The organism is Actinomyces oricola, assembly GCF_004104015.1.
Taxonomy (GTDB): Bacteria; Actinomycetota; Actinomycetes; order Actinomycetales; family Actinomycetaceae; genus Actinomyces; species Actinomyces oricola.
Window position 1 is genome coordinate 1 of sequence record NZ_RYFV01000004.1, and the last position, 115,343, is coordinate 115,343.

Annotated in this window: 94 protein-coding genes and 3 tRNA genes (1 of these 97 running past the window's edge); 26 read left to right on the plus strand and 71 right to left on the minus strand. The window is 68.3% G+C overall.

Features of this window, described 5'->3' with window-relative positions; all coding sequences use genetic code 11:
- Positions 1–358 precede the first annotated feature (358 nt).
- Positions 359–823, plus strand: a complete 465-nt coding sequence (locus EUC46_RS02385; RefSeq protein ID WP_128772607.1) for a hypothetical protein — start codon at positions 359–361, stop codon at positions 821–823.
- Between the two features lie 118 nt (positions 824–941).
- Here the strand turns inward: EUC46_RS02385 and EUC46_RS02390 are convergent, their stop codons facing one another.
- The 3 genes from EUC46_RS02390 to EUC46_RS02400 are packed head-to-tail and all read right to left on the minus strand — an operon-like array spanning position 942 to position 3,141.
- On the minus strand, positions 942–1,625 hold the full coding sequence (locus EUC46_RS02390; RefSeq protein WP_128772608.1) for a hypothetical protein: 684 nt from the start codon (positions 1,623–1,625) through the stop codon (positions 942–944).
- Positions 1,622–2,401, minus strand: coding sequence for an ABC transporter permease (locus EUC46_RS13410; protein ID WP_128772609.1), 780 nt, complete (start codon positions 2,399–2,401; stop codon positions 1,622–1,624). Before EUC46_RS13410 ends, EUC46_RS02390 begins: the two co-directional genes overlap by 4 nt.
- Positions 2,398–3,141, minus strand: coding sequence for an ABC transporter ATP-binding protein (locus EUC46_RS02400; RefSeq protein WP_338324456.1), 744 nt, complete (start codon positions 3,139–3,141; stop codon positions 2,398–2,400). Before EUC46_RS02400 ends, EUC46_RS13410 begins: the two co-directional genes overlap by 4 nt.
- Before the next feature lie 385 nt (positions 3,142–3,526).
- Between EUC46_RS02400 and EUC46_RS02405 the strand changes: the two genes are divergently transcribed.
- Together EUC46_RS02405 and EUC46_RS02410 are read left to right on the plus strand one after the other, a co-directional pair.
- Positions 3,527–4,300, plus strand: coding sequence for a glycosyltransferase family 2 protein (locus tag EUC46_RS02405; protein ID WP_206645864.1), 774 nt, complete (start codon positions 3,527–3,529; stop codon positions 4,298–4,300).
- A 2-nt stretch (positions 4,301–4,302) separates the two neighbouring features.
- Complete coding sequence (locus EUC46_RS02410; protein ID WP_128772611.1) at positions 4,303–4,740, plus strand: DUF2304 domain-containing protein; 438 nt, start codon at positions 4,303–4,305, stop codon at positions 4,738–4,740.
- 82 nt (positions 4,741–4,822) lie between these two features.
- Here EUC46_RS02410 and EUC46_RS02415 read toward each other — a convergent pair whose 3' ends face one another.
- The 6 genes from EUC46_RS02415 to EUC46_RS02440 all read right to left on the minus strand — a co-directional run bounded on the left by EUC46_RS02415 (position 4,823) and on the right by EUC46_RS02440 (position 12,033).
- Positions 4,823–5,938, minus strand: coding sequence for a glycosyltransferase family 4 protein (locus EUC46_RS02415; RefSeq protein WP_128772612.1), 1,116 nt, complete (start codon positions 5,936–5,938; stop codon positions 4,823–4,825).
- Between the two features lie 162 nt (positions 5,939–6,100).
- On the minus strand, positions 6,101–7,363 hold the full coding sequence (locus EUC46_RS02420) for a lipopolysaccharide biosynthesis protein (RefSeq protein ID WP_206645865.1): 1,263 nt from the start codon (positions 7,361–7,363) through the stop codon (positions 6,101–6,103).
- A gap of 2 nt (positions 7,364–7,365) precedes the next feature.
- A complete protein-coding gene (locus EUC46_RS02425; protein WP_128772613.1) occupies positions 7,366–8,235 on the minus strand; it encodes a LicD family protein in 870 nt (289 codons plus the stop codon).
- Between the two features lie 14 nt (positions 8,236–8,249).
- Positions 8,250–9,122, minus strand: coding sequence for a LicD family protein (locus EUC46_RS02430; protein WP_128772614.1), 873 nt, complete (start codon positions 9,120–9,122; stop codon positions 8,250–8,252).
- Between the two features lie 98 nt (positions 9,123–9,220).
- A complete protein-coding gene (locus EUC46_RS02435; protein WP_241655346.1) occupies positions 9,221–10,201 on the minus strand; it encodes a DMT family transporter in 981 nt (326 codons plus the stop codon).
- Positions 10,198–12,033 (minus strand): phosphotransferase, encoded by a 1,836-nt coding sequence (locus tag EUC46_RS02440; protein WP_206645866.1) that lies wholly within the window; start codon positions 12,031–12,033, stop codon positions 10,198–10,200. The genes EUC46_RS02435 and EUC46_RS02440 overlap by 4 nt, the downstream gene beginning before the upstream one ends.
- Before the next feature lie 256 nt (positions 12,034–12,289).
- Here EUC46_RS02440 and EUC46_RS02445 point away from each other — a divergent pair, with 256 nt between their 5' ends.
- Positions 12,290–13,723, plus strand: a complete 1,434-nt coding sequence (locus tag EUC46_RS02445; protein ID WP_128772616.1) for a sugar nucleotide-binding protein — start codon at positions 12,290–12,292, stop codon at positions 13,721–13,723.
- Between the two features lie 134 nt (positions 13,724–13,857).
- Here the strand turns inward: EUC46_RS02445 and EUC46_RS02450 are convergent, their stop codons facing one another.
- Positions 13,858–15,552: a DUF2142 domain-containing protein gene (locus EUC46_RS02450; RefSeq protein ID WP_164918729.1), complete on the minus strand. Its 1,695-nt coding sequence runs from the start codon at positions 15,550–15,552 to the stop codon at positions 13,858–13,860.
- Positions 15,553–15,878: 326 nt separating this feature from the next.
- Between EUC46_RS02450 and EUC46_RS02455 the strand changes: the two genes are divergently transcribed.
- Genes EUC46_RS02455 through EUC46_RS02475 form a run of 5 tightly spaced genes read left to right on the plus strand, consistent with a single transcriptional unit; the run spans position 15,879 to position 21,144 of the window.
- Complete coding sequence (locus EUC46_RS02455) at positions 15,879–16,712, plus strand: ABC transporter permease (protein ID WP_128772618.1); 834 nt, start codon at positions 15,879–15,881, stop codon at positions 16,710–16,712.
- Between the two features lie 2 nt (positions 16,713–16,714).
- Positions 16,715–17,998: an ABC transporter ATP-binding protein gene (locus tag EUC46_RS02460; protein WP_128772619.1), complete on the plus strand. Its 1,284-nt coding sequence runs from the start codon at positions 16,715–16,717 to the stop codon at positions 17,996–17,998.
- Positions 17,995–18,237 (plus strand): methyltransferase, encoded by a 243-nt coding sequence (locus EUC46_RS02465; protein WP_128772620.1) that lies wholly within the window; start codon positions 17,995–17,997, stop codon positions 18,235–18,237. The genes EUC46_RS02460 and EUC46_RS02465 overlap by 4 nt, the downstream gene beginning before the upstream one ends.
- On the plus strand, positions 18,234–19,061 hold the full coding sequence (locus tag EUC46_RS02470; protein WP_128772621.1) for a rhamnan synthesis F family protein: 828 nt from the start codon (positions 18,234–18,236) through the stop codon (positions 19,059–19,061). The genes EUC46_RS02465 and EUC46_RS02470 overlap by 4 nt, the downstream gene beginning before the upstream one ends.
- A gap of 13 nt (positions 19,062–19,074) precedes the next feature.
- Positions 19,075–21,144, plus strand: a complete 2,070-nt coding sequence (locus EUC46_RS02475) for a glycoside hydrolase family 99-like domain-containing protein (protein WP_128772622.1) — start codon at positions 19,075–19,077, stop codon at positions 21,142–21,144.
- 92 nt (positions 21,145–21,236) lie between these two features.
- On the opposite strand, the gene EUC46_RS02480 is transcribed toward EUC46_RS02475, so the two are convergent.
- Positions 21,237–22,088, minus strand: a complete 852-nt coding sequence (locus EUC46_RS02480; RefSeq protein WP_128772623.1) for a glycosyltransferase family 2 protein — start codon at positions 22,086–22,088, stop codon at positions 21,237–21,239.
- A 178-nt stretch (positions 22,089–22,266) separates the two neighbouring features.
- Positions 22,267–24,201, minus strand: a complete 1,935-nt coding sequence (locus EUC46_RS02485) for a DUF6541 family protein (RefSeq protein ID WP_128772624.1) — start codon at positions 24,199–24,201, stop codon at positions 22,267–22,269.
- A 227-nt stretch (positions 24,202–24,428) separates the two neighbouring features.
- Between EUC46_RS02485 and rfbB the strand changes: the two genes are divergently transcribed.
- A complete protein-coding gene (rfbB, locus tag EUC46_RS02490) occupies positions 24,429–25,424 on the plus strand; it encodes a dTDP-glucose 4,6-dehydratase (RefSeq protein WP_128772625.1) in 996 nt (331 codons plus the stop codon).
- Between the two features lie 127 nt (positions 25,425–25,551).
- Here the strand turns inward: rfbB and EUC46_RS13230 are convergent, their stop codons facing one another.
- The 3 genes from EUC46_RS13230 to EUC46_RS02505 form a co-directional block, all read right to left on the minus strand.
- Entirely contained in the window at positions 25,552–27,777 is a 2,226-nt protein-coding gene (locus EUC46_RS13230) for an N-acetylmuramoyl-L-alanine amidase (protein WP_277750465.1), read from the minus strand.
- 327 nt (positions 27,778–28,104) lie between these two features.
- The gene (locus EUC46_RS02500) at positions 28,105–30,156 is read right to left on the minus strand and encodes a DUF6541 family protein (RefSeq protein WP_128772626.1); all 2,052 of its coding nucleotides are present in this window, start codon (positions 30,154–30,156) and stop codon (positions 28,105–28,107) included.
- Between the two features lie 84 nt (positions 30,157–30,240).
- Complete coding sequence (locus EUC46_RS02505; RefSeq protein WP_128772627.1) at positions 30,241–31,554, minus strand: nucleotide sugar dehydrogenase; 1,314 nt, start codon at positions 31,552–31,554, stop codon at positions 30,241–30,243.
- 333 nt (positions 31,555–31,887) lie between these two features.
- Here EUC46_RS02505 and wecB point away from each other — a divergent pair, with 333 nt between their 5' ends.
- Together wecB and EUC46_RS02515 are read left to right on the plus strand one after the other, a co-directional pair.
- Positions 31,888–32,961: a non-hydrolyzing UDP-N-acetylglucosamine 2-epimerase gene (gene wecB / locus EUC46_RS02510; protein ID WP_128772628.1), complete on the plus strand. Its 1,074-nt coding sequence runs from the start codon at positions 31,888–31,890 to the stop codon at positions 32,959–32,961.
- Positions 32,962–33,031: 70 nt separating this feature from the next.
- The gene (locus EUC46_RS02515; protein WP_128772629.1) at positions 33,032–34,183 is read left to right on the plus strand and encodes a glycosyltransferase; all 1,152 of its coding nucleotides are present in this window, start codon (positions 33,032–33,034) and stop codon (positions 34,181–34,183) included.
- Positions 34,184–34,229: 46 nt separating this feature from the next.
- On the opposite strand, the gene EUC46_RS02520 is transcribed toward EUC46_RS02515, so the two are convergent.
- The 4 genes from EUC46_RS02520 to EUC46_RS02535 form a co-directional block, all read right to left on the minus strand.
- A complete protein-coding gene (locus EUC46_RS02520) occupies positions 34,230–36,371 on the minus strand; it encodes a DUF6541 family protein (protein ID WP_128772630.1) in 2,142 nt (713 codons plus the stop codon).
- 368 nt (positions 36,372–36,739) lie between these two features.
- On the minus strand, positions 36,740–37,843 hold the full coding sequence (locus EUC46_RS02525) for a glycosyltransferase (RefSeq protein ID WP_241655347.1): 1,104 nt from the start codon (positions 37,841–37,843) through the stop codon (positions 36,740–36,742).
- On the minus strand, positions 37,840–39,144 hold the full coding sequence (locus EUC46_RS02530; protein ID WP_128772631.1) for a glycosyltransferase: 1,305 nt from the start codon (positions 39,142–39,144) through the stop codon (positions 37,840–37,842). Before EUC46_RS02530 ends, EUC46_RS02525 begins: the two co-directional genes overlap by 4 nt.
- Before the next feature lie 55 nt (positions 39,145–39,199).
- Positions 39,200–40,702 carry an oligosaccharide flippase family protein gene (locus EUC46_RS02535; protein ID WP_241655348.1) on the minus strand — a complete coding sequence of 501 codons (1,503 nt, stop codon included), beginning with the start codon at positions 40,700–40,702 and terminating at the stop codon, positions 39,200–39,202.
- Here EUC46_RS02535 and EUC46_RS02540 point away from each other — a divergent pair.
- Positions 40,701–42,293 carry an asparagine synthase-related protein gene (locus EUC46_RS02540; protein WP_128772632.1) on the plus strand — a complete coding sequence of 531 codons (1,593 nt, stop codon included), beginning with the start codon at positions 40,701–40,703 and terminating at the stop codon, positions 42,291–42,293. The genes EUC46_RS02535 and EUC46_RS02540 overlap by 2 nt on opposite strands.
- A gap of 315 nt (positions 42,294–42,608) precedes the next feature.
- Here the strand turns inward: EUC46_RS02540 and EUC46_RS02545 are convergent, their stop codons facing one another.
- The 5 genes from EUC46_RS02545 to EUC46_RS02565 are packed head-to-tail and all read right to left on the minus strand — an operon-like array spanning position 42,609 to position 47,619.
- Positions 42,609–43,604 (minus strand): glycosyltransferase family protein, encoded by a 996-nt coding sequence (locus EUC46_RS02545; RefSeq protein ID WP_128772633.1) that lies wholly within the window; start codon positions 43,602–43,604, stop codon positions 42,609–42,611.
- A gap of 11 nt (positions 43,605–43,615) precedes the next feature.
- Positions 43,616–44,863: a glycosyltransferase family 4 protein gene (locus tag EUC46_RS02550; protein ID WP_128772634.1), complete on the minus strand. Its 1,248-nt coding sequence runs from the start codon at positions 44,861–44,863 to the stop codon at positions 43,616–43,618.
- Positions 44,860–45,879 (minus strand): Gfo/Idh/MocA family protein, encoded by a 1,020-nt coding sequence (locus EUC46_RS02555; RefSeq protein WP_128772635.1) that lies wholly within the window; start codon positions 45,877–45,879, stop codon positions 44,860–44,862. Before EUC46_RS02555 ends, EUC46_RS02550 begins: the two co-directional genes overlap by 4 nt.
- A gap of 1 nt (position 45,880) precedes the next feature.
- Positions 45,881–47,002: a DegT/DnrJ/EryC1/StrS family aminotransferase gene (locus EUC46_RS02560; RefSeq protein WP_128772636.1), complete on the minus strand. Its 1,122-nt coding sequence runs from the start codon at positions 47,000–47,002 to the stop codon at positions 45,881–45,883.
- A complete protein-coding gene (locus EUC46_RS02565; RefSeq protein WP_128772637.1) occupies positions 47,002–47,619 on the minus strand; it encodes an acyltransferase in 618 nt (205 codons plus the stop codon). The genes EUC46_RS02560 and EUC46_RS02565 overlap by 1 nt, the downstream gene beginning before the upstream one ends.
- 133 nt (positions 47,620–47,752) lie before the next feature.
- Here EUC46_RS02565 and EUC46_RS02570 point away from each other — a divergent pair, with 133 nt between their 5' ends.
- Complete coding sequence (locus EUC46_RS02570; RefSeq protein WP_128772638.1) at positions 47,753–48,481, plus strand: glycosyltransferase family 2 protein; 729 nt, start codon at positions 47,753–47,755, stop codon at positions 48,479–48,481.
- A gap of 22 nt (positions 48,482–48,503) precedes the next feature.
- On the plus strand, positions 48,504–48,929 hold the full coding sequence (locus EUC46_RS02575; RefSeq protein WP_128772639.1) for a DUF2304 domain-containing protein: 426 nt from the start codon (positions 48,504–48,506) through the stop codon (positions 48,927–48,929).
- A gap of 86 nt (positions 48,930–49,015) precedes the next feature.
- Here EUC46_RS02575 and EUC46_RS02580 read toward each other — a convergent pair whose 3' ends face one another.
- Positions 49,016–49,879, minus strand: a complete 864-nt coding sequence (locus EUC46_RS02580; protein ID WP_128772728.1) for a glycosyltransferase family 2 protein — start codon at positions 49,877–49,879, stop codon at positions 49,016–49,018.
- Between the two features lie 263 nt (positions 49,880–50,142).
- Between EUC46_RS02580 and EUC46_RS02585 the strand changes: the two genes are divergently transcribed.
- Both EUC46_RS02585 and EUC46_RS12665 read left to right on the plus strand, forming a co-directional pair.
- Positions 50,143–51,414, plus strand: coding sequence for an LCP family protein (locus EUC46_RS02585; protein WP_241655349.1), 1,272 nt, complete (start codon positions 50,143–50,145; stop codon positions 51,412–51,414).
- 15 nt (positions 51,415–51,429) lie between these two features.
- Positions 51,430–52,914, plus strand: a complete 1,485-nt coding sequence (locus tag EUC46_RS12665) for an LCP family protein (protein WP_206645868.1) — start codon at positions 51,430–51,432, stop codon at positions 52,912–52,914.
- Positions 52,915–52,997: 83 nt separating this feature from the next.
- On the opposite strand, the gene galE is transcribed toward EUC46_RS12665, so the two are convergent.
- The 3 genes from galE to EUC46_RS02605 all read right to left on the minus strand — a co-directional run bounded on the left by galE (position 52,998) and on the right by EUC46_RS02605 (position 56,042).
- Positions 52,998–53,987, minus strand: a complete 990-nt coding sequence (galE, locus tag EUC46_RS02595) for a UDP-glucose 4-epimerase GalE (protein WP_128772641.1) — start codon at positions 53,985–53,987, stop codon at positions 52,998–53,000.
- 115 nt (positions 53,988–54,102) lie between these two features.
- Positions 54,103–54,633, minus strand: coding sequence for a 5-(carboxyamino)imidazole ribonucleotide mutase (gene purE, locus EUC46_RS02600; RefSeq protein WP_128772642.1), 531 nt, complete (start codon positions 54,631–54,633; stop codon positions 54,103–54,105).
- A gap of 53 nt (positions 54,634–54,686) precedes the next feature.
- The gene (locus EUC46_RS02605; RefSeq protein WP_128772643.1) at positions 54,687–56,042 is read right to left on the minus strand and encodes a 5-(carboxyamino)imidazole ribonucleotide synthase; all 1,356 of its coding nucleotides are present in this window, start codon (positions 56,040–56,042) and stop codon (positions 54,687–54,689) included.
- A 241-nt stretch (positions 56,043–56,283) separates the two neighbouring features.
- On the opposite strand from EUC46_RS02605, the gene EUC46_RS02610 reads away from it, so the two are divergent.
- From EUC46_RS02610 to EUC46_RS02620, 3 genes are all read left to right on the plus strand, one after another.
- The gene (locus tag EUC46_RS02610) at positions 56,284–57,417 is read left to right on the plus strand and encodes a hypothetical protein (RefSeq protein ID WP_338324458.1); all 1,134 of its coding nucleotides are present in this window, start codon (positions 56,284–56,286) and stop codon (positions 57,415–57,417) included.
- 149 nt (positions 57,418–57,566) lie between these two features.
- Positions 57,567–58,052, plus strand: a complete 486-nt coding sequence (locus EUC46_RS02615; protein ID WP_128772730.1) for a GtrA family protein — start codon at positions 57,567–57,569, stop codon at positions 58,050–58,052.
- 80 nt (positions 58,053–58,132) lie between these two features.
- Positions 58,133–58,861 (plus strand): DedA family protein, encoded by a 729-nt coding sequence (locus tag EUC46_RS02620; RefSeq protein WP_206645869.1) that lies wholly within the window; start codon positions 58,133–58,135, stop codon positions 58,859–58,861.
- 154 nt (positions 58,862–59,015) lie between these two features.
- Here the strand turns inward: EUC46_RS02620 and EUC46_RS02625 are convergent, their stop codons facing one another.
- From EUC46_RS02625 to EUC46_RS02640, 4 genes are all read right to left on the minus strand, one after another.
- Positions 59,016–60,092 carry a sensor histidine kinase gene (locus EUC46_RS02625; RefSeq protein ID WP_128772645.1) on the minus strand — a complete coding sequence of 359 codons (1,077 nt, stop codon included), beginning with the start codon at positions 60,090–60,092 and terminating at the stop codon, positions 59,016–59,018.
- A gap of 106 nt (positions 60,093–60,198) precedes the next feature.
- Positions 60,199–60,870, minus strand: a complete 672-nt coding sequence (locus tag EUC46_RS02630) for a response regulator transcription factor (protein ID WP_128772646.1) — start codon at positions 60,868–60,870, stop codon at positions 60,199–60,201.
- A gap of 103 nt (positions 60,871–60,973) precedes the next feature.
- Positions 60,974–62,098, minus strand: a complete 1,125-nt coding sequence (locus EUC46_RS02635) for an adenylate/guanylate cyclase domain-containing protein (RefSeq protein WP_421701092.1) — start codon at positions 62,096–62,098, stop codon at positions 60,974–60,976.
- Positions 62,099–62,186: 88 nt separating this feature from the next.
- Positions 62,187–63,110, minus strand: a complete 924-nt coding sequence (locus EUC46_RS02640; RefSeq protein ID WP_128772648.1) for a biotin--[acetyl-CoA-carboxylase] ligase — start codon at positions 63,108–63,110, stop codon at positions 62,187–62,189.
- A gap of 223 nt (positions 63,111–63,333) precedes the next feature.
- On the opposite strand from EUC46_RS02640, the gene EUC46_RS02645 reads away from it, so the two are divergent.
- Positions 63,334–63,969, plus strand: a complete 636-nt coding sequence (locus EUC46_RS02645; protein ID WP_128772649.1) for a Maf family protein — start codon at positions 63,334–63,336, stop codon at positions 63,967–63,969.
- 89 nt (positions 63,970–64,058) lie between these two features.
- Here EUC46_RS02645 and EUC46_RS02650 read toward each other — a convergent pair whose 3' ends face one another.
- The 7 genes from EUC46_RS02650 to EUC46_RS02680 all read right to left on the minus strand — a co-directional run bounded on the left by EUC46_RS02650 (position 64,059) and on the right by EUC46_RS02680 (position 69,719).
- Positions 64,059–65,096, minus strand: coding sequence for a MaoC/PaaZ C-terminal domain-containing protein (locus EUC46_RS02650; RefSeq protein ID WP_128772650.1), 1,038 nt, complete (start codon positions 65,094–65,096; stop codon positions 64,059–64,061).
- Between the two features lie 38 nt (positions 65,097–65,134).
- Positions 65,135–65,305: a 50S ribosomal protein L33 gene (rpmG, locus tag EUC46_RS02655; protein WP_026426483.1), complete on the minus strand. Its 171-nt coding sequence runs from the start codon at positions 65,303–65,305 to the stop codon at positions 65,135–65,137.
- Positions 65,306–65,362: 57 nt separating this feature from the next.
- Positions 65,363–65,436: transfer RNA gene (locus EUC46_RS02660), tRNA-Met, on the minus strand.
- 41 nt (positions 65,437–65,477) lie between these two features.
- Positions 65,478–65,550 (minus strand) — tRNA-Thr (locus tag EUC46_RS02665).
- Between the two features lie 113 nt (positions 65,551–65,663).
- A tRNA-Tyr gene (locus EUC46_RS02670) sits at positions 65,664–65,745 on the minus strand.
- A gap of 303 nt (positions 65,746–66,048) precedes the next feature.
- On the minus strand, positions 66,049–66,507 hold the full coding sequence (locus EUC46_RS02675) for a NanQ anomerase/TabA/YiaL family protein (RefSeq protein ID WP_128772651.1): 459 nt from the start codon (positions 66,505–66,507) through the stop codon (positions 66,049–66,051).
- Positions 66,504–69,719 (minus strand): glycoside hydrolase family 2 TIM barrel-domain containing protein, encoded by a 3,216-nt coding sequence (locus EUC46_RS02680; RefSeq protein ID WP_128772652.1) that lies wholly within the window; start codon positions 69,717–69,719, stop codon positions 66,504–66,506. The genes EUC46_RS02675 and EUC46_RS02680 overlap by 4 nt, the downstream gene beginning before the upstream one ends.
- 75 nt (positions 69,720–69,794) lie before the next feature.
- On the opposite strand from EUC46_RS02680, the gene EUC46_RS02685 reads away from it, so the two are divergent.
- Positions 69,795–70,844, plus strand: a complete 1,050-nt coding sequence (locus tag EUC46_RS02685; protein ID WP_164918731.1) for a LacI family DNA-binding transcriptional regulator — start codon at positions 69,795–69,797, stop codon at positions 70,842–70,844.
- Here the strand turns inward: EUC46_RS02685 and EUC46_RS02690 are convergent.
- The 26 genes from EUC46_RS02690 to EUC46_RS02815 all read right to left on the minus strand — a co-directional run bounded on the left by EUC46_RS02690 (position 70,836) and on the right by EUC46_RS02815 (position 102,893).
- Positions 70,836–72,524 (minus strand): MGH1-like glycoside hydrolase domain-containing protein, encoded by a 1,689-nt coding sequence (locus tag EUC46_RS02690; RefSeq protein WP_128772654.1) that lies wholly within the window; start codon positions 72,522–72,524, stop codon positions 70,836–70,838. The genes EUC46_RS02685 and EUC46_RS02690 overlap by 9 nt on opposite strands.
- Entirely contained in the window at positions 72,524–73,384 is an 861-nt protein-coding gene (locus EUC46_RS02695; protein WP_164918732.1) for a carbohydrate ABC transporter permease, read from the minus strand. The genes EUC46_RS02690 and EUC46_RS02695 overlap by 1 nt, the downstream gene beginning before the upstream one ends.
- 2 nt (positions 73,385–73,386) lie before the next feature.
- Positions 73,387–74,313: a carbohydrate ABC transporter permease gene (locus EUC46_RS02700; protein ID WP_128772656.1), complete on the minus strand. Its 927-nt coding sequence runs from the start codon at positions 74,311–74,313 to the stop codon at positions 73,387–73,389.
- Complete coding sequence (locus EUC46_RS02705) at positions 74,313–75,626, minus strand: extracellular solute-binding protein (RefSeq protein WP_128772657.1); 1,314 nt, start codon at positions 75,624–75,626, stop codon at positions 74,313–74,315. Before EUC46_RS02705 ends, EUC46_RS02700 begins: the two co-directional genes overlap by 1 nt.
- 118 nt (positions 75,627–75,744) lie before the next feature.
- On the minus strand, positions 75,745–76,626 hold the full coding sequence (locus tag EUC46_RS02710; RefSeq protein ID WP_128772658.1) for a DMT family transporter: 882 nt from the start codon (positions 76,624–76,626) through the stop codon (positions 75,745–75,747).
- 333 nt (positions 76,627–76,959) lie between these two features.
- Positions 76,960–77,826 carry a zinc metalloprotease HtpX gene (htpX, locus tag EUC46_RS02715; protein ID WP_128772659.1) on the minus strand — a complete coding sequence of 289 codons (867 nt, stop codon included), beginning with the start codon at positions 77,824–77,826 and terminating at the stop codon, positions 76,960–76,962.
- A gap of 143 nt (positions 77,827–77,969) precedes the next feature.
- Entirely contained in the window at positions 77,970–78,626 is a 657-nt protein-coding gene (locus EUC46_RS02720) for an alpha/beta hydrolase (protein ID WP_128772660.1), read from the minus strand.
- A gap of 100 nt (positions 78,627–78,726) precedes the next feature.
- Entirely contained in the window at positions 78,727–79,575 is an 849-nt protein-coding gene (locus EUC46_RS02725) for an alpha/beta fold hydrolase (RefSeq protein WP_164918733.1), read from the minus strand.
- A gap of 433 nt (positions 79,576–80,008) precedes the next feature.
- The gene (locus EUC46_RS02730; RefSeq protein ID WP_128772662.1) at positions 80,009–81,496 is read right to left on the minus strand and encodes an FAD-dependent oxidoreductase; all 1,488 of its coding nucleotides are present in this window, start codon (positions 81,494–81,496) and stop codon (positions 80,009–80,011) included.
- Positions 81,497–81,926: 430 nt separating this feature from the next.
- Positions 81,927–83,276 (minus strand): hypothetical protein, encoded by a 1,350-nt coding sequence (locus EUC46_RS02735; protein WP_128772663.1) that lies wholly within the window; start codon positions 83,274–83,276, stop codon positions 81,927–81,929.
- A gap of 292 nt (positions 83,277–83,568) precedes the next feature.
- Positions 83,569–84,675 carry a polyprenyl synthetase family protein gene (locus EUC46_RS02740; RefSeq protein WP_128772664.1) on the minus strand — a complete coding sequence of 369 codons (1,107 nt, stop codon included), beginning with the start codon at positions 84,673–84,675 and terminating at the stop codon, positions 83,569–83,571.
- Entirely contained in the window at positions 84,672–86,234 is a 1,563-nt protein-coding gene (gene nuoN / locus EUC46_RS02745; RefSeq protein WP_128772665.1) for an NADH-quinone oxidoreductase subunit NuoN, read from the minus strand. Before nuoN ends, EUC46_RS02740 begins: the two co-directional genes overlap by 4 nt.
- Positions 86,231–87,778, minus strand: a complete 1,548-nt coding sequence (locus EUC46_RS02750; protein WP_128772666.1) for an NADH-quinone oxidoreductase subunit M — start codon at positions 87,776–87,778, stop codon at positions 86,231–86,233. Before EUC46_RS02750 ends, nuoN begins: the two co-directional genes overlap by 4 nt.
- 12 nt (positions 87,779–87,790) lie before the next feature.
- Positions 87,791–89,803 carry an NADH-quinone oxidoreductase subunit L gene (gene nuoL / locus EUC46_RS02755; RefSeq protein ID WP_128772667.1) on the minus strand — a complete coding sequence of 671 codons (2,013 nt, stop codon included), beginning with the start codon at positions 89,801–89,803 and terminating at the stop codon, positions 87,791–87,793.
- A 10-nt stretch (positions 89,804–89,813) separates the two neighbouring features.
- On the minus strand, positions 89,814–90,107 hold the full coding sequence (gene nuoK, locus EUC46_RS02760) for an NADH-quinone oxidoreductase subunit NuoK (protein WP_421701102.1): 294 nt from the start codon (positions 90,105–90,107) through the stop codon (positions 89,814–89,816).
- A gap of 8 nt (positions 90,108–90,115) precedes the next feature.
- Complete coding sequence (locus tag EUC46_RS13370; protein ID WP_338324459.1) at positions 90,116–91,534, minus strand: NADH-quinone oxidoreductase subunit J; 1,419 nt, start codon at positions 91,532–91,534, stop codon at positions 90,116–90,118.
- Positions 91,531–92,223 carry an NADH-quinone oxidoreductase subunit NuoI gene (gene nuoI, locus EUC46_RS02770; protein WP_128772669.1) on the minus strand — a complete coding sequence of 231 codons (693 nt, stop codon included), beginning with the start codon at positions 92,221–92,223 and terminating at the stop codon, positions 91,531–91,533. The genes EUC46_RS13370 and nuoI overlap by 4 nt, the downstream gene beginning before the upstream one ends.
- The gene (gene nuoH / locus EUC46_RS02775; protein ID WP_241655350.1) at positions 92,216–93,652 is read right to left on the minus strand and encodes an NADH-quinone oxidoreductase subunit NuoH; all 1,437 of its coding nucleotides are present in this window, start codon (positions 93,650–93,652) and stop codon (positions 92,216–92,218) included. Before nuoH ends, nuoI begins: the two co-directional genes overlap by 8 nt.
- Positions 93,649–96,384, minus strand: a complete 2,736-nt coding sequence (locus tag EUC46_RS02780; protein ID WP_128772670.1) for an NADH-quinone oxidoreductase subunit G — start codon at positions 96,382–96,384, stop codon at positions 93,649–93,651. The genes nuoH and EUC46_RS02780 overlap by 4 nt, the downstream gene beginning before the upstream one ends.
- 3 nt (positions 96,385–96,387) lie before the next feature.
- Positions 96,388–97,722 carry an NADH-quinone oxidoreductase subunit NuoF gene (gene nuoF, locus EUC46_RS02785; RefSeq protein WP_206645870.1) on the minus strand — a complete coding sequence of 445 codons (1,335 nt, stop codon included), beginning with the start codon at positions 97,720–97,722 and terminating at the stop codon, positions 96,388–96,390.
- Entirely contained in the window at positions 97,719–98,417 is a 699-nt protein-coding gene (nuoE, locus tag EUC46_RS02790) for an NADH-quinone oxidoreductase subunit NuoE (RefSeq protein ID WP_128772672.1), read from the minus strand. The genes nuoF and nuoE overlap by 4 nt, the downstream gene beginning before the upstream one ends.
- On the minus strand, positions 98,417–99,796 hold the full coding sequence (locus EUC46_RS02795; protein ID WP_128772673.1) for an NADH-quinone oxidoreductase subunit D: 1,380 nt from the start codon (positions 99,794–99,796) through the stop codon (positions 98,417–98,419). The genes nuoE and EUC46_RS02795 overlap by 1 nt, the downstream gene beginning before the upstream one ends.
- On the minus strand, positions 99,796–100,551 hold the full coding sequence (locus EUC46_RS02800) for an NADH-quinone oxidoreductase subunit C (RefSeq protein WP_128772674.1): 756 nt from the start codon (positions 100,549–100,551) through the stop codon (positions 99,796–99,798). The genes EUC46_RS02795 and EUC46_RS02800 overlap by 1 nt, the downstream gene beginning before the upstream one ends.
- Positions 100,548–101,168: an NADH-quinone oxidoreductase subunit B gene (locus tag EUC46_RS02805; protein ID WP_128772675.1), complete on the minus strand. Its 621-nt coding sequence runs from the start codon at positions 101,166–101,168 to the stop codon at positions 100,548–100,550. Before EUC46_RS02805 ends, EUC46_RS02800 begins: the two co-directional genes overlap by 4 nt.
- Before the next feature lie 31 nt (positions 101,169–101,199).
- Positions 101,200–101,559 carry an NADH-quinone oxidoreductase subunit A gene (gene ndhC / locus EUC46_RS02810; RefSeq protein ID WP_128772676.1) on the minus strand — a complete coding sequence of 120 codons (360 nt, stop codon included), beginning with the start codon at positions 101,557–101,559 and terminating at the stop codon, positions 101,200–101,202.
- On the minus strand, positions 101,556–102,893 hold the full coding sequence (locus EUC46_RS02815; protein ID WP_421701107.1) for a geranylgeranyl reductase family protein: 1,338 nt from the start codon (positions 102,891–102,893) through the stop codon (positions 101,556–101,558). The genes ndhC and EUC46_RS02815 overlap by 4 nt, the downstream gene beginning before the upstream one ends.
- Before the next feature lie 307 nt (positions 102,894–103,200).
- Here EUC46_RS02815 and EUC46_RS02820 point away from each other — a divergent pair, with 307 nt between their 5' ends.
- A complete protein-coding gene (locus EUC46_RS02820; RefSeq protein ID WP_128772677.1) occupies positions 103,201–103,896 on the plus strand; it encodes a demethylmenaquinone methyltransferase in 696 nt (231 codons plus the stop codon).
- On the plus strand, positions 103,893–105,758 hold the full coding sequence (locus tag EUC46_RS02825) for an isochorismate synthase (protein ID WP_206645871.1): 1,866 nt from the start codon (positions 103,893–103,895) through the stop codon (positions 105,756–105,758). The genes EUC46_RS02820 and EUC46_RS02825 overlap by 4 nt, the downstream gene beginning before the upstream one ends.
- A gap of 49 nt (positions 105,759–105,807) precedes the next feature.
- Here the strand turns inward: EUC46_RS02825 and EUC46_RS02830 are convergent, their stop codons facing one another.
- The 5 genes from EUC46_RS02830 to EUC46_RS02850 form a co-directional block, all read right to left on the minus strand.
- Positions 105,808–107,412, minus strand: a complete 1,605-nt coding sequence (locus EUC46_RS02830) for a trypsin-like peptidase domain-containing protein (RefSeq protein WP_241655351.1) — start codon at positions 107,410–107,412, stop codon at positions 105,808–105,810.
- A 175-nt stretch (positions 107,413–107,587) separates the two neighbouring features.
- Complete coding sequence (gene menD, locus EUC46_RS02835) at positions 107,588–109,543, minus strand: 2-succinyl-5-enolpyruvyl-6-hydroxy-3-cyclohexene-1-carboxylate synthase (RefSeq protein ID WP_206645872.1); 1,956 nt, start codon at positions 109,541–109,543, stop codon at positions 107,588–107,590.
- Positions 109,540–110,661: an o-succinylbenzoate synthase gene (locus EUC46_RS02840; RefSeq protein WP_164918734.1), complete on the minus strand. Its 1,122-nt coding sequence runs from the start codon at positions 110,659–110,661 to the stop codon at positions 109,540–109,542. Before EUC46_RS02840 ends, menD begins: the two co-directional genes overlap by 4 nt.
- 279 nt (positions 110,662–110,940) lie before the next feature.
- The gene (gene argF / locus EUC46_RS02845) at positions 110,941–111,972 is read right to left on the minus strand and encodes an ornithine carbamoyltransferase (RefSeq protein WP_128772678.1); all 1,032 of its coding nucleotides are present in this window, start codon (positions 111,970–111,972) and stop codon (positions 110,941–110,943) included.
- A 175-nt stretch (positions 111,973–112,147) separates the two neighbouring features.
- Positions 112,148–113,521, minus strand: coding sequence for a sensor histidine kinase (locus tag EUC46_RS02850; protein ID WP_128772679.1), 1,374 nt, complete (start codon positions 113,519–113,521; stop codon positions 112,148–112,150).
- 479 nt (positions 113,522–114,000) lie between these two features.
- On the opposite strand from EUC46_RS02850, the gene EUC46_RS02855 reads away from it, so the two are divergent.
- Both EUC46_RS02855 and EUC46_RS02860 read left to right on the plus strand, forming a co-directional pair.
- Entirely contained in the window at positions 114,001–114,210 is a 210-nt protein-coding gene (locus EUC46_RS02855) for a hypothetical protein (RefSeq protein WP_128772680.1), read from the plus strand.
- A 55-nt stretch (positions 114,211–114,265) separates the two neighbouring features.
- Positions 114,266–114,940, plus strand: a complete 675-nt coding sequence (locus EUC46_RS02860) for a response regulator transcription factor (protein WP_128772681.1) — start codon at positions 114,266–114,268, stop codon at positions 114,938–114,940.
- A gap of 35 nt (positions 114,941–114,975) precedes the next feature.
- Here EUC46_RS02860 and EUC46_RS02865 read toward each other — a convergent pair whose 3' ends face one another.
- Positions 114,976–115,343, minus strand: the end of a protein-coding gene (locus EUC46_RS02865; RefSeq protein WP_128772682.1) for an arginine deiminase. The gene runs 967 nt beyond the window's last position; 368 of the gene's 1,335 nt are visible here — the last part of the coding sequence; its start codon lies beyond the right edge, outside the window — the gene reads right to left on this strand; its stop codon occupies positions 114,976–114,978.

Below are 115,343 nucleotides of genomic sequence, written 5' to 3' on the forward strand. Positions count from 1 at the left end.
AGCACCAGCCCTACCTGACCGCCATCGCCGAAGAACACGGGTGAACGCCCCCGCGCCACCCTGAACTACCTCACCCCACGAGAAGCCTTCGAACGCCTCCTCGTTGCTTCCACCCCTTGACACCAAGCCGGCCCGAAACCGCGAACCCTAGGGTCGCACCGCCTGAACCCGCCGAAGATGCCCGCAACTTAGGGAATGAGCGGAGGAAGAAGATCCGGATCGTGCTCAGTGTGCTGGCCGGGGAGGTCTTGATGGCTGAAGCGACTGGCAAGGAGAAGGTCGGCGAGCAGTCCCTCGGGCGTCCGAGGGCGGATTTTTGAAGGCGGGCAAGACCGTGCTGGCGGCCAGAAGGATGAGGGTGTCAGGGCTCCTGGGGTTGTGCCGGCTCGTCGAGATGCTTGAGCGCACGTGGCGACGCCGGCGGGTCAAGGCCCGTACCAGCGCGGATCTCTGGGCCGTGACCACGACTGGTGGCACTTGGCGGCTGGCCGGATGCCGGGACTACTGGTCCAAGTACGAGCACCCATCGGTGATGATCGTGACGGGCAACGGTGGACCGTTCAGATCGCTGAACTTCGAGCTGTTCATCGCCAGTGGCCCTGAACTCGGGCACGTGCGCACCCCAGTGAAGTCACCGGGTGCCAACGGGCCGACAGAGCGCGGGCTCGGCACCTGGGAGCACGAACGGCTCTACCTCGACGCCATCGATGACGCCCTCGATCTCGTCGCCCGGGCCGAGGACTACCGCACCGAGTACAACACCGTGCACCCCCGCGAAACCACCGCCCTCAACCAGCCACTCCAGCTTAGGCGCCGTGCATGAAATGCACGACAACGCTCTCACGCCCCCTTCCCAGGATAGGAACACTGCTGATCATCTACTCCGATCAGCCGGAGAGTGCCCGACGAGATTCGCTCCCCTTTGCTTGAACCCAGCCCGCTCACGAATCACCGTGGACGAAGCGCCCGATGCCAGCACACCCGATACCTATGATCCAAGATGTAAGCACAGCGGCAGAAACGGTCTCATGGGGGAGATCACTATTCAAGAACAGATCCGCACTAACCTGCGACGGCAGCCATTCGCCCCAGTCCATCAACGGCATTAACACGGGGGGAGCCACCACCAGCAATACCAAACTTACACTGAGTGTCGGCACGACTGCTCTTATCAGGAACGCCAGTAGCGCCGGAAGCATGCCCATGATTGCAAGATGGATGCTGCTATAACACACAATGCGCACGCCCTCCCCACTGACCTTTTCCAGGATGACGGCAGAGGCAACCGACATGGAGGCCAGGCCCTGCAGGAAAAGCGTCACTGAGAATAGTGCGACCTTGACCGCCACCAGGATCGATCGTTGCGGCACCGCAGAAACAGTGGTATATATCTGCCCTCCTTGATACTCCTGACCGCTGAGAATAGTCCCGAGCGCAACAAAGCCAATCGCAATATAATCAGGAACCGTTTTCAGAATATCGTGCTCTACCACCCACCCCTGATCGCCAAACCGAGATTCGAACACCAGCGAGACTGCTACAGAAAATACGACAGTACACACGAAGACCGCCCATGTCACCGGCACGGAGCCGATCTTCTTGAACTCGGAAACCACAGTGCTCATGACTGCGCATCCCTCGTCACCCAGCTCACGACAATAACCCCTATCGCAAGTAGGGCCCATGCTGCACATACATAGAAACCGGTTGCTGCGTCCACAGCGCCCTCGACAGGAGATTCCACTAAGAACATGCTGAGCGCTGCCGTGTCCGGTAGATACCTAGCCGAATCAGTAACCAGCGCGAGAAGACGACTGAATGAGAGGACCGTGCTGTTCGCGAGAAGAACAACTAGCGGCAACACACCGCTCCGGGTGACCGCCGTGAAGGCGCAAGAAATCAATGCCATCGTCACCCAGAACACGGACACTCCAGCGACGCGCCGCCAGCATGTCCCATCCAACGGACTGGCGTACTCTCCGAGTATGTGCCGTGACGTAATAGTCGTTACTGCCGTCGCTACAACGGAAGTCGCAATCACCCACATGCACAACACGACGATTTTCGAAATTACTGCTCGAAATCGTCGGGGTGCAGCGATCATGGTGGTCGTCAATTGCCTCGACCGCCCGACTTTCTGTGCATTTCTCGCATACTCGCTCGACATGACAATCACGCCGATCACCACCACACCGATAGTACCGAAAATCAGATGCCCGAATCCTGCATCGACGGTAGATGCGCTCGGCAGCCCTCTTTCCTCCCCAGTACTGAGGGCACGATGCATCGCGCGCGCACTGAGCGCAGCCAGACCAACAGGAACCAGAACGCAGCTCGCGGTTGCCACCCAGATCGACGTCAGAGTGCACAACTTCTTCAGCTCAGCCCTTACCAGTATCATACTGAAGCACCGCTCTTCGTGTAAGCGAAGAAAGCAGATTCCAGATCGGAGTACCCCCTGGTGATATCTGCAAGTGCTCCGGCCGCGGTGATGCGACCCCGCGATATGACTACGATATCATCTGCGATCTCAGCCAACTCAGATATCAGGTGACTCGAGAGCAAAACTGTTCCGCCCATATCGGCATGCCCTCTCAGTAAATCCCTCATCCAACGCACCCCTTCGGGATCCAGCCCATTCACGGGTTCATCCAGAACGAGGTACTCAGGACTGCCCAACAGGGCAGTGGCAAGTCCTAAGCGCTGCCCCATTCCCAACGAGAATGTTCCGATGCGCTGCTTCTCCGCACCACTCAGCCCCACTTGCTCAAGAACCTCAGGTACTCGTCTAACGGGTATCTTATTGCTTGTCGCGACCCAACTAAGATGAGATCGGGCTGAGCGCATCGGATGGGCACCAGGACCATCCAGCATTGAACCCACGGTGCGCAACGGGTACCGATACGCCCGATAATTCATCCCACCGATGCTCGTTGTCCCGGAACTAGGCCTATCCAACCCAAGTAGGATGCGCAACGTCGAGGACTTCCCTGAACCGTTGGGCCCCACGAAACCAGTAACTCTGCCCGACGCCGCCGTGAAGGACACTTGATGAAGAACGGTCCGTCTCCCATGTCTTTTCACGACATCATTGATCACAACCATGATTACAGTCTCGCAAACAACATGGCAGGTGTACATCGGACGTCAGGCCGATTCACTTAGGCCCGTGGGCCCACGGGCCCACGGGCCGAGCCCGTCAATTGGGCCCGGTGAGGCACGGGCGCGTCTGCTGCGCTCCATCGAGCCACGCCGACGGCCAACTCAGCTGTCTCCGGCTCCCTGGCCAAGGAGGTGAAGAGCCGGACGCCCCCTGTCCTGGGCCATGGACCCGATGATTCTCTCCCTGTCCCGCCGGCGGGAACCCGGTATCCTTCGATCACGAAGATGCCCGCCCCCGGAGTTCACGGAGCTCAACAACTCGCATGATCCCAGTCGAAGAGGTATCTTCCCATCTTCAGCACCGCGTCCACGAGACCCCGGTGAGAGCGTTGGAATGGCCGGCGCCCTCACTCTGAGGAGCCCCATGCCCCGCACCACCCCGAGCGCAGCGCCACGAACGCTGATCATCATGCCCGCCTGGAACGAGGAGAAGGCCATTGGGGCCACAATCCGTGAACTGCGGGAGGTTGTGCCGGACTACGACCTTCTGGTGGTCAATGACGGGTCCCGGGACCGCACCTCGCATATTGCCGCCCAGGCGGGCGCCCTGGTCCTGGATCTGCCGTACAACCTCGGGGTTGGCGGCGCCATGCGCGCCGGCTACAAATTCGCTCAGCGCTTCGGCTACGAGCGGGCCATTCAGGTCGACGCCGACGGCCAGCACGATCCCCGCGATATTGAGGCGGTACTTGGGGGCCTGGAGCATTCGAATATCTCCATTGGCGCCCGTTTCGCACAGACCGGCACCTACACGGTGCGGGGCCCGCGACGGTGGGCCATGGTCATGCTGGCGGGAATCGTCGGGCGGTTGAGCCGTACCCGCCTGACCGATGTCACCAGCGGGTTCCGGGCCGCCGATGCCACCGCTATCGACCAGTACTGCCTCCACTACCCCGCCGAGTACCTGGGCGACACCATTGATTCCCTGGTTATCGCGGTCCGCTCGGGCCTGACCGTGAGTCAGGTCGGGGTTTCCATGCGCCCGCGTCAAGCCGGAACCCCGTCGAACAACCCCTGGAAGGCGGCAATCTACCTGGTCCGGTCAATGTTCGCCCTTTTCATCTCGCTGACCCGCCGGCCGATCGACCGCGCACGGCGCCAGGTCATTCCCGCCTCTGCGCAGACCGAGGAGAGCTGATTATGACCCGGTTGTTCTATTTCCTCGTCACGGTTATCGTCATTGTCATTATCCTGACGCTCCTGCGCAGCCGCAGACTGCGGGAGAAGTACGCCGCACTGTGGATCGTCGTGGGGCTCGCCATTGTCCTGCTCGCGACGGTGCCCGGGCTGCTGTCCTTCCTCTCGAACCTCCTTGGTTTTGAAGTCCCCTCCAACCTGCTCTTCGTGCTGGCGATATTCCTCCTTCTCGGTGTCTCCCTGCATCTGTCCCTGGAGATCAGTCGCCTTGAGGATGAGACCCGGGTACTGGCGGAGAATGTTGCGATCCTCAATCTTCTGGTGTCCAGGGCGGGGCTGGCCGAGCACCTCACCGCGCGCTCTGATGCCGGCCGGGTGGTCAAGGACCGAGCGGATGAAGAAGAGAAGAAGAGTGAAGAAGAGAAGAAGGGCAGAGAGTAGCCCCTGATCGCAGGAGAGCGCCTTTTCGCCGGCCCCGGGCCGCTGCCGGGTCCTGGGGCGCGGGCCGTGAGTGCGAGGAGTCTCAGTCCCGTCCCGTCGCGCGATCCACGACCTCACTGGCGATCTGACTGTACTCACGCGCCCGCACCGGCCAGGTCCACGGGGTGATGAGCTCCTTGCCCGCGGGTGGCAGGGGGCGGGAGATCATCTCCTTCAGCGCGGCGACCAGTGACGTCGCCGTGCGCTCGGGGCAGACAATAACCGGGGCGCCCGAGTCGCGCAGGAGCTGTGCGCCGGGGACCTCGAAGGTCACCACGCGGCCGCCCTCCGCAATCGCCTCCAGCAGCGTGGTCTGAAAACCCTCGGAGAGGACGGTGGGGTTGACCAAAGTCGCGCCATCCAGGCTTTGACGAACCTCCTCTTGTCTGACGCGGCCGGGAATCCTGACCACCGCGTCAAGACCGAGCTCTGCGGCCCGCCGGCGCGCAATGTCCAGCTCCGCCCCCTCCCCCAGGAGCTCGGCATCTACAGTCATCCCCTCCGCTCGCAGTGCGGCAATCGCATCGAGGAACACCTCCCAGCCCTTACCGGCGACGACCCGTCCGACGAACACAAGATGATGGGGGCGGTCGGCGTGAGTGGCTGACGGATCTGGCGGGGTGATGGCGTTGTAGAAGACCGTGGCGTGGACCCCGCTCAGACGTTCAACGAAGTCGGCCGCCTGGGGGGAGACCGCCAGGACTTGGTTCGCGTGCCGCAGAACATAGCGTCCCAAGGTGAGGTCGACGGCGCGGGATCCCAGCGCGATCACCGGGGAGCGGCTTGCGACGAAATCACTTCCGTGCTCGGTGTGGATAACGGGGACACCGGCCGCTTGAGCCGCCCGCAGCCCCGCGAAGCTCAGGGGGAAGAAGCGTGTGTGCGTCGAGGCAATATCGATCCTATTGCGGCGGAGAAAGGTCGCGATCTTTCGCGTGGCGCCCACGGAGGGGAAACTGATGACCTCGGCAATGGGAAGATGGGAGCGTCCGGTGAGGACCGCGACATTGTCGTCATGCCGCGAGCCGGTCTCTTCAGCGATCGTCAGCACCCAGACCCGGTGCCCCTGCGCGGCGAGCCCGTGCGCGAGGTTCTGGACGTGGAGTTCAAGCCCGCCCATACGCGGCGGATAGCTGTTAACGATAATAGCGACTCTCATCCACCTGTCCTTCGCACGCTAACAACGGGCCACGGTCCTGCACGGGAGGCCCGGCACTCGGTGGCGCCGCAGTCACGGGCCGGCAGAATCAACAGGCATTGAGCATACTCTCCTTATGGGACGGCGATGATCGCAAACTCCCAAGGAACCGCAATGCGCGTCTCATTCGTCCGACTTGTCCGGCTGCTCGGCTGTGGCGCCGCCTCGGCGGTCCTTGCGCAATCCCGCGGCGAACGAGGCCGCAAGCACGGTCATGGCCCCGGTGTAGGCCACCGAGGCCCCCAGGAGCCCGTGGGCCGGCACCAGCACGAGGCACAGGACGGTAATGGCGCCGGCAGCGACCACGTATCCGACGAAGACGAGTTTCTGGCGCCTCATGGTGGTCAGCGCGTAATACAGGATCACCCCCGCCGAGTTCATTGCGCCCCCGGCGACCAGCACCATCAACTCCAGCCTGAGCCCAGACACGTCCTGTCCGAAGATGAGGCCCAGAATTGGCACCCCAACAGCATAGGTGACGACGGTCACAACTATGGAGGCGGCCAGAGTGCTGAGCAGGCCTCGCTTGATCACGGCCGTGAATCCCGCCCAGTCGCCCTCCACCCATCGCCTCGCCATGCGCGTGAGCAGGGGGCGGAAGACTAGGAGCGACAACAGGTTAATGGCCACGGCCGGCATGTAGATAATGGCGAAGTACCCCTGGGCGGCCGAGTCCAGAAAATGGTCGATGGCATACCTCGGCACATTAACCAAATACATGGCGATAAAGGATGCCAGAAACAGGGGCAGGCACTCTGCCAACAGTCTCTTTATGCGCCGTACATCCCACTGCGGGCGCAGCGAGAATAATGCGCGGGCAGGCGGGAGGAAGGCCGCCGTCATCACCATCAGGGAGACGAGCAGGGTCGTAATGGTGGAGACGAGTAGATTCCTGAAGATAATGAGCGCCGCAGAGAAGACGGCCGTGGTGGCCACGGTGCGCAAAAAACTCGCCCTGCCCCCGATGTCCAGGCGCCCGGCGCGTTGGAACTCGCTGTAGAACACGTCCTCGAAGGCGTCGAACAATCGCAGTGAGGCCACCAGTGCGATCAGCACAACGAGGAAGGCGGTGTCGCCGGAGACCATCGCATAGCCCACGATCCCCAGCACCATGAGGGTGACCGTGACCAGTCTGGTCGCCAGGTAGGTGCCGAAGGAGAAGCGGTGGCCAACGTCGGTGACGTGGTAGGTCCTGACCTCGTACATGCCGAGCGTCTGGAATTGCTGCCCCACCGCGATCGCCAGCGAATAGATCCCAGTGGCCTGAATCCCGGCCGTGCGAGTGACGACCATGAGCATAATGACCAGCGACAACGACCCCATCAGGGACGCGGCGGTGTTCCAGAAGTAATCGCGGCTGAGCTGCGACCTGTCATTGACGGGCACGGTCAGACATCCCGAAAGCTGTGGGGACCGAAATCGACGTGGAAGGGCTGGTGGTTCCTCCGCTCCTCTTGAGGGGGAAGCTCCATGTATTCGCCGTAACCGCGCCTGAGCACAGTGTCATAGCTTTTCGACAGCCTCACCGTAATGGTCTCGAAAGGGACCTCGACCGTGGGGAGGAGTTCATTGCGCCGCACCGACCACTGCTTGGGATCCCGCGTGGAGAAGTCGGCGAGCCATGGCGAATCGGTCCCCTCGAATTGGCGCGCCGCCCGCTCCCAGCGCCGTTGGAGCGCGCGCGGCGTTACGCCCAGCACCCGCAAAGTCCAGTGGGTGGCGTGCATCACCGCCACTGCTAGTTGTCGAGCGGGAGTAGGCAGGCTGATCGCCGGGCTCGGGGTCCCCCTGAGGAATAGCAGGCGGCCCCAGAGCCATGTCCTGCGACTTTGGCGACGGAAAGCCGCATTGTCCAAGGGCATGGTGTCCAGGGGGAAGACGTCGACGCCAATCGGCATCCGGTACGTCCGATTCTTCGCTGCCTGCGAGATGAATTCGGTTCCAGCCAGTCCCAGGACCGCGAACGTGGTCGGATAGTCCGCACTAGTGCGCGGGCTGACCAGGGAGAAGTCCTGGCCCAGGTGCGCGGGCGCCTCAGCCAAGAACCTCTCATAGTCCGATCGTTCCATACACACGTCGGCGTCGTCGTCCCAGGGGATGAATCCCTGATGGCGCACCGCCCCGATCGCAGTCCCGCCGTAGACCGTGTAGGGAATCCCCAATTCCTCACAGACGCGGTCGAGTTCTGCCAGCACGTAGGTGGTGGCGCGCTGAATGCGTCCCAGCAGGTCGGGATCCTCAGACGGAGCGAGGGCCATAACCTCATCCTTTCTCACGGGAGCGCGTCGGCGTAAGGGCCGAAGTCGACCAGGTGCGGCTTATGGTTCATTCTCTTGTCTAGGGGAGGAAGCTCCATGTAGTCACCGTAGGTGCGGCGCAGAAGCGCATCATAGTGGCGGGCGAGCTTGACCGTGATCCCCTCGAAGGGGACATCAAGGGCCGGATAGAGCTCTTCCCTGGTAACGACCCAGTTCTGCGGATCGCGCATGGTGAAGTCGGCCATGCGCCCGGTCTCCTCGTTCTCATAGCGCCGCACGGCCTTCTCCCAGCGGGCCTGAAGGAATCTGGGGGTCACGTGCAGGCAGCGCATGAGCCAGTGGGCCGCCGTGGTCGCGGTATAGATCATGGCGCGCTTGGGTCCAGTAATACCAATGAGGTAGGGCCTGGGGGTCCCCAGGAGGAACAGCAGCCGGCCCCAAATCCAACTCCGGCGACTCATGGCGCGGAACGCCCGGGGCGACAGCGGAATGTTGTCGACGGGGAGGATGTCGAGGAAGAACGGCATGCGGTACGCCGAGTCCTTGGCGAACTCGGGGATGAGCAGGGTGCCGGTAAGCACCATCTTGGTGAACATGAAGGGGAAGTCCGGGACGGTGCGGGTGTTGTCCAACCGGTAGTCCGGCCCCAGGAGCGCCGGCGCCTCCTTAAGGAACCGCTCGTAGTCGGCGCGCGTCATGAGCACGTCGGCGTCGTCATCCCAGGGGATGAATCCCTGATGGCGCACCGCCCCGATCGCGGTGCCGCCGTACACCACATACGGGATGTCCAGCTGGCGGCACACGCGATCGAACTCCCCGAGGATCCTCGTGATCAGGACATGAATCCGGTCCAGGAGCAGTGAGTCGGCGGAGTCATTAGGCGTCATGCGCATCCCATCAACAGAAAGGCCCTCCCCCTGCGGGCGGGATCCTTCGGCCCATACTCTCACAGGCTCTCACAGGCGCCCGCAGGGCGAGGTTGTGCTCAACTCCGCGCGGTCAGGCGGTCTTCTTCGGGATTCTTCGGGCCGGGCGCCGACCGGAGCGTGGCGAACCTCAGTTCCTTCCAGTCGGAGGTCGCCGCCAGGACCGTGCCCGTGAGGATGACCACGCAGCAGGCGATCTGCAGGGGGGTCGGCACGGTGCCCTGCAGCACCAGGGCGAAGATGACCGCCCACGCCGAGTAGGAGATGTTCAGGGCCATCCCCCGGGAGGCGCCGATCGTGCCCAGCGCCTTGTAGTAGAAGAGGTATGAGGTGGTGCCCGCGATGGCGGCCAGGGCGATGATCCCGGTGGCCGGTGTGAGGGCCGCGTGGGCGGAGAAGCCGAGGGCCCCCGCGATCGGGGCCACCACGAGGAGGTAGGCCAGACCCGAGGTCGTCTGCCGGATCTGCAGGGCGGTCTCGTTGTCCACGGAGTCATCGCGCATACCCCAGGTGAGGATGACCGCCTCGGAGCCCCAGCCGAAAACGCAGGCCAGCGCCGCGACGATCCCCAGGATCGCGTTGCCGTCGCCGGCGTCGGCGGAGGAGGACCAACCGATGGCGATGATCGCGGCCAGGGCCACGAGGAGGGCCACGATCTGGCGCGGCCTCATGCGCTCGCCGAGGATGAGGAAGGCGAGCAGGGTGCCCAGGGCCGGGTAGAAGGTGGAGATGATCGCCGTATAGGAGGGTCCGATGTTGTTGATGGCGATGAGGTAACCGCTCATGCCGACCGGCCCGCCGAGCAGGGCGGCCAGCACCACGACCCGCCCCGAGCGCGTGCGCAGCGCAGCGAGGGTGTGACCCAGGCGCCCGCGCGCTCCCATGTAGGCCACGAGGAGCAGCGCTGAGATCACGTCGTGGATGAGCGCGCTCGCGATGGGGGCCTGCGAGGCCCCGAGGAAGGGGGCCAGGGCGACGGCCATGGCCAGGATGACGGTGTCGAGGCCCCAGGTGGCCCCGCTGAGGATTCCGTATTTCATGCCGTCCTCCTGACCTTGGCGCCGACGCTAGGAGCGGGGGCGGCCAGGAGGGGCTCGTCGCCTTCGTAGGAGGCCAGCAATGCGTCGACGTAATCGACCGCATGGCGGTAGTAGATGAAAAGCCACTCGCCGACGTCGTCGCCCTCGGCCTCCTTGGCCAGGGACCACACGTACCAGCACCAGCCCGCCAGGACCACATAGGACCAGAAATGGCGCCGTTCAACGGCGGTGGGGGTCTGTCCGAAGTAGGCTCCCAGAGCCGTCTCGGCCTGCTCGGCGGTAAGTTCGGCACACACGACGAGGGTCCCGAAGTCGCTGGCGACATCGGACATGCCGGCGTACTCCCAGTCAATGAGGTCAATGTGCCCGGACTCGTCCACGAGGAAGTTCAGGGGGAAGAAGTCATTGTGGCTGGGAGTGATGGGGAAACCGTCGGCGTCGGCGTAGGACTTCAATCGCATGACCTTGTCCCGCAGCTCGAAATAGCCGGGGACGTCAATGGGGCCGTAGTGCTCAAGCAACTTCTCATAGGCGATCCCCTCCTGGACGAAGTCGAAGGTCCGGGACAGCTGTGCGCCACTGTCATGGAGCTCGCGGTCCATGACCATGGCCCGCTCGAGTTCTCCGGGCCGAGTGGGTTCCAGGTTGCGCGAGCCGCAGATGAAGTGGGATATCTTCCAGCCCTTGACCGGGTCGCCGGTGAGGAAGGTGCGGTCCAGGCCGAGTCGGCCGGCCAGGTGCAGGGCCTCGAACTCGGCGCCCCGATTGACGATCTTGTCTGTGCCGACGCCGGGGTGACGGTAAACGTACTCCTTGTCCCCCACCGTGAAGTGGCAGGAGAGGTTGGTGATCCCCTGCTTGAGCGGGTAGAGGTCGTGAATCTCCGTCTTGGCGCAGCCCAGCACGGCGGTTATGTTGTCGAAGACTTCGGAGTCCACGTTCTCCAGGAACAGGGGGTCGAAGTCGCGGATCTCATCGACCGAGTCGAACTCGTTAATGACGCCGGCCGGGTAGCGGCGGATGACCATGTCGAGGTCCTTAATGTGCTCAAGGTAGATCGACTCCCAGAGCTTGGGCGCCGTCTCGGGCTGGTGGTAGACCTCCTCCAGGACGCGGCGGAAGGTAGCCGAGAACTCACGATCGAAGTAGACGTGGCCGAGCATGGTCCAGGCGTCATGACCGCCGATGGTGGCCCCCGTGATCCGATCGTTCGCCCCGGTGACCAGGCACCACTCGGGTGTGGGGCCCTCGGCGTATTGGGCGGAGTAGTAGGCCTTGTAGACATGGGACTCGAAGGGGTTGACCGTGAAGTAGTCGTCGGAGGAGCACACGTAGGTATTGCCCAGGCCCTCTCGAACCACCCATAGGGAGCCGTTGTTGTTCCTCTGGACGTAGTCGTCGTTGACGACGATCCGCACCCCGAACTGCTCGGCCAGATAGAAGAAGTACTCCTTCTTGTAGCCGACCACAAGCGTGACGTCGGCGATCCCGGCCTCGTGCAGCTGCTTGATCTGCCTCTCGACCAGGACCTCTCCGTGCACGCGCAGCGTGCCCTTGGGGCGCTCGTAGGAGATTGGGGCCAGGCGCTGCGACAACCCGGCGGCCATAATGACCGCGTTGTCCACCCGGTAGGGCTCCAGCGCACTCCTACCGGACTCGGTAATGCGTCGCTCGGCAATGTGCCCGAGTGCCTCGCACTCCCTGACCACCGCGTTCACGCTCCCCAGGGACAAGCCCGTGGAGGCGTGGATCTGGCGCTGGGTGAGCGCGGCATCCGCTCGGAGGAGCGCGTACAGGACGTCGAACTGGGGCTGCGAGAGCGTACCCGCCATAGAAGCCACCACCTGTTCAAGAGAAGGTCAACTGATTGCGTGTTCGAGACTAGCACTCGAACTCACGATCTTGAACTTCAGTTTGTGTCGGCTGCCTCTCACGGCCGCCCGTCGGCCTCGCCGGCGCCACCGGCCGCCCTACGCCGTCGACCCCACCCCCGGGACCGGCCACCGGGGGCGTTAGACTCATCTGCGACCCGGCCCTCCGACGCAGGCGCATCCATGACCAACGCCGACCAACAAGGACTATCGCCCTATGACTAAGACCAAGACCCTGGGCATTGAGCCCACTCCGATCCCCGGGTTCCTGCGGATCGACCTGAGCGTTCACGGTGACAACCGGGGCTGGTTCAAGGAGAACTGGCAACGCGAGAAGATGACTGCGCTGGGCCTGCCGGACTTCGGCCCGGTTCAGAACAATGTCTCCTTCAATGATGAGGTCGGCGTCACCCGCGGTATTCACGCCGAGCCCTGGGATAAGTACGTCTCCGTGGCCACCGGCCGCGTCTTCGGCGCCTGGGTCGACCTGCGCGAGGGCCCCAGCTTCGGGACGCTCTACACCACCGAGATCGACCCCTCTGTGGCGGTCTACGTTCCCCGGGGCGTGGGCAACGCCTACCAGACACTGGAGCCGAACACCGCCTACACCTACCTGGTCAACGCCCACTGGTCCCCCGACGTCGAGTACACCTTCCTCAATCTCGCCGACGAGACCGCCAATGTGCCCTGGCCCATACCGCTGGATGAGGCCATTATCTCGGACAAGGACAGGGGCCACCCCCGCATGGCCGCGGTGGTGCCCTTCCCCACCCCGGAGACGACGCCCTCTCGTGGGCGCCGTGTGCTGGTCACCGGCGACAAGGGCCAGCTGGGCCGTGAGCTCATGCGCCTTCTCCCCCGTGCCGGCTACACCGCTACCGGGGTCGACCTGCCCGAGGTCGATATCTCCGACGCCGCCACCATGAGGGACTACCCCTGGGATGAGTACGACATTATTGTCAATGCCGCCGCATGGACCGACGTCGACGGTGCCGAGTCCCCCGAGGGGCGTCGCCTGTCGTGGCGGGCCAACGCCACCGGCCCGGCCAACCTCGCCCGCGCCGCCTCCCAGCACAACCTGACCCTGGTGCACATCTCCAGCGAGTACACCTTCGACGGCTCCACCGCAATCCACACCGAGGACGAGCCTCCCAGCCCATTGGGCGTCTACGGCCAGTCCAAGGCCGGTGGCGACGCCGCCGTCATGGGCACCCCCCGCCACTACCTGGTGCGCACCTCCTGGGTCGTGGGCGAGGGCAAGAACTTCGCCAAGACCATGGCGGCGCTGGCCGCTAAGGGCGTGGACCCCACGGTGGTCAGCGACCAAGTGGGCCGCCTCACCTTCACCGCCGACCTGGCGGCAGGCATCATCCACCTGCTGTCCAGCGGCGCGGAGCACGGCACCTACAATCTCTCCGGCGAAGGGCCAGTGGTCTCCTGGTGCGACATTGCCAAGCGCGTCTATCAGCTCACGGGCCATGACCCGAACCGCGTCACCCCGGTCAGCACCGAGGAGTACTTCGCGGGCCGGGACGTCGCCCCCCGCCCACTGAGTTCCACCCTGGACTTGAGCAAGATCGAAGCCACCGGCTTCACCCCGGCCAACTCCATGGAGCGCCTGGACACCTACATGGCCGCCCTCCAAGCCTGAGCTGAGCCGCTGGGCCCCGCCGAGCCACCGCTCCACTCAGGCCCGGCGAGTCCCGCCCGGCCTCCACAGCGAGACAACTGAGGAGGGCAGGGCCTTCTTCGCCCCGGCCTCCTCCCCCTCCCCCGGGAGGGGTATCAGGTCCGCACGGTCGGCTGCGGCCCCCCATTGTCGGTACTGGCGTCATCGTCGGTACTGGCGGTATTGGCCGCATCGATGACGACGGGTGCGGGGGCGCCGGCGTCGTCGCCGTCCCCCGTGTCAACGTCGGCAGGGGCATGCCGCCGCATGCGGGTGAGCAGTACTGCCGGGCGCAGACTCAGCAGGCTCCCGTGACGGTCAGGACCTGTACGCGCCAGCACGACCCCCACGACAATGGCGATGAAGTAGAAGACGGTGGCGGCCCTCCACACGGTCATGGGAGAAACCGGTAGGTCCCACCACCACGCCGGATTGAAATTGAGGTTGAAGAGCAAGTCGTCGTCGGGGTCGCGAACCCCGTGGGTGTAGCGGTGCAGCAGCTCGTGGATCGCAACGGAGTGCACCAGCACTGATGCACCGACTAGCAGCGCCACCTGAGACCTGGACAGCACGGGCCCCTCACGCGGCCTGTCCAACCATATGAGGAAGAAGACCGCCAGCAGCGGCAGCATATAGCGCGGCTGGTATTGGAAAGTGCGCACGAACCCCTGTTGCATGGACACCAGCAGCGGGACTCCCGCCAGCGCCCCGACAACGGTGAGCGCGGACAGGAGCTTGCGCCAGGTCAGCATCCCCGCCCCCAGGAAGACAGCCGCACCGGCCACAGCAATGGCAATAACAGTGACGAGCCCGTCAAGCGGGACGTCGAACCAGCCCGCCCCCCAGCGGCGGCCGTAGAACCCGGCGAAGTACTCCGGGAGGGTCCGCAGGTTGGACATCAGCCTGGCGTGGGCCGGCATATCAAAGGGCGGGGGCGCCGGCTCCAAGGCCCGCGACTGACCGGTGTGCGACATAATCCACACGCCAATGCCGCTGGCGCACGCCGCCACGAGTGTCTGAACTAGAAGATCGCGGCGCCACCGCACACCGATGAGCACCGCCAGGGACGCCACGAAGATGAAGAAGGACGAGTCGCCGCGGGAGGTGAAGGACAGTAGCGCTCCCACCAGGGCCAGGCCCAGCAACACCCAGCGCCGGCGCCCCTGGGCCCTGACCGACGCGTAGAGCCCCGCAGCGTAGGCGAACACACCGGTTAAAGCCCATGAGCTGGGGTTGTTCGAGGCTATGAAGTACACCCCCATGGGGATCCACGACACGCACATGGCCAGCACATAGCTCTCCCTCATCCGGACGGGGATGCGCACTCCCAGCGCCCCCAGGAGCGCGACCGCGATCACCACATTGACCATGCGCATAATGAGCACGGACTCATTGACGCTCTCCCTAATGAGAAGGTGATGAAAACGGTAGTACCCGATGGGGTAGTTCCCGTCGTCATAGCGGGCGCTGTAGGTCGTCTCGCGGTCCGACATCGACAGGCGGCACGCCGCGGACTTCTCCGGATGGAAGGCGAAGCAGGGGGCGCCCTCGGCAATGGTCTCAGGGACGCGCACCTCAACCCGCCCATCAATGACCGCGGTCTGGCAGCCCGATGAGGCCACGGGACGGGGGCACCAGATGCTGCCCAGGTGGTACTCGTCATCAGGCGAGCCGGCAACCGGCGAGGCCAGCACCCAACTCACACCGGTCGCCAGCAGCGCCATGACCACCAATGCGCCGCAAACCCACCGGCGTCGGCGTCGCACGCGTGCTGTGGTGCGATCCGCGTCCACCTGCTCTGTCCCGGACATGGCGCCACCTTCCCTAATAGACAACGGTGTATCCATTGTCAGCCACGCAGATTACCTTAGGTTAGCCACAGAGGGCTCACAGCGGAACAGCGCCGCTGGGCGCGCCGCCAGGAGCTGTCCCCATTGGGTCCTGATGCCCACGGCTCCTGATACTCATCAGGGGCAAGGGTTGCGGCCGACCTCACCGCAGCACGACCTGGCCGTGCTCCTCCGGTGACCTAGACTGACTCGGTCGCCGACTGAGGCCGGCTCAGGACGCTCAGGACATCGAGCAGGTGACAGCGACATCACGACCATCCCAGCATCATCCCGACGCGAGCGAAGGCATGACCCAGAAGACAGACATACGCACGCCTCTACCGCTCATGCAGCAGTGGGCCCTCATTAACGCCTTCGGCCAACGCGACCTGAAGGCGAAGTTCAACGGCACGCTCCTGGGGTGGCTGTGGTCGCTCGTGGTGCCACTGGCGACACTGGGCATCTACACCCTCATTTTCGGTGGGTTGTTCAAGATGCAGGTGCCCGGCGTCACCGACCGGCACGCGGGCATCTCCTTGTTCGCCGTGTGGCTCTTCGCCGGGTTGGCCATCTGGGGCTACTTCCAGAACTCCATCAACGCCGGCATTAACGGCCTACTGTCCACTGGCGGCCTACTCCAGAAGGTGTACTTCCCGTCCTACGCCCCGGTCCTGGGCGCCGGGCTGGCGGTAGGAACGCAGTCCGCCATTGAGGGCGCTCTGCTGCTCGTGGTTCTGGCCCTATTGCGGCACGCCGCCTGGTCCTGGCTCCTGCTGCCCGTCTTCCTGGTTATTTTGGCCGTCTTCGTTCAGGCGGTCGCCGTCGTCCTGGCGGTATGGAATGTCTACGTGCGCGACCTCGCCCAACTCGTCGGGGTCATCCTCCAACTCATGTTCTACGCCACCCCCATTATCTACTCGGTCGCCATTGTGCCCGAGATCTTATGGGGGCTTCCCGTCCAGTTCATAGTCGCCCACATGCCCATTGCTGAGTTCATTGACCTTTTCCGCACGATCACTTACGGCGGTGAAACTGGCACCTGGACCGCCTGGGCGGCCTGCGCCGGCTGGGCCCTAGCGGCCACGGCCTGCGCCACCTGGGCGCACCGCCGCTGGGGGGCCGACCTGGGAGAGAGGATTTGAGCATGGGTGCAGGAAACCTCGCTGTCGCCGAGGATGCAGCAATCGTTGTCAGCAACGTCTCGAAGACCTTCGAGATGCAATCCGATCGTCGAGACACGTTCAAGGAGCGCTTCGTCCGGGGCAAGGCGAAGGCTCGCCGTGAGCGGTTCCATGCGCTCAACGACGTCTCCTTCTCCGTGCGCCGGGGCTCCACCTTCGGCCTCATTGGCCACAATGGCTCGGGGAAGTCCACCATGCTCAAGATGCTCGCGGGCGTCTACCGGCCCTCTTCGGGAACCATTAAGGTTGCCGAGAAGGTTGATGCCCTCCTGGAGTTGGGCGCCGGGTTCCACGGCGAACTCACCGGTCGGGAGAACATATTCCTCAATGGGGCGATTCTGGGGCGGACTAAGAAGCAGATTCAGGACACCCTGGAGTGGATCATTGACTTCGCCGACATTGGCGAGTTCATCGACCAGCCGGTGAAGGTCTACTCCTCTGGTATGACAGTGCGGCTCGGCTTCGCCGTCGCGGTGGCCATCCAGCCGCGGATCCTCATTGTTGACGAGATCATTGCCGTAGGCGATGAGGAGTTCCAGCGCAAGTGCTTCGACTACATGCGCCGGCTGCGCGACGAGGGAACCACCATCGCCCTGGTGACCCACTCCCTATCCATTGCCCAGGAAATGTGCGACGAGGTGGTCTGGCTCGACCACGGCAAGGTCCGTGCCGTTGGCCCGGCCGACAAAACCATCTCCGCCTACCTCGCCGCGGTCAATGCGAAGGAGGCCGAGCACCGGGCCGCCGACGGGCAGGCCACCGACGACGCCTACCGGGAGAACCAGGGGACCGGGGCCTGCCGTATGACCGGGGTTGAGGTCCTGGACGCCAACGGCCGGCCAACACCCTTTCTCATCACCGGGGAGGCCGCCACGCTCCGCATCCACGTCCACGCCTACACCGACCTGACCGAGGTCGAACTTGGCCTGGCGTTCGTCACCGACCAGGGGGCGTCGCTGGCCGGCCCCAATTCCCGCTGCGCCGGAACCCTGTACTCCCTACGCGCCGGCGAGGACACCTACATCGATTACCGCATGGAACCGGTACTCTTCGAGCCAGGGCGTTTGCGGCTCACCACATGCTTCATGAGTGCGGGAGAAACCTACGACTACTCCGACCGGCGGACAACGCTAATGATTCGTTCCGACAAGGTCATGGAGGAGCCCGGGCTCTTCCTGCTCCCAGGTGGCCGCTGGAGCGCATCCGCAGGGGTTCCGGCCTTGGACCAGAACGTGGAGGGATCATGACAGAGGACGAATACAGTGAGGAGATTCGCAGGCTTCGTGCGGCGCTGCACTCCTCCCGCTACGAGGTCGCGGTTCTGAGTCGTCGCAACGAGCAGTTGGAGCATGACCTGGAGGTCGCCATCCGTCAGTTGCGCCGCTCCTGGGAGCAGCTGACCGCCCTGCGCCGCTCAGTGTCCTGGCAGGCCACCAGGGGCGTGCGCCAGGCCAAGCGGTTCATCCAGACAGGGCTCGGTCGATGAGGCGTGGGCGCGCCCTGGGACCGTACGTCTGGCAGGTCACGCGCGGGCAGGTCACCTGTGAGCGCGGAAGCGCCGCGCAATTGCGGAACCGGGAGCGCATTGCCGTCGTCGCCCAGTACTCGGCCGATCCCCTCCAGTCACGCTCCTTGTCGGAGTACCTGACCGCCTTGGACTCCAATGGCTATGCCACCGTCCTGGTCTCGACCTGCGAGTCCCCCGGGCCGCTTCAGTTCCCTCACGGCCTCCCCGAAACGACCGTGATTATGCGGCGCCCCAATCGTGGGTACGATTTCGGCTCCTGGGCCACCGCCCTGGGCGTCATCCCGGCTATTCGCCGCGCACCAGTGGTCCTGTTGACCAATGACTCACTCGTGGGCCCCCTGGCCCCGATTGACCACCTGCTCGACTGGGCGGCGCAGGACGGCCCGGACATCCGGGCGCTGACCTCCTCTCTCCAGTTCATCTACCACCTTCAGAGTTACTTCCTGGCATTCCGCGGAGGCATCCTCCAGGACCGCACCTGGATGGACTTCTTCAATGGCGTGCGCGTGGAGGCCAATAAGGACGCCGTTGTGCTGCGCTACGAGTTGGGCCTGTCGCGGATGTGCTTCTCCGAGGCCTACTCCTCCCAGGAGTGGGTCACTGGGGCGGACATTGGTCTCCCCTTCGAGAACCCGACGATCGGCGGATGGAAGGGTCTATTGGACTCCGGGGTCCCGTTTCTGAAGCGAACCATCGTGACCCACCCGTCGACCGTAGACCTGGCCGCCGAAGCCGTGCCCTACATCCAACACCGCTACGGCGTCGACGTCACCTCGTGGTGAGAAAGGACCACCTATGCCAGCACCGACCACCTGGGGTCTTCAGCGGCGTGCGCAGTACTTCGCCGCCCGCGCCCGGATTGCAGCGGCGAACCTGATCTCCACGGGAAACATCCACGGCGATGTCGTCAAGCACCCCGCTGACTTCGCCGGCTTCGTCGCCCGCCAAGGCGGTCGGCAGAGCTCGGGCTTCCCCGATCACTGGCGCATTGACCCGCAGTTCGAGATCACTGGCCCCGCGCGGGTGGCCGTCGTCATCCACTGCTACTACGCCGAGCTGCTGCCCGAGCTCTTGGCCCACTTGCACAATGTCCCCGTCGACTTCGACCTGTTCATTACCAACGCCTCCCCCGCTGCGATTACCGTCCCCACGGATCTGGAGCACATGAGGCACGGGGTCGTCGTCGAGGTGGACAACCACGGCCGCGACATCTTCCCCCTTATTCAGCTGGTCAACTCCGGTGCCCTGGACCCCTATGAGATGGTGCTCAAGCTCCACACCAAGTGCAGCGCCTGGCGTCAGGACCACCCCGAGCTCTCCGGCGACGGCGAGTCCTGGAAGGACCAGTTCCTCACCGACCTGGTGGGCTCCCGCGAGACGGTGGAGGCGAACCTCAACGCCTTCGCCACCGACAGCTCCCTGGGCGTGCTCACCGCCACCGACGCGATCGTCGGCCCTGAGTTCTGGGGCGGGGACAAACGGATCGTCACTCAGCTCCTACGCCGCCTCGAGATGCGGGTCGAGTCGCGCTCCCTGCGCTTCGCCTCAGGCTCCATGTACTGGGCCCGGGCCTTCGTCCTCCAAGGACTACGCGCCCTCAACCTCCAGGCCGAGGATTTCGACGAGGAAGCCGGCCAGGTTGACGGAACCACCGCCCATGCCCTAGAGCGCATCATTGGCATTCTCACTCATGAGGCGGCGCTGCGCACCGCCGAGCCCGACCACGTGGTCTCACTGCGTGAGGCCGGCTGGGATCCCCGCGGTTACACCCGGTTCGCCCCGGAGGCCCCCCGCACTCCGGCGGCCACCATTGTGCCGTTCTACCTGCCGCAGTTCCATGAGTGCCCCCAGAACAACCGGTGGTGGGGTAAGGGCTTTACCGAGTGGTTCAATGTCAGCGCCGCTGTACCGGCCTGGCAGGGCCACTACCAGCCCAAACAGCCCACCGAGTTGGGCTACTACGACCTGGCGCAGGACGAGCCCCGTCGCCGCCAAGCGGCGCTCGCCCAGGAGCACGGTATTAGCGCCTTCATGTACTACTACTACTGGTTCTCCGGTGAACGGCTCCTTCACGTGCCCATTGAGCGGCTCCACGCTTCCAGTGCCCATGACATGCCCATGCCCTTCTGCCTCATGTGGGCCAATGAGAACTGGACCCGGCGCTGGGACGGCCGCTCCGAGGACGTCCTCGTGGGGCAGGACTACTCCAAGGTCCCCGCGGAGGACTTCATTGACGACGTTATGGAGTTCCTGCTCGACCCGCGCTACCTCCGCGTGGACGGCAAGGCGATTCTGGCTGTCTACCGCCCCGCCCAGATGGACAACTTCGCCGATGTGGTCTCGGTCTGGCGCGAGCGCGCCCGCGCCGCCGGCGTCGGCGAACTGAAGGTCCTCGCCGTTTCGGTCGCCCAGGAGTTCGACGGCCTGGGGCAGGAGACCACCTCCCTGGGCATTGACGGACAGCTGCAGTTCCCCCCGCACAACCTGCCGTGGATCAGTGGGCCGACCACCCGCGTGCGCCTGGACCGCCGCTGGCGCGGCAACTTTATGAGCTACCAGGCCATTGCCAAGGCCTCGCTGCGCGCTGCCTCCCGGCTCCCTGATAACGAGTACCCGGGAGCCATGGTCACCTTTGACAACACCGCGCGCCGGCAGTGGCGGGCGGACGCCTGGTACGGCTCGAACCCCTACACCTTCCACCGTTGGCTCACCGGCCTGGTCCGGGCGGTCACCGACCGCGCCCCCCAGGAGCGCCTGGTGTTCATTAATGCCTGGAACGAATGGGCTGAGGGGGCTGTGCTGGAGCCCACCACCCGCTTCGGGCGGACCTACCTCCAGGCGGTCCGCAATGTGGCCTGGAGCTGAGGGGCCCGGCGCCCTCCGGCCGTCCACCGCCACCATGGCGGTCGGCGGCCGTTCGCCGGCCGTCCTGTGGTGAGGCGGATGTCGACCGGTCGCTATGACCGGTCAAAGCGCCCGAGTCGTCCCCGCAGTCCGTCCACAAGTCCTCGCTGAAGCATTCTGGCGCGCTCTGCGCGGTGGTCGGCGCACAGGGCGTTGAACACCCCGTACTTGAGTGCCCAGTAGGCGTACCTCACCCGCCATCGTGGGGGGAAGCCTGTCCACTTGACCAAAGCAATGGTGTTGCGCATGAGGTAGTAGTTCCTCACCGGCGCATGAAGGTGGACGGGTTGGCGCCGTCCGGGGAGCTTGACCGTCTTATCACCCAGACTGTGGTGGAGCCGCGCCCCCGGGACGGCGACAATGCGCCACCCCCGATTCCGGGCGCGGACCCCCCATTCCAGGTCGACATGGTCAATGAACAGGTCCTCGCGCATGGCGCCGACGTCGTCGAGCGCCGCCAGGCGGATGAGGCAGCCGGAGGCGATGAGGAAGGGGACGTCGAGCCGCAGGCGCGTCAGCTCGGCGGGCGTCGCCCTCTTGGGGCTCCACCCGCGGTCAACATAAACAAGTTCATCGCCCGTGCCACTGTCATCAACGGGCAGTGGTCCTACCGCGGCAATCGAGTCGTCCTCCTTGAGCGCGGCCGCCAGCTGATCGACCATCCCCGGTGCGGGGCTGGAGTCCTGATCCGAGAGCAGTACGCACTCCGCGCCCTGGCTGCGGGCCAGCGCAATCCCCCGGTTCTGCGCGGCCGCGATCCCGCGGTTGTCGCCGAGCTCGACAAGCCCGGCCCCCGTCTGCTCGCAGACCTGGCGCAGCCGCTCCAGGCCCGCCGGCCGCGAGCCGTTGTCAACCACAATGACCCTGGTGCACTGCGTCGTCAGTGTTCTGAGTAACTGCGTCATGTCACCCGGCTGGTAGGTAACCACGACGGCGATCACGTACACGGTCCGTCCTCCATCCTGTCAGGCCCACCGGTCCGGGAGCCCTATGAGGCCGGGGCAGCCCGTCGCGCGCCATCGCATGGTAGCGGACATGGGAATCGCACAGTTCTCCTTATAAGCCTCTTGTAAGCGCATGACCTCAGTCGCAGGCGGTGATCCGCCAAACCGTCGCCGGCCCGAGCTCTGCGACCTTCACAAAACCGACAGAGGTGTCAACGTCACGGAACCCGGGATAGTCATCGTAGGCGCTGTCGGGCAAGCTCTCATCGACGTAGTACAAGGGAGTGCCACCCTGGTCGTTAATGATGACGCACACCTCGGGGTCGGTCAGGATCTCATTGAAGTTGTGGGCCAGGTAGATGCCGTACTCCCCCACCGGGCGCGAGCGCTGACGGTAGAAGGACTGCCCCTGCGTGAGGACACCGACATAGCTCACCCCCGAATCCGGGACCCCGAACACAACGGCGCCGTCGAATACAGTAGCGTCCTCGCCGACCATCTGCTCCATCTCCTCGGCACTAATCCATTCGGTGTGGAGGAAGACCTGGAAGCTGTAGACGGTCCACTGCCTGGTCTCCACGGTGGTGCCCAGCGCGGACGCGCAGAGCACCAGGGTCAGTGCCCCGGCCCCGATCACCCGCGCACGAGCCGCCCAGCCTCCTCGGAGAGCCTGCGGTATCGTCCCCGCCAGGGCGTCGCAGGCCGCCGCCGCTAAGACGCCGTCGAGTAGGGCGAGCATGCCAACCAGCCTCAGGGGGTCACGCCACCAGCCCCCAGTCAGGGCGCCAATGCCCGGGTCGGTTGAGGCCGTGCTGACAACGAGAAGGGCTACGGCCGCCCACGCCGCCACGGGCTCCCAGCGTCGCGTGACCAGCAGGCACAACGCCCCCACGGCGGCCGCCAGGACCACGGGCAGGTAGTCCAGCGCCCCGCCGTAGCCCGACAAAGGGCTCAGGAGGATCGCTTTGGCCAGGGTGTCGGGCACCGACAGGGTCTCGTCGGGGAACCCGGCCATGACTCGCAGGATTGGGACCAGGGGCATGAGGGCCACGGGCAGGAGGCACAGGGCCGCCAGGAGGGCGCGTTCGAGGGGGGCGATGGGGGCCGGGCGCCCCGAGGGGCCCATTCCGCCCCCGACCATCATCGCGCCCCCGAGGCACACAATGACCAGCAGGCACTGGGCGCCACCGGGGTGGGCCACGCCGGCTCCCGCAATGAGCACGGCAGACAGGGCCGCCGTCGCCGGCAGTGAGGTGCGGCCCGCGCGGATCGTGGCCGTCAGGCTCGCCAGGGCGCCGATCATGACGGCAACGGCGAGGCCCGCCGGCACTTGGGCGTTGAAGAAGAGCATGAAGCCCGGCATCCACATTGTTGACATCCCCAGGAGTGGGGCGAGTGCGCACGCCCACCAGCGCAATCCCACCGAGCGGGCCAGCAGGACGAGCACAAAAGGCGTAAGCATGGCCCCTATCGCTATGACGCCCGCATTAAGGATGACCGGGGCGCTGACGAAGGGCCTCAGGATGACGGCGACGGCGTGAAAGGCGTCCGGGTAGAAGCCGCCGTTAATGCTCCTGGCGGCGGAGAGCATTGACGCATTGCCGCTGCGGTGGATTGTTTCAATGAGGTTGAGGTGGAGGATGGCGTCATGGTTCTGCAGGATCGCTCCAGGGCTGCCCATGATCGGGAGGCAGAGCACGAGCTGGAGGACTGTTGCGGGAACGGCCGCCAGAGCCGCGCGCCCAGCAGTCCCGAGAACACCCGGCCCCGGGGTGAACTGGGTGAGGCTGTCTTCCCCCTCAGGGAGTGATTCCGGTGATCGTGCGGGCCGCCTGCCGATGAGCAGGAGGCATGGCGCAGCGAGAACAACCGCCTGTACAGGGGTGTTCCAAGGGACATCGGCGAAGGCGAGCACGAGGCATGCGGCACTCACCATGAGGATGGACACCGCCGGGGCGGTGGCGAGAACTGCGACCGGCTCAAGCCTGGACCTGGACAGGAGGAGAGCACCGGGCAGGATGGTCACCACGGCAAGAGTCAAGGAGATGACGATGAAACCCAGCCAGATTGTCATCCATCCTCCTTCGGGAATGGGGAAGACCGTCTCACGCACCGCCTCGCAGCACGTGGGGAATTGGGTACACCGTGATGCGCGCGTAAAGGACGACATTACCGGCAGAACCGGTAGGCGCCCACCCTGGCAGTGGTCCTGCACCCAGTTCCGGCCAGGACCATTGTGACATGATGGGAGGCGGAACAGCGGCGTCGTGACGCCTTAGCAACCCCAGGGAGAGCCCGAACATGAACGTCCTCATCACCGGCGGCGCCGGCTTTATTGGCGCCAACTTCGTCCACCAGACCCTCCAGCGCCACCCGGGCGCCTCGGTGACGGTCCTGGACAAGCTCACCTACGCCGGCAACAAGGGTTCCTTGGCGGACCTGGCTGGGCGCGTCACCGTCGTGGTCGGAGACATCGCCGAGCCCGACACCGTCGACCCGCTCGTGGCTGACGCCGACGTCGTCGTCCACTTCGCCGCCGAGTCCCACAACGACAACTCCCTGCGCGATCCCTCGCCCTTCATCCGCACCAATCTGGTGGGCACGTTCACCCTCCTGGAGGCGGTGCGCCGGCACAAGGTGCGCTTCCATCACATCTCCACCGACGAGGTCTACGGGGATCTGGAGCTGGACGACCCCGCCAAGTTCGAGCCGACCACCCCCTACAACCCCTCCTCCCCCTACTCCTCCTCCAAGGCCGGCTCCGACCTCCTCGTGCGCGCCTGGGTCCGCTCTTTCGGTGTGGAGGCCACCATCTCCAACTGCTCGAACAACTACGGCCCCTACCAGCACATTGAGAAGTTCATCCCCCGTCAGATCACCAACCTCATTGATGGTGTGCGGCCCAAGCTCTACGGTGCCGGGGAGAACGTGCGCGACTGGATTCATGTCCTGGATCACAACAATGCCGTGTGGGACATCATTGAGAAAGGTCGCATTGGAGAGACTTATCTTATTGGCGCCGACGGTGAGAAGAACAATAAAGAGGTCGTCGAGCTCATCCTTGAGCTCATGGGCCACGACCCGGACGACTACGAGCACGTTGCGGACCGCCCCGGCCATGACATGCGCTACGCCATTGACAACTCCAAGCTGGTTGAGGAATTGGGTTGGGCCCCCGAATTCACTGACTTCCGCTCCGGTCTGCAGGCCACCATTGACTGGTACAGGGACAACGAGGCCTGGTGGCGTCCGCTCAAGGCCGAGGTCGAGGCCAAGTACGCCGCCCAGGGGCAGTAGGCCCAAAGCCTCTAAAGCTCAGGTGATGCCCTGACGCGCTCGCGCCATTGCCCGACCCCTCGGCCCTGCCCCTTGTGGCGATAGCCTCCCCGCCGGTTGGTGAACGTCACAAGGGGCGGGGCGCCTCTCAGTTGTCCAGGACGCCGGTACGCGGGTTCAGGTGGTACCACTTCGAGTTGATATAGGCCCAGCCCGTTGCCATGGCGCCAGTTTGGGGAACCAGGTAATACCAGGAGGAGCCCAGTTTGAGCCACCCGGTCGCCATGGCCCCATTACCGGGGTTGAGGTAGTACCACGACGAGCCCACGTAGATCCAGCCAGTCGCCATGGCGCCGGAGCCCCGGTCGAAGTAGTACCACTTCGAGTTGATGTACGCCCAACCACGCGCCATGGCGCCAGTTTGGGGGGTCAGGTAATACCAGGAGGAGCCCAGTTTGAGCCACCCGGTCGCCATGGCCCCATTACCGGGGTTGAGGTAGTACCACGACGAGCCCACGTAGATCCAGCCAGTCGCCATGGCGCCGGAGCCCCGGTCGAAGTAGTACCACTTCGAGTTGATGTACGCCCAGCCGGTCGCCATGGCCCCGGAACCGGGGTCCAGGTAGTACCACCGTGACCCGTCCTTGAGCCATCCCAGAGTCAAGACCCCTGGGGAGGCGTAGTGGAACCATGATCCGCCGCCGTTCACCCAACCGACGGCGGTGGCGGAGCGCCCCGAGATCTGAGCCTGTTTTTGCGCAATGCTGCGGATGGTCCCGAGCAGGGAGTAGCCGACATTACCGGGGCAGGAGGTGGCACCCGAATCCCGGTGCCCGAAGATCCTCGGCAACTGGAGCACAGTACCCGCCTGGTACTTCTCAGTCGTGCGCACCAGAATACCTGCGACCTCATTGACGTTCATGTAGCCGCCTCGCCCCAGGAACCACCCGGCGAGCTTGCCGACCCGGTCCAGAGTCACGCTCGTGGGGGACACCGAGGAGTAGTCGCCCATCATGGAGATACCCATGGAGCCAGTGTTGACACCGCGGGCGTGAGCTCCAATGACCATGGTGCCGGGAGCGGCGCTCAGAGTCCCCGAGCGCCCCTCGAAGACCTGCCCGTACTTGTCGACCAGGAAGTTGTAGCCAATGTCGCCCCAGTCCAGGGTCACCGCGTGGTAGTAGTAGATGCCGCGCACAATCGAGGCCGACTGTCCGGCGGTGTAATTGTTGGTCCCCGCCGTGTGATGGACCACCACGTGGCCGGCCGACACATACTCGGGGCTCCACGTCATGTAGGAAGGGTTGGCCCCCCACTCGGCCCGGGTGTGCACGGGAACGGGCAGGGAGCCCGCCGTCGTCGTGGCCGCGACTATAGCCGGCTGCACTGCCTGGCCGACCTCAGCGTCAACGTTGGCTGCCTGCACGCCCGCTGTTGCGGCTGCCGTCTCAACAGCGGGCAGGGCCGCGGGCGCCGTGGTGGTCAGCGGGGTTGTGAAGCTCGCCTCCTGCGCCGTCGGGCCGGGGCTCGCCTCCTGCGCCGGGTCCGGGGCGGTTTCCTCATGCGCCGCGTCAGGGGTGGCGACCTGTGTGGGCTCCGCCTGCGTCGTCTCCAGGTCACTGACCTCAAGGGTCTCCTCGCCGGAAGGATCGGCAGGCACCATTGCCAGGGCGAGATCCGCAGGCAGGTCCGCCCGATCCCCGACAATGCTGACCTGGACCGCGTCGGCGCCGCCGGTGATGAACTCCTCAGTGCCGGCAACACCACCAGTGTCCTTGCCCGCCCCGCTGTCCGCGCCCTCGTACCAGGGCGTCCATGAGCCATCCTCACGCACGCGCAGGTATATTGACAGCCCCTCGGGGAGAGTGTCGGTTCCGCTCCAGCGGAAGCCGGCCACGAGGAAATCATCGACCACGAGGGGGTCGGTCAGGACCACGGCATCCGCGAGCGGGTCCGCACTGGAGTCCGCCGGGGCGCCACCGACAGCGGGCACCACCATCGCACCGGAGTCCGCCGAGGCGGGCTCGGCTTCCGCAGCGGGACTGGTCTCCTCGGCGGCCTCGCCCTGTGAATCTGAATCGGTGTCACTCTCCGCAGCGGGGTCGGCCTTCTCGGCGCCCTCGCCTTCTGAGCCTTCTGAGGCCGCATCGTCCTCCGCAGCCGGACTGGTCTCGTGGGGTGCGCTAGCCGCAGTCCCGTCAAGGCCCGCCTCTCCGGCTTCGGTGACCTCCCCCGTGGAGGTCGTCAAGGGGAGGATCTGCACGGGTGCTGGTGTTGTGGTGGCGTCGTCCGCCGTCGCCGTGGCTATGGGGACCAGGCCGAGGGTGAACAGCGCGCAAACGACGACGGAACTCAGAAACCGGGAAGCGGGCATGACAGCCTTCCATCCAATGAACCCATCACCTGGGGCGTGTGAGGCTCATGAGGCTTGAGGGGAGTTGTGTCATCATACCGCCCCACCGCCCCCTCAGTGACGCGGATGGTGAAAAACGCCTCATGCAGCTCTGGGCCCGAGTCGGCCGTGCCGTCCTCACTCCTGGGATGAGGTCATGGTGGTGTCACCGGCAACCATATGCCGGACCCGTCCCCTGGCACCCGCCCCTTTCTCTCCTTCCCTCCAACGAAATCCTCACAGCACAACGTCCGTGGATGTTGTGCTGTGAGGATTTCGTTGGAGGGAGGAAGGGGTAAGGGCGGGCAGTTAGTCGCAGGCGGTAATGCGCCACAGGGCGTAGTCCCCGTCCTGGGCCACCAACTCGACGCCATGAGAGGGCGCAGTGGCGAGCGCCGCGTCCCAGCGCAGCGGCGGTTGACCGTGGAGCGCCCCCTCAGCATCCGGTGAGGAATCGGTGTAGAGGTAGTCAGCACCGAGCCCGGCCAGCAACGCGCACGTTCCAGACCATACAGAAGCGTCGACGCCGCCGGGGTCCGCGGCCCCGTCCTCCTGTCCGGATGCGGGCCAGGCCTGTGCCAGGCGCTCCTGCGGGCTGCCCGACCATGGTGCGGAGCGCACCGGATAGACCACCTCGACGCCCTCGAGCGCCCACAGGAGGGAGGCCCCGCGGGAGGGGGCGCCGACGACGACGGCCTGCTCAGGCACCTGGGAGGCGAGCTGGTGGAAGAACCTGATCTCGGTGGCGGTGAGCACAGTGCCGTACTGGATCCGTGCAGGGTCGTAGACGCTGGCCACCAGGTCCTGCTGCAGCGGCTGTCTCCCCCCGGCGATGAGGAGTGCCACGAGTCCCAGCGCCACGGGGCGCCACAGGGTCCTGTAGTCCTCGGCGCGTGGCCGGCAGCGCTGAAGCAGCCGGGACCAGGCCAGGCACATGAGAAACAGGGAGGGAAGCAGTACCAGGGGGGCCAAACGCGCCTTCTGCAGGTACCAGGGTGAACCGAGCTGGCGCCCCCACCAGGCGGGGCCGCCAACCATGACGGTGAGAACAAGAGCGGTCACCCACATGCCGACCCATCGTCGTGCTCCCGTACGCCAACCGATCCAGGCGCCCATCAGGGTCAAGGCGCCCACCATGACCCCTAGGAGGGCCGTCGCGTTCCACACCCCCCCGTACATGGGCAGGTCGGCCAGGGCCTGGCCGAGCGTCCCGGCCAGGCCCGCCCAGCCGCCACTGGGACGCTGGTAGCCCAGGACTGAGGCCAGTGATTCACGCATGACCCACAGCGTCCCGGCCGCGGCGAGCACGATCAGGCCGAGGAGAACGAACCTGGCGGCACGAGCCCACGACCGCTGCCCCGCACGACCCCACAGCACTGAGAGCATCAAGGGGAACCACGCCAGGCCCAGGACACCGAGGTTGAAGGCGCCGGCGCCATGGGCTGCGACCGCCCCTGCCGCCGTGAGAGCCAGGGCCATCGCCAACGCCCCGGTGCTGCCGCGGGGCCGCTTCTCCCCGCCGGACATACTGGAGACCCGGTGCGCCAGGAGCAGCACGCCGGGAAGGGCGGTCACGCTCAGGGCGTAGGGCCATACGGTCAGGGAGGTGGTGAGCACCACGAACGCTGTCGCCCCGCCCCCTAACAAGACGGTCAGGGCCACCGCCCACCCCCGCAGGCGCTCGCCAGACGGCAGAAGCCCGCGCAGACCCAGCAACATGCCGGCCAGGCAGGTCGGCCAGACCAGGGCCGCCAGGGCCAGCACCGCCCCATTGGTGGCCGGAACGGCGCCGCCGGGCAGAAGAGCCACCAGGGCGTGCCAGACGCTGGGGTAATAGATGCTGTTGCCCTGGTACAGGGCCCGCAGGCCGCCGAGCAGTGAGGCATCACCCCCCTGCCGGATGGCGGCCACGGCATTGAGATGGAATGTGGCATCAAAGGTCTGGGCCGGCCACTGGTCCACAACCGCCCCCCCGTGGAAGGCGCACCACGCGGCCACGGCGCAGACCAGCACAGCGCCGGCCACGGGCAGGGTCGCCGGCCCCCGCGCCCACGGGGGCCTAGGCTCGCCCCTGCCGGAGGCCACCGGCCCTCGACGGTCGCGCCGCGCAAGCGCTCCGGAGAGCGCGGCCAGCACGGCTGCCGCCACGGCCGTGACCACCGCCAGGACGGGCGGGCCAACCGCCCCCCAGTGCCACCCCAGCGCACCCATGACGGTGGCGGTCACTGCCACGAGCACATAGCTGAGGCCGGGGGCCACCGCCAGGACGCTCCAGCCCCGCAGCCCCGCCGCGCGTCCCAGGACCGACCCCGGCGCCCACACCAGGGCGGTGAAGCAGACGGCGGCCACGAGGATCATCATCCCCGGCCTCCCGCCGGCGACAGGCGCCCCTGAGGGTTCCTTGTGGCCCCTCGCGGCACGCGCGAGGACGCGCTCACGCCTTGGTCACTTCCCTCCGCCGATGGTCAGGCGGGGCACGCCCGTCCACAGGTCGGGATCGGTGGCGCGGCGCCCATCCAGCAGGAGGCGCACGCCGGGCAGGTCCGCGGGGGTGAGGCTGCGGTATTCGGGGTGGTCGGCCTGGACAATGGCGGCGTCCACCTCCTCCCCCAGGTGGTGGGGGGCCCAACCGAAGGCGATGAGTTCGGCGTCGGAGTACATGGGGTCATGGACACTCACCTCGGCGCCGGCCTCGCGCAGGGCCGCCACAGTGGGGAAGACGCCGGAGAATGCGGTCTCCTTGACCCGCCCGCGGTAGGAGGCGCCCAGGACCACCACGCGCAGGCCCTCCAGGGAGCCCAGGACCTCCTTGGCGCGGTCGACCACGTACTGGGGCATGGTGGCGTTGAAGCTCCGAGCGGTGCGCACCACGGAGGCCTCAGGATCAGTGGACAGGTACAGGCGCGGGTAGACCGGGATGCAGTGGCCGCCCACGGCAATGCCGGGGGTGTGAATGTGGGAGTAGGGCTGGGAGTTGCAGGCTTCAATGACGCGCTGAATGTCGAAGCCGGCCTTGTCGGCGTAGACGGCGAACTGGTTGGCCAGGCCAATATTGACGTCCCGGTAGGTGGTCTCGGCGAGTTTGGCCATCTCGGCGGCCTCGGCGGTGCCCATGTCCCACACGCCGTTGGGGCGGGGCAGGTCATCACGGGCGTCGAAGTCCAGGACCTGCTCGTAGAAGGCAATGCCGGCGGCGGTGCCGGCCTCGGTGAGCCCGCCCACCAGCTTGGGGTAGCGGCGCAGGTCGGCGAAAACCCGGCCGGTCAGGACGCGCTCGGGGCTGAAGACCAGGTGGAAGCCGCGCTCGCCGTCGCCCTCGCTCAGGCCGGAGATCGACTCGATCATGGGCTTCCAGCGCCCGCGCGTGGTACCCACGGGCAAAGTGGTCTCATAGGAGATGAGGGTGCCGGGGCTCAGGTGCTCGGCCAGGGAGGCGGTGGCCGCGTCCATCCAGGTGAAGTCCGGCTCCCAGGTGGCGTCGTCAACGAAGAGCGGCACCACCAGGACAATGGCGTCAGCCCCAGGGATCGCCTGACCGTAGTCGGTGGTGGCGCGCAGGGCGCCGTTACCGGTGGCCGGGCTCAAGGCGGCGAGCTTGTCGGCCAGGTGGGCCTCGCCGGGGAAGGGCTCAGTGCCGGCATTGACCGCCTCGACGGTGGCGGGGTTGACGTCCACACCAATGACCTCGTGGCCCTTCTCGGCGTACTGGACGGCCAGGGGCAGCCCGATCTTCCCCAGGGCGACGACGGCGATGCGCATAGGAGTCCCTCCAAAGTCTGTAGCAGACGTTACGGCACGGAGCACTGCGCTAGGGCAATAGGGGCCGGGGGCGCCGGCCCTGACCTGCGGGCTCTCGGCATGAGGGTAGTGGACCGCGATGACTGGTGCGATAAGTGCGCGCAGGGAGGATGGTCTCATTAGGGCGGTCATCGGCGACCTCTGGAGGCGGTCGCGGGGCCCGGCTACCGGGTCCGGCGGCCCGGGGGCCCGAACGCTGAGCCCGGGGCCCGGCATCACTCCCGCGGAGTGCTCCCCGCGGCCCGCCTGTGGGATAGTTGGCGTCATTAGCCCTAAGGAGAGGTCGCTTTGCCCATGCGCGTCATGTCAGTGGTCGGGGCCCGCCCGCAGTTCGTCAAGCTCGCCCCCATCGATACCGAGCTCCGTCGGGCCGGGATCGACCACACGATCGTCCACACCGGCCAGCACTACGACCCACTGCTGTCTGATGTTTTCTTCGAGGACCTGGGCATTGCGGCCCCCGACCACCACCTTGGCGTGGGCTCGGGCAGCCACGGCCGCCAAACCGGTGCCATGCTCGCGGCCATGGACGAGGTGCTTGAAACCACGCCCACGGACTGGGTGCTCGTCTACGGGGACACGAACTCGACGCTGGCTGCGGCGCTGGCGGCCGTCAAACTCCACATCCCAGTGGCCCACCTGGAGGCCGGCCTGCGCTCCTTCAATCGGCGGATGCCCGAGGAGATCAACCGCGTGGTCACCGACCACACCGCCGACCTTCTTCTGGCCCCCACGCGCACCGCCATGGAGCACCTGGACGCCGAGGGCCTGGGAAGCCGGTCGCTCATGGTCGGAGACGTCATGACCGACGTCCTGTTCGCGGTGCGTCATGAGGTCGAGCAGCGGCCCTCCTCGCCGATTATGGATGAGCTCGGACTCGACGACGGCGCCTACTCCCTGGCCACCATCCACCGACCGGACAACACTGACGACCCGGAGCACCTCGCCGGGCTCCTGGACTCCTTGGGAGCCGTGAATCACCCGGTGGTGCTGCTGGCCCACCCCCGGCTGGTGGCCAAGTGCGAGGAGTTCGGCATGACCATTGCCCGTGGCTCGCTCCGCGCCCATGCGCCCCTGCCCTACCCCGACCTCATCTGCGCGGCGCTGCACTCGCGGGGGATTATCACCGACTCCGGGGGGCTGCAGAAGGAGGCATTCCTCCTGCGGGTCCCCGCCACGACGGTGCGACCCCAGACTGAGTGGGTCGAGACCGTCGAGTTGGGGTGGAATGTCCTGGTGGGGCCTGGCGAGGAGCTGGTGGCGGCCGCCCAGCGGCCCAGGCCCCGGGACACCGACGCCGCCCCCTACGGCGACGGGCATGCTGCGCGCCGAGTCGCCGACGCGCTGCTGACCGAGTTGCCCCATTGATTCCTTCTGATTCCTCCTCCTTCCCTCTTCCCCCAACGCCCAACCGACCGCGCCAACGTCTGTCTTCACCATGAGCACAACCCCGCGAATCCTCGTCATCTCCTTCTCGCCAATCCACCGCGACTCGCGGGTGCTCCGCGAGATCTCAGCCCTTGCGCACCATGGGCGGGTCACCACGGTTGGCTACGGCACCCAGCCCGCCGGATCAGCCGAGCACCTGCGCATCCCCGACAGGGCCCTCTCCTTGCCCCAGACCCCCAGCGGGGTCCTCACGTTGGCCCTGCGGCGCTTGAAGCGCGCCGAGATGGCCGCACCGGGCACCAAGGCGGCCCTCAAGCTCCTGGAGGGACGCCGTTTCGACCTGGTAGTGGCCAATGACGCCCGCGCCCTGCCGCTGGCCTTCGCCGTGGCCCACGGGGCGCCGATCTGGGCCGACATGCACGAGTGGGCCCCGGAGGAGCGCACCCACGTCACCTCCTGGAGGCTCCTGGTGGCGCCGCTCATGGACCACATCTGCCGCACTTATCTGCCGCGCTGCGACGCGGTCACGACCATTGGCCCGTCCATTGCCGACCTCTACCGGGAGCACTACGGGGCCACGGCCCGCATTGTGCGCAACGCCGCTCCCCGGGCCGACCTGGAGCCCGGCCCATTGGCCGCCGACGGCGCCATCCGCCTGGTCCACTCCGGAGGCGCCGTCCCCGGTCGCAGCATTGAGACCATGATCGACGCCGCCAGGCTCCTGCCCGACCACTTCACCCTCGATCTCTACCTAGTTCCCGGGGGCGATGGGGGCCGGTATCTGCGTAGGCTCCAGGAGCGCGCTCAAGGCTGCGACCGCATCGCCTTCCACGCCCCTGTGCCCCCCGCCGAACTGCCGGCCACGCTTAACGCCTACGACGTCGGCGTCTTCTGGATTCCGCCGTTCAACACCAATGCGCGCCTGACCCTGCCCAACAAGCTCTTCGACTTCGTCCAGGCCCGCCTCGCCCTGGCGGTGGGCCCCACCATGGAGATGGTCAGGGTCATTGAGGAGTTCGGCCTCGGAGTGGTCTCCAAGGACTACTCGCTGGACTCAATCGTGGAGACCCTCTCCTCTTTGACTCCCCGGCAGGTGGCCGACTACAAGCGGGCCGCGCACTCAGCCGCCGACATCCTCTGCTTTGAATCAGAGATGGCGACCATTGACCGGATTGTCACCACTCTTCTCAACCGCACCTGACCAACACTGGCGCTGGAGCCCAGCGCCCGAACGCCCCGGCGCCGGCTCAGCTAATGCAATTGCCTTCGGCGTCAAAGCTATTGCGGTGGCCCTCCTCGCCGAAGATCGGCTCGAAGGGGGCTTTGAGCACCCACCAGTCCCGATCCTGGTTGAACTCGCCGCAAGCGGTAATTCGGTACACCGAGGCCTCCCCCGAGGAGGCGACTAGCTCAAAACCGGTGGAGGTGTCCACATTGTAGAGGCCCGGGGAGCGCTCCTCGACGTCTATGCCGGGGACGGTGCCGGCCGGGGCGGCGTAGTAGTAGCCGATCCGGTAGTGCCTGACCACCTCGCAGATGCGCGGGTCCGTGTCGAGGTCGACGAAGTGCTCGGCCAGCAGCAGGGCGTCGGTGTCCAGTGGCCGATAGGTCATGTGAGGGAAGACCGAGCGCAGGCCGGCCATGACCTGAGCGTAGGCGGCGCCGGCGGCGGGGTCCCCCAGGACCATGAGCGTGGGGTCTGTGCGACCGCGCAGGGAGGTGATCATTTCCGCCTCCTCGGTGTTCAAGATGCGCACCAGAACCAAGGAGCTCGGGTCGTAGGAAGAGCCTGAGACGTCGTAGCGGCCTGGGGAGGCCCCGAGCCCAGCGGCTAGGAGCACCAGCGCGCAGCACACGGCCACCACCTCCCGGGGGCGGCGCAGGCGGACTCGTAGGGTTCTGCCCCCAATGCTCCAGTTCACCTCGTGACCGGCCCTGCCCTCCACCCTCTGGAGCGCCTTCTCCACGCAGGCCGCCGCCATCAGGGCGATCGCCGGGATAATGAGGGGGATAATGCGGTAGGGGTCGTTGTACCACAGACCAGTCAGGGCGGTCAGCGGCCCCAGCGGCAGGTAAGCGGCCACCAGCAGCATCATGGGCAGGCCCCACGCCCAGGCGATCCAGCGCTGCTCCCGCTCCCTGCAGGTGATCACCAGCCCGGCGCAAATGACGAGGACCTGCACCAGCTGAGTCAGAACCATCCCAGCGCCACCACTGCCGAAGGGCCACAGGGTGACCATGGAGCGCAAGCGATTGAACAGGTTCGTGACCCCCGCATAGTTGGGACGGGCCAGCCTCGCCATGAGGTTCGGCTCGGCAGCGGCCAGGGCCACAATCCCCAGCACTATGAGGCAGGCGGAGGCCAGCAGAAGTATGCGCGTCCGGGCCCCCACCCGGCGCCACACGAAGCGGTGGACAACCCCCACAATGGTCACGAGCAGGGGCAAGCCGGTCAGGAGGATTGAGACAAGGGCGGTCGGATAGGTACTGACAGCACCCGCCAGAGAGGCGAGGAAGGCGAGCAGGCCCAGAAGCGCGCGCCGTCGTCCGGCCTCACCGGTCATCCGCAGCAGGCGCACCGCCCGGCACAGCAGGGCCAGGGTCGCCGGCAGGACCGCGTAGCCCAGGGCGTTGGGCCACAACTGGCGGTAGGCGAGCATGAACACCGGGTAGGAGGGAAGGAGCGCCGTGGTCAGGACAGCGACCGTAGGCGCCCACCGGGACCTGGGGAAGGCCTCGCGTGCGAGTCCGGCAATGCCCAGGACCCAGATGAGGGGCACCAGGACCACGAGCACATTGGTGACCTCCACAATGTGATCAGGGCCGGCGACGGCGGCAACCAGGGCGTGCCACATGAGCGGGTAGTAGGCGGGGATGGCCCGCAGACTAAAGGACCACGAGGCACCGGTGAGCAGGGAGGCGTCGCCGGTTTGGGTAATGGTCCAGGCGAGGTTGTAGTGGAACACCGAGTCGATCTGCTGAGCGGGCAGCGCCGGATCCCACTGGTCGACAATGGGCAGGGCGGTGAGCAGGGCGGTCACCAGGCAGGCCGCCAAGGTCAAACCGGTGGCGCCCGGAGGCGGTGAGATGAGAGCAACCGGGGGTGAGGCGGTCAAACGCCCCAGAACCACTCGCGCTATGAGGGCCACGGCGAGAAGAACCACCACCGTGCCCGCCATAAGACTCATGAGGTTGAAGTGCACATCGAGGGCGCCCAGCACGAGCCCGACAGCGGCCATCACCCCCAAGGACAGCGGCGGCGCGGTCGCCACCGACAGGAAGCCGCGAAAGCCGATAATCCGCAGCACCAGGTAGCCGGGGACGGTCAGCAGGAGCATGAGCATCAGGGCGTACCCGCTAAGAGGAGCCCATGCGGTAAGGACAGACATTCTTCGGTGCTCCCAGTAGCAGCTCAGAACCTGAAACATCGTCACCTTAGCGGACAGACCGCCCCACGACTTCCACAGCGGCATCCGTAACCCACCGCCGCCGGTGGGTTACGGGGCCAGAAGGCGCTGAATGCCGCCACAAAGCGGCCTGGCCGCAGGAGCGCACCGAGTCGGACCGGTGCACAATGAGAGCGACCTCTCCCCCAACACGCACTCCCCTTCCTTGCCCTGGGCGACATCCACTGACCATTTAAGGATAGGTGGACGTCGCACAAGGCAAGCACAAAACATAGGCAGAAGAGGAAGGATCGGAAGAGGGATGAGAGGATGGGCGGCTGACGGCGGTCGGGCCGTACCCGCACACCCCGTTAGCCGGTGGCCCCGGTGAGGACGTCGCGCACCGTGCGCGCCCGGTCGGCCCAGGTGTTGGACTCCGCCATCCTCCCGGCGGCCCCGGCCCGGTCCGCGACCTCCTGGGGGTGGTCGCGCAAGTGGATCAGGAGGTTGGTCAAGGCCGAGCGCTCGTGGTCGACCACCCACCCCACGCCATTGGCCTCCACGATTCTGCCCGCCTCGGTGCCCCGGGTGGCGATAATCGGCCGCCCATACCCGATGTACTCGAAAAGCTTGACCGGCACCGCAATGTCACGGTAGGCGGATGGACGTACCGCGAGGACGCCAATATGGCTGCCCGCGTAGAGGGGGGCCAGCTCGCCGGCATGCTTGTGGTGCACGCTGACTGCGGCACTGGAGAGCTCCGGCATGGTGTGCACAGCCGCCTGCCACTGCTCGGGGCGGGTCACCAGGTCCAGGTGCACCCCGGGGACCGAGGTGAGGGACTGGAGGAACACGCCCAGGTCGTAGTGGCCGCCCAGTCCCCCTACGTAGACCAGGTTGAGCCCGTCGCCCCGCGGCGGCAGCCCCAGCACTCGGCCGGGGTCGGTCGCCGGGGGCAGTGCGGAGAAGGAGTCCCCCCCTCCGAGGCCGACCAGCTTGGACATGGGCTCGGAGGGCAGAAAGAAATGGACCTTATTGCGCCGATAGCCGACCAGGTCAAGACGTTGTAGGGCCGGGATCAGTGCCCCGCGCACGCCGCTGCTGCGCGTCTCGGGGACCCGCCAGTAGGCGTCCCGGTAGAACACTCCCACCGGGACGCGATGCCGGTGGGCCTGCCGCATAATGGCGTAGTCGAGCCGCGGCGCGAAACCGTCCTTGACGCTGGTGGCCAGGGCGTTGGGCTGGGTGGAGTTCTCCGAGTAGAGCAGTTCAAGGCGCGTGCCGGCGCGCAGCCGGGAGCGCAGGTCGCGCAACGCGGCCCGGCGCTGAGCCACGGTGCCGGTGAGGTCAACGACCTCGTAACCGAGGTCCATGAAGGCCTGGCGCATCCTCAAGGGCCGTAGCCGGGAGGCGGCGGTCGGATTGGGGTCCAGTGGGTAGGGGGCGTGGAAGGCCATGAGCGGAGGACTGCTCACTGCTCACCTCCGGGGACGAGCCCCTGGGCCAGCTCCAGGAGGTGGTCGGCCAGGTCGGGGTACTGCGCAGCGGCATTGAACTCATCTCGCCAGGTGGTGTGGGCGGCCGTGCGCATGTGCCGGTAGCGGTCCTCACTGGCGTCGGCAATGTCCGCAATGGCGCGGGCAATGTCGTGGCCGGTGGCGGCGGCCGGCACGAGGCGGCCGTTGACGCCGTCGGCGACGATCTCCCGAACGCCCCCCACATCGGTGGCCACAACGGGCAGGGCGGCGGCCATGGCCTCCATTATCGACACCGGCACCCCCTCACCGGAGGAGGTGTTGACCAGCATGGAGTAGCCCTCCTGGGCCAGTAGGCGGCGCACCCGGCTATTGGGCACATAGCCGAGCAGTTCGATATGAGCACCAGGGGCCTGTTCCTCGGCGTAGGCGCGCAGCGCCGTCAGGCGCTCCTGGTTGCGCTCACCAATGTGGGTCCAGCGCACCGCGCGGCCGGCGCGGTCAAGGACCCCCACGGCATCGGCCATGCGCTCGACCCGCTTGTAAGGAGCCAGGTGGGAGCAGGTCACCAGGTGCAGTGGTTCACGGCGGGCCGACCCGGGTATTGGCCCGGTGTCCGCCGGCCCCACCGATGGGGGCACTCCCAGGTGGCGCACACTCACGGCCGCGGCCCTCCCGTTGCCGCGATAGGGCTCCAGGAATGCGGCGGCGTACTGGGAGATCGGGTAGATCTCGTCCAGACCGCTCACGAGCCGGCGGCGGGCGGGCACATGTTCTTGGGGGGCGTCGGCCTCGTCGACGTCGTAGGCGTGAGCCCGTGACACGGCGATGACGGGACGATCGTGGGTGGCGCGCAGCATTTGGGCCAGGCCGGCGCAGTGGTGCAGCCAGTACGCGTAGGCCAGGAAGGGGCGGCCGGCCAGCCGCTCACGGTAGAGGCGGGTGCGGGTGAACAGTTCGTGGCGCCACAGCACGTCAACGGCGAAGTGGAGCTCGCGCACCGCACAGGTGGGGTTGGATTTCCCGGCCGGGCGCTCCACCCGCCCGGGACCGATGAGCAGCCGGCGGGCATAGCGCGCGGCGCGCTGCTTCCACGTCCGACCGTCATTGAGGGGCAGCAGGACGGCGGTCACATTGGCCGGCATGGTGCGGGTCTTCGTGGCCCCCACCCCCAGCCGCATGGGCACCACCCACACGGACTCAAAGCGTTGGGCGAGATAGTCGATCTCCTGCTCGAAGAACTCCTCACCGGTCTCAAAGGGGTAATAGTCGGTGAAGACCACCAGGGGCACCTGGGACACCTGCACTCACCTCACTGCTCACACGGCGCCTCGCGCCTGGCCGTCACCGTCATTGTCACACGCCGTCACCGGCTTGGGCGCCGGAGCGCGCACCGCTGCCAGTCGGGTCGCCGGTCAGGTCAGCGCCCCCAGCGCCCGTGCGGTCGCCGCGGTCGAAGCTGCGGGCCGCGGCCAGCGCCATGACCACCATGCCCGCTAGCAGGGCCGCCATGAGCCACCCCAAGACAATGATTGAGGTCATGAGCTCCAGGGGGCTCAGCCACATCCAGGTCAGGGGTGCCACGCAGTAGACCACCGCAAAACCCAACAGTTGGCTCTGCTTCTCAGTGACTACGAAAATATTGGATACCGGGGAGGTGAGCACGTTCATGAACAGCCATGGCGTCAGTGCCCGGGCGTAGTAGCCGGCGTCGTGCCAGGTAGAGCCGAAAACCAGGGGGAAGAGCCAGGGCGCCAGAATGTACAGCAGCGTAAAAGGCCCCAGGGCCGCCAGGAAGGCGCGCATCAGGACGGTGCGCACCAGTGGTGTCATGGCGCCGGGCTCAATATCGGAGAGTTTCTTGAGGAAGACCTGGGCTATTGAACCGGCAATGAGCCCCACCGGCACCTGCATAATGGCCCAAGCCAGCTGGAACTGCCCCAGGGCCGCCACTGAGGCCGCCCCAATGAGCAGATTAAGGCCGTTGTTGCGCAGCGAGTCGACAATGGCGTTGGGGCCGTTGAGCAGTGGCATTCTGCGGTAGCGGTAGGCCATGGCCCGCAGGCCAGGGGCGCCGTCGCCCAAGGGCTGGCGCAGTTCGGGTGTGCGCCGCCACAGCCCGGCCAGGGTGATGAACTGGCCAAGAATAGTGCCAATGACAATGGCCGCCAGGCCCCCGTGCAGCAGCAGGCCCATGCCCAGCTGGCAGCCCGCAGTCGCAGTGGACTGCAGCACCCGGTTCTTGGCAATGGCGCCGAAGCGCCCTTGACGAGTGAGCCAGTACTGCAGGTTTGCGATCTGGGCGACCAGGAAGACGGTCAGGCCGGAAACCATGAGCCACCAGGTCAGGGCCTCCGAGTGGTGGTAGTGGTCGTGCAGTAGTTGAGCCCCCACCACGCACACCAAGGAGGTCAGCAGGGAGGAGGCGATAATGCAGCGTGAGGCCAGCCGCAACAGGACGCGGGCGGCCAGGTCGCTCTTGGGCAGCATAATGGCCAGGTCGAAGCGCATGGCCGCGAAAGTGATAACAAAACCGGTGATAGAGCCGTAGACGCCGAATAGGCCCTTGTCAACATCGGAGTAGACGCGCGCAATGAAGACCTGGAGCACCAGGGTAATGACCTGGGCGGTCGCCGTGCCGGACACCAGGGTGAGGATGGCGCCGAGCACGGGGCTGCGACGCCCCAGCTCACGCCATGTCTGGGAGATCGAGCGGGCCATGTGCGCCATTGAACCACGCCCGCCCCGAGCGGCCACCACCGCACCGGCGATGGTGGTAGCGATGGCGATGGTGGTGGCGATAATGAACGGGCGCTGCCGTGCGCGGCGCCTCGCCCCGCACACAGTCAGGAGCCCCATGGAGCACTACCGTCTGGAGTTGACCTCCTCCACGTGGACCGGCGACGCCACCGGCCACACCCGCCTGTGGCGCCCCTACCGGGCGACCTGGGACACGGAGCGGGACGCCACCGCCGCCCCGCGGGATCTGAGCGGGGAGTGGACGCGGATCACAACCGACGGCGGCACTGTGCGCCTGACCACCGACCGCCTCCGCTCCCACCACCTGCTCTTCGCCCACGTGGACGGCACCTGGGTGGTCAGTGACGATCCGGTGCGCATGCGGGCCCTGATTCCCTCCTGGCGGCGCGACACCGAGGCCTGCGAGGTCTTCCGGCACACCGGCTTCACCGTGGGCACCCGCACCCTGGTGCGCGGGGTGGGCGCTACTCCGGCGGCCAGCACTGTCGAGCTGCGGCCGGACGGCTCATGGGACCAGGCCCTGTGGCAGGACTACTGTTACACCAGTCCTGAGGTGACCCGGGCCGAGGATTTCTCCGAGCGCTTTTCCCGGGCAATGGACCTGGTGGTGGGGCGCCTACTGGAGCGCGCCGGGGACCGTCAGCTGGTGGTGCCACTGTCGGGCGGATTGGACTCGCGACTGCTGGCGGCGTGGCTGGTGCGCCTGGGCGCACCCAGGGTGGTGACCTTCACCTACGGCAAACCGGGCGGCCGGGAGGGGGTGATCTCCCGCCAAGTCGCCAGGGCGCTGGGGTTGCCGTGGTTCAGTGTCGACCTTGACCCGGCACGGGTGGCGCGGGCCTGGGCCAGTCCCGAGGGGGCGAACTTCCAGGAGCTGACCTGGGGCCTGACCTCGCTGCCCCACGTTCAGGACTGGTACGCCCTGCGCGCCATCCACCGCGACACCCTGGTGGAGCATGACGCAATCTTCATCCCCGGGCACACCATTGTGGGCAACACTCACGACGAGGACGTCCTGGAGCGGGACTCGGCCCCCACCCGTGAAGAAGTCCTCACCCTCATTGCCCGGCATCACGCCTCCCTTCAGGGCCGGCCGGGGTCCTTCCGCAACCTTCCACTGCTGCGCCAAGAAGTGGTGCGCGCCGGCCGGGAGTGCTCCTGGCCGGGGCCGCGCGCCGCCCAGGAACTCATTGAGTGGTTCAACCTGCGCGAGCGCCAGGCCAAGTACATTAACAACTCGATGAAGGGCTACGAGGCCTTTGACTATGGCTGGGCCCTGCCCATGCTCGACAATGAGATATGGGCCTGCTGGCTCTCAGGATCCCAGGAGTTGACCAGCACTCGGCAGTGGTACGCGGACTTCACCGCACAGGCCTTCGACTCAGTCGTCGGCACGGCCCCCGCCGGCACAACCCCTGAGCTCTTCACCGCGCCCCGCACCCATCTGCCTCCGACCCCTCGAAGGGCGGCACTGGCGGTGCTGCGCGCCACCGGCGGGGACCGGCTGTTGTCCCGCTACCGCTCAGTGCGCACCATGCTGAACCACCCCATGGCCTTCGAGGCCTTCGCGGTAGGCCTCCCGCGATCCACGCAGGCGCTGCGCATGGCCGCGGGGGCCACGAGCCTGGGCCTGTGGGCGAACCTATTCCTGGCCAACGCCTGGGGTGCGGACCTGGTTCCCCCGGACTGAGCGCCTCCCCGCTGGGGGCGTGCTCGGCGGGCACAGCCCTGTCAATGCAGTCCCGTCAATGCAGTCCCGTCAATACAGCTCCGTCGAATACGGGGCCCGCCGGATGCGCCCCACCGGGCGTGGCCTTGTCAGATGCGGGATCCGCCACCCCCTGCCCGGAGCAGCCCCGCCCGGAGGCGGCCCGGTCTGGGATCCCCGGTCTGGGATGCGCAACTCGCTCAACCGCCATGCTGGTGCACCGGAAGGGCCCCCGAGCGCCGGGCGGCCCGGGCTTGGCCGCGAGCCCGGGCTTGGCCGCGATGCGGGTCTACTGACTTAATGCGGGCCCCCGAATACCGGGCGGCTCAGCAGGCGGTCGACGGCTGCGGCGGGCGAATGGTGCTCGGCCACCCACTGGCGGCCCCCATTGACGCGCTCGCCGTTGAGCACCTGCCCCACCGCCTCGACAATCGCGTCCACGGCCTCGGCGGGTGCCACTGGCCCGGCGAGCACGGGGACGTCACGGGTGGTGGGGTGGGCGCCGTCGTACCACTGAGGGTTGAGGGCCATAATGAGGCTCACGCCGCTGCCGATCGCCTCCAGTTCAGAGACCCCCATGCAGCCCGTCATCTGTCCGATGGCCGCTGTGCCTGAGGCAATCCACCGCACGTAGGCGCCATGGCCCATTTTGGGCAGTAGCTTGACCCCGTGCGCGGCCGCCTGCCCGGCGTCCTGCCCCCAGTCCAGCCCCTCCAGGAGGAGTGACCCGCCGTAGGCGCTTCGCAGGGCCGCCAGCACGGCGATCTGCATGGCGCCGCCCTTGGAGGCGTCCCAGCGCGAGGGGAAGAGGAAGCGCGCTGGGCCGTCGGCGGCTACCGCCTGTGGGATTTCGGTGGTGTCCACAATGACGGGCTGGAGGGTTGCCTCCTGGCGCAGTCCCGCCACATGCTCGGCCAGGTCGGGGGTGGTGTAGTAGACGTCGCACGCCTCAAGAACGGCGCGCCGAACCAGCGGGGCGTAGCGCTCCTCGTACTGGCGCTGGCGTATGTCACTGCCGTGAAGGTGGAGCACATAGGGGCGGCGCAGCCACCGGGTGTGGGCGGTGACGGTTGCGCCGTGCACGTCAAGCAGGTCGGTGCCCAGGGCGCGTCGAGCCAGTCCTGTTTCCCAGGCGGCGCCCCGCAGCGCCCGGCGCAGTGCCCGGGTGCGCGCCGACCAGCGGGGATCGGTGCGCGCCGTGTCGTACAGGCTCCAGTCCAGGCCCCGCGACCGGGCCTGGCGCACCAGGGCGCTGCCAATGCGGGCTATGTTGTTGACGTGGAGGACCTTCACCACGGGCCCCCTCAGGTGTGGCGCCCCAGGACCAGGTTGGCCCCGCGCTGCGCGGTGGCCGCCGCGGAGTGGTGCTCCTGGACCCAGGCCCTCCGGTGCCCGGCCCGGGCGCGGCGCTCAGCGGGCGGGGCCTCAGCGGCCTCCAGTGCCGCGAGCATGGCTTGGGCGACTCCCTGGGCATCGTAGTCCTGGGCCCAGCCCAGGTTGAAGGCGGGTAAGTCGGTGCGGGCGGGCCCCGGGCCGGCGTAGATCACCGGGGTTCCGCAGGCCAGCGCCGCGAAGATCTTGGTGGGATAGGCGAAGTCATAGCCCAGCCCCGGGCGGATCGACACCAACGAGGCGACGGCCCCGCGCTGCCATGCGGCCGCCTCCTGCGCCGGCACCAGGTCGTGCAGATGTATGCGTGGATCCTCCCCGGCCTGCTCCCCCAGCGCCGCCCAGTCGCTGCCCTGACCGAGGAAGACGAGCTCGGCCTCGGGACGGGTGCGGTGGACCAGTCGAAGTGCCTCAATGAAGATCCCAGCGCCCTGCCACTCCGAGGCGGTGCCGGCGTACAGGAAGTACGGGGCCGCCGGGGCGTCGGGGGCGAGGGCGCCCTGCGGGCTGAAGGTCTGGGTATCAATGCCGTTGACAACAGTGGCCACGTGGCGCGCGCCCAGCTGTGCCGCCCGCTGCGCCACGCCGTCGTTGACCGCCAGAACAACGCGCGCCCCACTCACGGCGAAGCGCTCGACCAGGTTGACAGCGCGCACCACCCACCCGGGTGCGCCCGTGGAGGCGGCGGCGTCGGACCACACGTCCGCGGCGTAGTAGGCGTAGGGCACGCCGCGCAGGGCGGCAACCACGCGCACCACCGCCCCGGTGGTCGGCGGCGGCTCGGCCACGATAATGTCAGGGCGCCTGGCGGCCACCAGCCGTGCGGCCAGGGGGATGTCGAAGCTCATGTACTGGGCGTAGCCGCGGATATACCCGCTGGCGTCGCGCAGTGCCGGCAGGGAGCGCACGCTCACGCCCCGGTCCTGGGGTGGGCGGACTCCCGGCGGCGTGGAGGTGTAAACCGTCACCTCCACGCCCTGGTCGGCCAGTGCTTTGGCGAGGCCGTGCAGGCGCAGCGCCGCGGCTGCGGGCTCAGGGGCGTAGAGGCGGGTGGCCAGAGCCACCCGGCCGCCCGGCCCCCGGGCCGGGCGGCGGGCGGCGGCCACGGCCGCGCCCACTGCCCCGGCCGCCCCCAGCGCCAGGAGCAGCGCGCCCCGGTTCACAGTTCGACCGTGCGGTTCTGGGCCGCCGCCTCCAGGACGGCCTCGACGACGGCCAGGGTGGCCACGCCCTCGGCCATGGTGACGTGCTCGGAGCCGACCCCGAGCACGGCGTCCCGGAACCGCTCCTGCTCCAGGGCCAGGGGCTCGCGCTTCTCAATGGCGTAGCGGATGACGTCGCCCTCTGAGACTCCGCGGAAGTTGGCCACCTGGTCCCAGGTATGCGCCACGGTGCCATTGGCGTGGAAGGTGAGGTCCCCCGTGAGGGTGTCGGCCACGAAAGCGCCCTTCTCCCCGGTGACGATGGTGACGCGCTCCTTGAAGGGGGTCAACCAGTTGACCACGTGGGAGGTAATAATGCCGTTGGCCAGGCGACCGGTGGCCACCACCATGTCCTCATTCTCACGGCCCGAGCGGTGGGCGACCTGGGCGCTGACGGAGATGAAGGGGCTCCCGGCCACCCAGGCGGTGAGGTCGACGTCGTGGGTGGCCAGGTCCTTGACTACTCCGACGTCACTAATGCGGGCGGGGAAGGGGCCCTGGCGGCGGGTGAGGACTTGGTAGACCTCACCGAGCTCACCGCGATCCAACCGCTCGTGCAGGGCGCGCAGGGCGGGGTTGCAGCGCTCGACATAGCCGACAGCGCCCACGACCCCATTGTCGGCGAAAGCCTGGGCGACGCGCCTGCCGGCTTCAATGCTGTGGGCAATGGGCTTCTCGACCATGGTGGGCACGCCCGCGGCGGCCAGGGCCAGGGCCACCTCCTCGTGGTAGGCGGTGGGCACGGCCACCATGGCGGCATCCAGTCCGGCATCAATCAGGGCGTGGACATCGCCGAGGACCGGAAGGGGGCCGGCGACACCGAAGCGGTCGCCGCCCGGGTCGGCCACCGCCACCAGGTCCATGCCCTCGGTGGTGCGAATGACGCGGGCGTGGTGGCGGCCCATGGAGCCCAGGCCTATGAGGCCCACGCGCAGGGGGTTGTTCGCGGTGCCCTTCTGAGTCGGGTTCGCACTCATCTCAGGCACCCGCCTTCGCCACGGCAGTCACGGCCCGGACAATGCGCTCCAGGTCGTCCTGGCTCAGTGAGGGGTGGACCGGCAGGGAGAGGCACTCGCGGGCGGCCCTCTCGGTGCCGGGCAGCTCCAGGTCGGGGGCGTAGGGGGCCAGGGAGTCCAGGCGGTGGTTGGGGATCGGGTAGTACACGCCGGTACCGACCTGCCACTCCTCGCGCAGAGCCTTCTGGGCGGCGTCGCGCTGGGCGCCGGTGGCCCCCTCCAGGCGGATGGTGTACTGGTGGTAGACGTGGGTGTAGCCCGCGGGCACGTGCGGGGTGACCACACCGGCCACACCGGCCAGCCCCTCGTCCAAGACGGCCGCGTTGGCCTGGCGGGTGGCGGTCCAGCCGGCCAACTTGGTCAGTTGGACGCGGCCGACGGCGGCGGCCACGTCGGTCATGCGGTTGTTGAGGCCCACGACCTCGTTGGCGTACTGCCTCTCCATGCCCTGGTTGCGGATGAGTCGGCAGCGGCGGGCAAGATCGGCGTCGCCGGTAGAGATCATGCCCCCCTCCAGACTGGTCATGTTCTTGGTGGGGTAGAAGGAGAAGGATCCCCAGGCTCCGAAGGTTCCCACGGGCTTGGAGTCGATGGCGGCGGCATGCGCCTGCGCGCAGTCCTCGAAGACCTGCAGGCCGTGACGCCGCGCAATGTCCATGATCTCGGGCATGCTTGCGGGCAGGCCATAGAGGTGGACTACCTCAATGGCCACCGTGTTCTCGGTGATGGCGGCCTCCACCGAAGCCGGGTCGAGGGTGAAGGTGACCGGGTCAATGTCGGCGAAGACCGGGGTGGCCCCGGAGATCGCCACGGAGTTACCGGTGGCGGCGAAGGTGAAGGAGGGAACGATGACCTCGGCACCCTGCGGGAGCCGGCACGCCAGGGTCGCCACATGTTGGGCGGAGGTGCCGGAGTTGACGGCGACGCAGTGGGCGCCGGCGACCACCTGGGCGGCGAACTCCTCCTCGAAGGCAGCCACCTGGGGGCCCTGGACCACCATGCCGGAGGCCATGACGGCGTCAACGGCATCACGCTCCTCCTGGCCGATGACTGGCTTGGCGGGGGGGATGAAGGTGCGTTCCATTAGTGGCGAACCTCTCGGATTGTGTTCTCGGACTCTTCGTACAGGGTGCCGGTGACCGGGCAGCGCCAGCGGGCGGGACCGTCGGGGCCGTCACCGGATTCGACCGCCACCAGCGGCTCGCCGGCTCGTCCCACCCAGGCTATGCGCCGGGCGGGAACACCCGCGACCAGGGCGTGGGCGGGGACGTCCTTGGTGACCACGGCCCCGGCCGCCACCGTGGCCCAGGCGCCAATGCGCACCGGGGCCACGCACACCGCGCGCGCCCCGATAGAGGCGCCCTCCTCAATGGTCACACCGACCGGCTCCCAGTCGGAGGCTGATTTCAGCGTGCCATCAGGGTTGACGGCGCGGGGGAAGTGGTCGTTGGTGAGGGTGACCGCCGGACCAATGAAAACGCCGTCGCCCAGGGTCGCCGGCTCATAGACCAGGGCGTAGTTCTGCACCTTGCAGTTGTCGCCCATGCGCACGCCCTCGCCTATGTAGGCGCCCCGCCCAATGACGCAGTTGCGGCCGACAACGGCGTCCTCGCGCACCTGTGCCAGGTGCCAGACGCTGGTCCCCTCTCCAATGACGGCCCCGGGCGAGACATCTGCGGACTCAACAATGCGGGTGGCCACGGCGGCTCCTGTGGTTGGTCGACCTGTATACCGCCACAACTGTGAGGCCAATGGTCAGGCCAGCGGCTCCACCATCCTACCCAACCGTCGTCCCGGGTCACCGGCGGCCACCGCCACGTGCAAGAATGCAGCGATGGCAACACAGAGCAGCCCCAGCCCCGCGGCCGCACTCCCCGAGGACCCCCGCCCCGGCCCGGTCACGGACGCCTGGCTCGTTGTCCCCCTGTACAACGAGGCCCAGGTGGTGCACGAGGTCATTGCCGAGGCGCGCCACATCTTCCCCCACATTGTGGTGGTTGACGATGGTTCCCGAGATGGTTCGGCGCGCCAGGCGGAGGCCGCGGGCGCCATTGTGGTGCGCCACCCCATTAACCTGGGGCAGGGGGCGGCCCTGCAGACCGGCTTCACCTATGTGTTGGAGCGCACCGACGCCCAGTACGTGGTGACCTTCGACGCCGACGGGCAGCATTCGGCCGCGGACGCGGCGGCCATGGTCGCCCGGGCCCGCGCTGAGGGTCTGGCCATCGTCCTGGGATCCCGCTTCCTGAAGGGACCCTCCCCCGTGGGTTGGCTCAAGCGCCTTATTCTGCGCACCGCCGCCTGGGTGAGTTCACGGACCTCGGGCATGCGCCTGTCCGACGCCCACAATGGGCTGCGGGTGCTGCGGCGCGACGCCGTCGAGCGCCTGGACCTGCGGCAGAACCGGATGGCGCACGCCAGTGAGATCATCCGCCAACTGGGGGCCACTGGCCTGCCCTGGAAGGAGATGCCGGTGACAATCGTTTACACGGACTACTCGCGCGCCAAGGGGCAGTCGCTGTGGAACTCGGTCAATATTCTGGTTGACCTGGTCTTCTCCTGATCCCATGTTGAGGAGTGGCATTGTGAGCTCTCGGATCATTATCCAGATCGTCCTGGTCATTGCCGTGGCGGCAATGGGGTGGATGATGCTGCGCAGCCCCTCCGGGGCCCGCCATCAGGCATCGCGGCGCCTGATCACGCTCGTTTTCGTGGTCTTCGCCGTGGTCGCCATTCTGGTGCCCTCCCTGACCACCCGGCTGGCCCACCTGGTGGGCGTGGGGCGCGGCACCGACCTGCTCCTGTATTCCCTAGTCGTCGCCTTCCTGGCGCAGATCCTCTCCTCCTTCCGGCGCAATGCGGCCATGGAGCGCAAACTCACCCACCTGGCGCGCCGGGTGGCGCTCGACGCAGCGCCGGATCCCTTCAATCCCCTCAATAATCTCAATAATCTCAATAATGAGGGCCGTCATTCAACGCCGGACCAAGCCCACCAGTCCCAGCCGCACTAGCCCGGCGGGGATCAGCGGGCGTCGAGATCAGCGGGCATCGAGGAGAGTCCCCCGCTCCTCCTCGCGACTCGGGCGATAGGCGCTGATCAGCGCCGCGAGGCGCGCACCGCGACCTCCTCGCGCAGCCGCAGCCCGCCGCCAATCACCCAGCGCACCGGCGCCTGCCAGAGGGCGGGGTGGGCGGTATTGATGTAGCGGCGCGCCGAGGCGTGGTGGGCGCGGATCATCTTCTCGGGGCGGGCCTTCCAACTGGCGCCCTGGTCGTGGACGACAACCGCCTGGGGCACCTGGACATTGAGCCAGCCCGCCCGCGCCACCCGCGCCCCCAAGTCCACGTCCTCGAAGAACATGAAGTACTCCTCGTCGAATCCGCCCAGGGTGCGCCAGACCGCGGCCGGCAGGAGGAGGCAGGCCCCGGAGAGCCACCCGACGGCATGGACGCCGTCGGAGTTGGCGCCGTGGTAGGCGGCTGAGAAGGGGTTGGAGGGCCACACCCTGCCCAGGACGGCGTGGCCGGCGCCTTTGAACAGGGACGGCAGTGCACGCCCCGAGGGGTAGACGGTGCCGTCGGGGTTGAGCAGCCGGGGGCCCAGGCAGCCGGCGCGGGGCTCGTCGTAGGCGGCGTCGATTAGAGCGTCGAGGCTGCCCGGCTCCCAGACAATGTCCGGGTTGGCCACCACCACCCAGTCCTCGCTCAAGTCGGCGGCCGCCAGGTTCGCACCGCCCCCGTAGCCGTGGTTGACGCCGTCGCTGACCACGCGCGCACCGTGGGCCTGCGCTGCCGCGTGCACCACGTCATGCTGGGAACCATTGTCCGCAATGACCAGGGTCAGGGGCCTGCTGGTGGCGGCGCGGGTCGAGGCCAAGAAGTGCTCGAGCTCCTCACCCGGGTTGTAGGCGACCGTCACGACGCGGACGCTCTCGCTCCCCCCCTTCCCTGGATCGTCCAGGCTCCTGCAGGTCGTCTCCCGGCGGCTGGGGGCAGAGCTCTCGGTGTTCTCGGTGTTCTCGGTGTTCTCGATCACGGCACTGAGACTAACTGAGGCCAACGGAGCATTCCGGCACTGGAGACCTCAAAAGGCACCGGAGCGAACCTCGGCGCCCCCTGTTGGGCCCGCCGCGCGGCGCCCGTGGCAAGTTTCACGGCAGAACCATGTGTGAGTCGGCTCAAACCGTGCGGGCAAACGCCCATACCTTCCCTATGATCGGAAGCGTGTCGACTCATACCAAGCCGCAGGCGCGGCACTCCTCCAAGGACCTTGGGCGCCACCTCGCGCGCAAGATCCTTCTGTGCTGCTTCACCGTGGTGTTCTTCCTCACCTCGGCGGCGGCGCTGGCCTACTACGATCTGCAGTCCCAAGTAAACCGCGTCGACATTGGCGAACTGCTGGGAACCGACCGCCCCACCCGCCCAGACGGGGAGGGCGACTCCTATGAGGGCAGGGCCGTCAATATTCTCATCCTGGGCAGCGACTCCCGTACCGGGGCCAACAACGTTGATGGCTCGGAGGGGACCGAGGATGTCCTGGTCGCTCGCTCGGACACCGCCATGATCATGCATATTTCGGCTGATCGGACGCGCATAGAGGTGGTCTCGATCCCGCGCGACACCATGGTCGATATTCCCTCCTGCAAGACCGCCGCGGGAGAGACCACAGAGGAATGGGAGGACGCCCAGTTCAACTACGCGTTCCAGACCGGCGCCGGTGAAGGTGACAACAAGGAAGCAGTCGCCGCCGGCGCCGCGTGCACTATCAGGACCGTTGAGAAGATGACCGGGATCTTCATTGACGAGTTCATGGTGGTCGACTTCAACGGCCTGTCCACCATGATCGATTCCCTGGGCGGTGTCAACGTTTATGTCGATGAGGACATTGACGACGCCGACTACACCGGCCTGGTTCTGCCGGCGGGATGCCACCACATGGATGGGACTATGGCGCTCCAGTACGCCCGAGTGCGCCACGGCGTGGGAGACGGCTCCGACCTGTCCCGCATCTCCCGCCAGCAGAATCTCATGAGCGCCATGATGCGCACCGCCAAGCAGAAGAATCTGTTGACCGACGCCGACGAGTTGTACTCCTTCGCCCGTGATGCACTGGGGTCGTTGACGACCTCGGAGAAAATCGGTGAGCTAACCACGCTCGCAGGCCTGGCCCAGTCCATTCAGGCCATTGGCATGGACAAAATCACCTTCGTCACCATGCCCTACACCCCCTCCGACTGGGACCCGAACCGTGTTGTCCCCAGTCCTGAGGCCGACGCGGTCTGGGACGCTCTCATCCATGACAAGCCGGTGCCCGAAGAGTCGGTCTCAACCACCGCCGATGGGCCCGTTCCCGGCGCCTCCGCAGAATCGACAACCTCTGAGGCCGAGTCCACCGATGACACGCAGACCGACGACCCCGATGGCTCCAGCAGTCAGACCCAACCGCCTTCGGGTACTGCTACCGCCACGGATGACCCTGCGGCCCAGTGCCGCTGACCGAGGAGAGCGCCTATGACTCCTTCTGCGGGCTCAGACGGATCCCTCCCGCCCTCCTACGCCGCCAACTCAGGCAGCCCGTCGCGGCGCCGTCGGCGCACTGAGGACTCCGACGGCGCCTGGCCCGCGGCCGTCCCCCCGCCGGGACGCGACGACGGCGCACAGCCCTTGCCGCCATCACACCCGGTGGCCCACTCCCCGGCGCCGGCCCCAGGCGGTGGGGCAAGCCGGCGCCGTTCCCCCGCACCCGGCTCACGCACTCCCGGTGACCGGGCCCGCCGCGGCGCCGGGGGCCCGGCTCGCCCGGCTCATGGTGCCAGCCGGGCCCGGGAGGGCTCCTCCGCAGTCCCGCTCGGCCAGGACCCCGCCCCCGAGCCGGCGGAGCGCACCCAGGTCATGCCGGTGGGGGCCGTGCGCCCCCACCAGGCGGCGGAGCACCCCCCACCCGGAGCCACGTACGGGTCGCCGGCCCCCGAGACCGCCCCGCCCCCCGTGCGCCCGGGGGAGGCCGGGCCCGAGGTCCGGCCGGCGCGCCCTGGGCGCCGCCGTCGACGTTTTCGCCCACTCAGGTGGGTGGCGATCGTCCTGGTACTCCTCATCGCCCTTATCGCCGGGCGCGTGGCCTGGCTCGTCCACGACGTCAATTCCAAACTGCAGCGAGTGGATGCGCTCTCGGGCGCGGCGGACACGCCCGGGCAGACCTGGCTCATTGTCGGCTCTGACGCCCGGGGGGATGGCGGTGTTGCTGATGACGGCACCGAGGGGGCCCGCGCGGACTCGATCATGCTGCTGCACCGGGCCGAGAACGGCCAGGCATCACTGACCTCCCTGCCACGGGACACCTACGTGGAGATCCCCGGCTATGGGGGTGACAAGATCAATTCCGCCTACTCCTACGAGGGCCCAGCGCTGCTGGTGCAAACGGTCGAGTCCCTGACCGGCCTGACCGTGGACCACTATGTTGAGGTGGGCATGGGCGGAGTCTCGCAGATGGTTGATGCCGTTGACGGCGTTAACGTCTGCCTGGACTACGACGTCGATGACGCCGACTCCGGGCTGCAGTGGGACACGTCGGAAGGCACCTGCCAGGACGTCGATGGGCAAAGGGCCCTGGCCTACTCCCGTATGCGCAAGTCCGACCCCACCGGCGACATTGGCCGCGGCCTGCGTCAGCGGGCCGTCATTAACGCGGTCGTGGACAAGGCGGCCTCATGGCAAACGGTGGTGAACTTCCCCCGGCAGGACGCCCTCGTCGACGCAGGCACCCAGGCGTTCACAGTGGACCGGGACACGAACTCCGTTGACCTGGCGCAGATGGTGCTCGCTTTCCGCGCCGCCTCGAGCAGCGGCCTGACCGGGGCCCCTCCAATTGAATCCCTGGACTATGAGCCCGGATGGGTTGGTTCGGCGGTGCTCCTGCAGGACACGACAGCGCCCTCGTTCTTCGCGGCCTTGCGCGACGGCGAGTTGACCGTCAACGACTTCAACCAGGGTCCCTGAGAAGGCCTTGATCCTCTCAGCCCTGGTCGTGGGCTCCTAGTCGTGGGTCCTGGCCCGGCGCGGGCCAGGACCCACGGCGTCTCTTAGGCGAAGTGGGGCCGGTTGGGGTCGGCCTGCCAGGAGGTGAAGGAGGAGGAGACAATGTCGTCCAGGTCGTGCTCGGCCTTCCAGCCCAGGACCTGGCCAATGCGGGTGGCGTCGCCAATGAGCTGGGGCGGGTCCCCGGCGCGGCGGGGCAACTCCTCGGGCTCGACCGCCAGGCCAGTGGCCGCGATCACCTTGGAGACGACCTCGCGCACTGAGGCTCCCCGACCAGTGCCCACATTGAAGATGTGCTCGGTCATCTCCCGACCGCCCGATAGGTAGTCCAGGGCGGCAATGTGCGCCACCGCCAAGTCGCGCACATGGATGTAGTCCCGGATGCAGGTACCGTCGGGGGTGGGGTAATCGGTGCCGAAGATCTTGGGGGTGTCCCCTGCGGCCAGCCGCTGGAGCACCATGGGGATGAGGTTGAGGGTGGCCATGTCCCCCAGATCATCCCAACCGGCGCCGGCGACGTTGAAGTAGCGCAGCCCCGCCCAGCGCAGGCCCCAGGCGCGCTGGCAGTCGGCCATCATCCACTCACCAATGAGCTTGGTCTCCCCGTAGGGGTTAATGGGGTGGCAGTCAATGTCCTCCTGGACGATCTCAACCGGCGGCATGCCGTAGACGGCCGCTGAGGAGGAGAAGATCATCTGATCAACACTGGCGGCCTCCATGGCCATGAGCATGTTGGCCAATCCACCCACGTTCTGCTGGTAGTACCACGATGGGCGCTCTACCGACTCGCCAACCTGCTTGCGGGCGGCGAAGTGGATGACGGCGGTGACATTGTGCGACTTCATGAGGTCGGTCAGCGCCTCGGTGGCCTGTCCGGAGGCGACGTCGAGTTGGACGAGCTCGGCGCCCGTCACCCGGCTGGGGGAGCCGTAGGAGAGATCATCAACGACAACGACCTTCTCCCCGCGCCCGAGGAGGAGTCGGACCACATGGGCGCCAATGTAGCCGGCGCCTCCGGCGACAAGAATACTCATACTGCCATAGTACTCGGCCCCGGGGCCCATGCCGGGGGTCTGGCGCTACACCTTGCAGCGCCCACCATTCGCCCACCATTCAAGGGCGCAAGCCCCCGGACCCTCTCATTCCCGGTCACTTCTGGGCGGTGGCGCGCCTCTGGCGCAGCGCAACCCCCTTGTCGTGGGCCACCCGGGCCAGATCGGCCTGGAAGTCCCGCATGGCCTGGCGCAGACGGGCCGCCTCAGCCCCCTCACCGGCCCCCAGGATTCGGGCGGCCAGCAGCCCGGCGTTGCGGGCCCCGCCAATGGAGACGGTGGCCACCGGCACGCCCGCGGGCATCTGCACAATGGAGAGCAGGGAGTCCATGCCGTCCAGGTATTTCAGGGGCACTGGCACGCCGATCACCGGCAACTCGGTGACCGCCGCCAGCATGCCGGGCAAGTGGGCGGCACCCCCGGCCCCGGCAATAATGACGCGCAGGCCCCGCCCGGCAGCGCGCTGCCCGTAGTCGATCATTTCCGCGGGCATGCGGTGCGCGGAGACGACGTCGGCTTCATAAACCACACCGAGCTCATCGAGGACGTCAGCGGCGGCGCTCATGGTGGGCCAGTCGGAGTCTGAGCCCATGACAATGCCGACGACGGGTTGAGGGATGGGGCCCATGAGGGTGTTCCTTTCTCGGGTTTCGGCTCGTTGAGTGTTCGGGGTGCTCGGCGTCAGTGCGGATCCGGTGCAGGGGCGGAGGCGTCTCCGCGCAGAATGGCGACGACGGCGCGGGCGCGCTGGAGCGCCTCCTGAAGGTCCTGGCCGGGGCCGGCAGTCATATTCACGTGGCCGAGCTTGCGCCCGGGTCGGTGGCTCTTGCCGTAGAGATGGATGCGGGCGCCCGGCTCCAGGGCCATGGCCCGTCTCAGGGCGTCGGGACCGGGTTGATGGGCCCCGCCGATCAGGTTGACCATGACCGTGGCCGGGGCGGTGGGCTCCGTCGACCCCAGGGGCAGGTCCAGGACCGCGCGCACGTGCTGGGCGAACTGGCTGGTCACGCAGCCGTCCTGGGTCCAGTGCCCGGAGTTGTGGGGGCGCATGGCCAATTCGTTGACGAACAGCCTGGCGGGTTCACCGGGATGCTCCACGGCGAATAGTTCGACGGCGAGCACGCCGGTGACCCCGAAGCGATCGGCCACGGTCCGACCAATGCGCTGGGCCCGGGCTGAGGCCTCAGCGCTCAAGTGGGGGGCGGGAGCGAGCACCTCGGCGCACATGCCACCGGACTGCACCGTCTGAGTGACGGGCCACGCCGCCACCTGACCCGAGGGGGTGCGGGCCAGGAGTACGGACAGTTCGCGGGTGAAGGCGACGGCCTGCTCAAGGAGCAGGCTGGTGACGGCGCCACCCCCGAGGGAGCCACCCCCTCCGGCCCGCGGGACCGTATCCGCTTGGTCCACTTGAGCGCCCGCCGCACCCATCGAGGCGGTGCCGGCTGCCGCAATCCACTGGGCGGCCTCGCCGTCGACCAGCTCCTCGGCGCCGTGCACCAGGAGCACGCCGTGACCGTCGTAGCCGCCGCGCGGGGTCTTGAGCACCACCGGCCAGGAGTACTTGCCGGCGAAGTCCCGCACTTGCCGGCGCATCTGCTCGACGCTGCCGCTGACCTCCATCCAGGCGGGCTGCGGGAGGGAGGCCCTGTCCAGGGCCCGGCGCATGGCGAGCTTGTCCCGGGCCAGGAGCAGGGCCTCCGGCGGGGGCTGGACGCTAACCCCCTCGGCCCGGAGGCGGGCCAGGAGCGAGGAGTCCTGGTGCTCGTGTTCGAAGGTGAGGACACTGGCGGGCTCTGTCGCCTGGAGTCGGGGGGCCGCAGCCGCACCCTCACGGCCATCGCACCCCTGAACGAGCCGACGAACAGCGGCCTCGTCGTCGGCGCGGCCCACCGGGGCGTCGACCGTGACTTGTGCCGCAGATCCGTCGGCGGCCTCAACCAGGGTCCGCAGGCGGATCCCCAGCGCACTGGCCTCCTCCTGCATCATGCGGGCCAACTGGCCGCCCCCAATGACGGCGACAATCGATGCGCTCACCACCCCAGGCTACCGGCCTCGTAGGCTAGGCGTCGTGTCTGAAGCCCCGGTACCTCCCCCTGCTCCGTCGCCGGCCCTTTCTCCACCCGCCCCGGAGTCGGGGGGTGCCGCCATCCAGTCCCCCAATAGCGCCCCAGAATCGGCGCAACCTGCGGGACTCGTGAGGGCGGGGGCCGCGTCCGCGGCCCGTCGTCTCCCCCGTGCAGTGCTCATCCTGGCGGTGTGGGGCGCGTGCACTGCGGTGAGTTTCGCGATCCTGCGGTTGGGGGCGCAGGACACCCCCGCCAATGTTTGGGCGCCGGCGGCACCGTCGTGGAGCGAGCACCTGAGCTTCTGGGATTCGGGCTGGTATGCGCGGATTCATCGGGAGGGCTACCCCGTGGTACTGCCGGTGGGCCTTAATGGCACGGTGGCACAGAATTCCTGGGCATTCATGCCGCTACTGCCCATGCTCGCCGGCCTGCTGACCTGGACCGGCTGGTCCTTCTACGTCTGTGCCGCACTGGTGGCGATCGCAGCCAGTGCGGGGGCGGCACTGGCCATGGACCGGTGGCTGTCCCCCCGCGTGGGGCCCACGGCCTCGGCCTGGGCGGTGGCCCTGGTGTGGTCCTCGCCGTGCGCCGCCATTCTCCAGGTTCCCTACGCCGAGTCCCTGGGGCTGCTCCTCACCGCCCTGGTCCTGTGGCAGGCGGGGCGCCACCGTTTCCTCATGTGCGTGCCGCTGGTGGCGCTGGCGGCCTTCTCCCGCCCCATTGGGGTGCCGCTGGCGGCAGCACTGGGCCTGTGGTGGGCGTGGGAGACCACCTGCGCACGCGGCGTACTTCCCGAGTCGTGGACCTCCGCCCTACTGCCCGGCACCCGGCGCCTGACGGCCGCTCAGCGCCTGCACCTCCTGATTCTCACTCTCCTGGCCTGCCTCAGCGCCCTGGCCTGGCCCGCCATTGCCTGGGCGGCCACGGGCAGGGCCGACGCATACACCGCCACCGAGACCTCATGGCGATCCGGTTCCCTGGCGCCCTTCGTGCCCTGGCTCATTCGGGGCCAGTGGTGGGTGGGGGCGCATTTGAGCCTCATCCTGGTGGCCATGGTCCTGGTGCTGGCGGCCCTCATGCTCTCCGCCCCGGCCCTGCGCCGGCTGGGGCCGGCGCCGTGGTTCTGGTGCCTGGCCTACGTCCTGTACCTGCTGGCGTTCTTCGACCCGACCAGCTCACTGCTGCGCCTCCTGTTGCCGTTGGCCCCGGCGGCGTGGGCGGCGGCCGGCTGCGTACGCGGCCTACGGGGCCGCCTGGCGCTGGCGGCCGGCGGGGTCATGGGGCAGTTGTTCTGGGTGAGCTGGGTGTGGGACGCCTCTATAGCCATTAACTGGGTTCCGTGAGGCCCCGGGCCGATTCCGGCCCGAATCGGGCGGGCGCCGAAGAGACACCAAAGCGATGGGGCAGCCCTCCCCAAGACATCCCAAGACATTACTGGCGGCGCGCCCGTAGGATCGGGCCCGTGACCCAACCGCACCTTAAAGCCTACCATATGTCCGGACAATCACCTGTGACACTGACGCTCCGCAGGCGCGCAGTGGCATGGGTACGCGAATTCCTCCAGTTCGGCCTGGTTGGGGCATTGGCCTTCGTGCTGGACTGGGGGTTGTTCAACCTCCTCCAGCACGGTCCTACCGGGATCCTCGCCGGCCACCCGAACACGGCGCAGGCGCTGGCGGCGACAACGGCCACCGTCTTCTCCTGGGTGGTCAACCGCCGGTGGACGTACCAGGGCCGCACCCAGGACAACACCGCCCGTGAGGGCCTGCTTTTCGCCTCCGCAAATGTGGGGGGCATCGTCATTACCCAGCTCTGCCTGCTGTTCACCCACCACGTTCTGGGGCTGACCAGTGTTCTGGCGGACAATATTGCCGCCTATGTGGTGGGGTTCGGCCTGGCCACCGCCTTCCGCTTCCTCTTCTACCACTACATCGTGTTCACCGGCCGCCCCAAGAAGCCCGCCCCCCGGTCCACCTGAGCGTGCACGTGCCCGATCCCACATGAGTGCTGAGGGCGTACTCATGGCACCGGGCCCGCTGCTGTCCCTACCCTGGCGCGGTGACCGCACTGACCTCGGCCCTCGCCGCATTGCCCGCCCTGCCCGCGCCGACATTGGGCCCCGAGTGGCTCGACCCGGTAAATATCATTAACGCCTTTGTTGGGTGGGTCGGCCCCTGGGCGGTGGTCGGCGTCATGTTCGTCATCTTCGCCGAGACCGGCCTGCTCGTCGGCTTCTTCCTGCCGGGGGACTCCCTGCTGTTCACCCTGGGCATGTTCGTGGGCACCGGGGTGGTGGGGGTTCCCATCTGGCTGGCGGCGCCCGCCGTGTGGCTGGCGGCCATCGCGGGCAACCAGACCGGTTACCTCATTGGCAGCAAGGCCGGCCCCGCGGTCTTCAATAAGCCCGACTCCAGGTTCTTCAAGCAGGAGTACGTGGAGCGCACCAGCGCATTCTTCGCGAAGCACGGCGGCAAGGCCGTAACTCTGGCCCAATTCGTGCCGATTGTGCGCACTTTCACCCCGGTGATGGCGGGCGTGGGCAAGATGCACTACCGCCACTTCTTCGGGTTCAACCTGCTGGGCGCGACTCTGTGGGCCTTCGGCATTACCTGGCTGGGCTGGTTCCTGGGGTCGATCACCTGGATCCAGGAGAACATCGACTTCATGATCCTGGCGATCGTCTTCGTCTCCATCACCCCCATGATCATTCACGCCGTCCAGGAGCGCCGTTCATCGCGCACAGCCCCCGAGTCCGACCGGGCAGTCCCCGAGTCCAACCGGGCCTGAGTGTCAAACGCGCAACACCGGGGCCCGCGCCCCCACCGGTCGCGGGCCTCCGCCGTCGCCGGACCCCCATCCGGGGTTCCGCTCTTTCTCACGCGACTAGCCGGCGGCCTCCCCGGGCTCCTTGAGTTCGGACAGCCGCCTTTTCAGGACCGGTTCAGAACCGGCGTCGTCGACCCACCGTCACCAGGGCGCCCTTGGGCAGGACATTGTCGGGGTCCAGGGACTTGGGCACCGAGTTGAGCAGAATGGAGAAGACCGGGGGACGGCGCTGGGTGAGCTCAATGCGCCCGCCGTCGGCCTCCACCAGCGCCTTGGCCAAGGCCAGCCCCACCCCGGTTGAGCCGTGCCCCGAAACATGGCGCTCGAAAATATTGGGGGCGATGTCGTCCGCAACGCCGGGGCCCTCGTCGGCGACATCGATGAAGACGCCATGACCGGCGTTGGCGGTGCGCACGCTCACGGTGGTGTCCCCGGCGCCGTAGCGCAGGGAGTTCTCAATGACGGTGGCCAGTTCCTGGGCCAGGGAGCCGGGGGTGGCCAGGACCGGCCGGTTCACGTCATCACTCAATGTGATAGTGCGCCCGGCGGCGGCGAAGGCCGGCTCCCACTCCTCGCGCTGTTGGGCGAAAACGTCCTCCAGGCGCACCGCCTCGGTCGAGCCCCCACCGGTGCGTCGGGAGACCTTGAGCAGGTCCTCAACCACGCTGGTGAGACGCTCAACCTGCTCAATGCAGGCGCGCGCCTCCTCACGCACCTCCTCCTGATCGGACAGGAACTCGATCTCCTCCAGGCGCAGGGACAAGCTGGTCAGGGGGGTGCGCAGTTGGTGAGAGGCGTCGGAGGCGAACTGCCGCTCAGCGGCCAGGCGCCCAGCAACCCGTTCGGCACTGCGCACGAGCTCGGCCTGGACCAGGTCGATCTCCTCAATGCCCGAGCTGCGCAGTCGGGGGCGGACCTGCCCACTGCCGAGCTGCTCGGCCTCGGCGGCCAGGTAAATCAGGGGTGCCGAGATCCGGCGGGAAACCTTGGCGGCCACGACGGCACCGGCGATCACCGCTATGCCGGCGAGCCCCACAATAGTGGCCACGACCATTAACACAATCCGTGCATGATCCGCGGTGGAAGCGGAGCGCAGCGACAGGATTACCCACGCGCACCCCAGGGGCAGGCCCAGCACCACCACGGACACCAGAACGGCCACCATGGTCATCTGCATAGCCCGGCGGCGCATGGCGACTCCTCCTCTTGTTCATAGTCGGGGACAGCGGTGCCCCGGCTCTCGGAAGCGCGAGGCCGGGGCACCACTCCGCTTCGGGTTGACGGGCCCGTGCGGGGGCTCAGTCGATGACAATCCGGTAACCGTCGCCCTGGGCGACCAGAAGTGCGGGGGCGTCGACGTCGTCGCCCAGCTTGCGGCGCAGCCAGGTGACGTGCATCTCCAGGGTCTGCACGGTACCGGTGGGGTCCTCACCCCAGACCTCTTTGAGAACGTCGTCGGTGGCGACGACGCCGCCGCCCCCGCGCACGAGAACCCTCAGGAGCTCGAACTCGCGGACGGTGAGCTGGAGTTCGCGGGAGCCGACGAAGGCGCGGTGCTCGGCCACATCGACGCGGATATCCCCCACGCTGAGCTCGTCCTCGGCGGCCTCTCCGGAGGCGCGGCGCACCTGGGCGCGCACCCGGGCCAAAAGCTCGGCCAGGCGGAAGGGCTTGGTGACGTAGTCGTCCGCGCCGGCGTCCAGGCCGACAACCAGATCGGTCTCCTCGCTGCGCGCGGTGAGCATGAGGATTGGGGTAGTCAGACCCTGGGCGCGCACCTGGCGGGAGACGTCCAAACCGTCCATGTCGGGCAGCCCGAGGTCCAGAACGATAATGTCCGCCTCAGACACCTCCTCCAAGGCTCCTTTGCCAGTGCCGTGGGCGCGCACCTCGTAGCCCTCGCGGCCGAAGGCGCGAGCGAGCGGCTCGGAGATAGCCGGGTCATCTTCAACGAGAAGCACAGTGGTCACACTGGTGATGGTATGCGACGAGATCGCCCGCCGCCATCCTCCTCGAGCCTGAAACCGGTGCAATGCCGGCCGGGCGCTACCCCAATGCCACCGACCCCACGGATCATGCCCTTTCCAGGGACCACGGCGTAATGGACCCCAGCCCCTTGGCGACCACCTCGTGGCACCGGCGCACCCGGTACAGGGAGGAGGCGGGGGTGTCCTGCAGGGCCCGGGCGGTGGGCTCGTCCATGCGAATACCCCCCGGTTCGGCAGTGTCAACCAGCCTGGAGGCGAGGTTGACGGTGGGGCCGAAGACGTCCCCGGAGCGGGAGACCACGCGCCCCTCGACAAGACTGGCGCGCACTCGCATGGTCTCCGGCCCCGACTGGAGTTCAGCGACCAGGGCGGTCACGACATCGGCGGCAATGGTCAGGTCATCGGAGATGTACATGACGGCGTCACCAATGGTCTTGACCACGCGGGCGCCCCGGGAGGTCACCACGTCGCGGGCCTTGGACTCGAAATCCTCCAGCATGGTGGATAGCTCCCGGCGCCCCATGGTCTGGGCGCGCTGGGTGAAGGAGACAATGTCAACGAAGCCCAGGGAGCGGGTCAGCGGATACATGTCGGGCCCGGCCTCCTCCCGGCCGCGCTGCGCCACCTCCCCGTTGGTGCGCCCAATGAGGGAGGCCAGGTGACGGCGCCACACGTAGGTCAGTTGGGCCGACAGTGAATCGATCATCTCGTCAATGTGGTCCAGGGCCACCAGCCGAGCGGAGGTGTCGTCGAGGTGGAGGCGCTGGGAAATGTCAGCCACGACCGTCTCGAACTGCCACAGCACCAGACGGTCCATGGTGTAGGACTGGGCGCGCAGGAGCTCCATAACGCTGGCGGCGCCCAGGCCGCCGCCGGGGGCGCTGGTGGAGGGCTTCCCGTCGTCGTTCTCGTCAATGAGCTCGGCCACGCCGCGCAGGGCCTGCACGTCGGCGTCAGTGAAGCGCACCAAGTCGACGGAGACGTCAGCAAAGCCCATGGCCCGCCAGAAGCGGCACGCCAGTTCCAGGCTGGTACCGGCGCGCTCAGCGACCTGCCGCAGCGCAAGCTCAGGATCGCCGCCCAGAAGCAGCCGCTCGTGCCCGGTGACGGTGGCCCAGTCATCCGGCTCGGGCAGGGCGGTGCCATCGGGGGCTACGGCAGTCGTGTACTTCTTCTTCGCTTCCTCCAGGGGTATCTGTACGTCACTCACCGCGACAGAGTAGCGCACGTCACAGCCAAACGCTTACTGGGGCGCCCGGTGGCGGAAAACCTACCCATAACGCCCGGTCGCCGGCTTCTCAGGGCAGTGCGCGCAGCAGGCTCACCTCACCGGCGCTCACCGTGGTGAGGGGCCTCCCGCCGTCAGCGCTCAGCACCAGCCCGGGACGCAGGTCCACGGCCAAACCGGTGCACTCCCCGGCCGGCGTAGTAACACTGACCTGCTGACCCAGGGTGGTGCAGGCCTCTCGCAGCCGCCGCCCTAGAGCACCGGCCCCGGCGTCCGGGTCGCCCTGCGCGCTCTCCCACTGCCCCACGACGGCGGCGAGGGCGTCGGCCAGGACACTGAGCACCTCGCCCGACGCGGCCTCGACACCCAGGGAGGCCAGTGAGGCGGCCCAGGGGACGGGAAGATCCTGGATGGGCTGAGCGATATTGACCCCGACGCCCAGGACGACGACGGGCGCCTCCTCGCGTCGCCGCGGCGCCCGTGCAGCCGGCCCCAGGGCGGGGGCGATGAGTTCAGTCAGGATCCCGGCGAGCTTGCGAGTGCGTCCCCAACCGGGGACGTCCGCGGTCTTGGCGGTGGCACCCGCCCCTTCACCGACTGGGAATGAGACCGGAATGGTGACGACATCATTGGGCCACTTGGTGCCCACCTCCCAGTCGGTTCCTCTCAGGAGAGGAGCCAGGGCGTCGCACACTGCCAGCCCCGCCAGCAGCGGCAGCCAGTCCAGGCGGGCGGTGGGGACCAGGGGCCGCAGCACGAAGGAGACGGTCAGCGCGCCTTGGGCGGGAGTGCGCCACACGCGGCCCGCCCGTCCTCTCCCCGCGGTTTGGTGGAGGGCGCGCAGGGCGGACAGGTGGGGCCAGGCGGCGGCGCCGGCGGGATTGAGGGCCCCGGTTGTGTCGGTCAGGGCTCGGCGCAGGTCCTCATTGGTGGAGCCGGTGCGCTCCACGGTGACCAGGCGGCTCAGTGCTGCGGGGGTCTCCTGGGGGCTCATGGGCCGAGCCTAAAGGCGCTGTGGCGGAAGTTCGGGGATTGACTCCGGATTCGAACCGGCCCCGGGCCCCAAGGGCGCGGGCGGCGGCGGGCCGGGTCCGGGCCGCACCCCCGCCACGGCCCGGACCTCAAGGGCCCGGGCCGACGGCGCGGATCAGTCACCGCGGGCCGGCGGCCGGATCAGTCACCGCGGGCCGGCGGCGCGGGCCGGTTAAAGTGGAGGGGTGATCTGCCTGGCCTCGAAGTCTCCCGGCCGCCTGGCCACCTTGCGCGCCGCAGGCGTTGACCCTCTGGTCCGGGTTTCGACCGTGGATGAGGCGGCCGTCCTGGCCGCCCTGGCGTCGAGCCGGGTCCAGGAGGGCCGCCCCGCCCCGGGGCCGGCGGAGCAGGTCCAGGAGTTGGCCCTGGCCAAGGCGGGCGAGGTGGCGGCCCGCACGCTGCCGACAGAGGCCGAGGTGGTGGTGGGCTGCGATTCCATGCTGGAGATCGACGGCCGGGCGGTGGGCAAGCCCCGCACCCCTGAGCGGGCCCGCGAATGCTGGCTGGCAATGCGCGGGCGCAGCGGGGTTCTGCACTCGGGTCACGCCCTGGTGCGCACCGAAGACGGGGAGCGGGCCCTGGGGGTGTCCTCGACCGTGGTGCGCTTCGGATGCCCGACGTTGGAGGAGATCGACGCCTACATTGCCACGGGGGAGCCGTTGTGGTGCGCGGGGGCGTTCACCATTGACGGCCTGGGAGGGGCGTTCATTGAGGGCGTTGATGGGGACCCGCATGGGGTTGTGGGCCTGTCCCTGCCGCTGCTGCGCAGATTGCTGGCCGGGCTCGGGGTGCGTTGGACGGCCCTGTGGGCGCGGGACTGACCCGGCGGGCCGGGTGGCGCGCAGGGAGTCTTCTGTGGCCAGGCCGGGCATGAGCCTCAGCCGGCATGAGCCTTGTCCGGGCATGGGCCTCATCGGCGCCGCAGGACGGTTCGCCCCCCGTGCCGCACGTCCCCGCCCACGGTGTCCACGACCATGCTCACCGGGGCGCCCCCTGGCCGCCCCGGTACCGGCAGTGGCGCGGTGAAGCGCATGTCGTAGGCGCCCGTCGGCCCCGGCGGGACGAGGGCCAGGGACAGGGCCGCCAGCATGAGCCCGTGGGCGACGACCTCATGGCCGGCGGCCGCCAGCCCGGCCCGCCTGGCGGCGCCCGGCTCCAGGTGGAGGGCATTGTCGTCCCCACTGGCCCGGGCCCACGCCGCCACCTGGGGGCGCCCCAGATGCAGCAGGCGGTCTGAGGATGTCAGTGGGCCTCCGTGCGCCTCATCCGCCCGAGCCCGGGGCCCTGTGGCCGCCGGGGAGCTCAGGGCGCGGGCCAGTTCGTGGGTGACGCTGAGGTTTCCCGTGGCCCGGCGCAGTGTCGTGCGGGCGGTCGTGATCTCCCAGCCGGCGCGTTTCAGCCGTGTGATCCTGACCCCGGGTTGCGCTGTGGCCGACCCGTCTTCACCGGGTGTCACCAGGCAGCGCCGGTGGACCAGCCCGTCCCACGGGGTCAGGCCCGGTTCGCCGCGCAGGCGCCCCAGGGCCTCCACGGCGGGGAGGATCGCTGCGGACGCCCGATTGGCCGCCCGGTGCGCCTCCTCCCCCAGCACTGGGTCCAGGAGTGGGGTGAGGGCCCTTGTCAGGGCGGCGGCGTCCACCCCGCCCAACGGGCCTCGGGCGCCCATGGGGGCGCCGGGCCCATCGGCGGGGTCCGCGCCGACCCCACCGTCGGCACGGCCGGCACTGTCAGGACGGCCGGCACCGTCAGCACAGTCAGCACCGTCAGCGCGGCCGGCGCTGTCGACCGGGCTGGTCCCGCTGCTTCCGCTGCCGCTGGCACGGCTTTCCCGCCTCCTGGGGCTGGTGTGAATAAGACCGGCGGGCCCGTCGTCGGGGAGGGAGCCGTGGCCCGGGACGGGGGCGCGGCGAAGCCCCGACGACCACGGGCCGACGGGGCTTGCGTTCATGTCCCGACGCCGTCGGGAGGTCATGGATGTCGCGGGGCTCAGCGGGTCTCGCGGTGCTCGGTGTGCTTGCCGCAGCGGGAGCAGAACTTTGAGATCGCGAGCCGGTCTGGGGTATTGCGGCGGTTCTTCTTGGTGATGTAGTTGCGCTCTTTGCACTCCGAGCATGCCAGAGTGATCTTAGGGCGAACGTCAGCGGACTTGCTGGCCACGTGAGTCTCCTCTGATTGATCCTCGAGCAGGCGGGGTACTTTGCTCGAAATCTTGCGTAGCGGGGGAGGGACTCGAACCCTCGACCTCACGATTATGAGTCGTGCGCTCTAACCAGCTGAGCTACCTCGCCATATGAGCACGAGAGGGGCCTTCCAGCCCCGTATGTGCGCGAGCCCCGAAAGGGAATCGAACCCTTGACCTTCTCCTTACCATGGAGACGCTCTGCCTACTGAGCTATCGGGGCAACGAGCCGAATCCTAGGCAGATCCGAACTGCCGGAGCAATCCAGTCCGCCGTGGCTTCGCTCACTGCGGGTCCACCCCAGGGGGTGGCCTCGACCGCACGAGGCGGCCGCCGTGGCGGGTGAGGGATTCGAACCCCCGTAGCATTCCGCGGCTGATTTACAGTCAGCTCCCATTGGCCGCTCGGGCAACCCGCCGTGCGCCACTCCGGCCCTGACGAGCCATCGCTTGGCGCCGTGGAAGAATAGCAAGCCAGTGACGACCCGCGCCAATCCCACCTGTAGGACCCTGCTCACACCAGGCGAAGCGCGCCGACGCGGGCGGCATTAGCCTCCCGGGAGCCCCCGGAGGACTGCACCGCGCGCGGGGCGCGGGCAACCTGCCGCCCACCGGGGCTTCGGCCACCCAAGGACTGCGCCGCGCGCACGGGGCGCGGTCCGTGTACGAGAGCCCGCGCCTCATGGCCCTATTGCCTAAATTGCCTAAATTGCCTGATGGCCTTATGGGGTGGGCGGGGATCCGGTCGCGCCCTCCACCGTGACGTGCGCAGTCACGACAATGGCGCCGGGGGAGGCCATGCGGCGCACACCTTCATTGATCGCGACCACGGCGGTGGCCCCTGCGGGCACCCCTTCCCTCGCTCCGGCGCCCTCCAGGCGTTCACGGTCCGTGCTGTCCCGGTAGTCGCACACGGGGTGCAGTGCGGCCACGGGGGCGCACTGCACCTCCAGGCGCCCGCACAGCACATGGATGACTTCCAGGTAGCGTCGGTGCGCCACGAAGCAGTCCTCGTCGCGCATCGGCCCCAGCTCTCGCCAGAAGGTCACCGAGTCGCCCCGGCTGTAGGCGACACCCGGGGCGAGATCCGGGGCGTCCCTAATCGCCTGGGCCGCCAGCCTCCACCGCGGCTCGCCATGCCCTGCTTGCACCATCTCCTCCAGTGAGGCGAAGACCCTCATTTCAAGCCCCCCTTCCCGGCGCCGGCCGCCCTTAGGGCCCAAACTTGACCGGGGTCCTCCCCGGCGCCGAGCGGCACGAGGACGACGGCGAAGGAGAAGGGCTCCAGGCGCACGCGGTAGGAGTCCAGCACCTCCGCCCCCCAGGAGTTCGATCCCAGGCCCAAAACGCGACAGTTGAGGTGCAGCGTCACCGCCGTGGAGTGCGCGGGCAGTTCGTGCAGGTGCTGGGCCCCCTCGAGTTCAGCGGTGGTGAAGGGCCAGGCGGCGGCGCTTATGAGATCCCCTTCGCCGTAGGCCATCAACCCCGACCCATCGGAGCGGCGCAGGGCGAACCAGCGCACGTCCTCACGGTTGCCGTAGTCCTGGGGGCGCACGTAGGGCACGCGCATCTGCTCCACCGTCGTGGACCATCGGGCGACAATGGAGGCGCTGCGGGAATCAGGGTAGTTCTCCCCGGGGCCGCGGCCGTAGTACTCCACCGCGGTGAGGTCCGCCGGCAGCCCCACCTCGATCCCAATGCGGGGGACCAGGTCCCGGTAGCCACCCTCCGGCTCGCCATCGACCTGCACCCGCAGGCTCCCATCGGGTCTGAGGTTCAGGTCCGCACTCAGCCGCACCCCAATCCCCAGCGAGGGCGGGGCGAGTCGCTGCTGGGTTATGAGACTCACGGAGCCGTCCGCGTGGCGCCCGGTCCGCACGCTGCGGGTCGCCATCCGCATGGCGTCCAGGAGATGGGGCCGCCACAGCCCGTCCGCCTCACGGCGGTGGTTGTCTATGACGGGTTTCCACAGGGAGACCTCCGGGGGCTTGGCCACGAGCTCGCGCCCGTGGGCCCGCCATGACGCAAGGCGCCCGTCGACCGCGTCAATCCTCACCTCGCTGCCGGTCCCCTCCTGCCCGGGTGCTGGTCGGGCGGTGAGGACAAGCGCCTCACCGGTCTGCCTCAGATGCACCGGTGGTGCCGGCTCCAGTTGGACGGGGGCGCCCTTGGCCTCGACCTCCCCGAGGTCCTCGGCCGCGCCATGTCGCGCACCGCCCAGGCTGAACTGGCCGAGCCGGCCGGACGTCGACGCGCCCCTGGCCCCGACGCCGTCGGCCGGGAACTGGTAGACGGCCACCTCGCTCCCGCTGGACGCCCACGGCGTGGCCTCGTCGCGGTGGACGTGGATCTCCAGGAATGACTCTCCGCGCGCGCGGGGGCAGTCGATCGTCAAGGGGGCGCGGCTCCCGGGCGCCACGATCGGGCAGGGCAGGCGCCTGTCCCAGACGGCCTCACCGTTGGCCCTGAGAATGGCGTGCAGGCTGTAGCCCCGCGTGTCGGTGAAGTACAGGCGCGTGCGCACCCGCAGCGCTCCCACCGCTGTTCCTGGAGCCTCCCGGTCATCGGCTTCAATGACCACTGGGGCGATCACCTGTTTGTACTCCACCAGCCCCGGGCTGGGCTCCTGCCAGGGGAAGACGAGCCCATCGATGCAGAAGTTGGCGTTGTTGGGGTAGTCCCCGAAGTCGCCGCCGTAGAGCCATGTCCGCGAGCCGTCGGGGCGCTCGGCGCGCAGCCCGTGATCACACCACTCCCACAGGAAGTGACCCTGGATCGAGGGGTACCGGTCGAAGACCTCCTGGTACTCCGTCAACCCCCCTGGACCATTGCCCATGGCGTGCGCGTACTCGCACAGGATCCGGGGCTTGGGATGGGGGTGCTCACCGAAGTCGTTCATCTGCGACACCCGGCTGTACATGGTTGAGACCACGTCCACAACCTCCGCATCCCGGTCCTCCTCGTAGTGGATCGGGCGCGTGGGATCCAGTTCCTTGGCGCGGGCGCATGCGGCGCGGAAGTTGCATCCGAAGCCCGATTCATTGCCCAGCGACCACATGACAATGCAGGCGTGGTTGCGTTGCGCCACCACATGCCTCTCTATGCGGTCCACGTACGCCGTCTCCCACTCCGGGTTCTCCGAGAGCGCGCTAATGTCGCCCAGGAGGGCGAATCCATGGGTCTCCAGGTCGGTTTCGGCCAGGACGAACAGGCCCAGCTCGTCACACATCTCATAGAAGCGCGGGTCGTTCGGGTAATGGGAGGTCCGCACGGCGTTAATGTTGTGCGCCTTCATTATGAGCAGGTCGCGGTAGACCCTGCCCATCCCCACCGCGCGTCCGCGCCCGTCGTCAAAGTCGTGGCGGTTAACGCCGTGCATGGTGAAGGGCGCCCCATTGAGCCGCAGCAGCCCGTCCTCCACGCTGATCTCACGGAATCCCACGCGGTGGGGCACGTGTTCGAGAACCGTCCCATCCGCGGCGCGCAAGGTGAGTACCAGCAGGCACAGTTGCGGGTCCTCCGGGTTCCATGCCGGGGCGTCGGGGACGGTGGCGCGGATCCGGGCCGAGTCCCCCTCCTGCTCGGCCGCCCCCGAGCCCAGAAGCCGCCCGTGGTGCGTCAGGCGCCAAGTCACGCGGGTTCCCGGGTCACCCAGGCGGGCGGCGACGTCCAGCAGATGCCCGCCCTCGCGCCGGGGGGTCGTAATCGTCAGGTCGCGCAATCCGCCCTGCGGGCGGTCCAGGAGGTAGAGGTCCCGGAAGATCCCCGAGGCCCACCACATGTCCTGGTCCTCCAGGTAGGTGGCGTCGCAGTATTGCAGGACCGCGAGGGATAGCAGGTTCTCGCCCGGGCGCAGGTCCTCGGTGAGGTCGAACTCGGCGGCCAGGCGCGATCCTTTGGACCAGCCGATTCGCCGCCCGTTGACGTGGACGACCACGAGGCTCTCGGCCCCGTCCAGGCGCAGTATGGTGCGCCGTCCCGGGGCGGGGGCGTGCCTCACCCGACGCTGGTAGACGCCCGTCGGGGTGTCGTGGGGGACATGGGGAGGGTCCACCGGGAAGGGGTAGCCCTCGTCGGTGTAGGCGGGCCGCCCGTACCCGTCGAGTTGCCACATGTGGGGGACCGTGACCTCATCCCACTGAGGGTGGAAGACCGCGTGGGCTCCGGGATCCACCCGCAGCGGACCGTCGAAGAGCTTGAAGCGCCACTGTCCGGACAGGCTCATGAAGCCCAGGGAGGTCGTGCGGTCCATGGCGCTCGCCTCGCCGGCGTCCGCATAGCCGAAGAAATAGGCGCGGGCGGGCAGGCGCCCGCTGCCCGTGCGCGAGGGATCCTCCCAGAAGCGGGCGGGGGTCTTGCGAGCGCGGCCTGGATGGAGCGGAAGAGTCTTCATAGTCCCAGTTCCCGGCGCCGACGCGGCGCCGACAGATTCTCACAGAGGTTGGGGATGTTCATTACGATTCATGGCATGGATCAGGACCACGTCGAGGGCGGCGCGGCCGGCTCGGCAGGCGGCCGCCCCACCATCGCCGATGTCGCACGCCTGGCGGGGGTGTCCAAGGCGACGGTCTCCCGGGTCCTCAACGAATCAGCGCGCGTCTCCCCGGACACACGCGCCGCAGTGCAGAGGGCCATTGGCTCAGTGGGCTACACCGAGTCCTGGCAGGCCAAGTCGCTGGCAACAGGGCGCGCGGGCGCAATCGGCGTGATCATTACCGAGCCCTTCGACGAGGTCCACATCGACCCCACCTTCGCCACCGTGCTGCGCGGCGTCTACGACCGCCTTGTGGACACCCCCCTGGTCCCGATCCTGTTGCAGGCCTCCTCGGAGGCCGAGCGCCACAAGGCGATGGAGTTCCTGCGCCGGGGCGGCGTGGATGCGGTCATTCACCTGACCCCCTATATTGACGAGGGCCTCTTGGCCCAGTTGGCGCAGCAGGGCTGCCCCACCGTCGTCGTGGGCCGCTTCGAGTCCGCCACGAGGCTGGGGTTCTCCTCGGTGTTCTCCGACGACATCCTGGGGGCGCGATTGGCCGCCCGTCACGCCGCGCAGCAGGGCCGAACCCGGCCCCTGATCGTCGTCGGCCCCCGGAACAACCCCGCCTCCACCGAGCGCGTCGAGGGGTACCTGTCCGTCTACACGGCGGTGGCGGGCGAGTCCGTGGAAGAGCGGGTCCACTTCGGCGGCTGGGATGAGGATCATGGCTGGGCCTGCGTGGGAGGGGCGCTGGCGCGCGGGGTGAGAATCGACGTCGTCCTGGCCGGGTCCGACCGGATCGCCCGTGGCGCCCTGCGGGCGCTGGCCGAGGCCGGACTCGCGGTCCCCGAGGATGTCGCGGTCATCGGCTTCGACAACCACGCCGTGTCCCGTCGGACGCTCCCCCCGCTGACCACCGTCGAGCAGCCGCTGCGCCATGAGGGGGGTGTGGCGGTCGAGCTCGCCCTGGAGCTGCTGGAGGGGGACGAGCCCCGCACCATTGTTCTGCCCATGCACCTGGTTACCCGCCTGTCAGGCTGACCGGCGCCGGGCCGAGACCGCCATGTCCACGAAGAGCGCGGCGCTCCAGGCGAAGCACGTGGTGGCTCCCGGCGGGCGCCGACGAGTCAGCGGGTCGAAGTACTCCGCGGGCCCCCCGGCCTCAATGACGAGCTTGAGCGTGGCCGCCTCCAGGGCCTCGGCCCGGGGGGCCCGCCCCTGGGTGCGCAGGCCGTGAGCCACGAGCCAGTTCGTGTTGACCCACACCGGTCCGCGCCACATGCGCTCGGCGTCGAACGCGGGATCGGTGCGGGCCACGGTCGGCACCGGGGTCCTGATCCCAAAAGCGTGGGCGGAATCGAGCAGGGAGAGCAGGCCGGCGCGCAGCGCCGGGTCCAGGCCGGGGACGAGCAGGGGCATGAGGGAGACAATGGTGAGGTGGGCGCAGGGCCCGGCCGGGCCGGTGGCGGGGATGAAACCGGTGGCGGGGTCCAACTGGCGGGCCAGCCTGTCGCGCAGAGCCCGCGAGCGCGCCTCGTGGCGGTCGGCCGCAGCGGTATGACCGCGCTCGCGCGCCCAGCGGGCCAGGATTGTGTCTTGCACGCTGAGGTAGGCCGTCAGGTCCGGGGACTCCAGCGGGGTGCCGGCCGCGAAGACGGGCGAGTCGTCCAGGCCCGAGGAGTAGGGGTGCAGGTAGCACGGGACTCCCCGGCCCTGCGGGTCGCAGTGGCTGAACCACCACTCCTGGCAGCACCGTATCGCCGGGGAGAGCTCGGAGACCAGGTCCCCTGGGTGGACCTGGGCGACCGCCTCCACCGCCAGGGCCGCCAGCGGCGGCTTGGTCAGGGGCACCGGCCCCAGGTGGTCGGTGGAGGTGCCCAGGGCCCGCAGGGTCTCCTGGTCCGACTCCGGCAGGTCACCGCTGGAGGTCAGGACCCCGGCCTCATGGACGACGTCGGGGAGCTGGCCGTTGGGCAGCTGGTGGCCCAGCGCTATGCGCAACTGCTCGGCCGCCAGGTCGACGTCTCCGTGGCGCAGTCCAATGGCAATGAAGTAGGCGTCCCACTGCCACAGGCCCACGTAGCCGATCTTGGAGGGCACGACGACGCGGCCCCTGCCCTCCAGGTGCACGGTGTTGACTCCCAGCACCCACCAGCACAGCCAGGTCATGTCCTGATGCTCCGGCAGGACGCGGGGGCAGCGCCCCATCCATTCGTCGAAGCGGCGCAGGGAGGCCGTCATGTCCTCGTCCAGGCTGTGCGCCACCCCCGTTGATCCGCTGGAATGCAGGCGCACGGACGCCTGCGGCAGGCAGGTGCGCACCACGGTCTGCCTGCTGGGCAGGCGGATCGCGCCTTCCATCTCCATGGTGGGGGCCAGCGGCCCCGGGACCCAGGACACGGTCCAGTGGGCGGGCAGGTGGCCAATGATCACCTGTCCCTGGGGGCTTATGACCAGGGTGGGGCCGTCCTGACCCCAGGTGATCCTGGCCGGGTCGGGAATATGCCACGCCTGCGGGCGCCCGGTGGCGTCGCGCACAGTCAATCCCCGCAGCAGGGTGCTCTCCTCCAGGGGCACCTCATAGCGGGCCTCATGGATGGACAGCCCCTGATCGTCTGCCCGAATCAGCAGGCGGGAGCCGGGCGCGGTGAAAGGAACCTCGTCGAGGTCAATGTGCGAGGCGATGGCCGCCCGGATGGTTTCACGGCTCGATGCGCCCATTACCGGCCCCCCAGTCCCGAGGTGGCCAGGCTGCTCATAATCTGCCGCTGGGCGAGCAGGAAGATGAGGAGCATGGGGATGGTGGAAATGGTGGTGGCCGCCATAATGAGCCCCTGGTTGAGGCCCCCGTACTGCCCCTCGAACTGTGAGAGCAGCAGGGGGACGGTGAACAGGTCCGTGGTATTGAGGACAATGAGGGGCAGCAGGAAATTGTTCCAGGAGTCCAGGGCCGCAATGATGGCCAGGGCGCCCAGGGCCGGGCGGATATTGGGCAGGATAATGAAGAAGAAGGTTTTCCAGCGCCCGCAGCCGTCGATGAGTGCGGCGTCCTCCAGCTCGCGTGGAATCTGGCGGATGAACTGGCGCATGAGGAAGACCCCGAAGGGGTTGACCAGCATGGCCGGCACAATGATTGCCAGATGGGAATCCACCCAGCCGAGCCGGGCCATGAGGAAATAGAAGGGGACCAGGGTGACCTGCATGGGAACCATCTGCATGAGCAGGAAAAGCCCGAACAGGAGGTTCGCCCCGCGGAACTCGATGCGGGCGAAGGCGTACCCGGCCAGGGCGGACGTCAGCACCGTGCCCGCCACCGAGAGGACCATAATGTAGCCGCTATTGAGGTAGGCGCGGCCAAAGGGCAGGGCGTTCCAGGCGTCGGTGAAGTTGCCCGGCACCCAGGGGTCGGGAATCAGGCTCGTGGGGTCGGCCAGGATCTGGGGAGTCCCCTTGAATCCTGAGAGGATCATCCAGATGAAGGGCCCCACCATGCTCAGGGATATGGTCAGGAGCACGAGGTGGCGCAGGGCCGTGGGGAGCAGGCGGCGGGCGGCGGCCAGGGGCGCAGTGGTGCTCGGCATGGTCAATCCTCGTAGTGGACCAGGCGCCGCTCTCCGGCGAACTGGATCAGGGTTATGGCGACCGTGAGCACCAGGAGGATCACGGAGGCGGCGCTGGCCAGGCCGAATCGTGAGCTGCGGAACCCCAGGTCGTAGATGTGATAGACGATGGTGCGCGTCGCGTGGTCCGGTCCGGCGTTCGTCACCAGGATGAAGACCAGGTCGAAGGTCTTCAAGGAGCTAATGAGGGCAATGATCGTCTGGAAGAAGATCGTTGGGCTCAGCAGCGGCAAGGTGATGCTGAAGAAGCGGCGCACCGGGCCGGCGCCGTCAAGAGTGGCCGCCTCCATGACCGCGGGCGGGATGCTCTGAAGACCGGCCTGGAAGATGACGACATTGAGTCCTAGCGAGGACCAGACCGTCACCAGGCACACCGCGATGAGCGCCAGCCTGGGGTCGCCCAGCCAGTTCGGCGGCTCCACGGGGGCGATAGCGGCAATGGTCCGGCTCAGGAGGCCGTCCTTGCGGAGGATCTGCTGCCAGATGAGGGCCACGGCCACCGAGCTGGTAACCACCGGGGTGAAGATCATGACCATGTAGAAGGACTTGAAGCGCACCCCTTGAAGGAGCACCGCCACAACAATCGACAGGCCCAGGCCCACCGGCACGGTAATGAGCGCGATCGCCAGGGTATTGAGCACCGCCCGGCGCAGGAGCGGATCGGCGAGCTGGTCGGTGAAGTTCGCCAGCCCGACCCAGCTCGGTACCCCGAATCCATTCCACTCGGTGAAGGCCAGGGCCAGCGCCACAGCGAACGGGACGACGGTGAAGACGAGCAGGCCCAGGACCTGCGGGGCGACGAAGCCGTACCCATTGCGCCTGTCCTTGACGCGCCAGCCCCGGCGCGCCCCCGCCGGCCGGGTCGTGGCGGGCAGGTCGGCCACGGCCATTAGGCCTGCGCCTCCTTGGCCACGAGGGCGGCTGCGTTGTCCAGCGCCGCCTGTGCCGTCAGCTTGCCCTGATAGAGGGGCAGCATGCAGTCGGTGGAGATCTTGCCCGACAGTCCCGCCACGGCGGCCTCGGTGCGGTAGTTCGTGTAGCCCTCGTCGCGCATGTCGAGCAGGGTTTGCGCGTGGGCGGGGAACCCGGCGTCGGTGACCAGGTCGTCGGCCCCGGCGATGGAGGGCACCGCTGTGCCCGAGGCCAGGCGGATGCGCTGCCCCTCGGCGCTGAGGAAGTCGCTGAAGAAGGTGTAGGCCGCCTCGACGTCGGCCGCCTTGGCGTTAATGGCCAGGAAGGAGGCGGCCAGACCGGTGGGGGCCGGGGTGCCCTGGGGGGTGGGCCAGCAGACGACGTCGTAGCCGCTCAGGTCCACCCCGGCGCTGGTGAGGGTATTGGTGGTGTAGCGCCCCTGGGCGAAGAATGCCAGCTTGTCGGTGAGGAAGAGGGTGTCGGCGTCGCCGCCCTCGGGCAGGTCGTCGGCGATAAGGAACTCCCCCGCCTGGCAGCGGGCGGCGAACTGCTCCATGGCCGCGACGCTGAGCGCATCGGTATTGGCCACGTAGTGACCCTGATCGTCGTAGACGGCGCCTCCTTGGCTGGTCATCCACGAGGCGTGGGTCGCCCAGTAGTTCCAGAAGGCCAGTGTGCTCAGGCCCGCCGCCTTAATGGCGCTGCTCATGGCCAGGAAGGCCTCAGTGGTCCACTTCCCCGAGGCCGCGAGCTCGGCCGGATCCTCGGTGACGCCCGCGGCTTTGAGGACGTTCTTGTTGTACCACCAGGCGTCCGGGTTGACGTCGTTGGGCAGGGCGTACAGAGCGCCGTCGAGTTCAGCGATGCCGTAGACCTCAGCGCTGAAGTTCTCCTTGGTGATGGGTGAGCCCGCTGCGGTCAGCTGCGCGTCAAGGGGCTGAAGCACCTTATTGGGGATCACGGAGGCGACCCGGTCGTCGCCAATGTAGAACACGTCCGGGGCGGTCCCGGAGGACAGCTGGGCGAGCAGTTTGGTGTGGTACTCCTCGTAGGAGGCGACTGGCTGGAAGGTGAGGGTGATCTTCGGGTGCTTGGACCTGAAGTGGTCATTGAACTCCTCCAGGAGCGTCAGCTCTTCAGGCGATCCCCAGGTGGACCAGGTCACCGACCCCTTGCCCCCCGAGGAGTTGGATGACCCGGAGCAGGAGGTGGTGGCGGCTGTTGCGCCCAGGGCCGCCGTCAGTGCCGACAGGCGCATGAGGTTGCGGCGGGTCAGGAGAATGGTGTTCATGGCTGTGTCCTTACCTCGTTGATAATGCCGTTGCTGACGTTGTTGTGTTGGTCGGGTGGAATCGTTGAGATGGCCCTCGGGCGGGCGAGGCGGCGGGTGAGGGACTGGAGGGGGTGACTCAGGGGTCTGCTTCGCAATACCGCCACGATGGGCGCGCGCCGAGCTCCGCCATGAGCATGGCACCCACAATGAGCGACCCGCCAAGAACAAGGCGCGGGGTCACCGGCTCGTGACCAATGATGGTGGCGAAGAGGGCCGCGAAGACCGGCTCGCAGGTCATGATCACCGCCGCACGCGTTGAACTCATCCGCGCCTGGGCCCAGGTCTGTAAGAACATGGTGGCAATGCCCGAGGCCAGGACCATGTAGAGCAGGGGGCCCCAGACCCTGGCGGTCGAGGGAATAGCGACGCCCCCCGGGAGGGCGCTCAGGGAGCAGATGCCGGCGATGCCAATCATCTGCGTGGCGGTCAGGGCCGCCGCATCCTGGTCGCGGGACAGCGCGCCGAGCAGGACAATGTGCAGGGCGTAGACGAGGGAGCCGCCGAAGGTGATGGCGGCCCCGCCGGAGAACGCGAACCCGCGCAGACTCAGGACCCCCAGGCCCACCAGCGCCATGACACTGGCGGTCAGGGCGGTTCGGCTCATGGGCGTGCGCGCAATGAGGAACAGCAGGAGGGGGGTGAGCACCACGTACATGCCGGTGATGAAGCCGGAGACGGCGGCGTCCGTGGTTTTCAGGCCCACGGTCTGAAGGATCTGGGCCAGGCCGTAGACGGCCCCCAGAAGCACCCCTCGTCCCCACTGCCCTCCGCTGAGCTGACGCAGGCGGGGTGCGGTGGCGCAGACCATGATCAGGGCTGCGAGGGTGAAGCGCACAGCCAGGAAGTCCGTGGCCGCGACGTAGTTCAGCGTGTCTTTGAGGACAATGAAGGTCGAGCCCCACACGGCCGTGACGACCAGCAGCGCCGCGGCGGGCGCAGCAGCTGCAAGTCGGTGCATGACGGGCTCCTGGCAAGCGGGATGTCGGGGGAGAATCAGCTCCGCAACAGGAATGGTACCGGTTTCACAGAGCGTTGGGGAGATTATGCAGCGCTGTGCCGCCCCAGTACAAGGGCGCGACCGCGGGATCGCACTCCCCCGGGCGGCGCCCCGATCGGGCCGCCACGGTTCGCCGCGGTTCGCCGCCGCCCAGGCGTACTCAGGGGATGGGTTGGGCCGGGCGCGCCAGGGGCGGGCGCCGCCGCACTACCCGGCTGCCCCCGGGGGACGAAGTCGGGGTGTTGAGCGATCCCGTCAGTAGCGTCTCAGTAGCGTCAGTGCCGTCAAGTGCCGTCAGTACCCGGCCATCTGCTCCAGACGGCGAATGCGCTGATCCATGGGCGGGTGCGTGGCGAAAAGATTGCGGATCCCGCCGAAGGGGTTGGCGATCATCATGGCGCTGACCGGCTCAACGCGCGGGTCATGAGCCATGGGGGCCACTGCGATGCCGCCGTCGATCTTGCGCAGGGCGCTGGCCAGGGCCAGCGGGTCGTTGGTCAGAACCGCGCCGTCGTGGTCGGCGTCGTATTCCCTGGTACGTGAGACGGCGAACTGAGTCAGGGAGGCGGCCAGGGGCGCCAGCAGCGCCATCAGGAGTACCGCGATCGGATTGCCCTTGTCCCGGTCGCGGCCCCCTCCCCCGAACCACAGGATCATGGTGGATACCGAGGAGATGACCCCGGCAATACCGGCGGCCACCGAGCCGGTAAGAATGTCGCGGTTGTAGACGTGGGAGAGCTCATGGCCCAGAACCCCGCGCAGTTCACGCTCGTTGAGAAGCTGAAGAATGCCCTGGGTACAGCACACGGCGGCATGGGCGGGATCGCGCCCAGTGGCGAAGGCGTTGGGACTCATGGTCGGGGCGACGTACAGGCGTGGCATGGGCTGGCCGGCGGCTGTGGACAGCTCCCGCACAACCGCGTGCATGACGGGCTGCTGGGCCTCAGTGACCTCAATGGCGCCCATGGAGCGCACGGCGAGCTTATCGGAGTTCCAGTAGGTGTAGGCCGTCTGTCCAATGCCGATCAGCGGCATAATGAACAGCCAGATCGACGACCCGGTGCCCTCGGCGAGCACCCAGCCGAGCAGGAGGAGCAGGGCCCACAGACCGCCCATGAGAATGGCGGTCTTGAGCCCGTTGTGGTGGTTTGTACCCGTCATAACGGCGATCCTAGATGTTTTCGCTGAGGGACCGTAATAATCGTGAATAATCGTGATAAAGGGCGCTCGGAGCTGGTCTCACCGCCCGGGACGAGCGGTAAGACCAGCTCCGCAGTACTTATGCGCCTCTGTCTCAGCCGGTCTCAGCCGGTCGTGGTAGCGGCCGCGGCGGCGGGCTCGGCCTTGCAGGTCGTCCCCTCATCGGGGAGCTCACCGCGCAGGAGGTAGGAGTCCACGGCGTTGTCGACGCAGGCGCCCTTGAGCCGGTAGGCGCCGTGCCCGTTGCCCTCGACGGTCAGCAGCCGGCCGGACTCCAGCTGTGAGGCCAGCGCCTGAGACCAGTGGTAGGGCGTGGCCGGGTCGCCGGTGATGCCCACGACCAGAATCGGGGCGGACCCCTCGGCGCGCACGGCTGCGGGCTCGTGGTCGGTGCTGTGCCCCCAGCCCTGGCAGAAGGCGTCACGGTACCCCAGGCCCTGACCGACGGTAGGAGCGGTCTCCTTGATCGTGGCGGCCTGCTCGTCCCACTGCGCCTGGTCGCCGCGCACCGGATAGTCGAGGCAGTCAATAGCGCTCATGGCGGATTCATTGGCGGCCTTCTGCGCCTGGGCCTGAGCGGCCTTCTCCGGGTCCTGCTCGGCGTCGCCCCCGCCTTCGGCGGCAGTGGCCAGGGTGGACAACTCGGTGCCGTCGTTGTTCCTCATGGCGGCGCGCAGAGCGGAAGTCAGGGTGTCCCAGGTGGAGTCGTCGTACATGAGCTGGACCAGGGTGCTCGAGATGGTGGCGCCATCAACGGTCACACCCTCCTGGGAGGTCGGCAGCGGGGTGGCGTTGGCATTGTCAATGAGGGTGCGCAGCTGGCTCAGGCCCTCGTCAGGGGTTCCCGTCAGCGGGCAGTCCTCACCGGCCTGGCAGTGCTACGGGATAGGCCATTGTGCCCTGGTAGTCCCAGGGGCAGTCCTCACCGGCCTGGCAGTGCTCGACGTAGGTGCGCACGCTGCCCTCGATTGCCGCGGCCTGGTCCAGGCCGATCTGCGCGTTCTGCAACGAGGGGTCCTGGGCGGAATCCAGGACCATGCGCCCCACATTGGCGGGGAACATCTCAGCGTAGCGAGCCCCGAGGTAGGTGCCGTAGGAGGCCCCCATGAAGTACAGGCGGGGGTCCCCGGACGTCGCTCGCAGAATATCGAGATCCTGGACGACCGAGGCGGTGTCCATGTGGTCGATAATGCCGGGAACCGACGAGTTCTGCTCGCACTTGGCGGCCGTCTCCTGGCCGTCCTGGATTGAGGCCTGGACGGACTCCTCCTTGTTCCGCTTTGACGCGCTGTCGTCGGCCGACGAGGCGGCCTGGCCGGTTGCCGCCTTGGCCGCCTGATCGATCTCCTCGGGGCTCAGACAGGTCAGGGGCGCAGAGGCCCCCACACCGCGAGGGTCGAAGCCGATAATGTCGAAATTGGAGCGCAGGTCGGCGGAGAAGGCCGCCTCGCCCGCCGAGACGTGCTCCACTCCGCTGCCGCCGGGACCGCCGGGGTTAACGAACAAGGTGCCGATCGGCTCACCCGAGGTCGAGGGCAGCTTCTTGAGGGCGATGTCGATCGTCTGCCCGGTTGGATTGGCGTAGTCGAGGGGCACTTGAGCGGTGGCGCACTGGAAGGAGGCCTCGTCCTCGCAGGCGCTCCAGTCGATCTTCTGCCCGTAGAAGGACTCCAGTCCGGCCGGAATCGGCGGGGCCGACGTCTCCGCCACAGGGGTCGCCCGAGCCGACGAGTTGGATGAGGTGCTTGCGGTGCACGCTGAGAGGGCCAGACAGAAGCTTGTTACAGCGACCAGCGGCAGCGCCCCGGTACGGAATCTGTTCATCGATATCATGAGGGTGACTTTAAATATGGCGCTCGATCGTGTTGATCCTCCTATTGGTTGATCCTGTGCGAATCCGCGCCTTTTCCACTAGAAGGAGGGGTCTCCGCCCGAATGCGGCCGAACGCTCACGCCCGTCTCATCCGCCGCGCACCGGCCGGCACCACCCGGGGACGCCGACGGCGCCGGCGGGCTGCTGGGGCAGCCGTGACCCGACCGGGGCCCGGCACTCCGGCGGGCGACCCGGCCCGCGCGAGGTGATCGCGGTGCCAGACGCCCAGGCCCGGTCCTCCGGCGGGCGACCCGGCCCTTGGGAGGGCGCTCAGCCCTCCAGCCGACCGGCGACGCGTGCCGGAACCCGATCGGCCTCGGGCTGGCCAATGAGGTCGCCGGGGGCTTCCTGACCGCGCGAAATCGCCGTCATCGCCTCGCGGGAGACGACCTTGACCCGCTCGCGCGGCTTGGCAGCCCCGCTGCTCACCGTAACGTCGCCGTAGGCCTCGCCGAGCTCGCGCTCGTAGGCGTCGAGCAGCTCCCAACCCTCCCAGGTGGTGAAGGGCACGCCGCGCTTCTTGAGCAGGGTCATGACCGCCTCGTGACCGATCTGGGACTCGTCGGCGGTGGTGGCGTGCAGCAGACCCGCACCGGCGTCGGCCACGAGGTTGGTAATGGTCTCCTGGGCGTCGGATTTGGTGGAGCCAATGAGTCCGACGGGACCGCGCCTAATCCAGCCGGTGGCGTACACCCCGGTGACCGGCTCCCCGTCCTGGTCCAGGACGCGCCCACCGGCATTGGGGATGACGTGGTGCTCGTTATCGAAGGGCAGGCCCTCAATGGGGCTGCCGGCGTAGCCAATGGCGCGGTAGACGGCCTGGACGGGCCAGTCGTGGAACTCACCGGTGCCCACAACCGTGCCGTCGCCGGTCAGGCGAGTGCGCTCGGTGCGCAGGGCGCGCACATGGCCGGCCTCGTCGGTGAGAACCTCCGCCGGGGCCTGGAAGAGATGGATGTGGATGCGGCGCGAGGCGGTGAGGTCCTCGGGCTCCTGCATGGCGTAGCCCTCCAGGGCCTTAACCACCTGGCGCTGCTGGTTGGAGGAGCGAAGCGCCTCCTGACTTCCGGCGTCGTACTCGAAGTCCTCCTCGTCGACCACAACATCGACGTCGGGCTGCTTCCCCAGCTCGCGCAGCTCCAGCGGGGTGAACTTGACCTGGGCGGGGCCGCGGCGGCCGAAGACGTGGACGTCCCTGGTCGGTGCTGCTTTCAGGATTTCGGCGACGTTCTCGGGGACCTCGGTGACCATCAGGTCCTCGGCGTGCTTGGCCAATATGCGGGCAATGTCCAGGGCGACATTGCCGACCCCAATGACGGCGACCTCCTTGGCCGCCAGGTCCCAGGTGCGGGGGTGGTCGGGGTGACCGTCGTACCAGGAGACGAAGTCGGCGCCACCGTGGCACTCGGGGGCGTCTACGCCGGGAATGTCCAGGGGCGCATCGACGTCGGCGCCGGTGGAGAAGATGAGGGCGTCGTAGTGCTCGCGCAGTTCCGCCACGGAGATGTCGCGACCGACCTCCACATTGCCCACCAGGCGGATGTCCCCGCGCTGGAGGATCTTGTAGAGGGCCACAATGATCTGCTTAATGCGCGGGTGATCGGGGGCGACGCCGTAGCGCACCAACCCGTAGGGGGCGGGAAGGCGCTCAAAAAGGTCGATATTCACCGCCAGCCCGGATTTGGACAGGATGTCGGAGGCGTAGATGCCGGCGGGACCGGCACCGATGACGGCGACACTGAGAGGACGTGCGTTCACTGCTCTTTCGTTTCCTAAGCGGCGGGATGAGACTGGGCGGACCGGGGCCGGGCGGCACCGGCAGTAGCGCTGCCTTAGTTTAGGGGGCGGCCGCATCACGGCCTCATGGCGTCCGACACACGTGCGGGGCCAACAGCGCCTCCCCGACCTAACCGGGTGGTGCGCCCCGGGGCTCGAGCCGTGTCGCGTCCGAGAAGTCGCCGCCCGGCACCCCCGTGGCCGAGTTCTGTCGAGTTCGGCCGGGTTCGCCCGGGTTCCGCCGAGTTCGGCCGAGTTCGATCGTTGCTCGCGCCGAGCTCGCCTCCTGACCGTGAGTGCGCTGCGAGCCCGATGTGAGCCCCTGCGCCGACGCCGGGCGATGTGTTCGCCCGGCCTCGGCGCAGGGCGGCTCAGGCCCCGGGTCAGCGCATCCTCATGACATCCGGCGTTCTCACCACTTGGTCGCAGGGATGAACAGCTCGGAGGCCTCGGGCTGGCCGTTCACCTGCTTGGACAGCGCCACGAAATGGTTGAGGGCGCGCAGCTCCGAGGCGGGGTAGGGGGTGGTGGAGATCTTCGATCCGTCGCTAAGGGACAGCAGGTGCAGCGTCTTGTCGGAGTTCCGGTACGTGGCGTAGATGGTGCTGCCGTGGACCACGGCGCTGTCCGGGATATCCTCGCCCCTGGCCCCGTTCAGCGTGAACAGCGGCTCCGCGGCCCCGGGCTCGCGCACCTCGAAGGCGTCGATTCCGCAGGTGACGAGGTACCCGTTGGCCAGGGACGTGAAGGCCATGCCCTGACCGACGGAGGTGAGCGTCATGCTGTCGGGGGGAGGGGTCTTGACCGGGGTGAGGGCCCCGGACGTGAGGTCGACGGCATTGAGGGCCTCGATGTCCATGACCGCCAGGCCGGTGCCCTTCGTGCCGACGTAGGCCCAGGTGCCGAAGACCGCCAGGAGCACGGAGCCGGCGGGGACGCTGTAAGCGACAGAACCATCGGTCAGGGAGACGATGTCAGTGGCATCGCCGTTGCTGACGGCGAGGTACCGGCCGACCAACTCGTCAGAGGTCTTAATGTCCCGCTCGTGGAGGACTGACAGGTCCGCAGTGGAGACGGCCACGCAGCGATCAGTAGTCATCACGATGACGGCGGCGCCGTCATCGGACAGGAGCACCTCGTGCTGGTCGACCGAGGAGGCGTCAACGTCGGTCCACAGGGAGGTGCTGGACACGGCGGCGGTGGCGAGCTCCACCTTGACCAGGTCCACGCTCTGCGTGGCGGCCTGCCCGTCCTTTGAGGCGGCGCTCAGCCCGGCCAGGAAGTAGGCCGCCTCCTCGGTGACGACCGCGCGTCCGGCGGTCATGGTGTAGGCGGCCCCCGGTACGGTGGCGACGGCGCTGGCGTCCTCGTCCTTGAGAACGACCACCCGGTACTCGCCGGTGCCGGCATCGGCCATGAGGAGCGAGGTGGTCAGGTCTGCGAGGTCGACGTACCCGGAGTAGTTAGAGTGATCGATCATGGAGGGGCTGGTCCAGAAGACCGCGAACTGCGACGACATCATCTGGTTGAAGCAGCAGCCGGTGATGAAGGGGCTAAGGGTCACCGGCTCGCCGAAGGCCGTGGGAGAGGACTCGGTGTCTGAGGCCTTGACCGGCGTGTGCGTCGTCGGTTCGACGCTGGCCGATGCGGTGCTCGCACCCGTGGAGGAGGTGTTGTCGGAGGACCCGCAAGATGCCAGGGTTACGGCTCCGGCAAGGCCGAGCGCGGAGGCAGACAAGGACAGGAAGGCGCGACGCTGCATGACACTCCAGGAGGTGAATATGGGGAAGGGTCTCGAAAACTCGCCCTATACCGGGTCGGGATGGGGCGAGACCGGAGCCCCAGCGCCCGGGTAGGGCAGTCCTCCCCATTGGGGGCGCGGTGGCATCGAACGCACGTCCAGGGCCACCAGCCCCTCCCGCCCCTCCGGCCCCTCCAACAAAATCCTCACAGCACAACGTCCACGGAAGGTGTGCTGTGAGGATTTTGTTGGGGGTGGGGGTGCGCCAGTTGGGGGGTGGGGGCGCCGGGGGACGAGCGGGGGACGTTGCGGCTCAGGCGGCGCGGTTGACGAGCAGGCGCGCCAGCTCCTCCATGGCTGAGTGCACCTGGGCTACCCGCTCGCTCGCGTCGGCCAGGGCGGCCCGCCGGTCGGCCCCGGTGACGCCCTCGGCATCGAGGCGGGCGGTTGTTCCCTCCAGGACCGCCTCCTCCAGGCCGTCGAGGGCGGCGACCGCATCATCGGCCCACTGCGCGGCCATGGCCCGGGTGCGCGCCAGCACCGGGTGGAGGCGCAGCCGCCCCACGACGTCGGCCAGGACCGCATCATCGGACAGGCTCGCGCTGGAAAGGGTGGACAGGATTGACTGGCCCGCCGCGTCGAGCTCGCCGGCCGCCAACGCCTGGCGCAGGAGGAGGACGGGCATGGTGTCCACGCCCTCACGCAGGTCGGTGCCGGGGGTCTTGCCGGTGATCTGGGAGTCACTGGTGAGGTCAATGACGTCGTCGGCCAACTGGAAGGCCACCCCCAGGTGCTCCCCGAACTCCTCAACGATCTGCTCCGTGCGCGCACCGGCCTGGGTGAGCATGGCCCCGTAGCGGGCGGATATGGCAATCAAGGATCCGGTCTTATCCGCCAGGATCTGGAGGTAGTGCTCGACCGGGTCGGTGTCCGCCGGGCGCGGAAGAGTCTCACGGAGTTGGCCCATGCACAGGCGCTCAAAGGTCTTGGCATGGGAGTGCATCGCCTGCGACCCCAGCGCCACCACCAGCTGGGAGGCGCGCGCCACTAGCACGTCGCCGGTGAGGATCGCCGCGGAGTTGCCCCACACTTTTTGGGCGCTGGGGGCGCCGCGGCGCAAGGGGGCCTCATCCATGACGTCGTCGTGGTAGAGGGTGGCGATATGGGTGAGCTCGACGGCGACGCCGGCGTCGCGGACCTTCTCGCCCACGGCCAGGGCCGGGTCGCCCAGTTGAGCCGTCAGCAGGGTCAGGATCGGCCGCATGCGCTTGCCCCCGGCTGCCGCCAAATGGGAGGTGGGCGGGTTAATGGTCTCATCGGCGCTGCGCACGACCTGGAGCAAACGCTCTTCAATGGCCTCAAGAGCAGGATTGATCCGGCCCTCCAATTGGGGGGCACCAAGCGAGAACGATCCGATCACGGCACGAGCATAGCGGCGTTACTCAGCAGCATCAGAACCGCCTGGGGCACAACGCCCAGCACCACGGTGAGGATCACAGCCATACCGATCGCCGACAGGGAGGGGCCCATGGACTCCACCACGACCACCCGCCCGTCCTGCGGGGTGTGGAAGAACATGAGAACAATGAGGCGCATGTAGAAGAAGGCTGTAACCGCACTGGAGGCTATAGCCAACACCACCAGACCGGTGGCCCCCCCGCCCACACCGGAGACGAAGAGCTCGAATTTGGCGATAAAGCCGCTGGTCAGGGGGATGCCGGCGAAGGACAGCAGGAATACGGTCATGGCGCCGGCCAGCCAGGGGTGGTGACGGCCCAGCCCCTTGAAGGACTCCAGGTCGGTGGCTTCGGCCCCGGCGGCGCCGTCGTGACCGACCCGCACCAGGGCGACCACGCCAAAAGCCCCAATGGTGGCCACGCCGTAGGCCAGGGCGTAGAAGAGCAACGACTGGATGCCGGCGACGCTCAAGGCGAGCAGGCCGATGAGCATGTACCCGGCGTGAGCGATCGCCGAGTAGGCGAGCATGCGCTTAACGTCGCCCTGCACAACGCCGACGACGGTGCCCACCACCATGGTCAGTGCGGCCACCGCCCACAGGAAGGGGGCCAGGTCCCAGCCCAGATTCCCCGCAATGACATAGTAGAAGCGGATGAGGGCCAGAAAGGCGGCGGCCTTGACGCCGGCGGCCATGAACCCGGTGACGGGCGTGGGAGCACCCTGATAGACGTCCGGGCTCCAGGCGTGGAAGGGGGCGGCCGCCACCTTGAACAGCAGGCCAACGGTCACGAGTACCACACCGGCCAGGAGCAGCCAGTCCATGCCCGCCACGGATCCCATGGCAATGGCGCCGGCAATATCGGAGTAGGTCACTGAGCCGGAGAAGCCGTAGAGGAGGGCGGCCCCCATGAGCAGGAAGGCCGAGGCGAAGGCGCCCAGCATGAAGTACTTCAGGGCCGCCTCCTGACTGAGCAGGCGGCGGTGGCGGGCGGTGGCCGTCATAATGTACAGGGGCAGGGAAATGAGCTCCAGGGCGACGAACAGGCTCACGAGGTCACTGGCCAGGGCGAAGAGCATCATGCCGGCCAGGGAGAACAGCGTCAGGGGGAAGACCTCGGTGGTTCTCCACTGGGCATGGATGGACTCGCTCTCCTCGGCGCTGCCGGGCCGGTCCGCGGCCTGGGCGGTGAAGGCGGAGTCGCCGACGGTGGTGGGGTCGGCCATGACGAGGACGGCCAGGAAGCCAATGATCAGGAGGATGCCTTGGGCCGCCAGCGCGAAGGGGTCCTCGGTCAGGCCGGCGATCGGCGCGCCGTCGCCGGGCAATGACAGCCCGTCCCAGCGCACGACGACGGCCACCCCTGCGGCGAGAATGGCCAGCACCGCCAGGGTCGCCTGGGTGATCAGGCGAGCGCGCCGGGCCACGAAGGTCTCCACCAGGACGCCGAGTACCCCGGCTCCCAGGACAATAATGGCCGGGGCGAGTCCGGCCCAGTTGATCGGTGGGGCGGTGACGTTCACTGGCGGGTCCCTTCGGCGGTGGGGACGTCCAGGGCGGCGCTGGCGGCCTGTTCCTGGCTCGTGACGGTGGAGATCTGCTCGGCGACGCCGTCGAGGGTGTCGGTCACGACGGCGGGGGCCAGGCCCAGGGCGAGCATGGCGGCGATGACCGGGACCAGGACGAGTTTCTCGCGCCCGTCAAGGTCGGTGCCGCCCACGCGCTCGGGCGCCGGAGCGCCGGTGAACACCCGCTGGTAGGGCAGGAGCACGTAGACGGCGGCAATGACCACCCCCAGGGCGGCCACAACCCCCAGGGGCACCGAGACGGAGAAAGTACCGGTCAGGACCATCCACTCCGGCACGAAGCCGCTCAGGCCCGGCAAGGCGATGGAGGCCAGGCCGGAGACCAGGAAGGTGCCGGCCACCAGGGGCATGACGCGGGCAATACCACCGAGTTCGCTTATGGACACCGTGCCGGTGCGCCGCGCCAGGAAGCCGGTCACCAGGTAGAGCCCGGCAATGGACAGGCCGTGGGCGACCATGTAGACCATGGCCCCGGTGGCCGCCACCCGACTGCCCACGAAGATCCCCAGCACCATGAAGCCGAAGTGGCTGATGGAGGTGTAGGAGATGAGCCGGTAGAGGTGGTCCTGGCCAATGGCGGCCAGGCCGCCGTAAATAATGCCGACCACGGCCAGCACCACAATGACGGGGGCCGCCCAGGCGGAGGCCTCGGGGAAGAGCGGCAGCACGAGGGAAATCATGCCGTAGGTGCCGATCTTGTCCAGAACGCCAATGAGGAGGACAGAGGTGCCCGGGGTGGCCTGCTCAGCGGTGTCGGGCAGCCAGGTGTGCAGGGGCACCATGGGGGCCTTAATGGCGAAGGCGATGAAGAAGGAGGCGAAGATCCAGCGGCGCACGCCCGTGGGGGCGGCAATGCCGGCGGCCAGGGTGTCCAGGTGGTAGGCGGTCTCGCCGCCGGGGCCGTAAACGAGCAGGGCCATGACGCCCAGAAGCATGACCAGGCCGCCGGCCAGGGAGTACAGGAGGAATTTCAGGGCGGCACGGCGCCGTCCGGGTCCTCCGAAGCCCCCGATGAGGAAGTACACCGGGATGAGCATGGCCTCGAAGCAGATGTAGAACAGGAAGACGTCGCGAGCGGCGAAGATGACGACCATGAACGCCTCCAGGACCAGCACCAGCCCGGAGAAGAGGGCTTGACGGTCGGCGGGCACCTCGCCCCAGGAGGCCAGGAGCACGATCGGCACCAGGAATGCCGCGAGCAGAATCATGGCCAGGCCCAGGGCGTTGACCCCCAGGGCCCAGGATGTGCCCAGCGCGGGGATCCAGGGGCGGGCTTCGGCCAGCTGGATGGTGGCGCCCCGGGTGGTGTCGAAGAGGCACAGGGCCCAGACGCCGACGGCGAGCGCAGCCAGGGAGAAGACCAGGGCCACGGCCCGGGCCTGACGGCGCAACGGGGGCACCGCCCACAGCAGGGCCGCCCCGGTGAGGGGGACGAGCACCATGATGCTCAGCACGGGCAGCGATGCGGGAAGGGACTGCATGTCTGTGTCCTCTCAGATCCTGGTGGCCAGGACGGCAATGAGTGCGAGCACCGTCCCGCCGAGCATGTAGCCGGCGTAGGAGCGGACGTACCCGGACTCGGTGCGGCGGACGAGCCGCCCGGTAGCGGCCGTCCCCCGGGCAAGGCCCTCAACGGCGCCGTCGACCACGTAGTGGTCGGTGAGGCTCGCGGCGGTGACCAGGCCCTGGCCCGGGCGCATGGCGATGGCCTCGTTGACGGTGTCTTGATGCATGTCCTTGCGGGCCGCCTCGACCAGGACATTGCCGGGCTGGACCACGGTGGGCACCGGCCGGCGGGCGTACATGAACCAGGCGACGACGACGCCAATAAGCACCAGTGCCAGGGTGGCGCCCATAATGGCGGTCACCGGCAGTACGGGCTCGCCGTGCTCGACGTGGCCGGTGACCGGCTCCAACCAGGTGGTGAAGCGCTCCCCCATGGCCAGTAGGCCTCCCAGGGCCAGGGAGAAAAGGCTCAGGATGACCAGTGGGGCGGTCATGAGAACACCGGACTCGTGCGGGTGGACCTCCCCCTCCAGGTCCTCGGCGGTCGTCCACCGCTTGGTGCCGTGGAAGATCATGAAGAACAGGCGAGACATGTAGAAAGCGGTCAGGCCCGCGCCCAGCAGGGCGATGGTGCCCAGAATCCAGGGCTGGGCGCCGTGACCGACGAAGGCCGCCTCAATGATCTTGTCCTTGGACCAGAACCCCGAGAAGGGCGGGATACCCAAGATGGCGAGCCAGCCAATGCCCATGGTGGCCCAGGTGATTCTCATGTGGCCGTGCAGGGCGCCGAAACGGCGCATGTTGACCTGGTCGTCCATGGCGTGCATGACGCTTCCGGCCCCGAGGAAAAGCTGGGCCTTGAAGAAGCCGTGGGTGAGCAGGTGGAAGATGGCGAAGGCGTAACCAATGGGGCCGAGGCCCGCGCCGAGCATCATGTAGCCGATCTGGCTCATGGTGGATGCGGCCAGGACCTTCTTCATATCGTCCTTAGCGGCGCCAATGACGGCCCCCAGCAGCAGGGTGATGGCGCCGACGACTGCCACGGCGAGCTGGGCATCAGGGGCACCGGTGTAGATGGCGCCCGAGCGCACCATGAGGTAGACGCCGGCAGTGACCATGGTGGCGGCGTGAATGAGGGCGGAGACTGGGGTGGGGCCCGCCATGGCGTCACCCAGCCAGGCCTGGAGCGGGAACTGCGCGGACTTGCCGCAGGCGGCTAGCAGGAGGAGGAAGCCGATGGCGGTGAGCCAGCCGGTGGACACCGAGCCCCCGGCGGCGAGCTGGAGCACGTCGGAGAAGCGCACCGAGCCCATCTGGGCCACCATGGCCATCATGGCCAGCAGCAGTCCGAGGTCTCCGACTCGGTTCATAATGAAGGCCTTCTTGGCGGCGGTCGCATTGGAGGCACTGGCGGCCTTGGCGGCGGGAGGGGCGTCGGCGTCGGCCGTGTTCCAGAAGCCGATGAGGAGGTAGGAGGCCAGGCCCACACCCTCCCAGCCCACGAAGAGCACAATGTAGGAGTCGCCGAGGACCAGGGTGAGCATGGCGGCGATAAAGAAGTTGAGGTAGGCGAAAAAGCGGCGCCGATCGCGATCGTGACTCATGTAGGCCACCGAGTACAGGTGGATGAGGAAGCCCACGAAGGTCACCAGCATGACGAAGGTCAAGGAGAGCGGGTCGATCTGGAGGCCCACGGTGACGTCGAGGTCGCCCGAGGAGAACCAGCGCCACAGGCTGAGGTAGATGGTGCGCTGGTCGGCGCTCAGGCCCAGGACCTGCATGAGGATCGCCCCGCCCAGGCAGGCGTCGAAGAGGGCGGCGGCCAATCCCAGCCAGTGCCCCCAGGAATCGCAGCGGCGTCCGGCCAGGAGCAGGATGGCGGCGCTGACGGCGGGCACGGCAATGAGGAGCCAGGACCAGGCGGCCGGACCGGTGGGGTCGGTGAGCAGGCCGGTGGCGTGCCCGGCCAGGAGCGCGGCGGTAGGCGGTGCGGTGGTCATGCCGGTCTCCTCAGTTCTTGAGCAGGTTCGCGTCGTCAACCGACGTGGACCTGCGGGTGCGGAAGATGGACACGACAATGCTCAGGCCCACGACGACCTCCGCGGCAGCGACGACCATGACGAAGAAGGCGAAGACCTGCCCGGTGAGGTTTCCGTGGAGACGGGAGAAAGTCACCAGGACCAGGTTGACGGCGTTGAGCATGAGCTCGACGCCCATGAGCTCAATAATGGCGTTGCGGCGCAGCAGAACGGTCAGGGCCCCCAGGGTGAAGAGCACGCCGGCCAGGACGACATAGGCGGTCATGGGAAGAGTCACTTCTTCCTCCCCTTCCTCTTTTTCTTGCTGGACCGGGCCGGCCGGGCCGCCTTCGCGGTGGGTCTCCTGGTCTTCTTGGCAGGCGTGCGCTTGGCCGGCTCGGCCTGCGCGGGGGCCTTGGCCGCCGGCTCATTCCCAGCTGGGGCCTTGGCGGGCTCATCGTCAGCCGGGGCCTTGGCCGCCGGCTCATTCCCAACCGGGGCCTTGGCCGGCTCATCGTCAGCCGGTTCGGCCTGCACCGGGGTGGGGGCGGTAGAACCGGCCCGCACCTGCGCGGGAGTCGCCGACTCGGCCTGCGCGGGGACCTCGGCGGGCTCGGTCGCCGGCTTGGCTTCTGCGACCGCCGACTCGCCCTCCGCCGGGGCCTTGGCCGGCTCATCGTCAGCCGGTTCGACCTGCGCGGGGGTGGGGGCAGTGGTAGAACCGGCCCGCACCTGCGCGGGAGTCGCCGACTCGCCCTCCGCCGGGGCCTCGCCCGGCCCAGAGCCTGCCGGTGGCGCAGCCTTCGCCTTGGCGGGGGCTGTGGGCTGGGCGACGACCGGCGCCGGGGCACCGGGCATGGAGGCCATGCCGGAGCGGCCCACGGAGGCGTTCTCCCGCTGCGTCATGCGCCCGGCCCGCTGGGCGGCGCCCACCTCCGGGGAGACCTCGGAGAGCTCGAGCGCCTGGCCGCGCACGCGCAGGACACGGGGGACGGACTCGTGGACCTCGTCTCCCGAGGCGTCCAGGGCGGGGGCGGCTGCCGTATTGGTGGAGGCGTAGACGCCGGGCATGGGCCGTTGGCCGGGGTGGGCCCCCGACTGGGCGTAGGCGCGCATCTTGTCCTCGGCGATCTGCCGTTGGGAGCGCTTGGCCCGTACCCGCTGACGATGGGTGAGGGTCAAGGCCCCCAGGGCGGCAATAATCAGCAGGACGCCGGTGAGCTCCATGGCTGCCACGTGGTTGCCGAACAGGGTCAGGGCCAGCGCCTGGGGGGTGGCCGCCGTGGAGTCGGCCAGGCCCTGGGCGGCGGGGAAGGTGTTGCGGACCACGGCGGCGGTCAACACCGCCACCAGGCCGACGCCCAGGGTGACAACAAGTGGCTTCTGCGCCGGCCAGGTGGTGCCGCCCATGGGCTCCTCGCCACCGACCCCGACGAGCATAATGACGAAGAGCACCAGGGTCATGACCGCCCCGGTGTAGACGACCACCTGGGTAATGCCCAGGAAGGGCGCCTCATTGGCGACATAGAGGACCGCCAGGCCGATCATGATGACGATCATGTTGATGGCGGCGCTCACCGCCCGTTTGGCGGTGAGCAGGCCCAGACCGCACAAGACGGTGACCACGGCGACGACGCCGAAGAGGATTGTCTCCCCCGTCGACATTGCGCCCGAGGCGGTCATGGTGGGGAGTGCGTGCGCGAGGGGGGTCACCGGGCCGCCTCCTTCTGAGGGACCGGGGCGGGCACGGCCTTGGCGGTGGCCACCGTGGGATCCTCCGGGCGCGCCGAGCGCACCCAGTCGATCTGGGCCTGGGTGGGTCCCTTGACCGCCCCGCGGTAATAGTCGACGTCCTCAGTGCCCTCGGCCATGGGGTGAGGGGCGGCCAGGGCCCGGGGGGGGACGGGGGCCAGCAGGTCGGCCTTCTCATAAATCAGGCCTGTACGAGTAGGACCGACCAGCTCGTCAATCTCATGGGTCATGGTCAGGGCGCGCGTCGGGCAGGCCTCAATGCACAAGCCGCAGAAAATGCACCGCAAATAGTTGATCTGGTAGACGCGCCCGTAGCGCTCCCCCGGCGAGTACTGGGCGTCCGGCTCGTTGGAGGCAGCCTCCACGTAGATGGCGTCGGCGGGGCAGGCCCAAGCGCACAGCTCGCAGCCGATGCACTTCTCCAGGCCGTCGTCGTAACGGTTGAGTTGGTGGCGCCCGTGATAGCGGGGCATGAGGACGGGCTTCTCAAAGGGGTAGAGCTCGGTGACCGTGGGGCGGAACATTGAGGAGATGGTCACCCCGTAGCCGGCCACCGGCGCAAAGGCGCGGGCCAGCGCACTGGGCGATCCGCGCAGCCACTGGTCGTGGTCGCTCCCGCCCGGAGCAGGGCGGTCAGTGCGGTCAGTCATCAGTTCCCTCCTGGGCCTCGGCGCCGGAAGCGGGGGTTGTCGGGGTGCCCGCGAGGGCGGTCGCGCTGGCGGTGCCGGCGGTGCTGGAGGGGGCCGTGCCCCTGGCGCGCGGCGACGGCGGCAGCACCTGGCCGGGAAGCGGTGGAACCGGGAAACCGCCGGCGAAGGCGTCCAGCGGCCCGTCCTCGCCTTGGCCCATTCCACCGGGGCTGGCGTCACCGGCGCCGTTGCCCGGCTCCTCTCCCGACTCGGCTTCGGGCGCGAAGTAGAAGACGAGTGTGGCCACCAGGAAGACAGCGGCCAGAACCAGCAGCAGGCTCTGCGGAGAGCCCCCGGAGAAAGCGCGATAGCCCTGGACAATGACCACGAGGACGAACCAGACCAGGCCCGCGGGGATAAGGACCTTCCAGCCCAGTTTCATGAAGTGGTCGTAGCGGATGCGCACCAGGGTGCCGCGGGTCCACACCATGAGGAACATGACCGCCCACACCTTGCCAATGAACCAGAGCATGGGCCACCACCCGGAATTGGCGCCCTGCCAGAAAGAGGCCAGGACCACCGAGCGCCAGCCGCCCAGGAAAAGAGTCACGCACACGGCCGAAACATTGAACATATTGATGTACTCGGCCAGGAAGTACCAGGCGAACTTCATGGAGGAGTACTCCACCATGTGGCCGGCGACCAGCTCGCCCTCGGCCTCGGGCAGGTCGAAGGGCAGGCGGTTGACCTCCCCCACCATGGACACCACGTAGATGAGGAAGCTGGGAACCATGCCAATGGCCCACCACAGGCGCTCCTGGGCGCTGACAATCCCGGAGGTGGACATGGTCCCTGAAACCAGGAACACGGTGAGGATGGACAGGCTCATGGCCAACTCGTAGGAGATGACCTGGGCGGCGCTGCGCACCGCGCCCAGCAGCGGGTAGGTGGAGTGGGCCGACCAGCCGCCCAGGATGGTGCCGTAAACCCCGAAGGCGGTGATCGCCAGGATATAGAGGACGGACACGGGGAAGTCGGTCAGCTGCAGGGGCGTGGAGTGGCCCAGGATGCTCACATTGGGGCCGAAGGGGATGACCGCGTAGACCATGAAGGCGCTGAAGGCGGCGATGACCGGGGCCAGGATGTAGACGAATCGCTCAGCGCCCTTGAGCCAGAAATCCTCCTTCATAATGAGCTTGCCGGCGTCGGCGATGGCCTGGAACAGGCCGAAGGGGCCGTTGACGTTAGGGCCCGGGCGGGTCTGCATGCGGGCCAGACCGCGACGCTCGACCCACAGCATCATAATGACGCTGACAATGAGGAAGGCGACAATGAAGACGGCTTTGATAATGGTGAGCCACCAGGTCTCCTCAGAGAAGTCGGCGGTCACACCCCCATTGGCCGGCAGGACAGCGCCCAACCGGGCTACTGCGTGAGTCGCGGTGTTCACCGGACCACCTCCGCGGGGATCGAAATGCTGACATGGGAGCCGTGGTGGGCGCCCAGGGTCTGGCGCACGGTAGAACCCGGGGAGCACTCGGGCAGCCACACGACGCCGTCGGCCACGCCGCCGACCCGGACCGGCAGGGCAATGGAGCCGGTGGCGGTGGAGACCTCAACGATCTCCCCGTTGCTCACGCCCAGGCGCGCAGCCAGATCCGCTCCCAGGCGGGCCACCGGGGCCAGGGCGGTAGCGGCCAGGAAGGGCTCGCCGTCTTGAAGACGGCCGGCGTCGAGCATGGGCTTGTGCGTCGCCAGGAGAGCGTCCAAGCCCGAGACGGTGGAGGCGCCCGGGGCGGTGGACTCGACAATGAGCTCCTCGTCAATGTCCTCATCGCTGAAAGCGACCTCACCGCGCGCCCCCGCCCACAGGCCCAAGGAGGCGAGCTCGGCGTGAAGGACCTCCAGGTCGGCAACGCCCAGGTCGATGCCCATCTGGGCGGCCAGCATGTCCAGGACCTGGCGGTCGGTTCGGGCCCGGGAGACGTGGGCCTGCCCGAAGGGGCGCACCCGCCCCTCCCAGTTGACGAAGGTGCCGTTCTTCTCCACCGGTGGGGCCACCGGTAGAACCACGTCGGCGTGCTCACTGACCTCCGAGCGGCGAACCTCCAGCTGGAGGGTGAACCCTGAGGCGGTCAGGGCGGCGCGGGCCAGGCCGGGGTCGGGGAAGTCGCGCAGATCCACTCCACCGATGACCAGTCCGCCGAGCTCGGAGTCGGTCAGGGCGGTGAGGATGCCGGTGGTGTCGCGGCCCGGGGCCTCCGGCAGGGCCGGTGCACTGCTGAAGCCGTCGGCGCGCGGGCCCCAGACGTCCTGCACCTGGGCGCGGGCGGCGGCGTCGGACACCGGGCGCCCACCGGGCAGAAGGAAGGGCAGCAGGCCGGCCTCAATGCCGCCGCGCTCGCCGGCACGGCGCGGCACCCAGGCCAGGCGCGCCCCGGTGGCGGTGGCCAGGGCGTCCACGACACTGAGCAGGCCGGGGACGGCGCTGGCGCGCTCCCCCACCACAATGGCCGCCCCCTCACCCTTGAGGGCTTCAATGAGCCGGGGGTGGGTGTGGGGCAGCAGGGCGACAGCGCGGGCCTCCTGGCCGGGGGCGGCCACAATGGTCTCGGCGTCCATCTTGGAGCTGCCGGCCGTCCGGACGGCGGTGACGGCGGCGACCTTGACCCCTCCGGCGCGCACGCCCTTGCGCAGGCGCAGGAACAGGGAACCACACTCGTCTTCAGGCTCCAGGCCCACCAGGAGCACCTGCCCGGCCCTCTCCAGGGCGCGGTAGGTGACCGCGCCCAGCCCGGTGCCGGCGACCCGCTTGGCCAGGAACGTGCCCTCCTCCTTGGAGTGGTCGCGCACGCGCTGATCAATGTCATTGGTGCCCAGCGCCATCCGGGCGAAGCGGGACCAGGCCCAGGCGTCTTCCAGGGTTAGACGCCCCCCGGGCAGGAGACCAACACCGCCGTCGGCCACGGCGCCGGCCAGCCCCACGGCGGCGATCTCCAGGGCCTCCGACCAGCTGGTGGACACCAGCTCGCCGCTGTCCTCGTCGCGCACCAGTGGGGTGGTCAGGCGGTCGGGGGTTGAGGCCCAGGTGAAGGCGAAGCGGTCCTTGTCGGTGATCCACTCCTCGTTGACGTCCGGGTCGTTGCCGGCCAGGCGGCGCAGGACGACGCCGCGGCGCATATCCACGCGGATGGCTGAACCTGAGGCGTCGTGCTCGGTGACCGAGTCGGTGGAGACCAGGTCCATGGGGCGGGCGCGGAAACGGTAGCGGGCGCTGGTCAGTGCCCCCACCGGGCAGATCTGGACAATGTTGCCCGAGAAGTAGGAGGCGAAGGGTCGCCCGGAGACGTCCAGTTCCTCCCCGGCGGGCCCGTGGGCCAGGCCGTCGACGACGCCGGGGGCACCGCCGGGGCCGGCCAGGTCCGCCTCGGGGACCAGGCCCGCCCCGCCTCGGATGGTCATGGTGTCCAGGCCGTCGGCCGAGGCCTGGGCGGCGCCCCCGGCGAAGTCCAGCACCCCGGCGTCAAAACGGCCCACCTGCTCGGAGTACAGGCCCCCGCAGTGCTCCGGGTTTCCGTCCATGTCGTAGGCGGGGTGGCCGCCGCCGCGCCCCTGGAGGGCGATGAAGGGGTCGCCGGGGATCTGGGCGGCGAAGCGCACGCAGCGCTGGCACAGGATGCAGCGGTCCCGATCCAGCAAGATGTTGCTGGTCAGCCGCAGCGGCTTGGGGAAGGTGCGTTTGACGTCGGTGAAACGGGTGGCGGCGCGGGCGCCGGTGGCCATGAGCTCCAGGGCCTGGTTCTGCAGGGGGCACTCCCCGCCCTTGTCGCACACCGGGCAGTCCAGGGGGTGGTTGACCAGGAGGAATTCCATGGTCCCGGCCTGGGCCTTGGCGGCCACCTTACTGGTGGCCTGGGTGGAGACCTCCATGCCGTCCATGGCGGTCATGGCGCAGGAGGGCTGCGGCTTGGGCATGGGCCGCACCACGCCGTCGCGCCCGGGCATGGCCACCTCCACCAGGCACTGGCGGCAGTTGGCCGACGGCTCCAGCAGGGGGTGGTCGCAGAAGCGCGGGATGCGCACACCAATCTTCTCGGCGGCACGGATGAGCAGCGTCCCCTTCTCCACCTTGACGGGCACGCCGTCAATGGTGAGGGTGACGAGGTCGGCAGTGGCGGTCATGTCTCACCGTGCGCTTTCAAGGATGGAGGAGGCCGCGTAGGGGAAGAGCTCGGCGGCGGCGGTGGTGTACCCGGCCTCGAACTCGGAGCGGAATCTCGCGATGCCGGTCAGGACGGGCGTGGCGGAGGCGTCGCCCAGGGCGCAGAAGGAGCGCCCGGCAATGTTGGAGGCAATGTCCTCCAGCTTCTCGACGTCCCCGGGCAGGCCCCTGCCCGCCTCCAGGCGCAGCAGGATCTGGCGCATCCAGTAGGTGCCTTCGCGGCAGGGGGTGCACTTGCCGCACGACTCGTGCTGGTAGAACTCGACCCAGCGGGTGACGACGCGCACCGCGGAGACGGTCTCGTCGAAAACCTGCAGGGCGCGGGTGCCCAGCATGGAGCCCGCGCCGGCGACCGACTCGTAGTCCAGGGGGACATCGAGCTCCTCGGGGCCGAAGATCGGGGTGGAGGAGCCCCCGGGCACCCAGAACTTCAACTGGTGCCCGGGGCGGACCCCGCCGGCCAGTTCAATGAGCTCGCGCATGGTAATGCCGAAGGGGGCCTCGAACTGGCCGGGGTTGACCACGTGCCCGGAGACGGAGAACAGGCCGTGCCCCCGGGATTTCTCGGTGCCCATGGCGGCGTACCACTGGGCGCCCCGGGCCACAATGCCGGGCACGGAGGCAATGGTCTCAACATTGTTAATGACCGTCGGCCGGGCGTAGAGGCCCTGGGCCGCCGGAAAGGGGGGCTTGAGGCGGGGGTGGCCGCGACGCCCCTCCAAGGAGTCCAGCAGGGCGGTCTCCTCACCGCAGATATAGGCCCCGGCCCCGGCGTGGGCGGTAATGCGCAGGGGCTGGGCGCCATCGAGGCCGAAACCGGTGTCCAGGTAGCCGGCCTCGCGGGCCTCGCGCACGCCGGCCAGAAGGCGGCGGTAGACGTGGGCCACTTCCCCGCGCAGGTAGACGAAGGCGTGATCGCAGCCAATGGCGCGGCTGGTGATGGCCACGCCCTCAATGAGCGCGTGGGGGTTGGCCAAGATGGTGGGAATGTCCTTGCAGGTGCCCGGCTCGGACTCGTCAGCGTTGACCACCAGGTAGCGGGGGCCGCCGTCGGGGGCGGGGAGGAAGGACCACTTCAGCCCGGTGGGGAAGCCCGCGCCGCCACGGCCGCGCAGACCCGACTCCTTGACCAGGGCGACCAGGTCCGCCTGGCTCATGGTCTTGGCCCGCTCCAGGCCCCTATAACCGCCGTGGGCCAGGTAGGTCCCCAGGGTCCAGGAGTCCCGGGCGTCCCACAGGTCGGTCAGGACCGGGGTGAGGGTGCCCGGAGGGGTGAAGGAGGGGGTGGTTGGGCTCACTTCGTCTCCTCCTTCGGGGCGGTCCAGTCCTGGTTGCGGGCAATGCGCAGGCCGCGCAGGCTGGGCTCGCCGGCGCCGCCGCCCTCGCCGGCACGGCCATCCTCGAAGCCGGCGAGCAGGCGCTCGTTCTCCCGGAAGGTCGGCAGAGTCTCAGGGCCGCGGGTGGGGGCGACGTCCTCGCCGCGCTGGAGGGCCTTAATCGTCTCCACGGCGGAGGCGGGGGTCTGGTTATCGAAGAACTCCCAGTTGATCATGACCACCGGGGCGTAGTCGCAGGCGGCATTGCACTCAAGGCGCTCGACGCTAATGACGCCGTCCTCACTGGTCTCATCGGGGCCCAGGCCGGTGTACTCGGCCACGGCCCGCCAGATCTCATCGCCGCCCATGACGGCGCACAGGGCGTTGGTGCACACCCCCACGTGGTAGGTGCCCACCGGGTGGCGGCGGAATTGGCTGTAGAAGGTGGCCACGGCGCTGACCTCGGCGCGGGTCAGGTCCAGCTCCTGGGCGCACAAAGCAATACCGGCGGGCGAAACGTAGCCGTCCACAGACTGGATGAGGTGGAGCATGGGAATCAGGGCGCTGCGCTCGCGCCCCACCGGGTAGCGGGACTTGATCTCAGCAATGTCAGCAGCCAGGCGGGCATCCGCCTCGGGGCTGCGGCCCGGGGCCGCGGGGGTTCCAGTGGTGCTCATTAGCGGTCCACGCCTCCCAGGACGGGGTCGATCGAGGCCAAGGTGGGCACGAGGTCGGCGATCATGCCGCCCTCGGCCATGAGGGCCAGGGACTGCAGGTTGGAGTAGGAGGGGTCGCGGAAGTGGACCCGGTAGGGGCGGGTGCCGCCGTCGGAGACGGCGTGCACGCCCAGGGTGCCCTTGGCGTGCTCCACGGTCTGGAAGACCTGTCCGGCGGGCACGCGGAAGCCCTGGGTGACCAGCTTGAAGTGGTGAATAAGGGACTCCATGGAGGTGCCCATAATCTCGCGCACATGCTCCAGGGACTGGCCCTGACCATCGGTGGACAGCGCCATGCGGGCGGGCCAGGCAATGGTTGGGTCGGCCACCATGAAGGCATTGTCCGCCTTGGATCCGTGTTCAGCGATCTCATCAAGGCGCTCCACGCACTGGGAGACGATCTTAAGAGACTGGTAGCACTCGTCCATGCGCACCTGCAGGCGGGTGTAGCAGTCCGAGCGCTGATAGGTGGGCACGTCGAAGTCGTAGGTCTCATACCCGCAGTAGGGGGTGGTGCGGCGCATGTCCAGGGGGTAGCCGGCAGCGCGCAGGCACGGCCCGGTCAAGCCCATGGCCAGCGCGCCGGCTAGGGTGATCTCGCCAATGCCCTGGAAACGGGCTTTGAGGATCGGGTTCTCCATGAGCAGCAGCTCCAGTTCATGGAGGTCCTGCTTAATGTTGGGCATGGCCGAGCGCACGAAGTCGGTAAAGCCCCTGGGAATGTCCTGGGCCAGGCCGCCGGGGCGAATATAGGCGTGGTTCATGCGCAGGCCCGAAGCCATCTCGAAGACCCGCAGAATGTTCTCCCGGCAGCGGAAGGAAATGGTCATGAGGGTGGTGCCGCCCATCTCATTGCCGGCTGAGCCCACGGCCACCACGTGGGAGGCAATGCGGTTGAGCTCCATGAGCAGCACGCGCACGACGGTGGCCTTCTGCGGGACGTCGTCAGTGACGCCCAGAAGCTTCTCCACGGCCAGGGCGTAGGCGACCTCCTGGAAGAAGGGGGCCACATAGTCCATGCGCGTCACGAAGGTCTCGCCCTGCACCCAGGTGCGGTACTCCATGTTCTTCTCAATACCGGTGTGCAGGTAGCCGGTGCCCACGCGGACCTCGGTGACCCTTTCGCCGTCGATCTCCAGGACCAGGCGCAGCACCCCGTGGGTGGAGGGGTGGACCGGGCCCATATTGACCACAATGCGGTCGTGCTCCAGGCGGTCGGCCTCGTCGCGCGCAGCAATGGCGGCAACGACCTCATCCCAGTCGCCACCCGTCAGGGTGTACTGGGGGGCGCCCGCGGACAGCTCGTCCGTGGCAGGGCCGGTGGCGTGAACAGTGCTCATTAGCGGTAGGACCTCCGGGTGTCAGCGGGCGGGGTGACAGCCCCCTTGTACTCCACGGGGATGCCGCCCAGCGGGTAGTCCTTGCGCTGGGGGTGGCCCACCCAGTCGTCGGGCATGGCCGAGCGGGTGAGATTGGGGTGGGAGTCGAAGACAATGCCCATGAGATCCCAGGTTTCGCGCTCGTGCCAGTCGTTGCCGGGGTAAACCGCCACAATGGAGGGCACGTGGGGGTCGGAGACGGGGCAGGCGACTTCCAGGCGCAGCATGCGCCCACCGTGGGTCAAGCTCATCAGGTGGTAGCAGGCGTGGAGTTCACGCCCGGCCAGGTGCGGGTAGTGCACGCCGCTGACCCCCAGGCACAACTCGAAGCGCAGATCCTGGTCATCGCGCAGGGGGGCCACGACGTCGAGCAGGTGTTGGCGGGCCACGAAGATGGTCAGCTCGCCGCGCTCGACAACAACCTTCTCAATGGCGGCGGCCGGGTCCACCCCGGCGGCGGCCAGGTCTTCAATGAGGTGGTCGACGGCGTCGTCGAACCAGCCCCCGTAGGGGCGCGTGGCGGCCGGGGCCAAGGCGGTGGCGCCCTGGGTGAGCCCGTAGCCGGTGGTGTCGCCGGCGTCGGGGGCCCCGAAGTGGCCCGTGTGGCGCGAGACGACCTCGACCCGCAGTTCGGGGCGCACCGCAGTCCCAGCGATCTCCGGAACTGCGGGGGTGCCCGCCTCCTGGGCGCCGGGAGCGGGGGTGTTCTCACTCATGCGAGCTGACCCTTCATCTCGTGGGTGGGGGTGGCGGCCAGGGCGGCCGCCTCGACGGCTCGCGCAATATCCTCGCGGTGCTTGAAGATCGGCTTGTGCTCGATGAGACGGGTGAGCTCGAGCATGGCGTTAATGAGCATTTCGGGGCGCGGCGGGCAGCCGGGCAGGTAAATGTCCACCGGCACAATGTGGTCCGCGCCCTGGACAACCGCATAGTTGTTGAACACTCCGCCGCTGGAAGCGCAGGCGCCCATGGAGATGACCCACTTGGGCTCGGGCATGGAGTCGTAGACATTGCGCACCACGGGGGCCATCTTGTGGGAGACGCGCCCGGAGACGATCATGACGTCGGCGTGGCGCGGCGAGGCGCGAAAAACCTCCCAGCCGAAACGGGCCATGTCGAAGCGGGGGGTGCCGGTGGCCATCATCTCAATGGCGCAGCAGGCCAGGCCCATGGTGACCGGCCACAGGGAGCGGGCCTGGGCCAGGTCCGTCAGCTTCTCGACACTGGTGAGCATGAAGCCGGGGCCCTCCACGGCGGCGAGCGCCTGAGCGCGCAGGTCGTCGCGCTTGGAGGGGATGTGGCGCATTTTCTCGTTGTAGTCCTTCATGTCCATGCGCGTTGGCCTTCCTTCCCGACGTATCCGCTCAGTCCCAGTCCAGCCCGCCGCGGCGCCACTCCAGAATGTAGGGCACCGTGATCAGAGCAATGAACAGCAGGGCCGCGCTCAAGCCGAAAAAGCCCAGGCGCCCGAACGCGGTGGCCCACGGGTAGAGGAAGACGACCTCCACGTCGAAGATGATGAAGGTCATGCCCACCAGGTAGAAGGACACCGGGAAGCGCCCGTGCTCCACATTGGCGGGGGTGGGGTCAATGCCGCACTCGTAGTTGGCGACCTTGACCTTGTTACGCCGGCCCGGGCTGACAATAGCGCTCAGGGTCAGGCCGCCAATGGCCACCAGGAGGGCCAGGGCGGCCATTATGAGCAAAGCGGCGTAGGGATTCATGCTGCCGGCACCATCCTTGTGAGGAGCTGGATGAGGTGGTCGAGGCCGTCGCCGCCGCGACGCTCCCAACCATCAGAGAGGAGCTTGGTGACGAGCCTCATGAGGCGTTTGCGCGGCAGCCCGTAACGAGTGCACAGGCGCATGACCTCGGGGTGCTCGATAAGGGAGACGAAGACGCGGCCCAGCGTGTAGTACCCGCCCATCTGGGCCCTCAGGGCCGCAGGGTACTGGGACAGGGCGCGCTCACGACCCAGCGCCGTGGAGCGGGCGGCCCCTTGTGCGGCGGCCTGGGCGGCCAGGCGCCCGGACATGAGGGCCTGGGCAATGCCCTCCCCGTTAAAGGGGGAGACCATGCCGCCGGCGTCGCCCAGCAGCATGAGGCCGTCGGCGTAGTGGGGTTTGCGGTTGAAGGCCATGGGCAGGGCGGCGCTGGCCAAGCGGCCGACCTGGTTGTCCTTGGTGAAGCCCCAGGAGTCCGGGGCATTGTCTATCCAGCGGGAGAAGACGGCCTTGTAGTCAATACTGGCGGCTGCGGCCCGTGAGGAGACCGAGCCCACGCCCACATTGACCAGGCCCTCGCCCACGGGCCAGACCCAGCCGTAGCCGGGCAGGAGGTCTGAGGCCCCCACGGGCCCGTCCCACAGCTCCAGCTGGGACTCCATCCAGGCGTCGGTGGCGCGCGGGGAGCGGAAGTAGGCGCGCACCGCCACCCCCAGGGGTTTGCGCTCGTCCTTGGTGCGGCCCACGGCAGTGGCCAGGCGGGCGGAGACCCCGCCGGCATCAATGACCAGGGGGGCGGCAATAGTGGTGGGGGCCTCAACACCCGGGTAGGCGACCCGGGGCGTGGGCTTGACCTCGATGCCGGTGACGCGTCCCGCGGCGGAGGTGCGGGGGGCGGTGGCGGTCACCCCGGTCAGGAGCCGGGCCCCGGAGGCGGCGGCGTGCTCGGCCAGGTCGCGGTCCAGTAGGGCGCGGGGGCGAGCCATCCCGTAGGAGGGCAGGGAGAGCTGCTCAGGCCAGGGGATGTGGAGGCGGTGCCCGCCGCCAATGACGCGCAGGCCGGTGTTGCGCTGCCAGCCGGTGGTGTCCACGCCCATGAGGATGAGTTCGCGCACGGCCGCGGGGGTCAAGCCATCACCACAAACCTTGTCCCGGCCGAGCTCCTGCTTCTCCAGGAGGATGACATCCAGACCCAGGACGGCCAGGTGGTGGGCGGCGCTGGACCCGGCGGGCCCGGCGCCCACCACGACGACGTCGGCGCTCAGGGGGGTGGTGCGGCGCACCGCGGTGGAGGTGGCGGGCAGGGCGGCCGTTTCGGTGGCCTTGTCCATCATTGGGCGCCTCCTCCCCACTGAGTCCTACGACAGCCACGAAGCGGGCCGAAGGGTCATCCGGGCACGGAAGACCGCATCAGACTCTACCGACGGTATCCGCCGGTCTTGACAACCCCGCATTTCCCTCTATTTTTCCGCATTCTGGCCTCGTTTGGGGCCGGGTTCCGCCATTGATCGCGCCTGGAGGACGAACACGAATTAGGTATGTTCAACCTCACGAATATCGGTTGTGGTTCCTGGGACACAGGTCCCGGGTGGGGGTCGGGTGGCGCGGTTGGGACCGTCGGGCACCTGGGATGATGGGGGCATGAGCCGAGCCAGCCTCACCAAGGACCCCCATGAGGTCGCAGGCATGTTCGACGCCGTCGCGCGCCGCTATGACCTGACCAACGACGTGATGAGCCTGTGGCAGGTGCGCATGTGGCGCGCTGTCACCCGGGCCGCCGTCGGAGCCGGCCCTGGCGACCGGGTCCTGGACCTGGCTGCGGGCACCGGCACCTCCTCAGTGGAGTACGCCGCCGACGGCGCCCAGGTGGTGGCCTGCGATTTCTCGACCGGCATGGTCGCCGCGGGCAAGCGGCGCCACCCCCGGACCGTCTTCGTCGCCGGGGACGCCATGGCCCTGCCCTTCGCCGACGACTCTTTCGACGTCGTCACCATCTCCTACGGGCTGCGCAATGTGCAGGACACCAGCGCCGCCCTGCGGGAGATGGCGCGGGTGACGCGCCCCGGCGGGCGGGCGGTCATCGCCGAGTTCTCCACCCCGGTGGGCGGGCCACTGCGCACCGCCTACCGCTTCTACCTGGGTAGAGTGCTGCCTGCCGCAAGCCGCCTGATCTCCTCCAACACCGAGGCCTACGACTACCTGGGCGAGTCCATCCTGGCCTGGCCCGACCAGAAGACCTTGGCGGCCCTCATGCAGGAGGCGGGGTGGCGCCAGGTGGGGTACAAGAATCTCTCGGGTGGGATCGTGGCCGTCCACCGCGCTACCAAGCCCTCATGATCAGGCCCGTGGAGGACGGCGCCAGGCGCCAAGGCCCCGACCGCGCGCCATTGAGGGCATCCACTGATTCCCCCAGCGACGTGGGGCGCCTTCGCCTCACGGCCGGTGCGGCGGCCCTGGATCCGCCGCGCCTGAGCTGGCGCACCACGGCGCTTGCGGCCACAGACCTGGCCCGCCTGGCCGCCGGCGCCATCTCCTCGACGGCGGGCGCCGCCAACGGGGCAGGGACTTCCTGGGGGGCGCCCGGCCCGGTCGATGCGGGCGCCCCCGTCCCCCACCGGGCGGGGCCCGGTGGGCGTACCGGTCTCGGCCTCGCAGGCGCCGCGCCCGTCCCCCACCGGGCGGGGCCCGGTGGACGGTCCGGTCTTATTGACCTGCTCGCGGGGCGGGACGATGTCTGCTCCTGGGTTCGCGACGGTCAAGGCCTGGTCGGATTCGGGCGCATTCTGGAATTGGACGCCCAGGGCGAGGGGCGCATTGACGAGTTGCGCTCGGCCTGGCGGGCGGTGGTCTACGCCTCCTGGTGGTCCGACCCCCTGGTGCGGCCCGGGACCGGGCCGGTGGCCCTGGGAACTATCACTTTCTCCCCCGACTCCGCAGAACGCTCGGTACTGGTGGTGCCCGCCGTCCTCATTGGGGTCGACCAGGAGGGGGCCTGGGCGACCACCGCCGTCCTGGCCGGCCAAGAGCACCCTGGTCCGCAGGCTCTCATCGACGAGCTCCTGACGACAGGCCGGGCGTCGTCGTCCCCAGTCGGCCTCCCCCACCGCGCGCCTGCGCGCAGGCGCGCACCTGAAAGCGCCGCCGGCGAGTCTTCCGCCCGCGCGCAGCGCCCTGGAGCGGCGTCCAGGGGCGCCACCGGGTCTCCCGCTCAAGCACCGCCGTCCGGGTGCGCCCCCGGGGGCGGCGCCAGCCCCTGCGAGGCCGGGTCCGCCCGCGTGGGCGCCGGGGCCCTCTCCGCCCGGCAGTGGTGCGGGGCCGTCAAGCGCACGCAGGAGCGGATGCGCAGCGGGGAAGCGGCCAAGGTGGTCCTGGCCCGCGACGCCCTCGTCAGCCCTGATGAGCCGATGCGCACTGGGGACCTGCTTCGGCGCCTGGCCGTCGCCTACCCCTCCTGCTGGACCTTCGCTGTCGACTCCATGGTGGGCGCCAGCCCCGAGCTCCTGGTGCGCCTGGAGGGACGGTGCCTATTCAGCCGGGTGCTGGCCGGCACCGCCCGCCGGCGTGTTGGCGCCACAACCGAGCAGGACGCCGCCCTAGCGACATGGCTGGAGGGGTCGGAGAAGAACAATCGGGAGCATGCTCTGGCCCGTGCCTCCGCCCTGGAGGCCCTGGAGCCGCTGTGCTCGGTGGTGGAGGCGCCACCGCGCTTCGTGCTGGAGCTGCCCAATGTGCTGCACCTGGCCAGCGACATCACCGGCGTGGTTGCCGGTGACACCGGGGCCCTGTCCCTGGTAGGCGCCCTGCACCCCACTGCGGCCGTGTGCGGGACCCCCACCACGGCGGCGGCGCGGATCATTGCCGAGGTCGAGGGCATGGACCGGGGGCGTTACGCCGGGCCCGTGGGCTGGGTGGACTGGCACGGAGAGGGTGAGTGGTGCATTGCCCTGCGCAGTGCCCGCCTGCCCGCCGGCGGGGTTGGACCAGGGGCTCCCGCACGGGTGTTCGGCGGGGGCGGCATCATGCCCGACTCCGATCCGGCCGACGAGTTGGCTGAGACCCGCGTCAAAATGCTCCCCATGCTCCAGGCCCTCGGCGCCACCGCCCCCTCCCCCGCCCTCCCGCCTCCCCTCCCTCCCGCCCTCCAACCTCCCCTCCAACAAAATCCTCACAGCACAACGTCCATGGATGGTGTGCTGTGAGGATTTTGTTGGAGGGCGGGTGGGCGAGTGGCGAGGCGGTGGGGGGCGCTTAGGAGTCCTTGCGCTCGGCCAGGGTCACCTGGATCTCCTGGCTGGTGTTGTCGCGGATTACCGTGAGGGTGACGGTGTCCCCCGCAGAGTACTGACGCACAAAACCGGTCAGAGCGGCCGCCTGACTGGTGGCCTTGCCGTCAATGGCGGTAATGACATCGCCAACCTCAATCCCGGCGTCGGCCGCCGGGGAGTCGGACTCGACATTGCCCACCTGCGCCCCGGCGCGCAGCACACCGTCGGCCTCGCCGCCGCCGTCACCAATGGACACGCCCAGGTAGGCGTGGGTGGCCGTGCCCGTGGAGATGAGCTGGTCGGCGACCTTCTTGACGAGGTTCACGGGGATGGCGAAGCCAATGCCAATCGAGCCTTGGGCCTCCTTCGAGGAAGAGCCCATGGAGGCAATGGAACTGGTAATGCCAATGACCTGGCCGGTCTCATTGAACAGGGGCCCGCCGGAGTTGCCGGGGTTAATGGCGGCGTCAATCTGGATGGCGTTGGTGTAGACCTGCGAGGTCGTGCCCTGCTCCTGCCCCAGGAGCCCGCCGGGCGAATCCGGGGACCCATTCTGATCATCGGAAGACTGTTGGCCGCCGTCCTGCTGGGTGGTGACCACGGGACGGTGCAGGGCGGAGATAATGCCAGTGGTCACCGTCGAGGACAGTCCCAGCGGATTGCCAATGGCCATGACGTCCTGGCCGGTGATCAGCGTGTCGGAGTCGCCGGTCTGGGCGACTGTCAGGTCGCCAGGAGAGTTCTCAAGTTCAATAACCGCCAGGTCGGTGGCCGGGTCGGAACCGGTGAGCTGGGCGGAGTAAATACGTCCGTCGGCCAAAGTCACCTGGATCTGTGAGGCTCCGGCGACCACGTGGTGGTTGGTAATGATGTGTCCCTGGGAATCGTAGATGACGCCCGAGCCCACTGAGGTCTTGCCGTTGATGGCCACGGTAATGGACACCACGGAGTTGGCGACGGCGGCCGTGACGGCCTCCCAGTTAGGTGCGACGCCGACGGCGTCAACGGTCTGGGTGGTGGCGCCGGTGGCTATGGCGGTGGGGACGGTGTCGGTCTTCTCGTTCCTGGCGTTCATGGCGGTCACGGCCGCCACCCCGCCACCGGCGCCCAGCAGCGAGGCGATGAGGGTGACAGCCAGGAGGGCGCTCCAGCCCGGTCCGCGGCGCCGCTCCTTGCCGGCAGCCGGCTTGGGGGCGGGGAAGCGGGGAGGCTCTGGCGCGGCCCCCGCGGTCGTCGCGGGCACCGCCCCCGGGCCCGTCGCCGGCGTCGCCCCCGGGCCCGTCGCAGGAGCCCGGGTGGAGTTGGCGGACATAGCCGGCCCAGCGGCACTCCCGGAGCCCGAGGAGAAGTTGTACCCGGCGGGTGTGGCGGGCACCGAGGTGTAGGGGCCTGAGGGCCGAGTGGCGCCAACGGCCTCATACGGGTTGGGGGACGGACCATCGCCGCCGGAGGGGGAACTGGAGCCGGCGGCGGGCCCACCGGAGGAGGGGCTGGAACCGGCGGCCCGCCCACCGGGGTTGCCCCAAGCGCTGTGCGGGTCGGGACTCTCCGCGCCACCGGATCCGGGGACGTGGTCGTTGTTGCTCATTCGTACCTCCTGGGCGGTCAGCCCACTCATCACACGCCAAAGCCAATACTGACGGCCTGGACCGTGCCCGACCCTGATCTGAGACTTCGCTGAGAATCCTATGCGGCTGCCGCCTGTGATAATAGAGCGGTGTGCGCCCCGGTGACAGGCTCCACTCCCAACCGGGTGGAGGTTCTCACAGGCTCAGGTGGACCACGCTCAGGCCGCGAACCGGCTCGGCCAGCACCTGCTCGAGCTCGTCGAGCGTGGCCGGGGTGTGGGCGACGGCGCCCAGTGCGGCAGCGAGCGGCCCCACGGCGACGCGCTGGGGGGTGGTGAAAAGACGAGCGAAGCGATCCTCCCCGGGCACCTTGGCGTACTCCAGGCCGGTGAAGATCGCGCCCCCGGCGTCGTCGAGAACGATGACCTGGAGGTCGGGGACCTCCTCCAGGCGCCCACAGGCCAGGGACATGGCGTCGTGAAGGAAGCTGAGATCCCCCATAACAGCGCGCACGGGGCGCCCACGGGCCAGGGCCAGGCCGGCGGCGGTGGCGACGGTGCCGTCGATCCCGGCAAGACCCCGATTGGCGACGGCGCACGGGGCGCTCTGCCCGGTGGGGGCCAGGCGGTCCAGGCGGCGGATGGTCATGGAGGAACCGACCATGAGCGAGGGGGCGCCCTCGCCCATGCACGACTCCCACACGGCCAGGGCCGCGGTGTCGGCGCTCAAGCGCCTGGGCTCCACGGCGACGGGCAGGGCGGCGACGGCGCTGCGCCACGCCCGGGCCCAGTCGGCCCCGGCCGGTCCCACGCCCAAGGCCTGAGCCACATGCCGGGCCTGGCGTCGACGTGCGGCCTGGTCGCGGCCGGGAGCCAATGGCTGCAGGCGCGTGGCGGTCCCGGCGACGTCGGTAATGCGGGCGCGCTCGGCGAGGACGGTGATGTCAAGATCGGTGCGGGCCAGCAGGGCGCCAATAGCCCGGCTGAGGCTGGGGTGCCCCAGGACCACCGCGTGCGTGGCGCGGGCCGCCAGGGTTGAGCCTGCGGGCGCATCCAGTAGTTCGGCGTAGCGGGGCAGGGCGCTGGCGGCGCCGCGGGCCTGGGAGGTGGGCTCGGCCAGCAGAGGCCAACCCATGTGTTCAGAGAGCTCGGCGGCCAGGGCACCCAGGGCCGGGTCGGGGGCGTCCCCGGCAATGACCAGGCCCCGGCTGGGCCCCTGACCCGGCCCGCCCGCGACTGTGATGCGCTCTCGCACCGGCGGCTCATGCTCGCAGTCCCCGCCCTCTCCGGCACGGTGCCCGCCCGTCTGGGGCGGCATTGAATCGGCGGCTAACACCCCGCCCTCTCCGGCACGGTGGGCACGGTGCCCGCACCCCGCCTGCACTGGCCCCTCGCCCCGGCTCCGCAGGGGCGGCGCCGGATCGAGGCGGGCGGGGCCCCCGCCCCCGGAGGCACTGGGGCACTGGACCCCATGGCCGCCGCTCCCGGGGGCCGGGCCCCACCCTCTGGCATCGGCGTCGTCGGCGCCCTGGAGGCGGCCGGTGCCGCCAACGCTGCTGGGGGCGAGCGGAGGGCGGAAGCGGACATTGATCTGGGCCGGTCCCGGGTCGTTGCTCAAGGCGCCGCTGGCCGCCAGGACGGCGCGACGGACCTGCCCCGCCAGTGCCGCCGCCGCTGCCGCCTGCCCGAGGTCGGCGCTCAGGTCCGCGGGGAGGTCGACGACCACCCGGGGGGCGTCCCCCAGGATCCGGGTCTGTTCGGTGGTCTGGTTGGCCCCGGTGCCTACCAGCTCGTGGGGGCGGTCGGCGCTGAGGACCAGGAGAGGCACCCCGGCGGCGTCGGCCTCAGCGACCGCCGGGTGAAGGTTGGCCACCGCAGTCCCCGAGGTGGTCACCACCGCAGCGGGGCGGCGCCGGCCCTCCAGGAGGTGGGCGCGCCCCATGCCCAGGGCGATGAAGGCGGCGCTGCGCTCGTCGAGGACCACCCGCAGGCTCATGCGGCCAGCGCACTGCGCCTGGTGAAGGGCGTAGGCCAGGGGGGCACTGCGCGAACCGGGGCACAGGACGGCCCGGCGCACACCGGCGTCAATCAGGGCCGCAACAATGTCCTGGGCTCCCCGCTGAGAGGCCGTCCCCACGGCGGGGCGGCTCACAGCGGCAGACCCGCGACGGCCTGACGCGGGTCACGCCGCTCGCGCTCACGGCGGGCGCGCAGGGCGCCAATGAGGTGCCCCATGCGGGCCTGCCAGCGCGCGGTGAGCTCCTCCCCGGCGGCGGCAAAGCCCAGCAGGGAGCGCGAGACCCGCAGGGGCTGGAGAGTCAGGATCCCGGCCCGGGGCGCCAGTGAGGGCACGGCGACGTCGCGCCCCAGCAAGGTGATGGTGCCCAGGCCGCAGGCGCGGTCGAGATCAGGCAGGGCTGCCGCCAGGGTGAGGCCGGCGAAGATGCCCACGGAGGTGTCCAGGGCCGAGGAGACGACGGCGGGCAGCCCGAGGCGCTCGGCCAGGGCCAGGGTCCGGGTGACCCCGCCCAGGGGCGCGACCTTGAGAACGGCGATGTCGGCGGCCCTTAAACCCACCACGGCCAGGGGGTCGGCCGACAGGCGAATGGACTCGTCGGCGGCCACCGGCAGGTTCATGGTGCGGCGCAGGGCCGCCAACTCGGTGGCGCTCGCGCAGGGCTGCTCGACGTACTCCAGGCCGGAGGCGGCCTGGTTCATGAGGGGCAGGTTGGTGCGGGCGGTCTCCACATCCCAGGCGCGGTTGACATCAATGCGGATGCGGCCGGCCGGCCCGAGGGCGTCGCGAACGGCCTCGAGGCGCCGCAGGTCCTCCTGGAGCGCCCCGGGGCTACCGGCGACCTTGACCTTGGCGGTGGCGGCGCCGCTGAGGCGCACCAGGACACGGGCGCGGTCCGCAGGAACCTCGGGGATAGTGACATTGACCTGGATCTGGTCGCGGCGGACCGCCGGCGGGGCGATGGCTCTTCCGCCGGGGCCGACGCCGGTGGCCGCCTCCAGGGCGGAGGCCAGCCAGGGGGCGGAGGCCTCGGCATCGTAGTCCCAGAAGGGGGCGACTTCCCCCCACCCGGCGGGGCCGTGCAGAAGGACGCCGTCACGGCGGGTCAGGCCACGGAAACGGTTGCGTAGAGGTATTTCCCAGACCACGGCGCGGTCGATACCATCCAGGAGAGCGCTGCGGTCGAGGGCGCGCAGGGCGTCGAGGTCGAGCTCACCGCGGGCCCGGACATGGTCGGGCAAAGATGCGGTCACAGGAACAGAATAGAACCCGATACGGCGTCGGACCGCGAAGGGCTCGGCCCCGCGCGGCGTCCAGGGCCAATAGGCAAGCCCTTCTGGGGTGATAATGGACACATTCCGGTCCTGTGCGGCGTCCGGGGCCGACCCGGGGCGGGCGACTCGCAGACGCGGCTACTGGAGCCGGGAGGGCCCCGGGCAGCGCCCGGACCCCGGGCGGCGCCCCGGGCGGGCGCTCGGGTTCTGCGGGCGCTCGGGGCCCGGGTGCTTGCGGGGGCCGCCCGGGCCCGGCGGTCAGCGTTGGACGGTGGCGACCATGACGGCCTTAATGGTGTGCATTCGGTTCTCGGCCTGGTCGAAGACGATGGAGGCCGGGCCCTCGAAGACTTCGTTGGTGACCTCCAGGCCGTCGATGCCGGTGGCCTGGTAGATCTCCTCGCCGATGATGGTGTTGCGGTCGTGGTAGGAGGGCAGGCAGTGCATGAACTTGGCCTGGGGTCCCGCCTTCGCCATGAGGGAGGCGTTGACCTGGTAGTCGCGCAGCATGGCGATGCGCGAGTCCCAAACCTCCTTGGGCTCCCCCATGGAGACCCAGATATCGGTGTGGACGAAGTCGACTCCGGCCACGCCGTCGTCCACGGACTCAGTAAGGGTCAGGCGGGCGCCGGTCTGCTCCGCTACCCGGCCGGCGGCATCGACGCACTCCTGGTCGGGCCACAGCTCCTTGGGGGCGACAATGCGCACGTCGGCACCAATGAGGGCACCGTTGACGAGTAGGGACCGGCCCGTGTTGAAGCGGGCGTCGCCCACGTAGGCGTAGGAAACCTCTGACAGCGGCTTGCCGGCGTGCTCCAGCATGGTCAGGGAATCGCAGAGCATCTGGGTGGGGTGCCAGTCATCGGTCAGCCCGTTCCACACCGGCACCCCGGAGAGTTCAGCGAGGGTACGGACCTTGGCCTGCTCGTCGCCACGGTACTCAATGCCATCGAACATGCGACCCAGGACCCGGGCGGTGTCAGCCACGGACTCCTTGTGCCCCATCTGGCTGCCGGCGGGGTCCAGGTAGGTGGTGCTGGCGCCCTGATCGTGTGCGCCGACTTCGAAGGCGCAGCGGGTGCGCGTGGAGGTCTTCTCGAAGAGGAGGGCGATGTTCTTGCCCACCAAGCGCGGGATCTCCCGGCCCGCTTTCTTATCCGCCTTGAGGCGGGCGGCGAGGTGGATGAGGGCCAGCCACTCCTCAGGGGCGAAATCGAGTTCGCGCAGGAGGCTGCGGCCCTTGAGCCTGGCCAGGACGGCGGCGTCGGGGGCGGGGATCTCGTGAGTCATGCGGGTCCTCTCGGTGGCGGTGGGCGCTGTGCTGATCGTAGGCCGACCCCGCGGGCTCACGCCCCGAGCCCCACCCCCGGACCAGGAGGGCTTGCCCACACGGGCCCGAGGGTGCGCGCTGCCCGCCCGACGACGCCGGATTCGGTGTGACGTTTCCGGTATGGCAGTGATGGAGTTAGCCCTCGTGCTCCTTCTGCTCCTCCGCCGTCCTGGCCAGGGCGGGGTCGAGGCGGAGCGTGGCCCCCACGGATGTGGGCCCGCCGGCCGGACTGTTCACCACCAGGCCGCCGTCGAAGGCCGCCAGTCGACGCTCGATCCCGCGCAGGCCGCTGCCGGAATTAGGGTCGGCCCCGCCGACGCCGTCGTCGTCCACCCTGATCCTCAGCTCACCGTCGACAACCCGCAGATCAATGGTGACGTGGCTGGCGCCGGCGTGCTTGACCGCGTTGGCCAGCAGCTCGGATACGGCGAAGTACGCCGCCGATTCAATAGCGGGCCCGCACCGCTCGGGGATGCTGACGCCCACCCGGACCGGCAGGGGGCAGTCCTGGGCCAGCGCCCGCACGGCGTCGCCCAGGCCCCGGTCGGCGAGCACGGGCGGGTGGATGCCGCGCACCAGGTCGCGCAGCTCACTCAGCGCCTTGGCGGAGGTGTCCTTGGCCTCGGCCAGCAGTGTCTCCGCCATCTCCGGGTCGGAGCGCAGCACGGCCTGGGCGGCGCTGAGGGTCATCCCCATGGCCACCAGGCGCGCCTGGGCGCCGTCGTGGAGGTCGCGTTCAATACGGCGCAGCTCGGCGGCCGAGGAGTCCAGGGTCTCGGTGCGGGTACGGGAGAGCTGCTGGACCCGGCCGGCGAGCCGGGTCCGCTCGGTCGGCCCCAGGGCCCAGGCGATGTAGCGGTTGTACGCCTGCAGGAGGCCGGGGGCCAGGGCCAGCCCGATGGGCAGCAGGAGCAGGCCGCACACGACCACGGCAATCATCTCCGGCCCGCCCTGGACGTGGATGAACAGGTACCAGACGCCCGACCAGTTCTTCATGACGGGCTCGTACAGAACTGGCAGCACCACCATGCCCCACAGTCCGCCGGCAATAATCCCCGGGGCGATAATGACAACCACCACACCGATCAGCATGTCCATGAACAGCCAGGCGATGTCACGCCAGGTGCTGGGGTCCTTCAACAGCCACCAGGCCTCAGCGACCCGCCCCGTGAGGCCGGGCCGCAACTCGGGAGTCGGCAGGTACGGGACCTCGACCGTGCTGCCCGACCACTGGCCGGCACGACGGCGCTTCATATTGGCCACTGCGCGCAGGGCGCTCAGTGCGGTTGGCACCATGAGGAAGCCGACCCCGATCGGGATGAGGCTGAGCGAGACGCAGACCAGCACCAGGATCAGGACCTCCAGGGGGTAGACGGCCAGTAGGAGGAGGGATCGGCGCAATGCCGTCAGGCCGCTGGAGACCAGCCCGCCACCGTCCGACCGTTCTGACTGCCGGGGGTTCCCGGGTTGCCGGGTGCTGCTCCGCACCTCGCCGAGTTGGATACCCATGATCCTCTCCTGCCTTTTCAGTAATACCCGTCGTGGCCCCCTCCTCGGGTGACCACCTTGATTCTGCATAGATCCGGCCGTGAGGTCAGTGGAGAAAAAACCACCTTCTCGGGTGAGGCGCCGGCGGGTCCGACGCCGTGCGAGGCTCCCGCGTCCCGCAATCGGCTCCGACTCTGGGGCCGGTCCTGGCCCGGCGACCGGCTCCGGCTCTGGGGCCGGTCCCAGCCCGGTGACCAGTCCCCGCCCGGCGACCGGCTCTGGCCCGGTGACCGGCTCCCGTTCCCGGATCGGCTCCCGTTCCCGGATCGGCTCCGGCCCCGGATGCCCCTGCTGTGGCGGCCCGGGCGACCTGGCCGCCACACCCCCCAACCTGGAAAAGGTGGACTTGGCACCACTGTCCTGCCGCTCGTTCACCGGCAGGATCAAAGCGGGCCGGAACCCCTGCCCCAGCCGAGTGCCCGCCCTGGAAGGACAGTCTCATGCCGTACCGAACTCTCCCCACGACCAACAGGGTCGCCCTGTGGTGCGCCCGCCACCAGCGCCTGGTGCACCTGGCCCTTCTACTCCTCATCCTTTTCCTGGCCTTGACCCCAGCATTTATGGTCATGGCCGGTATTGACCAGCCGCGTGCGCGCCTTATTGGGCTGATCGTAATATGGTCGTGGATCCAGCAGTGGTTATGGTGGTGAGGCCCGGACCGGCCGGAACGACCCTCTGACGCGTACTCCTGATTGGTGGACCACAATGCGTGTGCTGATTGCCGAGGATCAGTTCCTTTTGCGCGAGGGTTTGAGCCGTATGCTCCAGGCCCTGGGGTGCGAGGTGGCAACAACCGTGCAGACCGGGCCGGAGTTGCGCCACGCCCTGCTCACCGAGGCTCTTGATATCGCCGTGGTTGACGTGCGCCTGCCTCCCACCTTCACCGATGAGGGCCTGCGCGCCGCCATTGAGGGCCGCCGACACCGGCCGGGCCTGCCAGTGCTCGTGCTCTCCCAGTACGTTGAGACCCTCTATGCGCGCGAGCTCATGGAGGATCAGCGCGGTGGGGTGGGTTATCTGCTCAAGGACCGCGTCTTCAACACCGAACAGTTCCTTGACGCCATGGAGCGCGTATCCACCGGCGGAACCTGCCTCGACCCCGAGGTCGTCTCCCGGATCATGGGGCGCCGGCGAGAGAGTCTGCCACTGGACCGTCTTACTCCCCGGGAGGCGGAGACCCTGACGCACATGGCCGAGGGGAGGTCGAACGCCGCCATTGCCAAGGTGATGTTCGTGACCGAGAAGACCGTGGCCAAGCACGTCAATAACATCTTCTCCAAGCTCAACCTGCCGCCCTCCGAGGATGACAATCGGCGCGTCATTGCCGTGCTCCAGTACCTGGAGGCCTTCAACGTCGATGCTCCCGCCGCCCCCCAGTAGGGTGCGACGATAGCGCCCCGCCGCTCCTGCCCCGCTCAGGCGGCGTCGCGGGTGACGGGGCAGGTCATGCAGTGGCCGCCGCCGCGACCACGGACCAGTTCGACACCGGGGGATTCAATGACTTCGACTCCAGCGCGACGCAGGGTGTCGTTGGCGCGCTGGTTGTGCGCGTAGCCAATGACCCGCCCGGGGGCGATCGCCACCACATTGCACGAATCCCGGGCGAGCTCGCGCAGGGCCTCGGCCTCGTCGGACATGTCGGGGCTGATAATGCGGAAAGAATCAATGCCGGCGGCTCGGGCCAGCACTTCGTCCATTTCAGCCCCGTCGTGGACAGTGACCTTGAGAGCCTGACCGTTAGTGCCCGGTTCAATCTCCACGGTGGTGACATCGTTGAAACCGG

What these genes read in the sequence shown, in the direction of transcription:
- EUC46_RS02390 (WP_128772608.1), bottom strand. Translation starts at nt 1,625, where the DNA reads ATGAGCACTGTGGTTTCCGAGTTCAAGAAGATCGGCTCCGTGCCGGTG.
- EUC46_RS13410 (WP_128772609.1), bottom strand. Translation starts at nt 2,401, where the DNA reads ATGATACTGGTAAGGGCTGAGCTGAAGAAGTTGTGCACTCTGACGTCG.
- EUC46_RS02400 (WP_338324456.1), bottom strand. Translation starts at nt 3,141, where the DNA reads ATGTACACCTGCCATGTTGTTTGCGAGACTGTAATCATGGTTGTGATC.
- EUC46_RS02405 (WP_206645864.1), top strand. Translation starts at nt 3,527, where the DNA reads ATGCCCCGCACCACCCCGAGCGCAGCGCCACGAACGCTGATCATCATG.
- EUC46_RS02410 (WP_128772611.1), top strand. Translation starts at nt 4,303, where the DNA reads ATGACCCGGTTGTTCTATTTCCTCGTCACGGTTATCGTCATTGTCATT.
- EUC46_RS02415 (WP_128772612.1), bottom strand. Translation starts at nt 5,938, where the DNA reads ATGAGAGTCGCTATTATCGTTAACAGCTATCCGCCGCGTATGGGCGGG.
- EUC46_RS02425 (WP_128772613.1), bottom strand. Translation starts at nt 8,235, where the DNA reads ATGGCCCTCGCTCCGTCTGAGGATCCCGACCTGCTGGGACGCATTCAG.
- EUC46_RS02430 (WP_128772614.1), bottom strand. Translation starts at nt 9,122, where the DNA reads ATGACGCCTAATGACTCCGCCGACTCACTGCTCCTGGACCGGATTCAT.
- EUC46_RS02435 (WP_241655346.1), bottom strand. Translation starts at nt 10,201, where the DNA reads ATGAAATACGGAATCCTCAGCGGGGCCACCTGGGGCCTCGACACCGTC.
- EUC46_RS02440 (WP_206645866.1), bottom strand. Translation starts at nt 12,033, where the DNA reads ATGGCGGGTACGCTCTCGCAGCCCCAGTTCGACGTCCTGTACGCGCTC.
- EUC46_RS02445 (WP_128772616.1), top strand. Translation starts at nt 12,290, where the DNA reads ATGACTAAGACCAAGACCCTGGGCATTGAGCCCACTCCGATCCCCGGG.
- EUC46_RS02450 (WP_164918729.1), bottom strand. Translation starts at nt 15,552, where the DNA reads ATGTCCGGGACAGAGCAGGTGGACGCGGATCGCACCACAGCACGCGTG.
- EUC46_RS02455 (WP_128772618.1), top strand. Translation starts at nt 15,879, where the DNA reads ATGACCCAGAAGACAGACATACGCACGCCTCTACCGCTCATGCAGCAG.
- EUC46_RS02460 (WP_128772619.1), top strand. Translation starts at nt 16,715, where the DNA reads ATGGGTGCAGGAAACCTCGCTGTCGCCGAGGATGCAGCAATCGTTGTC.
- EUC46_RS02465 (WP_128772620.1), top strand. Translation starts at nt 17,995, where the DNA reads ATGACAGAGGACGAATACAGTGAGGAGATTCGCAGGCTTCGTGCGGCG.
- EUC46_RS02470 (WP_128772621.1), top strand. Translation starts at nt 18,234, where the DNA reads ATGAGGCGTGGGCGCGCCCTGGGACCGTACGTCTGGCAGGTCACGCGC.
- EUC46_RS02475 (WP_128772622.1), top strand. Translation starts at nt 19,075, where the DNA reads ATGCCAGCACCGACCACCTGGGGTCTTCAGCGGCGTGCGCAGTACTTC.
- EUC46_RS02480 (WP_128772623.1), bottom strand. Translation starts at nt 22,088, where the DNA reads ATGACGCAGTTACTCAGAACACTGACGACGCAGTGCACCAGGGTCATT.
- EUC46_RS02485 (WP_128772624.1), bottom strand. Translation starts at nt 24,201, where the DNA reads ATGACAATCTGGCTGGGTTTCATCGTCATCTCCTTGACTCTTGCCGTG.
- rfbB (WP_128772625.1), top strand. Translation starts at nt 24,429, where the DNA reads ATGAACGTCCTCATCACCGGCGGCGCCGGCTTTATTGGCGCCAACTTC.
- EUC46_RS13230 (WP_277750465.1), bottom strand. Translation starts at nt 27,777, where the DNA reads ATGCCCGCTTCCCGGTTTCTGAGTTCCGTCGTCGTTTGCGCGCTGTTC.
- EUC46_RS02500 (WP_128772626.1), bottom strand. Translation starts at nt 30,156, where the DNA reads ATGATGATCCTCGTGGCCGCCGTCTGCTTCACCGCCCTGGTGTGGGCG.
- EUC46_RS02505 (WP_128772627.1), bottom strand. Translation starts at nt 31,554, where the DNA reads ATGCGCATCGCCGTCGTCGCCCTGGGGAAGATCGGGCTGCCCCTGGCC.
- wecB (WP_128772628.1), top strand. Translation starts at nt 31,888, where the DNA reads ATGCGCGTCATGTCAGTGGTCGGGGCCCGCCCGCAGTTCGTCAAGCTC.
- EUC46_RS02515 (WP_128772629.1), top strand. Translation starts at nt 33,032, where the DNA reads ATGAGCACAACCCCGCGAATCCTCGTCATCTCCTTCTCGCCAATCCAC.
- EUC46_RS02520 (WP_128772630.1), bottom strand. Translation starts at nt 36,371, where the DNA reads ATGTCTGTCCTTACCGCATGGGCTCCTCTTAGCGGGTACGCCCTGATG.
- EUC46_RS02540 (WP_128772632.1), top strand. Translation starts at nt 40,701, where the DNA reads ATGGAGCACTACCGTCTGGAGTTGACCTCCTCCACGTGGACCGGCGAC.
- EUC46_RS02535 (WP_241655348.1), bottom strand. Translation starts at nt 40,702, where the DNA reads ATGGGGCTCCTGACTGTGTGCGGGGCGAGGCGCCGCGCACGGCAGCGC.
- EUC46_RS02555 (WP_128772635.1), bottom strand. Translation starts at nt 45,879, where the DNA reads ATGAGTGCGAACCCGACTCAGAAGGGCACCGCGAACAACCCCCTGCGC.
- EUC46_RS02560 (WP_128772636.1), bottom strand. Translation starts at nt 47,002, where the DNA reads ATGGAACGCACCTTCATCCCCCCCGCCAAGCCAGTCATCGGCCAGGAG.
- EUC46_RS02570 (WP_128772638.1), top strand. Translation starts at nt 47,753, where the DNA reads ATGGCAACACAGAGCAGCCCCAGCCCCGCGGCCGCACTCCCCGAGGAC.
- EUC46_RS12665 (WP_206645868.1), top strand. Translation starts at nt 51,430, where the DNA reads ATGACTCCTTCTGCGGGCTCAGACGGATCCCTCCCGCCCTCCTACGCC.
- galE (WP_128772641.1), bottom strand. Translation starts at nt 53,987, where the DNA reads ATGAGTATTCTTGTCGCCGGAGGCGCCGGCTACATTGGCGCCCATGTG.
- purE (WP_128772642.1), bottom strand. Translation starts at nt 54,633, where the DNA reads ATGGGCCCCATCCCTCAACCCGTCGTCGGCATTGTCATGGGCTCAGAC.
- EUC46_RS02615 (WP_128772730.1), top strand. Translation starts at nt 57,567, where the DNA reads ATGTCCGGACAATCACCTGTGACACTGACGCTCCGCAGGCGCGCAGTG.
- EUC46_RS02625 (WP_128772645.1), bottom strand. Translation starts at nt 60,092, where the DNA reads ATGCGCCGCCGGGCTATGCAGATGACCATGGTGGCCGTTCTGGTGTCC.
- EUC46_RS02640 (WP_128772648.1), bottom strand. Translation starts at nt 63,110, where the DNA reads ATGAGCCCCCAGGAGACCCCCGCAGCACTGAGCCGCCTGGTCACCGTG.
- EUC46_RS02650 (WP_128772650.1), bottom strand. Translation starts at nt 65,096, where the DNA reads ATGAACGCAAGCCCCGTCGGCCCGTGGTCGTCGGGGCTTCGCCGCGCC.
- EUC46_RS02675 (WP_128772651.1), bottom strand. Translation starts at nt 66,507, where the DNA reads ATGAGGGTCTTCGCCTCACTGGAGGAGATGGTGCAAGCAGGGCATGGC.
- EUC46_RS02680 (WP_128772652.1), bottom strand. Translation starts at nt 69,719, where the DNA reads ATGAAGACTCTTCCGCTCCATCCAGGCCGCGCTCGCAAGACCCCCGCC.
- EUC46_RS02685 (WP_164918731.1), top strand. Translation starts at nt 69,795, where the DNA reads ATGGATCAGGACCACGTCGAGGGCGGCGCGGCCGGCTCGGCAGGCGGC.
- EUC46_RS02690 (WP_128772654.1), bottom strand. Translation starts at nt 72,524, where the DNA reads ATGGGCGCATCGAGCCGTGAAACCATCCGGGCGGCCATCGCCTCGCAC.
- EUC46_RS02695 (WP_164918732.1), bottom strand. Translation starts at nt 73,384, where the DNA reads ATGCCGAGCACCACTGCGCCCCTGGCCGCCGCCCGCCGCCTGCTCCCC.
- EUC46_RS02700 (WP_128772656.1), bottom strand. Translation starts at nt 74,313, where the DNA reads ATGGCCGTGGCCGACCTGCCCGCCACGACCCGGCCGGCGGGGGCGCGC.
- EUC46_RS02705 (WP_128772657.1), bottom strand. Translation starts at nt 75,626, where the DNA reads ATGAACACCATTCTCCTGACCCGCCGCAACCTCATGCGCCTGTCGGCA.
- EUC46_RS02710 (WP_128772658.1), bottom strand. Translation starts at nt 76,626, where the DNA reads ATGCACCGACTTGCAGCTGCTGCGCCCGCCGCGGCGCTGCTGGTCGTC.
- htpX (WP_128772659.1), bottom strand. Translation starts at nt 77,826, where the DNA reads ATGACGGGTACAAACCACCACAACGGGCTCAAGACCGCCATTCTCATG.
- EUC46_RS02735 (WP_128772663.1), bottom strand. Translation starts at nt 83,276, where the DNA reads ATGCAGCGTCGCGCCTTCCTGTCCTTGTCTGCCTCCGCGCTCGGCCTT.
- EUC46_RS02750 (WP_128772666.1), bottom strand. Translation starts at nt 87,778, where the DNA reads ATGCAGTCCCTTCCCGCATCGCTGCCCGTGCTGAGCATCATGGTGCTC.
- nuoL (WP_128772667.1), bottom strand. Translation starts at nt 89,803, where the DNA reads ATGACCACCGCACCGCCTACCGCCGCGCTCCTGGCCGGGCACGCCACC.
- nuoK (WP_421701102.1), bottom strand. Translation starts at nt 90,107, where the DNA reads ATGACCGCCTATGTCGTCCTGGCCGGCGTGCTCTTCACCCTGGGGGCC.
- nuoI (WP_128772669.1), bottom strand. Translation starts at nt 92,223, where the DNA reads ATGACTGACCGCACTGACCGCCCTGCTCCGGGCGGGAGCGACCACGAC.
- EUC46_RS02780 (WP_128772670.1), bottom strand. Translation starts at nt 96,384, where the DNA reads ATGACCGCCACTGCCGACCTCGTCACCCTCACCATTGACGGCGTGCCC.
- nuoE (WP_128772672.1), bottom strand. Translation starts at nt 98,417, where the DNA reads ATGAGCACCACTGGAACCCCCGCGGCCCCGGGCCGCAGCCCCGAGGCG.
- EUC46_RS02795 (WP_128772673.1), bottom strand. Translation starts at nt 99,796, where the DNA reads ATGAGCACTGTTCACGCCACCGGCCCTGCCACGGACGAGCTGTCCGCG.
- EUC46_RS02800 (WP_128772674.1), bottom strand. Translation starts at nt 100,551, where the DNA reads ATGAGTGAGAACACCCCCGCTCCCGGCGCCCAGGAGGCGGGCACCCCC.
- EUC46_RS02805 (WP_128772675.1), bottom strand. Translation starts at nt 101,168, where the DNA reads ATGGACATGAAGGACTACAACGAGAAAATGCGCCACATCCCCTCCAAG.
- ndhC (WP_128772676.1), bottom strand. Translation starts at nt 101,559, where the DNA reads ATGAATCCCTACGCCGCTTTGCTCATAATGGCCGCCCTGGCCCTCCTG.
- EUC46_RS02815 (WP_421701107.1), bottom strand. Translation starts at nt 102,893, where the DNA reads ATGATGGACAAGGCCACCGAAACGGCCGCCCTGCCCGCCACCTCCACC.
- EUC46_RS02820 (WP_128772677.1), top strand. Translation starts at nt 103,201, where the DNA reads ATGAGCCGAGCCAGCCTCACCAAGGACCCCCATGAGGTCGCAGGCATG.
- EUC46_RS02825 (WP_206645871.1), top strand. Translation starts at nt 103,893, where the DNA reads ATGATCAGGCCCGTGGAGGACGGCGCCAGGCGCCAAGGCCCCGACCGC.
- EUC46_RS02830 (WP_241655351.1), bottom strand. Translation starts at nt 107,412, where the DNA reads ATGAGCAACAACGACCACGTCCCCGGATCCGGTGGCGCGGAGAGTCCC.
- argF (WP_128772678.1), bottom strand. Translation starts at nt 111,972, where the DNA reads ATGACTCACGAGATCCCCGCCCCCGACGCCGCCGTCCTGGCCAGGCTC.
- EUC46_RS02850 (WP_128772679.1), bottom strand. Translation starts at nt 113,521, where the DNA reads ATGGGTATCCAACTCGGCGAGGTGCGGAGCAGCACCCGGCAACCCGGG.
- EUC46_RS02855 (WP_128772680.1), top strand. Translation starts at nt 114,001, where the DNA reads ATGCCGTACCGAACTCTCCCCACGACCAACAGGGTCGCCCTGTGGTGC.
- EUC46_RS02860 (WP_128772681.1), top strand. Translation starts at nt 114,266, where the DNA reads ATGCGTGTGCTGATTGCCGAGGATCAGTTCCTTTTGCGCGAGGGTTTG.